98 protein-coding genes and 1 riboswitch (1 of these 99 running past the window's edge) are annotated in these 115,343 nt (G+C 45.4%); of the genes, 65 read left to right on the top strand and 33 right to left on the bottom strand.

Translation table 11 applies throughout. The features are described from left to right. Positions 1 to 64 precede the first annotated feature (64 nt). Entirely contained in the window at positions 65 to 1,945 is a 1,881-nt protein-coding gene (locus tag A4U59_RS07645; RefSeq protein WP_066172551.1) for a DUF5050 domain-containing protein, read from the top strand. A 444-nt stretch (positions 1,946 to 2,389) separates the two neighbouring features. Here the strand turns inward: A4U59_RS07645 and A4U59_RS22575 are convergent, their stop codons facing one another. Continuing rightward, a complete protein-coding gene (locus A4U59_RS22575; RefSeq protein WP_083270739.1) occupies positions 2,390 to 2,692 on the bottom strand; it encodes a cell wall-binding repeat-containing protein in 303 nt (100 codons plus the stop codon). Between the two features lie 323 nt (positions 2,693 to 3,015). On the opposite strand from A4U59_RS22575, the gene A4U59_RS07650 reads away from it, so the two are divergent. The 5 genes from A4U59_RS07650 to A4U59_RS07670 are packed head-to-tail and all read left to right on the top strand — an operon-like array spanning position 3,016 to position 8,466. Continuing rightward, the gene (locus tag A4U59_RS07650) at positions 3,016 to 4,509 is read left to right on the top strand and encodes a sulfatase family protein (protein WP_066172554.1); all 1,494 of its coding nucleotides are present in this window, start codon (positions 3,016 to 3,018) and stop codon (positions 4,507 to 4,509) included. Between the two features lie 23 nt (positions 4,510 to 4,532). Next, on the top strand, positions 4,533 to 5,354 hold the full coding sequence (locus A4U59_RS07655) for an ABC transporter permease (RefSeq protein ID WP_083270740.1): 822 nt from the start codon (positions 4,533 to 4,535) through the stop codon (positions 5,352 to 5,354). Further along, entirely contained in the window at positions 5,354 to 6,145 is a 792-nt protein-coding gene (locus A4U59_RS07660; RefSeq protein ID WP_066172557.1) for an ABC transporter ATP-binding protein, read from the top strand. The genes A4U59_RS07655 and A4U59_RS07660 overlap by 1 nt, the downstream gene beginning before the upstream one ends. A 12-nt stretch (positions 6,146 to 6,157) precedes the next feature. Further along, entirely contained in the window at positions 6,158 to 7,216 is a 1,059-nt protein-coding gene (locus tag A4U59_RS07665) for an ABC transporter substrate-binding protein (RefSeq protein WP_066172560.1), read from the top strand. A gap of 44 nt (positions 7,217 to 7,260) precedes the next feature. Next, on the top strand, positions 7,261 to 8,466 hold the full coding sequence (locus A4U59_RS07670; RefSeq protein WP_066172563.1) for an ROK family transcriptional regulator: 1,206 nt from the start codon (positions 7,261 to 7,263) through the stop codon (positions 8,464 to 8,466). Between the two features lie 241 nt (positions 8,467 to 8,707). On the opposite strand, the gene A4U59_RS07675 is transcribed toward A4U59_RS07670, so the two are convergent. The 9 genes from A4U59_RS07675 to A4U59_RS07715 all read right to left on the bottom strand — a co-directional run bounded on the left by A4U59_RS07675 (position 8,708) and on the right by A4U59_RS07715 (position 15,469). Further along, positions 8,708 to 9,121, bottom strand: coding sequence for a WapI family immunity protein (locus tag A4U59_RS07675; RefSeq protein ID WP_066172566.1), 414 nt, complete (start codon positions 9,119 to 9,121; stop codon positions 8,708 to 8,710). 82 nt (positions 9,122 to 9,203) lie between these two features. Beyond that, positions 9,204 to 9,683, bottom strand: coding sequence for a hypothetical protein (locus A4U59_RS07680; protein ID WP_066172569.1), 480 nt, complete (start codon positions 9,681 to 9,683; stop codon positions 9,204 to 9,206). Positions 9,684 to 9,759: 76 nt separating this feature from the next. Beyond that, positions 9,760 to 10,095: a ribonuclease E inhibitor RraB gene (locus A4U59_RS07685; RefSeq protein WP_066172573.1), complete on the bottom strand. Its 336-nt coding sequence runs from the start codon at positions 10,093 to 10,095 to the stop codon at positions 9,760 to 9,762. A 13-nt stretch (positions 10,096 to 10,108) separates the two neighbouring features. Further along, the gene (locus A4U59_RS07690) at positions 10,109 to 10,513 is read right to left on the bottom strand and encodes a hypothetical protein (protein WP_066172576.1); all 405 of its coding nucleotides are present in this window, start codon (positions 10,511 to 10,513) and stop codon (positions 10,109 to 10,111) included. After that, complete coding sequence (locus A4U59_RS07695; protein ID WP_245680517.1) at positions 10,510 to 10,929, bottom strand: hypothetical protein; 420 nt, start codon at positions 10,927 to 10,929, stop codon at positions 10,510 to 10,512. Before A4U59_RS07695 ends, A4U59_RS07690 begins: the two co-directional genes overlap by 4 nt. Before the next feature lie 29 nt (positions 10,930 to 10,958). Continuing rightward, positions 10,959 to 11,507 carry an SMI1/KNR4 family protein gene (locus tag A4U59_RS07700; protein WP_066172578.1) on the bottom strand — a complete coding sequence of 183 codons (549 nt, stop codon included), beginning with the start codon at positions 11,505 to 11,507 and terminating at the stop codon, positions 10,959 to 10,961. Positions 11,508 to 11,511: 4 nt separating this feature from the next. Next, complete coding sequence (locus tag A4U59_RS07705) at positions 11,512 to 11,928, bottom strand: SMI1/KNR4 family protein (RefSeq protein WP_066172580.1); 417 nt, start codon at positions 11,926 to 11,928, stop codon at positions 11,512 to 11,514. Positions 11,929 to 11,940: 12 nt separating this feature from the next. Beyond that, on the bottom strand, positions 11,941 to 12,759 hold the full coding sequence (locus A4U59_RS07710; protein ID WP_066172585.1) for a leucine-rich repeat domain-containing protein: 819 nt from the start codon (positions 12,757 to 12,759) through the stop codon (positions 11,941 to 11,943). A 373-nt stretch (positions 12,760 to 13,132) separates the two neighbouring features. Next, positions 13,133 to 15,469 (bottom strand): penicillin acylase family protein, encoded by a 2,337-nt coding sequence (locus A4U59_RS07715; RefSeq protein WP_066172588.1) that lies wholly within the window; start codon positions 15,467 to 15,469, stop codon positions 13,133 to 13,135. A gap of 341 nt (positions 15,470 to 15,810) precedes the next feature. Here A4U59_RS07715 and A4U59_RS07720 point away from each other — a divergent pair, with 341 nt between their 5' ends. Then, the gene (locus tag A4U59_RS07720; RefSeq protein WP_066172591.1) at positions 15,811 to 18,639 is read left to right on the top strand and encodes a M14 family metallopeptidase; all 2,829 of its coding nucleotides are present in this window, start codon (positions 15,811 to 15,813) and stop codon (positions 18,637 to 18,639) included. Positions 18,640 to 19,086: 447 nt separating this feature from the next. Here the strand turns inward: A4U59_RS07720 and A4U59_RS07730 are convergent, their stop codons facing one another. Continuing rightward, positions 19,087 to 19,353 carry a hypothetical protein gene (locus tag A4U59_RS07730; RefSeq protein WP_066172596.1) on the bottom strand — a complete coding sequence of 89 codons (267 nt, stop codon included), beginning with the start codon at positions 19,351 to 19,353 and terminating at the stop codon, positions 19,087 to 19,089. Between the two features lie 289 nt (positions 19,354 to 19,642). Here A4U59_RS07730 and A4U59_RS07735 point away from each other — a divergent pair, with 289 nt between their 5' ends. Next, positions 19,643 to 20,719, top strand: coding sequence for a plasmid pRiA4b ORF-3 family protein (locus A4U59_RS07735; protein WP_066172599.1), 1,077 nt, complete (start codon positions 19,643 to 19,645; stop codon positions 20,717 to 20,719). A gap of 22 nt (positions 20,720 to 20,741) precedes the next feature. Here the strand turns inward: A4U59_RS07735 and A4U59_RS07740 are convergent, their stop codons facing one another. From A4U59_RS07740 to A4U59_RS07775, 10 genes are all read right to left on the bottom strand, one after another. Next, positions 20,742 to 22,049: an HRDC domain-containing protein gene (locus tag A4U59_RS07740; RefSeq protein ID WP_066172602.1), complete on the bottom strand. Its 1,308-nt coding sequence runs from the start codon at positions 22,047 to 22,049 to the stop codon at positions 20,742 to 20,744. Between the two features lie 239 nt (positions 22,050 to 22,288). Continuing rightward, entirely contained in the window at positions 22,289 to 22,768 is a 480-nt protein-coding gene (locus A4U59_RS07745; protein WP_169823934.1) for a hypothetical protein, read from the bottom strand. 208 nt (positions 22,769 to 22,976) lie between these two features. Continuing rightward, entirely contained in the window at positions 22,977 to 24,479 is a 1,503-nt protein-coding gene (locus A4U59_RS07750) for a sodium/proline symporter (protein WP_066172606.1), read from the bottom strand. Next, positions 24,476 to 24,598 carry a hypothetical protein gene (locus A4U59_RS22385; RefSeq protein WP_281183460.1) on the bottom strand — a complete coding sequence of 41 codons (123 nt, stop codon included), beginning with the start codon at positions 24,596 to 24,598 and terminating at the stop codon, positions 24,476 to 24,478. Before A4U59_RS22385 ends, A4U59_RS07750 begins: the two co-directional genes overlap by 4 nt. Positions 24,599 to 24,629: 31 nt before the next feature. Continuing rightward, complete coding sequence (locus tag A4U59_RS07755; protein WP_066172609.1) at positions 24,630 to 25,421, bottom strand: enoyl-CoA hydratase/isomerase family protein; 792 nt, start codon at positions 25,419 to 25,421, stop codon at positions 24,630 to 24,632. After that, positions 25,418 to 26,986, bottom strand: coding sequence for an acyl-CoA synthetase (locus A4U59_RS07760; protein WP_066172612.1), 1,569 nt, complete (start codon positions 26,984 to 26,986; stop codon positions 25,418 to 25,420). Before A4U59_RS07760 ends, A4U59_RS07755 begins: the two co-directional genes overlap by 4 nt. Positions 26,987 to 27,250: 264 nt before the next feature. After that, positions 27,251 to 27,709 (bottom strand): AAA-type ATPase lid domain-containing protein, encoded by a 459-nt coding sequence (locus tag A4U59_RS22480; RefSeq protein ID WP_342670191.1) that lies wholly within the window; start codon positions 27,707 to 27,709, stop codon positions 27,251 to 27,253. A gap of 18 nt (positions 27,710 to 27,727) precedes the next feature. Further along, entirely contained in the window at positions 27,728 to 28,627 is a 900-nt protein-coding gene (locus tag A4U59_RS07765; protein ID WP_342670192.1) for a sigma 54-interacting transcriptional regulator, read from the bottom strand. Between the two features lie 283 nt (positions 28,628 to 28,910). Continuing rightward, positions 28,911 to 29,171 (bottom strand): hypothetical protein, encoded by a 261-nt coding sequence (locus tag A4U59_RS07770; protein ID WP_066172615.1) that lies wholly within the window; start codon positions 29,169 to 29,171, stop codon positions 28,911 to 28,913. A gap of 19 nt (positions 29,172 to 29,190) precedes the next feature. Next, positions 29,191 to 29,958 carry a hypothetical protein gene (locus A4U59_RS07775; protein WP_066172618.1) on the bottom strand — a complete coding sequence of 256 codons (768 nt, stop codon included), beginning with the start codon at positions 29,956 to 29,958 and terminating at the stop codon, positions 29,191 to 29,193. Between the two features lie 394 nt (positions 29,959 to 30,352). On the opposite strand from A4U59_RS07775, the gene A4U59_RS07780 reads away from it, so the two are divergent. Then, on the top strand, positions 30,353 to 31,579 hold the full coding sequence (locus A4U59_RS07780; protein ID WP_066172620.1) for a threonine synthase: 1,227 nt from the start codon (positions 30,353 to 30,355) through the stop codon (positions 31,577 to 31,579). Between the two features lie 120 nt (positions 31,580 to 31,699). Here the strand turns inward: A4U59_RS07780 and A4U59_RS21710 are convergent, their stop codons facing one another. After that, positions 31,700 to 31,987 (bottom strand): hypothetical protein, encoded by a 288-nt coding sequence (locus A4U59_RS21710; protein ID WP_066172622.1) that lies wholly within the window; start codon positions 31,985 to 31,987, stop codon positions 31,700 to 31,702. A 507-nt stretch (positions 31,988 to 32,494) separates the two neighbouring features. Here A4U59_RS21710 and A4U59_RS07790 point away from each other — a divergent pair. The 3 genes from A4U59_RS07790 to A4U59_RS07800 all read left to right on the top strand — a co-directional run bounded on the left by A4U59_RS07790 (position 32,495) and on the right by A4U59_RS07800 (position 35,890). After that, positions 32,495 to 32,701, top strand: a complete 207-nt coding sequence (locus A4U59_RS07790; protein WP_066172625.1) for a hypothetical protein — start codon at positions 32,495 to 32,497, stop codon at positions 32,699 to 32,701. 71 nt (positions 32,702 to 32,772) lie between these two features. After that, positions 32,773 to 33,696: an LCP family glycopolymer transferase gene (locus A4U59_RS07795; RefSeq protein ID WP_066172628.1), complete on the top strand. Its 924-nt coding sequence runs from the start codon at positions 32,773 to 32,775 to the stop codon at positions 33,694 to 33,696. Positions 33,697 to 34,417: 721 nt separating this feature from the next. After that, positions 34,418 to 35,890, top strand: coding sequence for an outer membrane protein assembly factor BamB family protein (locus A4U59_RS07800; protein ID WP_066172630.1), 1,473 nt, complete (start codon positions 34,418 to 34,420; stop codon positions 35,888 to 35,890). An 11-nt stretch (positions 35,891 to 35,901) separates the two neighbouring features. On the opposite strand, the gene A4U59_RS07805 is transcribed toward A4U59_RS07800, so the two are convergent. After that, positions 35,902 to 36,333 carry a hypothetical protein gene (locus A4U59_RS07805; protein WP_066172637.1) on the bottom strand — a complete coding sequence of 144 codons (432 nt, stop codon included), beginning with the start codon at positions 36,331 to 36,333 and terminating at the stop codon, positions 35,902 to 35,904. 579 nt (positions 36,334 to 36,912) lie between these two features. Between A4U59_RS07805 and A4U59_RS07810 the strand changes: the two genes are divergently transcribed. Further along, positions 36,913 to 38,079 (top strand): nucleotide sugar dehydrogenase, encoded by a 1,167-nt coding sequence (locus A4U59_RS07810; RefSeq protein WP_066172640.1) that lies wholly within the window; start codon positions 36,913 to 36,915, stop codon positions 38,077 to 38,079. Positions 38,080 to 38,522: 443 nt separating this feature from the next. Continuing rightward, the gene (locus tag A4U59_RS07815; protein ID WP_066172643.1) at positions 38,523 to 40,313 is read left to right on the top strand and encodes a tetratricopeptide repeat protein; all 1,791 of its coding nucleotides are present in this window, start codon (positions 38,523 to 38,525) and stop codon (positions 40,311 to 40,313) included. 63 nt (positions 40,314 to 40,376) lie between these two features. On the opposite strand, the gene A4U59_RS07820 is transcribed toward A4U59_RS07815, so the two are convergent. Next, on the bottom strand, positions 40,377 to 40,739 hold the full coding sequence (locus A4U59_RS07820; RefSeq protein ID WP_083270742.1) for an NUDIX domain-containing protein: 363 nt from the start codon (positions 40,737 to 40,739) through the stop codon (positions 40,377 to 40,379). A gap of 250 nt (positions 40,740 to 40,989) precedes the next feature. Here A4U59_RS07820 and A4U59_RS21315 point away from each other — a divergent pair, with 250 nt between their 5' ends. From A4U59_RS21315 to A4U59_RS07900, 16 genes are all read left to right on the top strand, one after another. Beyond that, positions 40,990 to 41,784 (top strand): hypothetical protein, encoded by a 795-nt coding sequence (locus A4U59_RS21315; protein WP_066172646.1) that lies wholly within the window; start codon positions 40,990 to 40,992, stop codon positions 41,782 to 41,784. Continuing rightward, complete coding sequence (locus A4U59_RS07830) at positions 41,756 to 42,424, top strand: NYN domain-containing protein (protein ID WP_066172649.1); 669 nt, start codon at positions 41,756 to 41,758, stop codon at positions 42,422 to 42,424. Before A4U59_RS21315 ends, A4U59_RS07830 begins: the two co-directional genes overlap by 29 nt. A 13-nt stretch (positions 42,425 to 42,437) precedes the next feature. Beyond that, positions 42,438 to 44,321, top strand: coding sequence for a MotA/TolQ/ExbB proton channel family protein (locus A4U59_RS07835; RefSeq protein WP_066172652.1), 1,884 nt, complete (start codon positions 42,438 to 42,440; stop codon positions 44,319 to 44,321). A gap of 18 nt (positions 44,322 to 44,339) precedes the next feature. After that, positions 44,340 to 45,098, top strand: coding sequence for an OmpA family protein (locus A4U59_RS07840; RefSeq protein WP_066172655.1), 759 nt, complete (start codon positions 44,340 to 44,342; stop codon positions 45,096 to 45,098). A gap of 34 nt (positions 45,099 to 45,132) precedes the next feature. After that, on the top strand, positions 45,133 to 45,693 hold the full coding sequence (locus A4U59_RS07845; RefSeq protein WP_066172661.1) for a YcjF family protein: 561 nt from the start codon (positions 45,133 to 45,135) through the stop codon (positions 45,691 to 45,693). After that, on the top strand, positions 45,680 to 46,495 hold the full coding sequence (locus A4U59_RS07850; protein ID WP_066172664.1) for a hypothetical protein: 816 nt from the start codon (positions 45,680 to 45,682) through the stop codon (positions 46,493 to 46,495). Before A4U59_RS07845 ends, A4U59_RS07850 begins: the two co-directional genes overlap by 14 nt. 124 nt (positions 46,496 to 46,619) lie before the next feature. Beyond that, the gene (locus A4U59_RS07855) at positions 46,620 to 47,045 is read left to right on the top strand and encodes a hypothetical protein (RefSeq protein WP_066172667.1); all 426 of its coding nucleotides are present in this window, start codon (positions 46,620 to 46,622) and stop codon (positions 47,043 to 47,045) included. A gap of 500 nt (positions 47,046 to 47,545) precedes the next feature. Next, positions 47,546 to 47,630: riboswitch (cyclic di-GMP riboswitch) on the bottom strand. A 185-nt stretch (positions 47,631 to 47,815) separates the two neighbouring features. Further along, positions 47,816 to 49,225 (top strand): hypothetical protein, encoded by a 1,410-nt coding sequence (locus A4U59_RS07860; RefSeq protein WP_083270744.1) that lies wholly within the window; start codon positions 47,816 to 47,818, stop codon positions 49,223 to 49,225. 246 nt (positions 49,226 to 49,471) lie between these two features. Next, entirely contained in the window at positions 49,472 to 52,540 is a 3,069-nt protein-coding gene (locus A4U59_RS07865; protein WP_083270754.1) for a chitobiase/beta-hexosaminidase C-terminal domain-containing protein, read from the top strand. Between the two features lie 346 nt (positions 52,541 to 52,886). Further along, entirely contained in the window at positions 52,887 to 55,292 is a 2,406-nt protein-coding gene (locus tag A4U59_RS07870; protein ID WP_425388886.1) for an immune inhibitor A domain-containing protein, read from the top strand. A gap of 268 nt (positions 55,293 to 55,560) precedes the next feature. Then, positions 55,561 to 57,360 (top strand): CocE/NonD family hydrolase, encoded by a 1,800-nt coding sequence (locus A4U59_RS07875; protein ID WP_157888152.1) that lies wholly within the window; start codon positions 55,561 to 55,563, stop codon positions 57,358 to 57,360. Positions 57,361 to 57,501: 141 nt separating this feature from the next. Continuing rightward, positions 57,502 to 58,827: a short-chain fatty acid transporter gene (locus tag A4U59_RS07880; protein ID WP_066172671.1), complete on the top strand. Its 1,326-nt coding sequence runs from the start codon at positions 57,502 to 57,504 to the stop codon at positions 58,825 to 58,827. Between the two features lie 564 nt (positions 58,828 to 59,391). Next, positions 59,392 to 61,299 carry a sigma-54-dependent Fis family transcriptional regulator gene (locus tag A4U59_RS07885; protein ID WP_066172868.1) on the top strand — a complete coding sequence of 636 codons (1,908 nt, stop codon included), beginning with the start codon at positions 59,392 to 59,394 and terminating at the stop codon, positions 61,297 to 61,299. Between the two features lie 321 nt (positions 61,300 to 61,620). After that, positions 61,621 to 62,604 carry a thiamine pyrophosphate-dependent dehydrogenase E1 component subunit alpha gene (locus tag A4U59_RS07890; RefSeq protein WP_425388887.1) on the top strand — a complete coding sequence of 328 codons (984 nt, stop codon included), beginning with the start codon at positions 61,621 to 61,623 and terminating at the stop codon, positions 62,602 to 62,604. Then, a complete protein-coding gene (locus tag A4U59_RS07895) occupies positions 62,605 to 63,624 on the top strand; it encodes an alpha-ketoacid dehydrogenase subunit beta (protein ID WP_066172674.1) in 1,020 nt (339 codons plus the stop codon). Positions 63,625 to 63,648: 24 nt separating this feature from the next. After that, entirely contained in the window at positions 63,649 to 65,073 is a 1,425-nt protein-coding gene (locus A4U59_RS07900; protein ID WP_066172676.1) for a 2-oxo acid dehydrogenase subunit E2, read from the top strand. Positions 65,074 to 65,200: 127 nt separating this feature from the next. On the opposite strand, the gene A4U59_RS07905 is transcribed toward A4U59_RS07900, so the two are convergent. Further along, positions 65,201 to 66,385: an ROK family transcriptional regulator gene (locus tag A4U59_RS07905; protein ID WP_066172678.1), complete on the bottom strand. Its 1,185-nt coding sequence runs from the start codon at positions 66,383 to 66,385 to the stop codon at positions 65,201 to 65,203. A gap of 135 nt (positions 66,386 to 66,520) precedes the next feature. Here A4U59_RS07905 and xylF point away from each other — a divergent pair, with 135 nt between their 5' ends. From xylF to rbsK, 20 genes are all read left to right on the top strand, one after another. Beyond that, positions 66,521 to 67,624 carry a D-xylose ABC transporter substrate-binding protein gene (gene xylF / locus A4U59_RS07910; RefSeq protein ID WP_066172681.1) on the top strand — a complete coding sequence of 368 codons (1,104 nt, stop codon included), beginning with the start codon at positions 66,521 to 66,523 and terminating at the stop codon, positions 67,622 to 67,624. Between the two features lie 59 nt (positions 67,625 to 67,683). Next, the gene (locus A4U59_RS07915) at positions 67,684 to 69,219 is read left to right on the top strand and encodes a xylose ABC transporter ATP-binding protein (protein ID WP_066172685.1); all 1,536 of its coding nucleotides are present in this window, start codon (positions 67,684 to 67,686) and stop codon (positions 69,217 to 69,219) included. Further along, entirely contained in the window at positions 69,194 to 70,375 is a 1,182-nt protein-coding gene (locus A4U59_RS07920) for a sugar ABC transporter permease (protein WP_066172689.1), read from the top strand. Before A4U59_RS07915 ends, A4U59_RS07920 begins: the two co-directional genes overlap by 26 nt. A gap of 72 nt (positions 70,376 to 70,447) precedes the next feature. Continuing rightward, complete coding sequence (gene xylA / locus A4U59_RS07925; RefSeq protein WP_066172690.1) at positions 70,448 to 71,761, top strand: xylose isomerase; 1,314 nt, start codon at positions 70,448 to 70,450, stop codon at positions 71,759 to 71,761. Between the two features lie 72 nt (positions 71,762 to 71,833). Next, positions 71,834 to 73,333 (top strand): xylulokinase, encoded by a 1,500-nt coding sequence (gene xylB, locus A4U59_RS07930; RefSeq protein ID WP_066172692.1) that lies wholly within the window; start codon positions 71,834 to 71,836, stop codon positions 73,331 to 73,333. Between the two features lie 76 nt (positions 73,334 to 73,409). Beyond that, positions 73,410 to 74,390, top strand: a complete 981-nt coding sequence (locus A4U59_RS07935; protein WP_066172694.1) for a Gfo/Idh/MocA family protein — start codon at positions 73,410 to 73,412, stop codon at positions 74,388 to 74,390. Positions 74,391 to 74,409: 19 nt separating this feature from the next. Next, on the top strand, positions 74,410 to 75,396 hold the full coding sequence (locus A4U59_RS07940) for an aldo/keto reductase (protein ID WP_066172698.1): 987 nt from the start codon (positions 74,410 to 74,412) through the stop codon (positions 75,394 to 75,396). A gap of 321 nt (positions 75,397 to 75,717) precedes the next feature. Beyond that, positions 75,718 to 76,827 (top strand): GntR family transcriptional regulator, encoded by a 1,110-nt coding sequence (locus A4U59_RS07945; protein ID WP_066172700.1) that lies wholly within the window; start codon positions 75,718 to 75,720, stop codon positions 76,825 to 76,827. A 137-nt stretch (positions 76,828 to 76,964) separates the two neighbouring features. Beyond that, entirely contained in the window at positions 76,965 to 78,302 is a 1,338-nt protein-coding gene (locus tag A4U59_RS07950) for an ABC transporter substrate-binding protein (protein ID WP_066172701.1), read from the top strand. Between the two features lie 81 nt (positions 78,303 to 78,383). Beyond that, complete coding sequence (locus tag A4U59_RS07955; protein WP_066172703.1) at positions 78,384 to 79,244, top strand: carbohydrate ABC transporter permease; 861 nt, start codon at positions 78,384 to 78,386, stop codon at positions 79,242 to 79,244. A 16-nt stretch (positions 79,245 to 79,260) separates the two neighbouring features. Further along, on the top strand, positions 79,261 to 80,085 hold the full coding sequence (locus A4U59_RS07960) for a carbohydrate ABC transporter permease (RefSeq protein WP_066172707.1): 825 nt from the start codon (positions 79,261 to 79,263) through the stop codon (positions 80,083 to 80,085). 21 nt (positions 80,086 to 80,106) lie between these two features. After that, the gene (locus A4U59_RS07965) at positions 80,107 to 82,155 is read left to right on the top strand and encodes a beta-galactosidase (RefSeq protein WP_066172712.1); all 2,049 of its coding nucleotides are present in this window, start codon (positions 80,107 to 80,109) and stop codon (positions 82,153 to 82,155) included. A gap of 206 nt (positions 82,156 to 82,361) precedes the next feature. Beyond that, on the top strand, positions 82,362 to 82,991 hold the full coding sequence (locus A4U59_RS07970) for a YesL family protein (RefSeq protein ID WP_066172714.1): 630 nt from the start codon (positions 82,362 to 82,364) through the stop codon (positions 82,989 to 82,991). Positions 82,992 to 83,049: 58 nt separating this feature from the next. Beyond that, the gene (locus A4U59_RS07975) at positions 83,050 to 84,000 is read left to right on the top strand and encodes an aldo/keto reductase family protein (RefSeq protein WP_066172716.1); all 951 of its coding nucleotides are present in this window, start codon (positions 83,050 to 83,052) and stop codon (positions 83,998 to 84,000) included. Between the two features lie 86 nt (positions 84,001 to 84,086). Next, the gene (locus tag A4U59_RS07980; protein ID WP_066172718.1) at positions 84,087 to 85,247 is read left to right on the top strand and encodes an MFS transporter; all 1,161 of its coding nucleotides are present in this window, start codon (positions 84,087 to 84,089) and stop codon (positions 85,245 to 85,247) included. 39 nt (positions 85,248 to 85,286) lie between these two features. Next, complete coding sequence (araD, locus tag A4U59_RS07985; RefSeq protein WP_066172720.1) at positions 85,287 to 85,985, top strand: L-ribulose-5-phosphate 4-epimerase; 699 nt, start codon at positions 85,287 to 85,289, stop codon at positions 85,983 to 85,985. A gap of 14 nt (positions 85,986 to 85,999) precedes the next feature. Next, the gene (locus tag A4U59_RS07990) at positions 86,000 to 87,688 is read left to right on the top strand and encodes a ribulokinase (RefSeq protein ID WP_066172721.1); all 1,689 of its coding nucleotides are present in this window, start codon (positions 86,000 to 86,002) and stop codon (positions 87,686 to 87,688) included. Positions 87,689 to 87,714: 26 nt separating this feature from the next. Continuing rightward, positions 87,715 to 89,205 (top strand): L-arabinose isomerase, encoded by a 1,491-nt coding sequence (araA, locus tag A4U59_RS07995; protein ID WP_066172723.1) that lies wholly within the window; start codon positions 87,715 to 87,717, stop codon positions 89,203 to 89,205. Positions 89,206 to 89,322: 117 nt separating this feature from the next. Beyond that, positions 89,323 to 89,520, top strand: coding sequence for a hypothetical protein (locus A4U59_RS21715; protein ID WP_066172725.1), 198 nt, complete (start codon positions 89,323 to 89,325; stop codon positions 89,518 to 89,520). A gap of 426 nt (positions 89,521 to 89,946) precedes the next feature. Then, positions 89,947 to 90,834, top strand: a complete 888-nt coding sequence (gene rbsK / locus A4U59_RS08005; protein WP_066172726.1) for a ribokinase — start codon at positions 89,947 to 89,949, stop codon at positions 90,832 to 90,834. A gap of 34 nt (positions 90,835 to 90,868) precedes the next feature. On the opposite strand, the gene A4U59_RS08010 is transcribed toward rbsK, so the two are convergent. From A4U59_RS08010 to A4U59_RS08025, 4 genes are all read right to left on the bottom strand, one after another. Next, entirely contained in the window at positions 90,869 to 91,633 is a 765-nt protein-coding gene (locus tag A4U59_RS08010) for a Cof-type HAD-IIB family hydrolase (protein ID WP_083270747.1), read from the bottom strand. Positions 91,634 to 92,037: 404 nt separating this feature from the next. Then, positions 92,038 to 93,561, bottom strand: a complete 1,524-nt coding sequence (locus A4U59_RS08015; protein ID WP_066172728.1) for a sodium/proline symporter — start codon at positions 93,559 to 93,561, stop codon at positions 92,038 to 92,040. 117 nt (positions 93,562 to 93,678) lie between these two features. Next, positions 93,679 to 94,623 carry an ornithine cyclodeaminase family protein gene (locus tag A4U59_RS08020; protein WP_066172730.1) on the bottom strand — a complete coding sequence of 315 codons (945 nt, stop codon included), beginning with the start codon at positions 94,621 to 94,623 and terminating at the stop codon, positions 93,679 to 93,681. A gap of 87 nt (positions 94,624 to 94,710) precedes the next feature. After that, positions 94,711 to 96,576, bottom strand: coding sequence for a helix-turn-helix domain-containing protein (locus A4U59_RS08025; protein WP_066172733.1), 1,866 nt, complete (start codon positions 96,574 to 96,576; stop codon positions 94,711 to 94,713). 160 nt (positions 96,577 to 96,736) lie between these two features. Between A4U59_RS08025 and A4U59_RS08030 the strand changes: the two genes are divergently transcribed. The 7 genes from A4U59_RS08030 to A4U59_RS08060 all read left to right on the top strand — a co-directional run bounded on the left by A4U59_RS08030 (position 96,737) and on the right by A4U59_RS08060 (position 104,238). After that, positions 96,737 to 97,954: a M20 family metallopeptidase gene (locus A4U59_RS08030; protein WP_066172734.1), complete on the top strand. Its 1,218-nt coding sequence runs from the start codon at positions 96,737 to 96,739 to the stop codon at positions 97,952 to 97,954. A 39-nt stretch (positions 97,955 to 97,993) separates the two neighbouring features. After that, a complete protein-coding gene (locus A4U59_RS08035) occupies positions 97,994 to 99,169 on the top strand; it encodes a M20 family metallopeptidase (protein ID WP_066172737.1) in 1,176 nt (391 codons plus the stop codon). A gap of 34 nt (positions 99,170 to 99,203) precedes the next feature. Next, positions 99,204 to 99,413: a DUF3311 domain-containing protein gene (locus A4U59_RS08040; RefSeq protein ID WP_066172739.1), complete on the top strand. Its 210-nt coding sequence runs from the start codon at positions 99,204 to 99,206 to the stop codon at positions 99,411 to 99,413. Positions 99,414 to 99,417: 4 nt separating this feature from the next. After that, entirely contained in the window at positions 99,418 to 100,941 is a 1,524-nt protein-coding gene (locus A4U59_RS08045; RefSeq protein ID WP_066172742.1) for a sodium:solute symporter family protein, read from the top strand. A 111-nt stretch (positions 100,942 to 101,052) separates the two neighbouring features. Beyond that, positions 101,053 to 101,256: a hypothetical protein gene (locus A4U59_RS21720; RefSeq protein WP_070120509.1), complete on the top strand. Its 204-nt coding sequence runs from the start codon at positions 101,053 to 101,055 to the stop codon at positions 101,254 to 101,256. 551 nt (positions 101,257 to 101,807) lie between these two features. Beyond that, on the top strand, positions 101,808 to 103,118 hold the full coding sequence (locus A4U59_RS08055; protein WP_066172744.1) for a Zn-dependent hydrolase: 1,311 nt from the start codon (positions 101,808 to 101,810) through the stop codon (positions 103,116 to 103,118). Between the two features lie 250 nt (positions 103,119 to 103,368). Continuing rightward, a complete protein-coding gene (locus A4U59_RS08060; protein WP_066172748.1) occupies positions 103,369 to 104,238 on the top strand; it encodes a DMT family transporter in 870 nt (289 codons plus the stop codon). Between the two features lie 49 nt (positions 104,239 to 104,287). On the opposite strand, the gene A4U59_RS08065 is transcribed toward A4U59_RS08060, so the two are convergent. The 3 genes from A4U59_RS08065 to A4U59_RS08075 form a co-directional block, all read right to left on the bottom strand. Then, complete coding sequence (locus A4U59_RS08065; RefSeq protein ID WP_245680518.1) at positions 104,288 to 104,773, bottom strand: peptide ABC transporter substrate-binding protein; 486 nt, start codon at positions 104,771 to 104,773, stop codon at positions 104,288 to 104,290. 100 nt (positions 104,774 to 104,873) lie between these two features. Beyond that, positions 104,874 to 105,338, bottom strand: coding sequence for a GNAT family N-acetyltransferase (locus tag A4U59_RS08070; RefSeq protein WP_066172752.1), 465 nt, complete (start codon positions 105,336 to 105,338; stop codon positions 104,874 to 104,876). 128 nt (positions 105,339 to 105,466) lie between these two features. After that, the gene (locus A4U59_RS08075) at positions 105,467 to 106,048 is read right to left on the bottom strand and encodes a DUF2179 domain-containing protein (protein WP_066172754.1); all 582 of its coding nucleotides are present in this window, start codon (positions 106,046 to 106,048) and stop codon (positions 105,467 to 105,469) included. 701 nt (positions 106,049 to 106,749) lie between these two features. Between A4U59_RS08075 and A4U59_RS08080 the strand changes: the two genes are divergently transcribed. The 4 genes from A4U59_RS08080 to A4U59_RS08095 all read left to right on the top strand — a co-directional run bounded on the left by A4U59_RS08080 (position 106,750) and on the right by A4U59_RS08095 (position 110,475). After that, a complete protein-coding gene (locus tag A4U59_RS08080; protein WP_066172755.1) occupies positions 106,750 to 107,109 on the top strand; it encodes an ASCH domain-containing protein in 360 nt (119 codons plus the stop codon). A 435-nt stretch (positions 107,110 to 107,544) separates the two neighbouring features. Continuing rightward, positions 107,545 to 108,060 carry a TRAP transporter small permease gene (locus A4U59_RS08085; RefSeq protein ID WP_066172757.1) on the top strand — a complete coding sequence of 172 codons (516 nt, stop codon included), beginning with the start codon at positions 107,545 to 107,547 and terminating at the stop codon, positions 108,058 to 108,060. 48 nt (positions 108,061 to 108,108) lie between these two features. Then, positions 108,109 to 109,374, top strand: coding sequence for a TRAP transporter large permease (locus A4U59_RS08090; protein ID WP_066172759.1), 1,266 nt, complete (start codon positions 108,109 to 108,111; stop codon positions 109,372 to 109,374). A 36-nt stretch (positions 109,375 to 109,410) separates the two neighbouring features. Next, positions 109,411 to 110,475, top strand: coding sequence for a TRAP transporter substrate-binding protein (locus A4U59_RS08095; protein WP_066172761.1), 1,065 nt, complete (start codon positions 109,411 to 109,413; stop codon positions 110,473 to 110,475). 97 nt (positions 110,476 to 110,572) lie between these two features. On the opposite strand, the gene A4U59_RS22200 is transcribed toward A4U59_RS08095, so the two are convergent. Further along, positions 110,573 to 110,800: a hypothetical protein gene (locus A4U59_RS22200; protein ID WP_245680523.1), complete on the bottom strand. Its 228-nt coding sequence runs from the start codon at positions 110,798 to 110,800 to the stop codon at positions 110,573 to 110,575. Between A4U59_RS22200 and A4U59_RS08100 the strand changes: the two genes are divergently transcribed. The 4 genes from A4U59_RS08100 to A4U59_RS08115 all read left to right on the top strand — a co-directional run. After that, entirely contained in the window at positions 110,714 to 111,223 is a 510-nt protein-coding gene (locus tag A4U59_RS08100) for a transposase (protein ID WP_425388888.1), read from the top strand. The genes A4U59_RS22200 and A4U59_RS08100 overlap by 87 nt on opposite strands. 152 nt (positions 111,224 to 111,375) lie before the next feature. Beyond that, positions 111,376 to 111,963 (top strand): class D sortase, encoded by a 588-nt coding sequence (locus A4U59_RS08105; protein WP_066172765.1) that lies wholly within the window; start codon positions 111,376 to 111,378, stop codon positions 111,961 to 111,963. Positions 111,964 to 112,312: 349 nt separating this feature from the next. Continuing rightward, positions 112,313 to 115,069 carry an alpha-amylase family glycosyl hydrolase gene (locus A4U59_RS08110; RefSeq protein ID WP_066172767.1) on the top strand — a complete coding sequence of 919 codons (2,757 nt, stop codon included), beginning with the start codon at positions 112,313 to 112,315 and terminating at the stop codon, positions 115,067 to 115,069. 118 nt (positions 115,070 to 115,187) lie between these two features. Continuing rightward, positions 115,188 to 115,343, top strand: partial view of a DUF4825 domain-containing protein gene (locus tag A4U59_RS08115; protein WP_066172769.1) — the 5' end (the start) only. The gene runs 351 nt beyond the window's last position; 156 of the gene's 507 nt are visible here — the first part of the coding sequence; its start codon is at positions 115,188 to 115,190; its stop codon lies off the right edge, out of view.

Consider the following 115,343-nt stretch of genomic DNA (forward strand, 5'->3'; position numbering starts at 1 on the left):
GTTAGCTAGTTCTATTCCTTAAACAGGATTAGATAAAAAAGACCATCAAGAAAGGAATGATTTTTTGAACAAAATCAAAAAAGGATTTAACCGGTTTTCATTAGTGGCTTTATTACTGATCTCAACTCTTTTCATGCCCACATTTCCTTCAATAGGAGAAAATGGGAAAGCATATGCTGCTGAAATCAATAGAATTTCAGGAAGCTCTCGCTTTCAAACTGCCGTCTCAATTAGTCAAACAGGCTGGCAAAACACTGAGAATGTTGTATTGGCTAATGGTTTTAACTTCCCGGATGCATTGTCAGGGACACCGTTATCCTATGCACTTGATGCACCAATCCTTCTGGTTAATGAGGATAGAATCCCACAATCAACCCTGGATGAGATTAAGAGGTTGGGTCCGAAAAATATTTATCTATTAGGGGGAACAAGTGTAATCAATGATAATGTGTTCAACGAATTAAAAGGAAAGGGATATCAGGTTATCCGAGTGGCAGGAAGCAGCCGGTATAACACTGCTATGGAGATTGGAAAAGAGCTTAGAAAGATAAACAGCCAGGATACTGCTGTATTAGTTTACGGAGATAATTATCCTGATGCTTTAGGTGTAGGAGGCATTTCATCAGAAAAAGGGTGGCCGATCCTTTTTACAGAATCAGATACTTTACATAATGCTACAAAAAAGGCCCTTGATAATTGGGGAATAAAGAAGGTATTCATTGTTGGAGGAACAGCTGTAATAAAAGGTGCTGTCGCTCAAGAGATTAAAGATATGGGTATTTCCGTTGAAAGGATAGCAGGGTCTGGCAGAATAGAGACAAGCATTAAAGTGGCGGAGAAGTTTTACCCCGCAACTGATGGGGCAGTCATATCCACTGGCTTTAACTTCCCTGATGCGTTGTCAGGCGGGCCTCTTGCAGGAAAACTGAGCCGTCCCATTATCCTTGTAAATCCGGACCGTGCTTCTCAAAAAGTGTTAGATTATATTGATTCTGCAAAAGCGAATACTCTAACTATTCTTGGAGGTACCAGTGCCGTTAAGGATAACGTAAAAAATGATATTTCATCATTATATGTTGGTAACTCAGTAGGCAATATTATTAATGGTGGAGTGGTAGCACAAGACGGTGACTGGATTTACTCTATTAATTACGACTCAATATATAAAGTTAAAACAGATGGTACTAACAAAACTAAAATAACCAGTGACCTTGCCGAGTATATAAATGTAACTGATGGATGGATTTATTATAGTAATATTAGCGATGGCAGGACGACTTATAAAATTAAAACTGATGGTACAAATAAAACAAAGCTAAGTGGAACTAGTGGATCCTATATGAATGTAATAGGTGACTGGATTTATTACATAAATTATCGGGAGGGTAATAAGGGGATTTTTAAAGTCAAAACTGATGGAACAAATCTATCGAAGATTAAAGAGGGGTATTTTACAGAACTAAATGTTGTAAATGATTGGATGTATTTTGTCGATACCACTGGTGTTGATAATAGACTTTATAAAATGAAAACTGACGGTTCGAGTCTAACTGAGATTTATAATGGACATTTTACTGATATAAATGTTGTAGGAGACATGATTTATTATATCGATCAATTTGAAAATAGTTCAATCTTTAAAATGAAAACCAATGGCTCGAACAGAACAAAAATCACCAATGTCACTTCGAATAGATTAAATGTTTCTGGTGAGTGGATATACTTTAGAAATGGAGACGACCATAATAAAATATATAAAATAAGAACAAATGGAACAGGTAAGGCAAAAGTGAATAATGATATTTGGTCTCGTGAGATAAATATAGTAGGAGACTGGATTTATTATAAAGTTTCAGTAAGTGAAGGAGACCATTTATATCGAATCAAAACAGATGGAACCCAAAGAGAGCTTATTGCCAAAAACTTAATAATAGAAAGTAATTAATAAAAATTTTCTATCTAAATTAATAATAGAATCCAAATCCTTATCGGCAAAGAATTCAGTGTGAATTCAAGCCGATTAGGATTTTTTATATCCTGAAGAACCGGGGGAAACTCCTTTTACAGGGGCGGCAACTGAAGGGCGACAACATTTACTCTCCCTTTTTCTTAGTAGTTGATTTGAGGAGGTACCCCATGCCGGTTTTTAGGATTTTATTGAGTAGGACGGTTTATTTTACAAACTAGGGGATTATTGAAAGGGCTGTTGTTTTGCAAGTTGATCTTGTGGAATGGCAGTCTTTTTATATGTAAGGGACAACTCATCCCAATGAAGGATTGATTAACCATTTATTTGCAGATGTACAGTTTTAGGAGATAGATAAGTTTGGTTGGTTAATGAAAAGGACCGGTGATTACAGTAAATAATGATCACCGGCCCATTTGGATGTCAGTTAGTGAGTTGAACAACTTCATATACTATGGATGGGTTTATTCCACCTCCTAATTGATGAATGTACTTTGCTTGTTTACTTATTAATACTTTTTTCTGTGACGAATGCAGGCTTTTTTGAGAAACGAGGAGAACAGGGAGCTCCATTTTTGCAGCCAATGGTCCCGCTGTTAAAGCATCCACCAATTTTTCAGTTTCTGAATTCGCAACAAAAATGGTTTGTAAATGTGTTTCGGGATAAAACGTTTCAAATACTTTTGCATTGGGTTCATGGCGGTCTCCACCGCTTCCGAGCAGCAGTCTTAAATTTTAGTTGCTGACATGTCCCGATGTTTTTCAGCCACAATAACATCCTCAATAGAAGTCATACAAATCAATTCCTAACAGCAAAACACCTGATTTATTATTCAAGTTGAAATTATCAATAAAGTATTTTTCCCTTCTTGGCTACAGTAATAAGGATTAAGAGGGGTGTGAAACAACATTTAGCTAATAAAGCTTTTATAATATAAGGATTCTAAATATTTTAAATTATTATTAATTTCATATTGAAATTAATAATCGACAACTGTATAATTCACTATAAGCAACTTGCAAACCCTGGAAAAAGGAGACTGGTAATTGTGAGAATTATTTATTTGGATATTGATTCGTTAAGACCTGACCATATGAGCTGCTATGGCTATGAACGTAAAACAACACCTAATATCGATTCGATTGCCGAAAAAGGTATGCGCTTTCAAAATTGCTTTGCGGCTTCATCCCCTTGTGTACCTTCCAGAGGGAGTTTTATGTCTGGGAGATTTGCGGTTAATCATGGTGCGTTGACACATTGGGGACCAGGTTATGATTTTTATTACCCTGAAGGCGACGGACACAGTAAGAAGTTTCCGTTTTTCACACGTTACCTGAGAGAAGCAGGGTACAAGACAGTAACTTTTTCGTCATTCGGAGATCGCCATCATGCCTGGTGGTACTTTGCAGGATGGAATGAAGTTCATACACATACCCTTAAAGAGGGTAATGAAAATGCTGATGAAGTGAATGAAGCAGTGATTCCGTGGCTCAAAAAGCACGGAAAAAATGAAGACTATTTTCTTCATATACAATATTGGGATCCACACACTTTATATACTTGCCCAGAAAGTTACGCGAAAAAGTGGGAAGATACCCCTGCAAAAGAATTTCCGAGTGAAGAAATTATACAAGAACACCAGAAAGATCATTTTCCTCGTTCGGCCAAGTTTTTACATACGGTGGACGAGTACCCTGATACTATGCCTGGATCTATTAAGAATAGAAGGGATTTCAAACACCTGGTTGATGGCTACGATGGAGCAATACATTATATGGATGAACAAATTGGAAATCTCTTAAAGACTCTTAAGGAACTAGGCATCGAAGACGATGTCTGTTTCATCATTAGTGCAGACCATGGCGAGTCAATGGGAGAGCAAGGTATTTATGGAGAACATGCAAGTGCAACTGAGTCAGTGCATCATTTACCTTTGATTATAAAAGCCCCTGGAACAACAGGTGCAGATTCGGTCTATGATGGCCTGCTATATAATGTGGATGTAATTGCTACCATAACTGATCTGGTTGGCCTTGATATTCCGACAGGGTGGGATGGTGTCTCATTTTTAGATGCCTTAAAAGGGAAAGAAACGGCTGGGAGAGATTACTTAGTCATGGATCATGCACTCTATACATGCCAACGTGCTGTACGTGATTCAAAATGGTATTTCATAAGGACATATCATCCTGGTTTGTATAGGTTTGACGAAGTAACACTTTATGATTTGGAAAATGATCCGCATCAAATAAAGAATGTCGCTAGTGAGTTTCCTGATGTAGTAGAACACATGGATAGCCGCTTGCTTAAATGGGAGCAAAGTCATTTGAGTTTTCCAAGGGCGTTCGTCGATCCGATGCAAAAAGTAATAAAGACAGGTCCATGGAAGTATACCACCCTTGAAGGATGGGCCAGGCATCTAAGGGATAGAGGTTATGAGGAAGCTGCTAAAGCTTACCTAAACAAGTACCTAGCCGGAGAAAGCGATATAGCCTCTGCATATGGGAACAGGAAAGGGGAAGATACCGTTGAGACGTTCTAAAGGCTGTTACGAGGAGGGATCAAATGAAGACGTCGATAGATTCAGGAACTGTGTTAGATCAACCTAAACCGAATAAGGTTCCTTTTTGGAAAAAAATAGATAACAAGTTTATGATAATAATTTCCCTGGCTCTAGGGATAGTGGTGTGGTTTCTGCTTTCAACCATTCCAGCTGTCGGTTCTATATTGTCAAACCCTGTAGTTATTTTTCAGACATTTTTAACGGAAATTAGGGGAGGGGATTTGTTAACTCATATATATACAAGTATTTATCGAGTTCTTGGGGGATTCACCCTGGGTCTCATTGTTGCTATTCCTTTCGCATTCTTAATGGGATGGTATGATCTATTTCGGTCATTGTTTGAACCATGGGTACAGTTCTTCCGTACAATTCCGCCGATTGCGCTTATTCCGCTAGTGATTGTTGCACTTGGAGTGGGAGAAAGTGCAAAGATAGCAGTCATTTTTGTAGCCACATTCCTGGTCATGGTGGTGTCTATTTTTCAGGGTGTACGAAACGTTGACCCTACGCTCATAAAAGCTGCAAGAGTACTTGGGGCCAATGATAAAGATATATTTTTTGAGGTTGTTGTGCCTGCCTCATTTCCTTATATTTTGGTAGGTGTTCGGCTCGGTTTGGCTGCAGCCTGGACTACCCTGGTAGCTGCAGAACTGACAGGGGCTTCAAGAGGACTTGGAAACATGATTATGGAAGCTGGTTTATTTTTTAGAATGGATTTGGTCATCCTTGGGATTATCATGATTGGATTAATTGGTTTTGCGATGGATAAAGGGGTCTTATATTTGGAAAAGAAACTTGCAAGCTGGCAAGAGGTGAGTAAATAGTGAACAACTCAAAAGAAAAACCGAAAATTAAAATCAAAAATCTATCGAAAGTTTTCCATGGAAGAACAGGCGAAGTGATTGCCCTGCAGGATGTCAATTTGGATATTCAGGAAAATGAATTTGTATGTGTGGTGGGCCCTAGTGGCTGTGGAAAAAGTACACTCCTGAACATTATTGCAGGTCTTGAGAAAAAGTCATCTGGAATGGTACAGGCAGATGGTAAAGAAATTGAACGGCCAGGAAATGAAAGAGGGGTGGTTTTCCAGCAATATGCTCTTTTTCCATGGAAGACAGTTATAAAAAATGTGGAATTTGGCCTCAAGCTTAACGGAGTGCCGAAAGATCAAAGACGGAGTAAGGCATTGGAGCATCTTCATATGGTTGGTCTGAATGATTTTGCAAATTCCTATCCAAAGGAATTATCGGGTGGAATGAAACAAAGGGTCGCCATTGCCAGAGCATTTACAGCAGATCCAGATGTTATGTTAATGGATGAACCATTCGGTGCTTTAGATGCCCAGACGCGGGCTCAGTTACAGGAAGAGCTTCTGCATGTTTGGCAAACTGAGAAAAAAACATGCTTTTTTATAACACACGATGTAGAAGAAGCCGTATTGCTGTCTCAAAGAGTAATTATTATGAGTGCACGGCCAGGACGGGTCAAAGAAATAATAGATGTAGATATTCCATATCCAAGGAATCAGGAGACGAAATTATCTGATCGCTACGTTCAAATTAAAAATGAGATTTGGTCAAAAGTATACAAGGAGTATTTAGCGGTAAAAAAATAGGGGGCGATAATAATGAAAAAAAGTTTACTGATTTTGTTGACGCTGGTTTTGTCAGTATTTATTAGTGCGTGTTCAGGAAATACTTCAACTTCCGGAACGGGGAATGAAAATACCAGCGGTGGAAGTTCTTCTGAAGAAAAGGATTCTTCTAACGGTGAAATGCCAACTGTAAATGTAGCATATATGCCAGATATTCATGGAGCAGCCCCTTTAGTCATAGCTCAAGAAAAAGGATATTTTAAAGAAGCTGGAATCAATGTGAATCTGGTTAAGTTTAACAGCGGGCCTCCTGAATTTCAGGCTATGGCAGCAGGCGATATTGATATTGCTTATATCGGACCAGGTGCAACATTTTTGTCCGCTCAAGGCCAGGGAGATATTATTGCGGTGGACAGTTTGAATACTGGCGATATGGTTTTGGCAACAAAAAAGTCAGGAGTAAAAGAAGTTAAAGATCTGGAAGGAAAGACAGTTGGTGTTCCAAAGGGCACTTCAGGGGATATGGTATTGAGTCTTGCTCTTGAAAATGCTGGAGTGGATCCTGGTAAAGTAAATATGGTCAACATGGAAGTGGCTGGAGTAGTATCAGCATTTATTGCTGAGAAAGTTGATGCTGTTGCTATTTGGTCTCCATATACAAATGAAATCGTAAAGCAAGTAGGTGAAGAAAACATCGTTAAGCTTGCTGATAACACTGATTTCTTCCCGGATTATGTTTTTCCGCAAAGTTGGGTTGTCAGCCCTAAATATTTAAAAGAAAATGAAGATAGTGTTACTAAGTTTTTAGAAGCCTGGACAAAAGCAAATGATTTCAGACATGAAAATATTGAAGAAACAGTCAAAATGACCGCAGAGTTTACCGGTATTGATGAAGAATCATTAACTGTACAGGTAGGAACTACCGAATTTCTTTCTTCCAAGGAAATTCAAGAGAAATTTAACGACGGCAGTGCAAAAAAGTGGTATGAAAATTTACAAAAACTTTTTGTGAAGAACGGTAAAATGGAAGAAGTCATTGACGCCAACGAATTTATTAGTCCAGAACCGTTCAATAATGCGGTAAAAGATTAACGTTAAAATATTGATTGCTTCACTAATGAGTTAAGGAGTTTCCGATGCAAACAATTGAATCGATTAAAGATTTTCAAATGAACAAGACATTAAAGGTTATTATGGAACTAGGGCCGATTTCCCGGATTGATATTTCTAAAAAATTGGGAATTCCACAGCCTACAGTTACTCGGATTACCGAAAAATTAATAGAAGAAGGATTAATAAGAGAAAACGGCTTTGGGTTTTCTTCAGCAGGCAGACGACCTGTTTTATTGGAATTTAACCCCACATGCTATTACTCGATAGGCGTGGAACTGGGCCGCTCTGCTATTAAAATCGCTGTTACAGATTTAAGGGGACAAATTCTTTCATTTCATCAGCAAATGACAAATAATAAAGGGAAAATTTCAGATCTTGTAGCTTATATAAACAGAACAATAAATGACCTTCTAATGAAAGCAAGCATAAGTGATGAGGATGTACTTGGTGTTGGATTTGGGATACCTGGCCCTTTGACAGAAACACCTGACGGACTGTTATCCCTTCCGAACTTTTACGATGAAAAAGAAATACCATTGAAAAAAATATTACAGCAAAGAATTAAATATCCGGTTATATTTGATATCAACGCCAATGCCGCAGCTTTAGCTGAAAAATGGTTTGGTAAGGGGAGGGGGTTCCAAAATATTCTATATATCATGGCAGATGCAGGTATAGGTTCTGGTATTATTATGAATGGAGACATCTACCGGGGTAGCCATAAAGAAGCGGGTATTGTAGGACATTCAACTATTGATATCAACGGAGAAAAATGCAGCTGCGGGAACTACGGTTGTCTTGAGACACTTGTCTCTGTTACAAAAGTAATCACGCATGTACAACGAAAACTCAAATTAAATTCAAATGATGAATATTTCAAGGATAAAACTTCGAATTTAGATGTAAGTAATATCACCCTTGAAGATGTATTTTCTGCATATGCAGGCGGTTCTACCATAGCCTCCGAAGCACTGGAAGAAGCAGGATTGTATCTCGGCATAGGGGTAGCGAACTTAATTAGTTTCTTTGATCCTGAACTGGTTATTATCGGTGGGAGGCTTGGAAACAAAGAAGTAGATATTGCAAAAACAGTTGAGTCTGTAATTAATAAACGAGTCCTGGGTAATGGTGGCCGTAAGACACCGGTCATCTCATCGGACTTTACCGAAGGAGTAGTATTAGGGGCTGCTGCTCTTGTGATTAATGAATCGTTCAGTTTTTTTAATTAAGTTGAATTTAAAAGGTGAATATTATTGATTGTATCGCTTAGTGTGATTTTGCGATAAAGAGTTGTTTATTCGCCATTCATTATAGGCGGAAAAACGGCTCTTTTTTGTAAATAGTATTGGTTAGTACACTGCACTACAAGAAGATCTCTTATAGTTCTGTGTCTGCATTGGTGCCTGACCCCCGGCGCTTTAAACCGCCGGGGGTCAGGCACCTTTTAGGAAGCGCGAGAATGTCCTGGTGTTATCTCTTTCGCACCGCAGGAAAACCTGCCAAAATCAATTCCAGCCCCTCAATAAACTCATCCACAAACGTCAAATCCGTCTCAAAATCAAACTCGAGCTTGGGTCCCGTGCCGACAGGGGACTGGACATACCCTTCTATGCCAACATCCTTCTTCTTTGATAGAAAACGGATTGTCAATTCAAAATACGGCTCTGTAGGTTCAAAAATGACTTCGTCTTTTTCTAACGAAGAGAAAGAACGCAGCTCTCCAAGGTAGTATTGAATGATTGTTCCTTCCAGAATGACTTCATCCACTTCAGCCTTGAATCCGGGCGCAGTGAAGGTCAAATAGTTTCTATGCCAGTCCGCATCATCGGAATTATCGGCATCAGGATACGCAAAATCATATGTGCAAATTTTAAAAGATGTCATTCCATCCTGTGAACGTATCTCAGCATAAGGAAATCGAGAAAAATAGTCAGTTTTCAAGAGGGTCTCCTTTCATTGATTCACACTATAATTCCTTTACTGGAAGGGGAGGCTGCACTTCATGTAAAGCCTTATGAATCTCTCTCCGTAAAGTTGTTTTTGGAATAATGAACTTCAAGTCTTTATCACTTTTCAACTTAATGATTATTGTCCCGTTATCATGAAAACCAGTATGCAAGGTTCCCTTTTTATTAACTAGGATTTCCTGAATATCCCGGTGGTTGATTGAAAAGTTTTCCTTTATCCTGAGCAATTCAAAAACCTGGTTTTGTTGGATGCTCTCATCGTAACTCTTTTCCATTTGAGACTGCCTTTTCTCCACTTTATTGAATCCGAAAAGAAAGAGTAGTTGGGCAATGCCGGGTACTTGGTTTTCAAACGCATCCCGATTATGAAATTGGCCGCCCAGTTTTATGAAGAGTAGGGATGTATCCGTTACGTATACTTTATAAAAAAGATCTCCTCTGGTCATTCTTGGTTTAATTACATAAAAGCTGCTGATCATGGCGTACTCCTTAATAAGTCATATGAATAGTGTAGTCTGAAGGCGGGCCTTAGCTAAACGCAGCTATGGTTTGTTTCTACTCAACCATCATTCCCCAGCCGTCAATATAGCCATTGTAAGGCTGGCATATTTCATTAAGCTGCTGTTGAATCGCGATGATATCTTCATAGTTTAATAGCATGTTGATATAGCAATAACAGGTCCAATCTCCCGTTTCCTCATCCAACTGCAATTCACCGTTAAATCCGTGTGTGCGTATTGCTGATAATACTTTTTCACCACTTACTTGATCTGGGACCGCAATGACAAAATCGACGTTCTGCGGAATATTGAAATCCACACCCTTTTTATACAGCATCTTCAAAACTTGTCCATCTTCATCATTCGGAAACTTTTTTGGAAATAGTCTCATCGTTTTGGTCTCCTTACTCGTCCGTTGAATTCAGGATTTCTTTGATGTATTCGTGAATTTCTTTCTTTACTTCTTCGGGTGTTTCTTCTATTAACTCACCGGCAACTTTGCTGCCGGGAAGATTCCTTGATGTGGGCATGCCAAGGAAGTATCGGTCGCACTCCCAGATTTTTATCACATGCAAGTCGATCAATTCCTCTGTTTCATCTGATATGCCGATTGAAATGGCGGAGCGATACCCAGGTGTAAACGGGTCGATTCCTTCCTTATCAAAATCTGCGTCCAAAACGAGATTTATCTTAACAAAATCAGATGTGTACGCATTCTTTACGTTTTCAAGCCGACTTTCCAGCTTCTTTTCTGTGCTTTGAATGTTGTCACGCAGTCTTGTATTGAACTGTTTTTGCTGATATTTCATCTATCACCACTCGATTCTGATCGAAATATTGAACCGGATCCGCCAGGTAATGAAACGATATGAAACCCGTTATCCGCCTGCAATTGCCAGCCTTCAAAATAACTGCTGTCGTGGAACAGATCTAGATAAAGTTTCTCTTTAAATTCGATGATCAAGTCGGAGGTATTTTCAAAATGATAGATCGCCGCAATTTCCGTTCCTGTTAAAACCTTTTCAACATTTTTAGAGGAGTATCTGTCTGGCGCATGAATACAGTCCGAATATCCAATGATGATTTCCTTCGATGTTCGCAGTCTCCAGGGGCACTCAATTGTCAGCACTGCAGATTCAAATAAAAGACCGTTTAGCATGCCATCAACCGAGTTGATTTTAATGACCTTCTGCCCGATAAAATAGGTAAAATCAATTTCACTCACTGTCATCTTTTCCAGCCTCTGCTGTGCGTCTATTCAAATTCATAGTAAGTTCCCTCTTCTATATCTTTTTTCCCCTCTCGGATGAATTCTTTGAGGAATGTTCTGAAATCCTGGAATGTCTGAATGACTTTTTTTGTTCTGAAATCAATTTCCAGCACTTGTTCATCTGCTTTAATGACATAGTATGTGTTTTTTACGAAAGAGTCTGCAAAGATGAAATGGTCGGACGGTGTTCGCTTTTTTCGATAAAGACCCTGCATAGATTCCAGGTTAAATGCTAAATGAACCTGTTCCTCGCTGTTTAGGCCTTTATACGTTTCCGCATCTTTTCCAGCGATTCTCAACAAATCAAACAGCCAGCAGCCATTATAGGCTTTCAAAAATTCCCGGTAGGATGAATGAAAGGATTGATCCAGTACTTTTTCAAAACGCTGGACTTCTTCCTCTGTTAACGGGGGCTGTAACGTACTATGCCATCTTCCTTCCCCTAAATGGCCGTAGAGGACGGTGTTGGTCCGTAACTTCTTCTGATCATCCCTGTATATCTCATTCATTTCTTCGCGCAAAAAATCGAACACGGAGTCACCTGCCTTCATCTGCTTCTGATAGAATAAATTGTTTTAAATCAGGTGCATATTCTTCGATCTCTTCCGTTTCATGGTCCCAAATATAAAGGATGTTACCCATTTGACCGTTCGTGGCCTTGAAACATAACCGATCGCCGGAACCATCATCAGCAATGACGATGAGGTGCTCGGATATTCCTTCTTCCCTGGCTAACGTGTTTTGCCTCACGACATCATCCCATGTCTTTTTCAGATTTCGTTTGTCTTTGATAGGGTAAAGAATCCATTCGCCGATTTCAGCATTATTCACCAGCTTACATAGTTCCCTGTACTGTTCTGGGAACGCTGCACCAAGTTTTTCCTCGGCAGCCTTTATGTCCTCTTCTTTGGCACCGGGTTTTCTTGTGGGGATGATTGATAGCATATCTTTCATGCTTAACACCACCTATAATTGATACTTGGCCTGAAACGCTGTGAACTGAGCTTCGTATTTTTGTAGTCTTTTGCCATCCGTTTGAGAATTTAAAAACGGCTTTCGTTTCCCAACCACCATGACGTCCTTCTCGTTAATTGGATCGTCCATTTTTACGTATGGTTGAAATTTGTCGCAATGCGTAATTGGTAGAGCGATGGATAATCTCGCATATTCCTCGGTAGGAAATTGATTGGAGATGCTCAATTCTTGCAGCTCTTTCAGGTGTGATATCGGTTCCAGTGACTCGGTTTGGACTTTTATGTTTGATAAGCCAAGAAATTTTAGCTGACTTAACTTCTGCAATGGCTCAAGTGTGTCCAGTTTTAATGTATTCCAAATGCCGCCGGCCAGGTCTAAGAGTTCGAGAGATTTGCTGTTTTGTATAGGGCTGATATCGTTCAGCTTTGAAAAGTCTGTTATCGACAGCGCCTTTAGGGATACGTTTTGAGATAGATCCCATAAATGAGCGGCTTTTGTATTCCACTCCAGTGCCATTACTTCTACGTTTGTTTGATTCTCCAAAAGCGACAGGTCGTCCACTCTCATTTCATAGATATAGAGCATTTTTGGATTGACTAAGCTCATGATGGTGTCGAACTCACGCTGATTGACTGTGTAGATCCAGAGTTTTTCCAGGATTGAGAACGAACGCAGCCTTTCCAGATTCTTTGTTTTACCGCGGATGAGCAGCTCGGTTGCGGCTTCATCTGCATTTGCCAGGTCATTGATAAACTCTGGCCGTACGTCGATACGGAAGAGGTATTGTGGGTGTTTTTCTAAAAACAGCATGGCTTTTCCTCCATTTTAAAAAAAGACCGATTTCATTACGGTCCTCTCACAGTTCAGTCGTTCTTTGTGTTGCCTTTAGATTTTGGAAGTCTTTTAAGTTAAATATAGCCTATGGGAATAAAAGGATACAATCTATATTTTTGCAATTTAGAAAAAATAGTGGAATCAGTGCCTGGGGCCTATTGAAACGCCCTCAACACAAAGCGATCTCGCACATAATACAATTATTCAAAATAAGTGACCCGATATTCCGAAGGGGAGTTAGTTGAGTCGAGATGCTGTTATTCTCCGTGCATAGGCGAAGGTTTTTTGAAGAACGTTTGTTAGAGACATAAGAAAAATTCCCGGGAAACTCTTCCCGGGAACTTATGAATCACCTCTTGTTTGGTTTCAAAATGTCTAAATTCATCGGTTTATACTCCCAATCCGCATACATCTCCCGCTGATCATCAAAATGCGGTGACCGCCTGTCTCCACTCTGGCCTGGAGGAAGGATATTGACGCTTTTGGCATCTTTTCTCGTGAATTCGATAATCTGGTTGTATGTGCCTCGGTTCATGTAAGGAATTGGTTCAACTCCGCCTGCACCCAGTTTGCTGAAATTAATTTTACGGATCGGAGCGAAATAATCTCCATTTAAGTCTGCCACTTCTTCAAGAGACGATGTCACAATTTGATTCAAGTCGATCGGTCCGAGAAATGAGTAGTTGGCTTGCAGTGTTTCCTGGTCCGCCAATAAAATGTTATACAACAAATCGTTCGTGTCGACCCCAGTGCCTTTTAAACCGCTTAGCACAGTTCCCTTTACCTCTTCAAACCACTTATCGAAAATCGCTGTACCTTGTGCATCATAAAAATCATTCTTGTCTTGGTCGGTGAAATAACCGTCCCATTCCCCCACCAGTGATACAGCTTCCTGTGCTTCTTCTGAGAGGGAGTCACGATTTACCTTTTCCAACAGTACACCCTTAAAGAAATAGGCTTCCAGGTCAACAGTTCCTGCTTTCTTATTGATTTCTTTCATATCAGCGAAGGAAATGGAGTGATCAACTGCCAGCTGGTCCAGAATGAACTGCGCACGGTGCGTTTTTCCGAAAATCCATTCCGTGTTATCCCAATCAGGGCTCGGTTTGTTGTTCCAGTTAGCGACAACTCCCTGTTTTGGATTGACTGCATGGGGAAGGGTATCAGGCGATTCGATTCCCTGCCATTCTTCAGAGCCGTCTCCATTCATCGGCAGGCGGCCGTCTTTACCTTCAGCACGGGTGGCCTTTCGTCCGGCCATCCAGTACCCGATGTTACCCTGCTTATCGTTGTATAAGAAGTTATGGGAAGTCGGGATTTGGTGGACGCCCTCTTCAAACTGTTTAATGTTATGGGCACGGTTAAAGGTCCAAAATCCGGTCATGGCGTTCAGTTCCTGTTCCCAGTGAGCCCGTTTTTGTGTGTAGGCAACCTGGTTGTCCTTATAAATAACAGGACCGTAAACACTTCGATAAACTTTGTAATTCAGCGGTTCTTTACCTACTGCTTTAATTGTTTCATTCCGGACTTCAAAATCGACCCACTTTCCATTGTATAAGTACTGCTCAGAGTTAGTCGGATTGATTTTTAAAACGAACGTATCGATCTGATCTCCACCGCCGGTTGTTGTCGTCCAGGAATAATCGTTTCCTCTCCCGATTAGAGGTATCCCTGCAGCGCCGGCAAACGCCATTCCAACCGTGTTATATCCAGCACCATGAAGGCCGATTTCATGGGCGATTTGCGGTACCGAATAACCCATCTGCGGCCCGCCGAGGAGAAGGGTTCCGCCTGACTCGCTGCGGGAAGGCCCGATAATCCAGGCATTGCTTCCCCCCTTATGTGGAAAACCATAAGCTTTTTCAATGTCGAGTTTCATCTGTTGTTCTTTTTCTAACTGCCGGGCAACTTTCTCAGCTTCAGGGAACTTCTGGCTCTTGAAGTCCTTTTTAGGAGAATGTTTGGTGCTCTGGTTGCTTTCTTCTGTCAGTGAAACAGGTGCTTCAGGATCATTTTTCCAGTAGACTGTTTCGAAAGCTTTTAATCCTTCTTCTGGTCCCAGTTTCTCTACCAGGCCATTCAATAGATTCACTGTGTTTAATTCTCCGCCACCGCTTTCACCAAAACGGCGCACCATCAGCTGCTGAACTTTTAACGAATCAATGATTGTCCATTTTGCCGGTTTCTTTCCCTGGAATTCTAACGGCAGGGCTGAAAATGGTACCGTTTCGATATAGTGGTTGATCCCTTCAATATAAGCGTGCATGCCATTCTGTACATACTCGGGGAGAGAGAGGAACTGGTTCATAATCTCCTCGTCTGTGTAGCCATCCCGGCGAATCACCATATCTTGTGCTATGTTTTGGTCAGTTCCACCGAAGAATTCAGTCATTCGCCCGCTTGCGACAATGCGGGACAATTCTGCCTGCCAGAGCCTGTCCTCAGCCATTGCGAATCCTGTGCCAAAGAACAAGCTGCTTTCATCATCTCCGTAAACATGAGGCACACCATAGCTGTCACGAGCGATTTTCACTTCATGTCCCTGATGCTTTAGGAGTTTGGTAGATTCAACCGTGACAGAATGTGATGCGGGCGTTTTTGCGGCTGCTGCGTCATAGAGTGGGCCGGTAATGAGGCTGGTCATGAATAAAGCAGTGGATACAATCGTAACAAGTCCTTTTTTCAACTATTTTTCCCCCTTATTATGTAATTCATTTCTATTATAAAATTAGTAGACTGAATATTTTGTAAACTGTTGGAGTATTAAAGCAAGAAAAGGAGGTTTCTTTCGACATATGAATAGAATGGTGAAAAAGGTGCCTGACCCCCGGCGCTTTAACGCGCCGGGGGTCAGGCACCTTTTTACCAATACTTTATAATCACAAAATGAAAGATTACAAACCCCTGCCAGCATCCTTTCCTAATGATATCTCCCTATCTTTTGGAAAATAGTCGAAATCTTCTAACATAATTTGCTATATTTATTTCGAAATGCGAAAAATATACATAGAAGGGAAGGATACGTTAATGAAGAAGCATTTTGCGGGCTTGTTAGCATTTGCGATGGTGCTGTCTGTATTTTTCCAGACGACGTTCCCTGTTTTTGCAAATGAAACAGCGGACAACGTCACAGTAACAGAACTGGATGTAAGCAGAGACTTATTTTCTATTACGGAAGCCAGAACAGTTGAGGTTTCGGCCGATTTTGGAGAGCAGGTTGATTTAAGCCAGCTGGAGTTCCAATTCGGCGGAAAGAATCTGGCAGAATGGAAGAGCTGGAACTCGGATGATAAGACGTTTACCGGAGATCCTTTTATTACGGTCGTGGAGGAGCCTCATTATGTAGATGGGACAACGAAAATTGAGGCGACACTGGATTTCGGTCTTCTATTCAATACGGACAATCTATCAAACAGGACAATAAGGGTTCTCTATCAGCAGTTTATCGGCGATTATGAGCTGGCGCTGGTCAATGCTGCAGATCATGAACAGGCTGCTGCAACGGTCAAGCTGAATGTCTATGATGAATTTTTATTTTACGAGCAGCTGAAACCGGCGATCGACCAGGTTTTTGAAAAGGCAGAGGCGGATGAATCGAATAATCGTTACCTCGAGTATCAAAGCATTGGCAAGACCGTTGAGGGACGGGATCTTCACTTTGTCATTCTTGCTAAAGACAAGGCGGCTGTTGATCGATATTTAAATGAAACATTACCGACAGCTCTTGAAAACCCGGAGGCATTGCTTGAAAAAATGGAGAATGGAACGATGGGAGATTATCAGGTTCCGGTGTGGATCAATAACATCCATCCTGATGAAGCGCAGGGAGTGGATGCCCAGGTTGAATTGCTTGAGAAATTTGCGCTCGGAGATGAAATCACGTTTGATTTTGGGGCAGGGGATGAAAAAAGAAGCGAGACGCTGAACGTCGATCAGGTTCTTGACGATGTCATCTTCCTATACATGTTCACCAACAACCCGGATGGCCGTGTGGCAAATACACGTGCAAATGCGAACGGTTTTGACTTGAATCGTGACAACCACTACCAGACCCAGGTGGAAACGCAGCAGGTGACCGAAACCATTGCAAAATGGACGCCGCTGTCATTCCTTGATATGCATGGTTTTGTAAATGGGTTTTTGATCGAGCCGACAACTCCGCCGCACAATCCGAACTTTGAATATGACTTGCTGTATGACAATATGATTGAAGAAGCCCATGCGATGGGGAAAGCGGGGATTGGCAACTCCGAGCTCGATTCTTATTTTATACCTGCACTTGCCTGGGATTCAGGCTGGGATGATATGACTCCGGCGTATACCGCGATGTACGCAATGCTTCATGGCTCAATGGGCCATACGATCGAAGTTCCTGCTTTGAGTCAGGATTCCTATCATGCCATGGTCGGGACAGGCCTGGGGGCAGCCTTGTTTGTGACAGAAAACAAAGACGAATTGTATAAAAACCAGCTTGAAATCTTTAAGCGCGGTGTCAACGGGGAAGATAACCGTGCTGTCGATCCCTATTTTGTCAACGCTGATGGTGAAGAAATCGGCCGTGTCCGAGGCGAGAATGAAAACTTCTTCCCGGAATACTATGTCATTCCGACAGACAGCAAGGACCAAAAAAATAACCTTGAAGCGCATAAAATGGTGGACTATCTACTCCGCAATGGCGTTAAAGTGGAACAAACCACACAAGATTTGGAAGTGAACGGAACGGTGTATCCAGAAGGCACTTATGTTGTGCCGATGGATCAAGCAAAACGCGGCCTGGCAAATGCGATGCTCTATACCGGAGATAACGTATCCGACTGGGATGCTATGTACGATCCAATCGTTGTGAACTTCCCGGATTTGCGCGGCTTTACTATTGATGAAGTTCGTGTTGATGGTACCTTTGAAGACAACATGACTAAAGTTGAAAGTGTGACGCTGCCGACAGGTGAAGCAGTCGGGAAGGCGCCGAAGCAAGTGCTGGCCAACTCGAATAACAGTACGGTTGAGCTGGTGAATGAACTTTTAAAAGACGGCAAAACCGTTGAAAGGGCAATGGAGACAAAAGGGAAGGTAACCAAAGGGGATTTCATTGTCAAAACGGCAGATCTTGTTGCATATCAAGAATATTATTTTGAGGCTCATCCGCTAGGAACATCCAAGAAGGTGAAAACAGAAAAGCTGGAGCTGCCCAGGGTTGCTGCTGCCGGTTCTGACCAGCTGGCATTCTCGCTGAAGCAGCTTGGTTTCGAACTTGTGGATGAGGCAGATGCGGATGTGATTGTCAGTGATGGCAGAGCCTTTAATCCGGACGCCATTTCCGGAAAATCATTTGTGGGAATCGGTTTGTATGCGCTCAACGCTGTGAAAGAAAGTGGTGCACTGCCTGGCTATGACTTCGAATCCACCGCGCAATGGGCTGGACATGAAGGGCTGGTCAAAGCCACTGTCAGCGACCACATTCTAACATCCGGATATGAAGAGAACGAGCTGCTCTACACAACATCAGGGGCATGGATCACTTCCGTTCCTGAAGATGCGGAAGTGCTGGCATCCTTCAGCAGCAGTGATGATTTCTATGTCGCCGGCTGGTGGCCTGGGCATGAAGCTGCAAAAGGACAGGTAATGGCCTTTACAAAAGATTTCGAGGACGCATCAATCACCCTTTTTGCGAATGATCTCGCTTTCAGGGGCCATACCCAATACAGCTACCGCCTGATCGCCAACAGCATCTTTGATTCTGTCGGCACCGAAGTTGTTAAGAAAGGTAAAGGAATAATGAAAGGTAAAGAAGTGAAGGACAAGGATAATAAATTGGAGAAATCTATCTTTGAGAGAGGGAGAGACAGGGAGGATTGATCTTCAAGAAGGGACAAGGTGCCTGTCCCCTACCACATTAAAGTGGAGGGGGCAGGCGCCTTTTTGTAGGTGAGAAGTTGATTTTGATAGAGGAGAGAGGAGAAGACCAGTGGTATATGTTAACTTTTGATAGAAAGAAAAATTAAAACAAACGCATTGGGGAAAACTAACTTTCACCTGGAAAAAGCACAGCTAATATAACGACATTTCTATCTATCGACGTGAAATAAACTCTGAACTTTTTAACAACGATCCTTGATATTCCTTTATAATTGCCAAATTCTTCAGTGTACCATTTGCCGATTACATCATTCTTTAGAAGTTCTTCTGTTTCCAGGATAAACTGAGAAATAAAGTCAAAGGTTTCTTCTGGTGTAAACCTTTCACTTCGATACTTAGTAAGTTTTTGCTTAACCGCAGGTGACCAAACCACCCTTCGGTTGTACATTAAGTAAAGTCCTTTTTGGAAAGTGAATTTAACAGCTCTGACGTGGTCATACTTTGGCCATTTTTATACTGTTCCATGCTTTCTTTTAACATCCGTTTAAGTTCTGGATTTTCTTCAGTTTCAATGTGAATGGACTGTTCGTCTTCTTCTTGCAGAACAAGTGTGAATTTCCCTTTGCCAGGAATGGAAAACTGAAAGACGGAGTTTTCGCTATTCATATTGGAGATATGCTTCATTAACTCTTCGGAAGAATGGATTTTCCCCATTTTGTCACCACCGTTTAGATACTTTTCATTATAATATCATATTATTCATGATGTCTGTCAGTGATGGTGTACTCTCCGAATATTACTGTTTAAGGGAACAAGAGTACGGATAAGTTACCCCTATTTCATGTTCAAAATATAAATTTTATAATGAGGCAGTGACTAACAATATTGGTGCCTGCCCCCCAAGGCGTTAAAGCGCCGGGGGTCAGGCACCTTTTTGCAACTGTTTATATAACCAGCCACCATAGTTATAATGTAACTATCAATAAAGAATCGAGGTCGATCTATGCTTATCCAATGCACTAAAAAGCTTCTTGACAAACTGAAACGGAAACCTGAAACCGAGTCGGAGGAAACGAATCCGGTCTTCTCATGGCATGCCAATTTGCTGACCCAAAACCGCCGCAATACCGTCGTGCTGGTCAATGATTCCAATCGTTATGTCATCGTTCTTCATGGATTGAAAGCAAAGGACTTCCAGAAAATCGACCAACTGATTGTACAAGCCATTCGTGAAACCTTTCAGGCAGAGGGGATAAGAGAAGAGTTGATCGAACAGTATATCCAGGACGCCGGTGAAATCAGGTTCACTAAAACAAAAGACCGTACTTCTGTTGCCAGAATGAATTCCTCATGTGAGCCGGTATATTATCATGATGAATTATTTGACGAGACATCAATTGTTCAGACGGCAATGAGCAAAAGGGCTAGCCGGAATCTGGTTGGTGCAGGGAAGAAGAACAGCTACATAGAGGGATATGAAGAGTTATATAAAGATCTGGAGACACTTTACGGTGCGCCGATTTTCAACATGAAAGCTGCAGAATTGAAAGTCTCCTTGCTTCTTGACAACCATGAGGTGTGGCGGAAATTGATCGTGCCGGTAAATGTGACTTTCAGCGAGCTTCACGATGTAATCCAGGCGGCTTTTGACTGGAAGGATAGCCATTTACATGAGTTTTTGATCTATCACTCAGATGATCAGCCGCCTCTTTCTTTGGTCGTCAATGAGAGGTTTATTGCCAATAGTGTTGGAGAGGCGGAGCTTGAAGAAGAGGAGAGATTGGCTGACCATTTAAATGCAAAGATTGAATATATTTATGACTTTGGGGATTCCTGGGAACACGAAATTGAAGTGGGAAATATAAAAGAAGATTATGATAAAAATTATCCTGTTTGTTTGGAAGGAAAGGGAAATACGCCCCCTGAGGATGTTGGCGGTGAGCCGGGTTATGATTCGTTCCTGGAGATCATAGCTGATGAAACGCATCCGGATTATCAACATACTTATCATTGGGGTAAGCTACAGGGATATAAGGAGTTTGAGTTAGAAAAAGTGAACCGGAGGTTAAAGCACCTATAAGGTGTTTGCCTCCGGTATTTTCTCATCTTTCGTTTTGGATAATCTCCAGAATTTCTTTGCCAAATTCTTCGGCCTTTTTCTTGCCGATTCCTTCTATTTCTAAAAGTTCTTTAATGGTGCCTGGTTTCTTTTCAAGAATAGCTTCAAGCGTTTTATTGGTGAAAACGTAGAAAGGCTTAACATTCGATTTCTTTGAATAGTTTGTTCGAAATTCTGTCAGCATCAGTCTTAAATTTTCTGGATTTCCAGTAGTGGTTTGCATGCTTGCCCTGTTTTTCTGTAAAGGTTTTGCTGCAGAACCAGTTTGGATAATCGTTATAATATCGCTGCCGAACTCCTCTGCTTTTTTATTTCCAAAGCCTTCAATTTTTAAAAATTCTTCTAAGGTATGAGGTTTTTTCTCAAGCAGGCTGTCTAGCATTTTGTTCGTAAAAATATAGTAAGGCTTAACACCTAATTCTTTGGAGCGTTCAGAGCGGAATTCCATCAACAAAGGCTTTAGTTTATCTTTGGGGTTTTCTGTTTCTGTTCTTGCAGTAGGAGCAGGGCTTACTATCTCGCTTTTTGTTGTTTGTTTTGTGCTTAGTACATAATCATCACTATTAAATTCCTTTTCTTTACTGTTTTGCAGGATTGTATCAGCTATTTCGTAAAGGTGTTGATCCTTCATAAAGACAGGAGATTGTTTATCTAATTCGGATTTTATAAAAGATTTGATTTGATCATGTCGAATAACGTTCGATTTTATAATTGCAGGTGCTTTATTAGAAATGTTTAAAATGGTTTTGGGATTCGCAAATGTCACTGCATATTTAATTGGGCACTTATTAATGGCTCCATTGGTTATAAGCAGTTTTTCAAGAATGGCTACGTGCCTTTCCACTTGATTGATTGGGCTATACATGCCCTCTTTATTTACAACCCTGTTATTTTTGGTAATAACCCGCTGGAATTCACCGTTCTCTGTAACGTTCACATTGCCAAAAAGCTTCTTCACTTCCAACACGAGAACAAATTTATGTGTAATGATCACAAAATCTAACTGGGCTTTGTAATCTTCAAATTCAAGATAGACATCGTGAAGAATGAGTAAAGGAAGCATTGAATGCTGCAGTTCAAATAAGACATTTTTTTCCCCGGTGTGGCCGATAGAAAATAACTTAAGATGATCTCCTATTTTTTTCTGGTCAATGTTTTCATCGCTGCTTTCTGATAAACGTGTTAAATTACTTATAATAGTAGAAGTCTCCTTAAATTCTTTATATATTTCTGGTTCGGTTATTTCCCTTTTTTGGGTTAAGATATCAAAAACATTTTTAAGAATAGACATCCTGTAAACACCTCACAATCTATTGTTTATCTGGGTTCCTTAATTCAATTGACACGGAAAATTATGTAACTTTTTGTCATTAACACCCTGATTATAACAAATACCATTGCTTCAATGGATGAAATATGGAAAGTTTGTCAGTTTGCATGACTAAAAAGGTGTCTGACCCCCGGCACGTTAATGCGCTGGGGGACAGGCACCTCTTTAGGGACAAGGTACTTGTCCCTGTGTATTTTTGGCTAGTGTTTTTTCATGAGTTTGGAAAACAAATAATATAAAGATATCGTAAAACCCGCTAGCCCAATTATAAGAACAAACCATTTATAGTCACCGGCTATAATTGTCCATAAACTTAAGGCGATAACACCGATGATAAAATAGTTAATCATTTCCGTTGCTTCTTCAGAGGTTTTAATCATTTTCTGGAAAAGCTGAGAAAGCAAAAGAGAAATTATTAAAATTAAAATAAAGATTACAATGTTAATGACTATCTTCATGGGCATCACACCTTTAGGTATATTAAGCTTTTCTATTTCTTTATTTACCTTTTTAGCAATATGCGAAGTACAGGGGGATATCAGTGACAGTTTCAGTGATGGCATTTTGGCTATCAAGTTAGCAGCGGCTGCATTACAGTTCGTATTATCACCAGTTATGAACTGAAGAATAAAACATAATCGAAACGTATCTCCCATAAAGGCATGCAGTTTAAAACTCACAAAGAGGTATAGTTTGGAGTTGTTTTTGGGTTGGGGGTTTTCCTAATAATTGCCGTGTTAGAAGGTATGATGTGGGGGGAAACCAAAAGCCAGCTTAAGAGTTGTTAATTTACCTATACAAGTTGAGGTTTTTTACTTATTGTCAAGAAGAGGGTGCCTGACCCCCGGCGCTTTAACGCGCCGGGGGTCAGGCACCCAATTTGCCATACTAAAGCGACGTCTCCACCGCCGGCTTTTCAACTTCCGAACCTCTATCAAACTCCTCACCTTCAAATATCGCATTGCTCTCAGGCTTTGTAATAAGCGATATCCCAACCAGCGAAACAGCCGAGATAATCATCGCAAGCGCCCCCGTATCCAGTGCCGGAACGTATACCTCTTTCACTTTCAAAATATACAACCCGAGACTGAAGATGAAGCCCAGTGCCGATGACCAGATCGCTGCTGTTTTCGTAGCCCGCTTCCAAAGTAGCCCGATGCTCAGGACCGGGAAGAGGGAGGCGGCGAATATGCCCCAAGACGCATTTCCGAGCCAGCCGACCAAATCAGGCGGATTGAGGGACAGCAGGAAGGTCAGGACGATGATGGCGAGTGTGACCCATCTGGAAAGTGCCAGTTCTTTCTTTGCGGATAACATTTCGCCTTTCTTGATGATTTGCTGGTAAATATCTCTTACGATGGATGAACTGGCAACGAGCAGGAATGCTTCACTTGTTGACATGATGGCTGCCATGACCGCCGCGAAAATCAAGCCGGCGATGACCGGAGGGAAGAACTGTTCAATGAACATCGGAGCGACCATGTCCGGAGAAGCAGGCTGCGCCATCTCGCCTCTGCCGACCATCACCTTTGTATAAAGGCCGACGAACCAGAGGAGGGCGGTAACCCCATAGGTTGATGCGGCAATGATGGCCGCCCACTTAAGCATTGAGATTTTGCGGATCATATAAAACTTGGACACGACATGCGGCTGGCCCTGATGGCCGATGACATAGATGAAAAAGTAGGAGATGAATGCAAAAATACCGATCGGCCCGGTTGTGTGGTAGGCCTGCACAAAGTCAGGATTCATGGCACCGAGTTCCGCGTTCATTTGCGACATGCCGCCGACAAGCTTCATGCCGCCGATAAATACGATCAGGGCGCCTGCGACCATGACAATCATCTGGATGAAATCTGTCCAGATGGCGCTGATCATTCCGCCTGCGACAACATAGACCGTCAAAATGGCGACGCCGATGAATAGGGCTAATTTATAATCGACGCCGAGGACCGTCTGCAGCATGTTTCCGAGCGCTTTGTACTGGGCCATCTGGTAGCCGATTGCTCCGCCAAGAATCGCCAGGGCGGTGATGGCGCGGACCGCTTTGCTGTTGTAGCGGATTTCAAGCAAGTCCGGAATCGTTAAGGCCCCGAACCGTTGGGTGATCCTCCTCATTGGCTTGGCGAGCACAAGGAAGCTCACAAAAATACCCGCTGTCGCGAAAATGCCGATCGTGAAAATGGCATAGCCGTGCTGATAAACGAGACCGGTCAGCCCGATGAATCCATATCCCGACATTGTCGTCGAGGAGACGGCAAGCGCAATAAGCCAGGGGCCGAATCGCCGTCCGCCTGTATAGTATGTGTCCATGTCCTTCTGGTGCTTCATGGAAAAAAGCCCGATGACCAGGATGACAAGCAAATAAAGGATGCCGATCACCAGAATCATGTCAGATCCTCCCCTTCCTCATTTTTGAATGCGAAAACTCCCCATAAGCCTGCTGCAACTACCGATGCCGGCCAAAATACAAACAGCATGAACGTCATTAATGGCGATAATCCGAACATCTTCATCCCTCCTAAAATAGTTAGAGTACCCTTACCGGTCTAAAAAACTGGCTGTCCTTTTTTCTATAAATGCTGAGACGCCTTCCTTGATATCTTCTGTTTGAAATACTTCCCCGAAATTTTCCGCCTCGACGATCAGTCCGTCCGTAAGCGGCTGCTGGAGTCCGTCATCGACTGATCGCTTCGCCAGCGAAAGTGCCGGCATGGAATAGCTGCTTATTTTTTCTGCCAGTTCCATCGCGGCGTCATACGCTTTTCCTGTAGGAACAACCCTGTTAACCAGCCCGATATGCGCGGCATGGTGAGCGGAAAGCGGCTCGCCGGTAAAAATCATTTCTTTTGCCAGCGCCGTGCCGACCAGCCGCGGCAGACGCTGCGTCCCGCCGGCTCCTGGGAACAGTCCGAGTTTTATTTCCGGCAAGCCAATTTTGATATGTTCTTCGGCGATACGGATATCGCAGCTTAGCGCCAGTTCACAGCCGCCGCCGAGTGCAACGCCGTTAATCGCCGCAATTGTCGGTTTCGATAACCGTTCGATTTTATTCATCGGCTTCTGCAGCCAGAGCGATTTTTGTTTGGCCAGTTCCGGCCCTTTACCCATCCAGTCGGGGAAAGACTTTATATCGCCCCCCGATACGAACGCTTTCTCACCGGCACCAGTCAGAATCATGACTTTCACATCACGGTCCTGTTCAATTTCATCAACAGCGTCGTTGAGCTGCCCGATGACATCGGCATCCAACACATTGACAGGCGGATTATCGATGGTGACAGCTGCGATGCTGCCGTGTTTGGACCATGTGACCGTTTGGACTGTTTTCATCGGATTCCCTCCTCGTGTACCTGGCTGTGCTGTTTCCGCAGCATGAATTTTTTCACCTTTCCGGAAGGCGTGCGCGGTAGTTCGTCTACAAAAATGACTTTTTTCGGTTTCTTATAGCCGGCGAGGCGGCTCTGGCAGTAGGAAATGATGTCCTCTTCAGTCAAATCGTAATCGTCCTTTTTCACAATGATTGCGCAGACGGCCTCGATGTACTTCGGGTCGGGGATGCCGATGATCGACACTTCCTTGATGCCGTCCATCCGGTACAGCACATCCTCAATTTCTGCAGCATAAATATTTTCGCCGCCGCTTCGGATCATGTCTTTTTTCCGGCCGGCAATGGACAAATAACCGTCCTTATCAAGAACGCCCAGGTCACCCGTCCGGCACCAACCGTCTACGAACGTTTCCTTTGTGGCATCCGGCTTTCTCCAATATCCCGCCGAAACGGCCGGGCTTTTTATCGCAATCTCGCCGACTTCTCCTGCAGGCACGGCGTTGCCCTCGTTATCGATGAGCCGGATTTCCGTAAGGGGAAGTGGTTTTCCGACAGTCTTGCCTTTATTCAGGGCATCCTCGGGATCAAGTGCGGCGGCAATCGGCGTTCCTTCCGTGAGCCCGTACACTTGCACAACGCCAAGGTCCGGGAAAAGTTCCTTCAATTTCTCCAGCGCCCAGGGCATCAAAGGGTCACCGCCGGTATAGATCGTCTTTAAATGTTTTAGTTGAATATGTGTGAGATCAGGTGAATTCAGCATGTCGTAAATCATGAACGGGAATAAGAAGCAGTCGGTCACCTGTTCCTGTTCCATCACATCGAGAATCCGTTCAATCTCAAAGCCCTGGCTTCTCGTAATGACCACTTTTCCGCCAGCCAGTAAAACCGGGAGGGCGATATCCTCCATAGCTCCGACATGGTAAAGGGGGCCTGTCGTCATTCCGACCTCGCTGCCGTCAAATTTCCATTTCATGATTTGCATGACCGAAAACCAGAACGTGGTCCCGTGCGTCCAGATGGCTCCCTTCGGCCTGCCTGTTGTTCCGGACGTGTACATGAGCATGACTGGATCATGGATTTTGATGTTTTTTTCTTCAATATCTTCAGGGGAACCATTCGAAAGCACTTCCCATGATTCTGCCCATTCGGGATTTTCTTCTCTTTCATATGGAAGGGAGATATAACGTTTAACAGGGACATTTCCGCGGATCTGTCCAATTTTCTCCGCCAATTCGGAATGAAAACAAAGCACTTTTGTTTCCGAATCGTTTAAAAGATAGTCAAATTCCTCACTGGACAGCCGGAAGTTGAGCCGGACCGCAATCGCGCCGATTTTGGCGGCCGCGAAATAAAGGGCAAAGTACTCAAGGCAGTTGTACATCAGCATGCCGACACGATCGCCTTTCTTCACGCCCATATCCTTGAGGCTGTTGGCATAGGAGTTTGAAATGGCATGGAGCTGGCCGTAGGTCCAGCTTCTTCCGGATTCTTCCTGGACCGCTTCTTTAGCCCGATTTCCGATTGTGAGATTGTCAGCCATCCTTCTTGTGAAATGGCCTATATCCATAAAAGAACCCACCTCCTTAAATTTGTAAGCGCATACATTTTGTGCGCTGATTCCTTCTTTATTTTCTTCATCCAACTAATAAGCAAGTTCCGTGCCAACTCCAGTTGCTTTATTTTCGCCTTTTCAAGCGAGCAGTTTGGTTTATATTTCTTATAATTCGGAATGTTAAATTTTTAAATAATGTAAATACCTTCGCTATGTTAGATAATGTCTAAAAGACGAAGAAAAATCCGGAATTTCGGATTGGATTCCGAGATTCCGGATTTATTGTTGCTTTTCGAGCAGATTGTATTTTTTGATTTTGTCATAAAGGGTGGAATTTCCGATTCCTAACGTTTCTGCAGCTTTATTTTTATCAAACTTGTGTTGCTTGAGTGCCAGTTCAATTGCTTTCTTTTCCGTCTCCATCACCAGTTCCCTTAAACTGCGGCCATCCCATTTTCTGTTTTCACTTGTCAGGTAGTCCGGAAGGGAGTCGATACCGATTGTTTCCCCATCCGATAGGTGGACGGCGGCTTCGATGACATTTTCAAGCTCCCTGATGTTGCCCGGCCAGTCATACCGCTCCATAAGCGTGAGCGCTTTTTCATCAAATTCGGTCACCCGTTTGTTGATGCGGGCAGCTGTTTTATTGAGAAAATGGTTTGCGAGCAGCGGGATGTCTTCTCTTCTGGATCGCAGCGGCGGTATGTGCAGCTGGACAGCATTGATCCGGTAAAACAAATCTTCCCGGAACAGCTTTTACTCGATCATTTTCTCAAGCGGCCTGTTGGTGGCAGCGATGATGCGGACATCAATCTTGCGCGGCTGAAGGGAGCCGACCGGTTCGATTTCTTTTTCCTGCAGGACCCGGAGCAGCTTCACCTGCATGTGCGGAGGCATGTCGCCGATTTCATCGAGAAAAATGGTGCCGCCGTCCGCAAACTGGAATTTTCCAATTTTGCCGCCTTTTTTAGCTCCAGTAAACGCACCTTCCTCGTAGCCGAACAGTTCCGATTCCAAAAGATGCTCGGGAATCGAGCCGCTGTTCACTTTTACAAAGGGCTTGTCATGCCGTTCACTTAATTGATGGATGCTCTGGGCCAGAATCTCTTTCCCTGTCCCGCTTTCTCCGCGCAACAGAACCGAAATATCCCCGCATGCAACCCGCTTCACCCGTTTTTTCAGCCCTCCAATCTCCGGTGTCACACCGATGAAATCATGAAGGGAATACTTCAGGCCGCCGGAGGCATTCCATTCATTGCGGTAATCGTTCAATTCCGAAAGGATATCTTTAATGTTGCTGTTCACCTGTTTCCATTCATCCAGGTCGCGGAAAATGATCGTTCCGACCGCGCCGATGATCTCGCCATTTTCAAAGATGGGGATCCGGTTGGCGATCACAAACTCGCCCCTGACGAGCTGCAAATCCGCCATCTCTTTCTGCCCTGTCCGGGTGACAAGGTGCATGCGCGTATTTTCAATGACATCCGTGACATGCTTGCCGATCACCTCATCGCGATTCACTTGCAAAAAGCCGCAGTAGTTGTTGCTTATGTAGCTGATGATTCCATCGGTGTCCACAATGACGATGCCGTGGTAGATGCTTTCGAAAATCAAGTCCAATAGGTTGTTGTTTATGATAAGCTCCGTACTTTTCATCGCTTGTCCCCTTTTTGAGAGTTCCTTCTTTTATTTTAGCATGAGGGGAGGTGAGGGGAAGGTGAGAAGGCGGAAAATTTAGAAAATAGTTAATGGTGAGAGGTGTGGGTGATGAGAGTGGTGAAGTGGGTGCCTGACCCCCGGCGCGTTAATGCGCCGGGGGTCAGGCACCTTTTAAGGCTCCTTTTCGTTAATAGAGACACACATATGGAATTAACTCTTAAAGTCCCTATCTGGATATAAAAAGAGGCTATCTTTTTAAAGATAACCTCTCTTACATAATCTATTGCTTTTTTCTAACTTTGGATAGAATGAGATAATATAAAGATATTGTATATCCTGCAAGTCCAATTATGAAAACAAACCATTCATATTCATCGCCAATGATTGCCCACAAACCTGTCGCAATAATGCCGATAAATAAGTAATTAATTATTTCAGTGTTTTTATTTGAACTTTTAAATATTTTTTGCAAAAGCTGAGAAAGCAAAAGCGCAGCTGCTAAAATTAGAATCATTATTATTATATTAATTAGAATCTTCATAATATCTCACCCGGTTTTTTTATATTCTTCTATAATCGTATCTTGCTTTATACCACTCGTATCCATAGGAGAATAATGAATAAGCTGCACTTACAATTCCCACTCTTAGCACACTTCCAGCTAGTTTTTTTACTAGGGTCCAAGTTAAAGCCTGCCCGCCTCTTATAGCTGCTATTAAATTATCAGCTACGGTAACAACTCCAAAAGAAATTAGGCCCCACTCTTTACTTCTTAGTGAATCAGCATGTCCTTTGAAACGAATGAAATTCGGATTGTTCTTATAGGTATATTTATAGTAAGGTGACATACCGTTCATAATTGCGGTTGCACGGCCATCGCTATAGATTCTGTATCTTGTATCAGCTATGTAAGATCCGCCTGTTGAATAATATGCTAGGGTAGAAAATGATGGTGTTTCTGCCTCTTCCTCTTTTTTTAAGTCAATCGTGGTAGATTGTCCTTCATCATTTTCTACAGTAAGCACTGCATCTCCTTCTTCAATAATAGTAGATTTATAATTATCAATTAGTTTTTTCTTCTTTCCCTCTACTTTATAAACTTTGACCTTAACCTTAGTCCGATTCTTGTTGACAGTTATAGTTTCCTGGTATTCTAGTAATTCGCCATCAACGTTTTGTTGATAAATTGCTTTATCTGCAGTATCTTTGATAAGCATAATTTCCCCATTTTCCAAGTCAGCCTTTTCAGCCGCTACCTCCTTTGAGAAATGAGGCGCAATCAAAGAAAATAGAACTACTGAACAAATCATTAATGCTACTTTTTTCATAATTTTTCCTCCTTTTTAAATACAGATTTTTATTTATTTGTAATATTATTCCTTGATTAATGGTCTTATTGTTCTACTTTGTTAAAATTAATTTGAGCTAGATTGTTTCGTGTCAGCTTATTCTATTTTAGCTGGAAACCGTTTCTGTTTAAGGACTTTCTTTCACAACTCATTAACTTTCGCTTATTTTGGGACTTTTCAAGGAAAACCATAATATGTAAAGCAGTTTCAATCCTCTCCTTCTCGGGAATATCCCAATTGTTATTGGTGTATTTATACTTAAATTTCCAACCCGCTCAGTTTCTTGACAGGGTGCGAATGTTATGGCATTAATTATTTGAAGTTTTCAGTATACATTTAAGGTGTTTTTCCATGTTGTGAAGGAGGGCGTAGGATGAATTTCTGGTTTTCTTGTAAAGACTGTGGCAAAACAAGTCCGTTAACAATTAACAAAAACAAGTGCGCTTGTGGCGGAACGTTGTTGGTGGAATATGATCTGGAACGAGTTGGCCATACACTGACAAAGGAAAGTCTGAAAGACAGGGTAACATCTATGTGGAGATACCACGAGCTTTTGCCAGTTGAGAATATAGAAAAAATTGTTTCATTAGGCGAAGGATGGACACCGCTTATCCGATTGAAAAATGCGGAAAAAGAATATCCTGTCAAGAAGCTGTGGGTGAAAAGAGAAGAACAAAATCCAACAGGCAGTTTTAAGGCGCGCGGATTTTCATCTGCACTTTCAATTGCAAATGAGTATGGCATCCGTAAGGTAGCGGTTAATTCAAACGGGAATGCGGCTTCTGCACTGGCAGCTTATGCAGGCTATGCAGGAATGGATGCTTATGTGTTTGTTCCTAAAGATTGTCCAGGGCTTATTGTTGAAGAGTGCATCCAGTATGGTGCACATACCTTTTTAGTTGACGGGCTTATCCATAATGCCGGAAAGATCATCGCTGACGGAAAAGAAGAGCAGGAATGGTATGATGTCGGAACGCTCAAGGAACCGGGAAGAGCTGAAGGCAAGAAGACGATGGGGCTTGAATTGGCTGAACAAATGAACTGGAATCTGCCTGATGTTATTATCTATCCAACAGGTGGAGGATCTGGAGTTATTGGCATGTGGAATGCCTTTAAGCAACTAAAAGAACTCGGATTCATTGAAGGTGATTTGCCGCGGATGGTCAGTGTCCAGGAAGCAGGCTGTCAGCCGATTGTCAGTTCAATGGAAACAGGGGAGCATTTTACTTCACAAACCAGCAATGTGACATCAAATCCTACCGGCATGCGTGTTCCAAGTCCTCCTGATGGCGAGCTGATTGTTTCTATTCTCCGTGAATCCGGTGGTACCGCTGTTGCTGTAACAAAAGAAGAAATCAAGCAAGGCCAGCAGTCATATGGAAAACAGGGAATCTCATCGTCTCCAGAGGGGTCAGCCACATGGGCCGGGTTTAACCGTCTGGTTGAGCAAGGATGGATTCGTCCAAATGATGAAGTTGTTCTTTTCAATACTTCTCATGCGATGAAGTACTTGCCGTGGGAACAGCATAATGTGCCAGTGGTGAAGACATATGAAGACTGGCTGCGTATACAGCAAGATGAGTATTCGAAACAAAGATAAATCGATAAAATAGATAAATCATATTTACCTGTTTTTAAGTGTGGAATAGAGGCCCGCTTGCCTATCAATGGTTAGCGGGCCGTTGTAATAGACAAGAGAAGGGAGCCGGGCAATATTTAGTTAAAATGCTTCGATTAATACACGAATGATAGCCTGTATAGAACTGAAAACAACAAGAACAAAATAAGTGAATGCACCGTGTAAAAGGCTCTTGTATATAAATTCTTTCCAATTTGTAAATCTATTGAAGAAAAAAGCAAAATAGATTGTACTCATTATTCCAGTAAATATCCATAAAAAATACATTAAATTAGACAAGCTGCTCCATAAAGCAGTCAAGGAAATAACTGTAATAACAAGAATATTTGTGATAAATACAGTTACATTGATTGTTGTTTTCGTATTCAATATTCCCTCCCCTTACATCTACAATCCCTTTTAACTGCTCAATCCGGATTTGCTTGCAGATACAACCTTCTTTCTTTTTTGGTAAAAACTTTAATTACCGTACAACTCTACTCTTCAAGGCACTCATTACTCGGAAAATCATTAAAAGAAGCAGGAGTCTGCTTTTTTATATTATTCTATATTGTTTACATTTTATATCTCCTTGACAATATCACGATATGTAAAGGAGGACAAATATACACATATCTCTCTAATACAGTCCTATATAAAAAAGGTTTGGTGAAAAAAAGGCCGGCAATATAAAGTAAACGCTTGTTTCATGCCTGGGTTGGCCTTTGAAAAATTATCTTTCCTTCCTACTGGAAATAATTTATAATTAACTTGAAAAACAGACAATTAACTATGAATAATTCCTTTTTTCTGCTTTTTTCAACAGCAGGGAAATACATAACTTTGTTTTAGAGAAGAGTTCTAGGCGGAAAGGGATTTCAAGGGGGAAGACGGGAATTGGAGGCTTATAACCAAAGTGCTGTCCGGGCAAAGCTCGACCAGAGAAGAATGCTTGATATTATGCAGCATGCCCGCGGCATTGGTGAAGCAGGCCGAGTGGAAACCGGGCAACTGGTTGAAGTATTGATATCATACTTAAAGGGCGCCGATGGGTACCTTGAAGGGGATTCCACTGGTTTACAAAAAGAAGTGGACGCCGAATAGGGCAGTTAACGGTCACGTTAGCTGCTCTGCTTTTATTTGTTTGTAATATTAAATGGAGATAGGGTGGAAGTATGAGGAGAGAGATAAGAAAAGAAAAAAAGAAAAGAGGATTTAAGCTGCTTCTTGGTGTACTCGGTATTCTTTTGCTGATCGGGGCAGGCAGCGTTTTTTATGTATATAATAATGTCCAGGGTACGGTTGCCGGCATGCATCAGGAGATTAATAGAAATCAACCGGAGAAGCGGGAAAAGCCGGTCGATATGAATAAAAAGGATCCAATTTCAATTCTCCTATTAGGTGTGGATGAACGTGAATCAGATAGCGGCCGCTCTGATACGATGGTCGTTTTGACATTGAATCCGCAAAAGGAATCTATGTATATGTTTAACATTCAGCGTGATACCAGGACTGAAATCATAGGGAAAGGGTTTGAAGATAAAATTAATCATGCCTATGCTTTCGGCGGTCCCCGTATGTCTGTCGAAACTGTCGAAAATTTCCTTGATATTCCGATTGATTACTTTGTAAAGGTGAATATGGAAGCTTTCAGCGACTTGGTAGACGCAGTAGGCGGCATCACAGTGAACAACAAAGTTGATTGGCCGGGATATCCTGCTGGCGCAATCACATTGCAGTCTGGACAAGAAGCCCTTGGTTATGTTCGCATGCGTAAGCAGGATCCTCGAGGCGACTTTGGCCGGAATGAACGTCAGCGTCAGGTCATTCAGGCTATTATAAAAGAAGGGGCGAGCGCTTCTTCTGTCATGAAATTTGATGAGATTCTTGATGTTCTGGGAACGAATGTAAAGACTAACATGACACTTGATGACATGAACAGTATTCGCAAAAACTATGCTGGAGCCCGTAATAACATTCAGCAGTTTGAAATTAAAGGAAAAGGTACTATGATTGATGGGATCTACTACCAACTGGTTTCTGAAGAAGAACGGCTGGCAGTTTCGGAACGGTTGAAAGAGCATCTTGAAATTAAGTAAGAGATGTGACGATTTATTAATGATTAATAGGCCGGTCATCATTCTACAAGAGAATGATGACCGGCCTTTTTTTGATGATAAAAGAGTATTTACAGGATGCTTGCATATTTCTGGTAATGAACTGCTTTGGTATGGTGATAATGCATTTTTTCTTTAAGTGTTTTTTTTGTTTCGGAGTCAAGGCATCCCTCATAAAGTAGTCGATGATAGTTCATCCTAATCATGTGCCAGTGGAAAGCTGTTTTTGTGAAAATGTTCAAAGGAATCCTCTCCTTTTCCCGGTTTAAAAAGGCATTGTTTTTTGTTTATATACCTTTACTTTATGCATATGAAACATAAGTTAGTTTGTATGTTAGTGACTGACAAGAGTGATTCATTTTTATACCGCTTAAAAAGAAGGAGCTGTTTGATTAATAGCACGAGAATTTTATTCCCCCATCTTCATATTCAGACCTGCATCATCTTAGTGTTAACTGATGGAATTATTTTTCTGTTTCTTTTACCCCCTAAAAAAATCAACCGCTTCTTAATACTGTTGTGTAAGACTGTTTGTGAAAAAAGACGGAGAAATTGTTTATGCCATTCAACTTGCAACTATAGAAGCAAATTCCTCTTGTTTATGGTGAGATGATGATAAAATATGATGTTGAATAAATTCGTGTATTGTAAGAGTGACAGTAGATAGTACATACTTTTATATTTAAGGTAAGGAGTAGGACAAATGATGAGGTGTTTTTATTCTATAATGATTGCAGGCACGCTTTTTTTAACTGGATCACTGGAAGCAAAAGCGGCTTTCGGTCCGGATGAATGGCTGGAATATCGATTAAAAGATGACAATAATGCTGTCTACCAAAATGAGGGGACCAAGCCCCTCGAACCGAGAATTTTTGAAACAGAGGATGAAGTCCGCTCGACGCCTGTTGTGGCAGACAATAAAATATTTATTGGGAACCATAACACGGGCGGGTTATTTGCTTATGATGTTTTGTCTGGGGACTTGTTATGGGAAACTAAATTGCCGAACTGGATTCATTCTGAGGCAATTTACCATGACAACACAGTGTATGTCGGTTTTGGGAACCGTTTTTACCAGAAGAACAACGGTATACGCGGGACGGGAGAAAGCGGTGTTATGGCTTTAGATGCAGAGACCGGTGAAATAAAATGGAAGGCCAACACTAAAGGTGAGGTAATGCCTACCCCGGTGTATCATGATGGATTTGTTTATGCCGCAAGCGGCGACCGCAATCTGCATAAAATTGATGCGGAATCGGGAAAGACAGTAAAGGAAATTGAGTTGGAATCTGTTGTCAGTATGTCCTCTCCTAACTTGTATGAAGGAAATATTTTTTTAGGAGGAAGCGTCCCGTACAGCTTTTATTCAGTGGATTTATCCAAAGAGCAAAGAGCCTGGGAAAGAGGAATACCTGAAGCTGTAGCTGGTCTTGACGATGTACCGCCAGCCATTCATAATGATATCGCTGTGACTACAGCACTGGATCAAAAGGAACCTGTTCCGCTAAGAGAGGTTTATGAAAACTTTGGAGCAATCCAGGTATATGAGGAAATCGTAAAGTCTGCGGTTGGACAGCTGCTGGATAAAGAACGAATGAGTTATTATGAGCATATGATTTATGCACTGGACACTGAATCAGGTGAGATAGTATGGAAAGACAGCCTGGGGACCGGAACAATTGTAAAAAACAACAAATCTGGCGCGCCGATGATTTATGATGGCAAAGTGTTTCTCGGAAGCCCGATTACAAAACAGTTTTATGCCTATGATTTGGAGAATGGCGATGAACTCTGGAAGTTTGAAAATGAAGTCATAAAAGCGCCGCCTGTTGCAGCAGATGGAATAGTCTACTTCTCAAATGCCAAGGGCTATGTACATGCAATGGATGCCGGGACCGGGGAAGAGATCGGGCGTAAAAAACTTGGAGGGACGTTAGCACCATCTGGTCCTATCATTATAAATGACACTTTATTTATAGGGAGCCAGGACAGCAATGTATACGCACTTCCGACAGAAAATATCCGTTCTGCAGCGGACGAATATCATAAGGAGCCGCCTGTTGAAAGAAGTGCTGCAGGTTACATTTTTACTGTTTATGTTCTGCCCATAGTGATTGTTCTGTCGGCCCTCGGCGTTTTAGCCTTTTACTTTATGCGGAGAAAACGGTCTATATAACGGCGTTGTGATCAAGATGTCCGCTTTGTTCCTGTCCTGCTAATTATTTTTACTGCCAAATAGGTATGGTAATAAATTAGTGAAGCGGGAATGCTTACAAGGATAGCAAGAAAAGTTGAATCCATTGCAGAATTGGGAAGTGTAAGCAAAACTCCAGACAGCAAGCCGGCTAAAGAATACAACAATAACTGAAATAAGTACAAAAATCTTGTTCTATTTAATACGGCTGTCATTTTATCTATAATCACAGCACTAATGAAACCGAATAAGAGATAAATGGAAAATACAGGAAGTAAAGTTAAAATCACTCCTTCTGCAAAACTCATGTAACAGCATTCATATAATCGTTCCTCTTCGGGTGTGTGCAAAAGCCATCCAATGAATATACTTAGAAGGGCTGTGGAAATCAGTACTGCATAAAACTTGTTAGCTAAGTCTTTCATCGGTTTCACCGCCGGGATCATAGTTTACTAAGTCGGTTCTAGAGATAACCATATTATAAACTGCACAGTTTTTGTTGGAAATAGAATAGTTGATCTTTACGTATTGTTAACTCGAAATATTCGGTCTTGCTCTTTATAGTTTTATGGTAATATAAGATTGTTATAATTAGTTAAAGTTGTATACAAGCCATTATAAGTTCTTTTTCATAGGCTGTGTTAAAGCTCAATGGTGATTTTTACACTAGTTGATTGGAGTGGAAGGTGCGAGACTCCTCGAAAATATAAACCAATTTTTTTCGTGGGGTGTCTATTCGAAGAAGCTTATTCAATGTCCTGCGGGACTAGCGGACAGGTGAGACCCCACAGAAGCGGAGCGACGAGGAGGCCCACCGCCCGCCCCGTGTGCCTTTAGTGAAAGCGAGTACCTGCAACGGAAATCAACACTAATGTTTAACAGAGCCTTTTCATAAAAGGCGGCTTGTAATTCGTCTATGGAAATGGGTTTTGGAATAATATCGGATTGGGAAAATGAACTAGGGTCTCATTAACATATGGAATACAAAAGGTGGAGAGTAGGATATGAAAATCTCAATAGCTGGAACAGGTTACGTAGGTTTATCTAATGCAGTCCTTTTGGCACAGCATAATGAAGTGATCGCAATGGATATCGTCCAGGAGAAGGTGGATTTGATAAATAACAAAAAGTCCCCAATTATGGATACGGAGATTGAAGAGTTTTTAAGTACCAAAAAACTGGATTTGACAGCAACAACAGACCAGGAAAAGGCATATAAGGATGCAGATTATGTCATTATTGCTACTCCAACAAATTATGATCCGGAGAAAAACTATTTCGATACAAGTTCAGTTGAGTCTGTTATAGATAATGTACTATCCATTAACCCTGATGCTGTTATGGTAATCAAGTCAACGGTTCCGGTAGGTTTTACGGAAGATTCCAGAAAAAAATACAAAACTGAAAATGTTATTTTTTCACCAGAGTTCTTACGAGAAGGGAAAGCCCTGTATGATAACCTGTATCCTTCAAGAATCATTGTAGGCGAGCAATCAGATCGGGCTAAAAAGTTTGCAGACTTACTCGTTGAAGGAGCAATCAAGGAAGATATTCCTGTATTGTTTACCAATTCAACTGAAGCTGAAGCAATTAAGCTGTTTGCCAATACTTACCTTGCGATGAGGGTGGCGTTCTTTAATGAACTTGATACTTATGCTGAAATCAGAGGACTTGATACACAGCAAATAATCGAAGGAGTAGGATTGGACCCTCGTATTGGCAGCCATTACAATAATCCTTCTTTTGGTTATGGCGGATATTGCCTGCCAAAAGACACAAAACAGTTATTGGCGAATTATGAAGATGTGCCAAATAATATTATGGCAGCTATCGTAGATGCAAACAGAACGAGAAAAGATCATATTGCTGATATGATTTTAGCAAGAGAACCTAAGATAGTAGGCATCTACCGGCTGACAATGAAAACGGACTCCGATAATTTCCGCCAATCGTCTATCCAGGGTGTAATGAAACGAATGAAAGCAAAAGGGGTGGAAGTTGTCGTATATGAACCTGCCCTTACTGATGATGAATTCTTTAACTCACGAGTCATTGAAGACTTTGATGAGTTTAAGAAGATTTCAGATGTCATTGTTGCAAACAGGCTGTCTGACGAGATAAAAGATGTAGCTGATAAAGTTTATACAAGAGATTTGTTTAGCAGGGATTAACGTAATTGGTCACCTGCCTCTTATATAGAGGCAGGTGTTTTTACGTTGCGCTGCTATGCTTGTTTTCATTCCGTCTCCCAATGTCCGCTGATTTTGTTAATGTAAATCAATCTTACTCAGGAAGATCATCGTCGTTTTTGTAAGCATGGCGCGCACCATTTATTTTCTTAGCAATAAATAAAGCTATTATGCAATACACCTGATCACCAATCAAATATTGGTGAGAATATTCTACGGAAAACACGCCATAGAGGGAAAGGTCTATAGCTGAAATGCTTATTTAATCTTTCGGCTCTCGGGTTGCCGTTTCTTCCAGTGTTTCGTTGGGCTCCATGTAAACGCCGAGGGACTGATCTATTCCCTTGTCCTCTTGAATACTCAATTATACATATTAAGCCCTTTTCCAATGTGATAAACTGGAAATTGAAAGCAGGTGACCAAACATGAAGCAAAACTGGACCATTGAAGAACTGAAGGATTACTTACATACGATGGAAGAGCGTGCAATCCGTTACTATGAGGTCAAAAAAGGCATACGGGAACGGCCGATGCCAAAACGGTGGCTCGATTGGGATAGAGTAAAAGAAAATAAGGAACAGGCAAAAGAAGAGGAAAGAAGGAAAAGGGATGAGATGAAGCCGGATTTGATCCGGCAAAATGAGCTGTATCACTTCGGACCGGCCCAAGTTGCCGTCGAATTGGCCAGGGAGGCCCTGAACGCATACAAGGATGGCCGTGTTGATGAAGCGGTTATCAAGCTGGAACAGGCCGTTGAAAACTTCCCGGACAATCTGGATTTATCTTTCAATCTGGGAAAGATGTATTTGGAAACCGGGGTGGATGTTGCCGGCGGAATTGTCCATTTGCTCGATTATTATCTGGCGGATGGAGATGATTATTACAATAAAGAAATTTCAAAGGTTCTCCATTTAGCACTCAATAAAAATCAGTTTACAGGTTACATAGATAACGGAGCCCATCAAATCCACTTTGAAATAGACGGTGAATATGTTCAATTTGATGAGATACCGGAAGATTATACCTTTATGTTTCATCTTCCGTACAAAATTCCTGTTTCTCTTGGATTGGAACGTCATGATAAAGAACAAATCGAGATGAAAGATTATCAGTTTTTAAAGGAAGTTTTCACAACGGAAGCAGGGCTGACTGCTGCTGTTTATGAGATTGCGATAAATAAAGGAAGCTTTAGGCCGTTTGTGAAAGAGTTTTATGGCACAGCCCTTGAACTATCTGTGAATGACGGCGTGCAGGATTTGACCTCCTTTAAAGACCTTCACATCGAACAGCTGGAACAGGAGCATTACCATGAAGGGCCTTTCAATGAACCGAAGGAAATTGCATTCGGCGGCCAAAACAGTCAGCTTGTATCGATTGTCCGGGTTGAAATTCCTGACGAAAACAGAGACGAGTTTCTGGAGTTGTTCACGGGGTTTGCGAAGAAGCACCTGATCAATGAGAAATCGGATGAGGAACTCGATCAGGAAGAAGATGAGTGGCAACTCATGGAACAGGCACAATATGAGAACGACGGCCGTTATGAAATGGAGGTCATGCTGCACGAGGACTACCAATCGTTTGCAGGCAATGCCAAATTATACGGTGATGTTTCCGTGATTCTGTACAATCTCGAACATAACATTCCGGACCCATATGAAACGAAAAACGAACAGGTGTTTAAGGAACAGCAAGAGAAGTATATGGCACTTCTGGGAGATGTGTTCGATGAAATAAAAGCGCCCCGGACAGCGAAAGCGCACTTTGACTCTGGCGGTGAACAGAAAAAAGAGGACCCTGTCCAATCAAAATTAAACGATATTTTGGCCCAAATAAAGTCCGACAAAGTGAAAAAGATACTCTCCGCCCATTTTCAGGATATCCTAGATTTGTTGGCAGATAAGACTCACCTGGCGATGGGGCCTATCCGGTTGACGCTTGAGGTCTTATTGAAGGAAAGCAGTTTGAAGATTGGCATCAGTCTTGTGGATGAAAACGGAAAAAAGACCTTATACAAACTGATTAACGAGACAAGGAGAAAAAAGCGGTATCCAAAAACAATCGATGATCAAATGCACAACATTAGAACGATGTCGAACAGTTCCCTTCATTATAATGCGCTGGAAGAATATATAACGATTGATGAGGCGGAAGTGAAAGAACTGTTTGCTCAGCTATTGAACATTATTGAGTATTTCGTGAAGCGGTTCGGGTTATAGCGGGATATGGAAATAAGCAAAGTGGACGGAAATCCGCTTTGCTTATTTTTTCGATATCTACTGCTAATCGAGGACAACCTTTTTCAGGATGACTTGTGTCGTTTTCGTAAGTTTTTCAGGTATGGCTTCTTTCTCAAAAAATGTAACCTTCCCAATCTCCTTCTGATCTGGATTTATATCTCCATTAATGCTCTCAGCAAAATATAAAGCCATCACACTATACACCTGATCGCCATTTGGATACACATGGTAAAAATCTTCCTCGGAAAACACATCATAGAGGGATAGGTCGTCAGCTGAAGTGCTCAATTCCTCTTTCAGCTCCCGGATTGCCGTTTCCTTCAATGTTTCACCGGGTTCCATGTAGCCGCCCGGGATTCCCCAATCGCCGGTATCTTTCCGGTATTCCAGCAGGATTTTTTCCATTCATTCTTACCAATACACCGGCACTGGCAAGGATAAGCGGACGGTTTCCTGCGAGCTGGCGAATGTCTTCGATATAACCCATTCCTGATCACCCTTAAATTGTGAAATTCACCGTTAAGACGATCCTTTACCTCTTTTTCCAATTCTCAACATTTTTACACACAGTCTATTTACTTTTTCACAAAACTACCGATATATGTAATATCCATCTTTTTTTTGAATTTGAAGTAGGTCTTTAGGAGTGGGATCAATGTCTGGAAAATCCGTGAAAGATAGAATTCTCGTTCTGCCCGATTTTCAGGACGAGAACCATAACAGTGCTGATTTATACCGCTTTATCAGCACGCACATGAAGGTTTACAAAAGCGGCTGCGGCAAGGACAGTCCATTGATTGTTCCCCCTGACTATGTGGATATGACGCCTCCGGATATCATCCAGTCGTTTGAGGCGAACGGCAATGTCATACCTGAAAGTTCGTTATATCATTTGCTTGGCGGGGAGAAGGCTGACCTTCAGGCGGGGGATCTATCTGAGCGGATTCAGGAGATGCTTGAGCAAGTGAAACAGGTGAAAAGGCTTGAGCAGTCGGCCGGCATGCACTCCCCTTATCACGCGGACTACATACCGGATCATTTCCGGCTTTTACAGGATAGGCTGCCGGCTTTTTCGGAAAACGGAGGCAAACTCCCGGTTCTTTCGATTCATAAGGAGGCGGGGCTTTCGCTGGATGGTTCGCATATTGCCGAAATGGGCCGGCAGGATGACTGGATTCTCCAGCTGATAAGGTTTTTCTGGGCGATTTCAGCAGAGCATTTTGTCATTGATGCGGAGCGGCTCAGCTATGATGCATTCCTTTTTACAAAGAAAGGGAAGCTCGCTGCGTTTACTGATTATGGGCTGCTGTCACATTATCCTGCCGGCGGGAACAGGGCGGATGCCGTCAATGAACATAACCTGCGGGCGTTTGCGGGGCTGCTTTCGCTGTTCTGGGACTACTATTCAAGGGTCCCCTCAGATGGAATGGTTGACCATTTCGCAGTATGATTCCCGTTTTCAAAAGCTGCAGGATCGTCTGAAGGACCCGAACGAAATCAGATTCAGCAATTTTAAAGAGGTATTTTCATACTTTGTGAACCAGGAGGCCCCTGCTGACCCGGGAGAAAAACGGATTGGCATTTTTCTCGATGTCGCCAATTTGTATACCGATCTCCATGATCTTGAGGTCGATTACCGCCGCTTATTTACGGTCCTGTACGGGATGGAAGGGAAAAAGCAAATCAAAGACCGGTTCGCTGTCTTTTTCCAGCCGGTTTATGAAAGTGCAATGAAGACGGAGGCGTTTAAAAAGAGGCAAAATGTCCTCGCCGCAAAGCTGGAGGAACAGGGGTTTGAGATCATCCTGGCCGGCAATGAGAAGGCGAAAGCGAAGCAAATGGTTGGAGGGGAAGCCCATGATGCCGATGACAACAAGCTGATTCAGCGGATGGAAGAGCGGCTGGGGCGTTTGACTGAAATATTGCTGTTTACCGGGGACAAAGATTTTTATGAGATCTTGCAAACGTACAAGACTGCCGGCCGGCGGGTGAAGGTGATTTCGACCCACCCGGATTCTACGTCGAACAGGATCAGAGAAGGTTTCGATCATTCATACATAACCGATTACTGGGATTGCATCCATTTCTAAGGAGGTTTCATCTATGTCATTAATCCCTGATGATATGCTGTCAATTATTATTATTGCAATTGTACTTACCGTTTTAAGCTATGTGACGGTGCTTGCAATCCGTACGAACAAACGGATTTTCACGTTTCTTAATAAGGAAAGCTCAGCCATCAAAGATCATCCCCAGGATAGTGCCCTCTTGAAAGAACTGCATTATAAGTTCGGTGAAATGAAGGAAAAAATGGAGAATGACGTGAACCTGGAGACCTTTTTGGAAGAGTTCATGGCTTCTTACAAAGTGGTGAATACGAAAAAGCCGATTGTGCAGGAACTGAAATTGATCCAATTGAGCAGTTCGATCACGATTTTAATCGGGGTGCTCGGAACATTCATCGGGCTTGTCGTCTCGCTGCAGGGCATTGAAGAAACGCTGTCCGACCAGTCGATTACAAGTGTGCTCGACGGCATCCATACCGCGTTTTATACAAGTATCCTCGGCATCCTGGCTTCAATTGCGATCAATGTGGCTGCAACAAGGTTCTACTATTCGCAGGACCTGCTTCAGAAAGTGATGCTCCAGCTGGAGAATTACCTGTCACGCGAAGATAAGAAAACGGTCAGCCTGCGCCTGATCGACTCGATGGATGAGGTGAAAAATGCGGTTGAAAACATGACCCAGTCGTTCATTCAGCTGCAAAACTTTTCGTCCCACTTTGAGAAGGCGACGAGCAATCTGAACGAGTTCAATGAAATGTTCAGCACGAACACGCAAACGCTGAGCCGGCTGTTTGGGAATATGGAGGAGCAGACGTCCCGTTACAATGAACAAATGGCAGGCATCAACGACAGGTTTGATGGGCTGCTTGCATTTTTGGAGGACCAGAACAGCATTCAGACAGCATCCGTCGACACGATGAAAACGACAGCTGATCAGCTGATGGATTTTTTTGCGTATCAGAACGATATACAGGAGCAAAACCGTGTCTCCATGCAGGAGCTGGCTGCTTCCATGTCCGGGGCTGAAAACCTTCTTGCCTCCTATTTTGATGAGCAGCTCGAAAAACAGAACGATTCCTTTGAAGCGATGACGGAATTCTATAATGAAACGATGGTGTCGCAGCGGGAAATGCTGTCTGTCCAGAAGGCGGTTGAAGAGAAGAACGAGAATTATATCCGTAACGTCGAGCAAGCCACGACAACGATGAAGGACATTCTGGAAACAAGCTCGTTTGATAATATCGCGGAGATCACAAAGACGTTTTCCGCCAATATGAACGACATGTTCGGCCAGTTCCAGCTGCTGATCGATTACTTCGGCACGATCGATCAGACCCAGGCGGAGTACCGGTCTTTCTATGAACAGGTGGTCGATTACACGAATCAGCAGGAAGAATCGCAGCAGCAATACCATGAGCAGTTCACGATTTACATGGAAAACTTCAATGAAAACAGCAAGGAAATGAATGATGTGCTCAGCCAGACGAAAGCGTACCAGAAGGCGTTTATTGCGAACAACGAGGCGCTGACGGAAGAGATGGCGAACCTGATCAATCATTCGCAGGGCATGCTGTCCGACAGCAAAGCGCAAATGAATGAGCAGCAGGAGAAGCTCGGCTCGACGCTGAATGAATTTGTGACGCTCACAACGACAAGCATGGAAACCCTTGTCACGAAGCTGGATGACAACCTGGGCGGCAAGATGGAACGGAGCCTTGAGGCGTTCCGGATCCATGTCGAGATGACGAATAAAATTCTCGACAAGAAGATGGCGTCCCTTGTCGAAGCGAACAGCATCCACCATGAGTTCGAGTCGTTCAACTTGCAGCGGCTGCAGCAGTCTTTGTCCGACCTGGAAGCAAGAATCGGCCAGCTGACCGATGGGCTGGATAAATTACAAACAGAAAAAATGATGGCATGATTACGGGGGCTGACATAAATGAATAAAAAATACAGGCGGCTTCTTGCAAATGACTCAAAGGAAAATGATTTCTGGCCTTCATTCACGGATTTGCTCACAACAATCCTGCTCGTGATTTTACTGGTCTTGCTCGGCATCATTACGAAGGAACAGCTGGAAGCGAAAGCGAAAGGCGAGGAATTGGAGGCGCAGGCGGCGAAAATTGAGCAGCAGGAAGAAGTCATCAATTATTTGATGGGTGTCAAAAAAGAAATCATTGAGGACTTGATTGCGGAATTCGAGAAAACGGATTTGAAAATGGAAATTGACGAGAAAACAGGGGCGATCAAGTTCCAGAATGACCTTCTTTTTGAAACGGGGAAATCGGACATACGGCCGGAGTTCAAACAGCAGCTCCAGTCGTTCATCCCGACCTACATCGATATCATTTACGGCAAGTATTCCGAACACCTGGCGGAAATCGTCGTGGAGGGGCATACGGATGATGTCGGCCAGTTCATGAATAATCTTGAGCTGTCGCAAAACCGGGCCTTTAGCGTTGTCCGCTATGTACTGAGCGATGAATTCGGCGACTTCCCATATAAGGGGGAAGTGAAGGATGTCATCACCGCCAACGGCCGTTCCGAAAGCCAGCTGAAATACCTTGATGATGACAAAAAGGAAGTCGACCGGAAAAACTCGCGGCGCGTTGAATTCAAGTTCAGGCTGAAGACGAATACGGAGTGGGACAAGCTCTTTAATGATGTGGAAGGGGCGGAGTTTGTTGAAGGCGCCTGACCGGCGGTAAGAAAGAAGAATGGGGGAATAAAACATGACGGCTAGAGAAGAAAGCATTGTGGACAGCTTAAAAAAGCGGCTGACAGATGAATTTTTCAAAATCGAGAAAAACGATAATCTCACGCCTGACCAAAAGGCCGACAAGATTATTTTCACTACTTCTGCCCTCTGTGCAGGCATCGCCCTGCAGCCGATCCCGTTTGCGGATATGGCCATCCTGACACCAATCCAGATTTTCATGGCGAAAAAGCTCGGGGATGTGAGAGGGCTCCCGATGACAAAGGAAAAAGCGGCTGAAATCGTAAAAGTGGTCGGCGGCGTCATCGGCCTCGGCTTTGCCGCCCAGCAGACGGCGATCGGCCTGTATAAAATCGGCTTGCCGGGACTTGGCGGCTTCATGTCGGTTCCGCTCGTTGCGGGGCTGACCTATGGAATCGGGAAAGCGGTCGATACGTATATGATCATCACAAAACAGGGCCGGACGCCGACTGCTGATGAGATTAAAAAGGTTTTCCGCCAGTCCAAAAAAGAAGGCAAGAAAATCAAGCCGAAGCTGCTGAGCGGATCAGAAGGGCAAGCGGATGAAAATAAATAACATCAAAAAGGTCGTCAAGAAAAACTGGGACGAGCTCGGAATCGCCGCTGCACTCGCTGATTTCCTGTCTTCTGGACCGGCGGATGTTGATGCAGACCAGGCGTATGTTTTGGATGCGCTGAAGCGAAGCAACAGTGACCTGGCGGATGCGAACAATGAAGAACTCCATGCTTACGTATCCTCCCTTGATGAGGAGCAGCTCGTCGGCCTTGTGAACAACGTAAAAGGAATTGCGCATGAAGTGTATTACGTCGAGATGGAAAACGAAGACGGGGATACGGTTGAAGCATACATGTTTGAGTCCACCAATCATCCGGATTACGATGTTTCCCTTTATGACAGCGAAACGGGTGAGACGACAGATATCCAGTTAAAAGCAACGGACTCTGAGTTCTATGTCCAGACTGCGGTCGATGAAGTGGGTGCCGACCAGGTCTATGTGACGGAAGAGCTCGCCGGAAAGATGGGATTGCAGAGCACCGGCATTTCAAACGAAGAGCTGACGCGCGATGTGGAAGAGGTTGTCGATAATCTGATGGAGGATCACTCGCTCTGGAACTACGTGCCGGCACTATCGGCGTGGTCGATTGCCCTCATTATCGCTTCGCTGACGAAACGGTATCAGCAGGGCGAAATCACCCGGAAACAGTATTTGCGGATGCTCGGTGTGTTCGGCGGGGCGAAGGTGATTAAAATTGGGGTGATTATTGGGCTGCTGTCGATTCCGATTGTGAATGTGGCGACGGGTGCGGTGCTTGTGATGAAGATGATGAAGTCGGTTCGGGATGTGTATGCGGTGTGAAAGTTTTCGTGACTTCTCATATCCTGCTACTATCCTATATTGTTAGGCGGCTTATTTTCTAGTATTGTTAGAAAGAAGTATCTCAATCGTCTCAAAACGATTGAAGGAAAGGATTCGTAAGCATATGAAAGAAGTCATAATATTTCTTGCCGAGATTGTTAACATTTCCCACGATTTGTTGCTTGTGATCACAAAGCAGATTGGCCTGGACTTAACAGATAAAGATTTGCATTTCTGGGTGATCGGGATTTTTGGGATTGTGTTTTTCTTTTTTGTGCATGAGCTTTTCAAGGTGATTTCAAGGTGGAGTATAACGGTGATATCATTCATTTATACATTTACACTGCTTGTTGTACTCGTCTTTGCGATTGAAATCCAGCAAAAGATTACCAGCCGCGGGAATATGGAATTCCAGGATGCGGTGATTGGTTTATGGGGCTTTATTGTATTGTTTGCCAGTTATCAGGGTGTAAAGCTTGCGATATATTTTGGAAAGAAATTGTATCATTTTATGAAAGAGCGGTATTTTATCAGTAATAAAGTTGAGTAAGTTTGCGGTAATAGAGTTATAGTGAAAAGGCAAATAAAAGCTGGCAGTCGTATCAGTTGAACGAATGCTGGCTTTTTTAATGATTAATTGTTTTTATTTGCCGCTCATACGCATCTTCTTGATTAGTAATTGAACTTGTGATTCTTTTAAGTAGTGAAAAACATTCCTTTAAGATGTCCATATGACCAACTTCCTGCTTATATAAGATATATTGTGATGAGAGTTATTCTTATCACCATTTGCTGAGTAACCATTTCGTTATGGGGTTCCAGCAGCAGTTTTCTTGGTTAGGCGGTGACTGTAAGTAGTTTTGAAGTGTTTTGATCTGGTGATGAAGAGAGAAGAGGGCTTGGGCAAAAAAAAGAGCCGCACTTATGCAGAGCTCCGCTTTACACCGCATCTTATACAGCGGTTGGTGTAATAGTCCATTTTGTGGTTCTTTTTAAAGTGACATACCAATCCTTTGAAAATATTCAACTAGACCAACTCCCTTAATTATTACAGGCAGCCCAGCCATCTTAGGATAAGCCCCTTAGATCTGCAGCTTTGCGTCCCACCCTTTCGGAGGGTTTGCCTTTGTCTGTTTGAATATTCTGCCTTAGGTAAATTATACCAACTCATTCGAGAGGATGAAACGAAAACCGTAGGACAAATACTTCCATACTCTTCCTTTTTAGCCCGGCATTCGACATGCTTCCATACCCTCATAAAGGAAAGGTACCCGAAAAAATGATAAGATAGACTGAAAGCAAGTCAATGGAGATGTCTACATGTTAATGAGAAAAATTCCGTGGTGGGGGTTTACCGCCGCTATCAGTATATATGTCATAGCCCACTTTGTTTCATTGATATGGGAAAATGGATTTTTTCTAGGGATTTTGTCGATTTCAGGCATTGCAGGTCTGGCTTTTGCGCTGCTGCTTCTAAGTGTGAGAGCGGTCATTTTGCCTGCCTTTTTAATCATCCTCGCTGTGGGAATCAGCTTTACGGATTCCCAGCTGGGCCTTAGTCAATTGATCTGGGAAGGCGCCAGAGGAATGCGGTCGCTCATCCCGATGGTCATGATCATTCCGATTGTCGGCTGGGTGCTGAAGCAGGAAAATTATGTTGAGGATACGATCTTGCTGCTCAAGAAGCGCTTAACGAATGGAAAAGCGTTTTATTTTGTGCAAATGTTCCTGACACAGATCATTTCCTTCTTCCTTTTGTTCGGTTCGATTCCGGTTGTGTATCAAATCGTACAGTCTTTTTTTGCCAAACAGGATACATATGCGTGGAAGATGTTCAAGTCGACAGCGGCACTCCGGGGCTTTGCGCTTACACCGATCTGGGTGATCAGCATTCCGAGTTTCGCTTATGCCGTCGAGACGCTGAATGCTTCGTTGACACTGACGTTGCTTCAAGGCTTTGCTTTTTCATTGGCCGGCATTTTGCTATCTGTCCTTTTGTTGCATCTTTATGAAAAGAGGCAGGGTGTATCCTTTTCTAAAGAGATAGGGCGAGCGATCGAGGAGGCTGAGGTGAAAGCGGACGGCGAAGGGAGCCGATACCGGAATCCAGTGGAGTTTGTTGTGCTGTTCGTGTCGCTGTTGGCATTGACTTTGCTTGTCAACGCGCTTGTTCCGGTCGGTTTGCTGACGGTCATTCCGCTTGTCGTCGCGGTGTGGGCGATTTCATACTTTATTGTCAAACGGAAAATGCCGGTGTTTTTTGAGGAAGCAGCGCTTTATTTTCGCAAAGGTATTGCGACAAAGTCACAGGAAACCGGGCTGCTGTTTTCAGCCGGGCTGCTGATTGTAGCGATGAACGAGACAGGGTTGTCGGTTGATTTGATGCAAGGTTTGTATGACTTCACCGAGCATGTGCTTGGGCTTAATTTCTTATGGGTGCTGCCGGTCATCGTTCTCGCGCTCGGATTTGTCGGAATCGGGCCGCTGACTGTGGCGGTGCTGATTGCAGGTGTGGTGAAAAGCATCCATCTGCCGTATCCTCCAGAGGTGATTGTGCTTGCGATGACGCTTGGCAGCGCTTTGAGCATCATGCTGTCACCGCTGATCATACCGGTGATTTTGTTCAGCAGCATTAACCGGCTGAGTACGTTTGAGAATAGCATTAAGTTTAATTGGAAGTTTGCGGTGTTGTTTTATTTTTTGGTGGAGGCTTATTTGCAGATGTGGTAAGTCCGGCTGACGGCGCCCGGGACTCAGTGCTTTGCACTGGGGGCCCGGGCTGTTTTTTATGATGAGAGTAGGTCTAAGGGTGCGAAGGAACCGGAATACAGTCACTCCTTATTGCTCATTTTGCTGTCTTAATCAAGAGATTAATATAATCGGCCTCCAAAATATTTTATACTTAATTTGGAAGAAACGATTCCAAATTTTGCTGAATGGGAGGCTGGTTGCGTGAAGACTGCCAAAAGGATTCGAATGAGCAGTTTTGCATTAGCTGTCTTGCTGTTGGTTAGTACATTTGCAGGTCCGCTAATGCCGCTGTATGCAGAAGAAGCGCCAGGAGATCTTATTTTTTCAGAGTATGTTGAAGGCAGCGGTTATAACAAGGCCATTGAGATTTATAATGGTACCGGCAGTTCTGTCGATCTATCGGACTATTTGGTTGAATTATATGCAAATGGAAGTTCAGTGCCTACTGGTACATATAATCTTTCGGGTACACTGGAATCCGGTGATGTATTTGTTATCGCCAATAGCCAGGCTGGAGAAGCGGTGAAAGCCCGGGCCGATGCTGAAAGCGGTATCACCAATTTTAATGGTGACGATGCCCTTGTATTGAAGAAGCAGGACAACGTGATCGATTCAATCGGACAGGTTGGCGTAAGGGATTTGTTTGGTGCTGATGTGACACTAGTCCGCATGGCAAGTGTCACTGCAGGTGACACCGATCCTTCAGATGCCTTTGACCGCTCTGCACAGTGGGAGGTATTCTCTAAGGACACGTTTGACTACCTCGGTTCCTATGAGATGCCTGAGACGGAGCCTGTCGAACTGCAAACCATTGACAATGCCCGCCAGGCTGATAAAGGAACAGAGGTGAAAGTGCAGGGGATAGTTACGGCTTCATTTGAAGCAGGCGGACAGACGAATTTATTTATTCAGGACCACACAGCCGGAATCATTGTGCGGGGCCCTGTACTGGCGCCAAAGATTGGTGATGAGATCACTGCGCAGGGTGAAATGTCCAGCTATTACGGCATGGAGCAGATCCTGGCTTCGTCGATGAATGTGGAAGTCGTACAGGCAGAACAAGGCGTGCCGGAAGCACAGCCTGTGTCTTCTGCTGATTTTTCCAATGAAAACGGCGAAGCAATTGAGGCAGAGCTGGTTGAAGCCGGCGATGTCGAAATAGTATCCGTCAACCAATACGGGGATTATACTGCCAGAGATGAAAACGGCGCGTTCCTTATCACGCCGGAAGAAGACAATCTAGTTCAAGTGGGGGAAACATATGAGCTTGTCCGCGGTGTAGTCAATTACAGCTTTGGTGCATATAAATTGGTTCCGCGCGATCGGTTTGATGTGATCGATGTCGTTTTTTCTGTAAAAGCGGATCCGGCAGACGGAACCATTTTTGCAGGGACACCGGTTGAATTGATGACAGCGGAGGAAGGGGCTTCCATCCATTATACACTTGATGGAACCGACCCGACGGCTGCCAGCCAAACGTATGAGGGACCGATTGAGCTCACAGAAAATACGGCCGTCAAAGCGGTGGCTGTCCGTGCAAATGGGGAAACAAGTGAAATCGTCGAATTCACGTATAAGATCCTGGCACCGATCGAGGAAGCGAAGATCCATGATATTCAGGGTGCAGGACATTTTTCGCCATATGAAGGGTACAAAGTGGAAGATGTTGAAGGGATTGTCACAGCATTGGACGGCAGGAACGGATTTTACATGCAAGAGCCTGAGCCCGACAATGATATCGCCACTTCTGAAGGGATTTACGTGTACAAGCGCGGCTCAGGTGTTGAAATCGGCGACCTCGTTTCTGTTACAGGTGAAGTGAAAGAATGGCGCGAGGATGGCTACAGTGATGCGAAAGACTTGCTGACAACGCAGATTACGGCACATGAAGCGGAAGTGGTTGAGTCTGGAGTTGCGGTGCCGGCTCCAATCGTCATTGGGGAAGACAGGGTGCCTCCAACTGAAGTCATTGAAGATGACGAAATGAACACATTTGACCCGGAAACAGATGGACTGGATTTTTATGAAAGCCTTGAAGGCATGCTGATCCAGTTGGATGACCCGAAGATCACCGGGCCGGAAAAATACGATGAAGTGCCGGTTTTTGTTGAAACAAGCAAGCACCAGCTGCGCACGGATGCAGGGGGGCTGCTCATTTCACCGGAGGATTACAATCCGGAACGCATGCTTATTGATGTGGATGGGTATGACTTGAATGTTAAAACGGGTGATTACTTCGACGGCGCCGTTACCGGTGTTGTAAGCTATGATTACAGCAACTTTAAAATCCGGCCGGTTGGTGCATTGCCGGAAGTGGTGAATGGCGGAACGGACCGTGAAGTGACAAAGCTGAAGGGCTTGAAGCCGAAGCTGACAGTTGCAAGCTACAATGTGGAGAACTTCTCAGCTGCAACTGACCCGGAAAAAGCTGCGAAAATTGCCGAGTCAATTGTTTACAACCTGAATACGCCGGATATCATCGGTCTCGTGGAAATGCAGGATAATAACGGGCCTGAAGATGACGGCACCGTATCAGCTGATAAAAGCTACCAGGTTTTGATTGAGGCGATCAAGGATGCCGGCGGGGCGGAATATGCCTTCACTGACATCGCCCCTGTTGACAAAATGGACGGCGGGCAGCCGGGTGGGAATATCAGAGTCGGATTCCTGTATAACCCGGACCGTGTTTCGCTGCCTGAAAAGCCGAAAGGGGATGCTACAACGGCAGTAGGAGTTGATGAAAACGGCTTAACGCTCAACCCGGGCCGTATTGATCCGATGAATGAGGCTTTCGACGATTCGCGCAAATCGCTTGCCGCCGAATTTGAATTCAATGGGGAAAAGGTTATCGTCATTGCCAATCACTTCAATTCAAAAGGCGGAGACGGTGCGCTGTTCGGCGCAGAACACCCTGTTGTGCTCGGCAGTGAAGTCCAGCGCCTGAAGCAGGCAGAAGTCATCAACGGCTTTGTGCAGGAAATACTTGCTGAAGATCCAAACGCGAATGTAGTCGTTCTCGGGGATTTGAACGATTTTGAATTCTCGGCGCCGGTCGATCTGCTTGAGGGAGATATCCTTACAAATATGATGGAGAAGCTGCCGGCTGAAGAGCGGTATACGTACATTTACCAGGGCAATTCCCAGGTGCTTGACCACATTTTGGTCAGCAATAACCTGGCCCATCGGACGAAAATTGATTCTGTGAATATCAATTCGGATTTCTCCTATGCAGATGGACGTGCGAGTGACCATGATCCGGTACTGGCACAGGTTCATTTTAAAAAAGCGAAATAAGAGCAGTGTATAGTGGTGCCTGCCCTTGCGGATATTTTCGCAAGGGCGGGCATTTTATTATATTTATATAGTAAGTAAAATGATGAGCATCTTTAGATATTCAGATGACTTTGTTAATAAGAAGACGCAAAACCGCTTTAAATCAGTAAAGGAACATAAAGGTCCTGGTAGTAATTAGAGAAACGAAATAGTTTAATATTCCTACTAGAATAACAAACTATTAGTACAAAAGTATTATTACAATGGTTATAATTTTCTGATAAATTAGAATTATCGGTAATTACCAGTAAGTTCTATTTTTAGGGAGTAATTACGATAATTTTGAATTTACGGAGGGGGAAGAGTGTTGAAGTTACCTAAATTTTTGTCAACTGCAGCAGTGCTGGCATTAAGTGTAGGCATGTTGGGGACAAGCATGCCTGCAGTTAATACGAGCGCAGCAAATCAGGATGTACAGTCTCCTGAATTACAAGCCCATGAATCCCATACATACGGGGGTGCGCCTGTCGACCTGGCGCTCGCAAATGATGAGCGGCTTATCGAAATGCTGAAAAACGGAGGCAAAATCGCAAGCGATGCGACTCCTGCTGAAGCTGAGAAAGCGCTGAATGAGTTTTTAAAGAAAAAGGCTGAAGGGCTGGCACAGGGTAAAGGCGAACTGGATGGTAAAAGGGAAAAAGTTTTAAATGAAATGAAGGAACAGGCATCTGAAAATGGATTGGTGAACGGTAAAGGCAATAAGCTTGGCCACTCCAAAGAAGTTAAGGGTGTTGAAGAGGAAGAATGGAATGGGGGACAGCGGGTCGATAAGGTTCTCGCCCTTTTGATCGAATATCCTGATTTCCCTGCGTCTTCCATTAAAGCTGAAAACACCGATATGTACTATGATGAATATGTGAAAGAGCATTACACGGATATGTTGTTCAGCGATAACGGCTATGAAGGGCCTAATGGTGAAAACCTTGTGTCCGTGAAACAATTCTATGAAGAGCAATCCGGCGGCAGCTATTCCATCGAAGGGGAAGTGGCCGGATGGTATAAAGCATCAAAACCGGCAGCTGCATATGGCGGAAATAACAGTAACGATAACGATAAAGACGCCCGCGGCCTTGTAACAGAAGCGCTGATGGCGGCAGCAGCAGATCCCAATCTGGATTTGAACCAGTATGACCAGGAGGACCGGTATGACCTTGATGGCGATGGAGACTACCGTGAGCCGGATGGCTTGATTGACCATTTGATGATCGTCCATTCCTCAGTCGGTGAAGAGGCCGGCGGCGGACAGCTTGGCGGAGATGCCATTTGGTCCCATCGCTGGAGTCTTGGCGGAGTTACACCTCTTCCTGGGACAGAAGCTGAAGTTCCTTACTGGGGCGGAGCAATGGCGGCTTATGACTATACAATCGAACCGGCTGACGGGGCTGCGGGTGTATTCGCACATGAGTATGGCCACGATTTAGGCCTGCCGGATGAGTACGACACCATTTATTCCGGTGCCGGCGAGGCGGTAGCCTACTGGTCGATTATGGCGAGCGGAAGCTGGGCCGGGGACATTCCTGGCACCGAACCGACCGGCTTCAGCGCCTGGTCGAAAGAGTTTTTGCAGGGAACGATGGGTGAAAGCAACTGGCTGACGGGCCAAACCATTGATGCAAAAGATGTTAACAGCAAAGGTATTGAAGTCCTCCTTGATGAGGCGGTTACGAAAGGCAAAAATAACGATGCTGTCCGTGTTGACTTGCCAGGCAAGGTGAAAGTCATCAACACGCCGGCTGCGGGTGAATTTGAATACTACGGTGGCACCGGCGATGAAGCGGACCACAAAATGACGGCAACGGTCGATCTGACCAATGCCGGTAGTGCGACATTGGATTATGATGTGTGGTATAACATTGAAGAGCACTGGGATTTCGGCATGGTACAGGTGTCTGAAGACGGCGGCGAAACATGGACATCGCTGTCCACTCCAAACACAAGGTCTGATATTGTGGAAGATGGATATCCTGCCATTAAAGAAAACCTGCCAGGATACTCGGGCACAAGCGACGGCTGGATTCATGAGTCAATCAACCTGGAACAATATGCCGGCAAAGAGATCATGCTGCAGTTCCGCTATATGACAGACTGGGGCACGACTCTGGAAGGTATGTTCGTCGATAATATCAGCGTAAAGGCTGACGGCAGTGAAGTGCTCTTTGACGGAGCGGAAAATGAAGAGAGTGCGTTTGCCTTTGCCGGATTTGACAAGCATACCGGTTCATCCACTTCTCCACACTACTACTTGCTGGAATGGCGTTCCCATAATGGCGTTGATGAAGGGCTTTCCCACATCCGCCGCGGTGACAGCCTGATGACATACGATTCAGGCCTTGTTGTATGGTATGTCGATGAAGGGTATGACAACAACTGGACAGGCATGCACCCTGGCGATGGTTTCCTCGGTGTAGTAGATGCCGATCAGCATACGAACTACTGGAGCGATGGAGCCGCAGGTTCTACCCGTTACCAGGTGCACGATGCAGCATTCAGCCTGGACCAGACTGAAAAAATGTTCCTTGATTATACTGATTTGTACGGAATTACAATGACAGATAATCACACCAAACGCATACCATTGTTCGATGATAGTGCCGACTACAGCAACGCTGGCCTTGTCGATGCCGGCCGCAACGTGCCGGAATACGGCTTGAAGTTCCGTGTGACCGGCAAGAGTGCGGATGGAACGGTTGGTAAAGTATTAATATTTAAGTAAAAAGTATATCTTTTTAAAGAGTGCCTGATCCCTTTTCCAGTGGATCAGGCATTTTTTTGTGTAATGGACGGGAATGGCAGGTCCCTGTAACGACAGTGAGTGCCGACGACAGGTGCCTGTCACTCCCCGAATAATATTGTTTCACAAAGAAAAATACCCCGAATGTATTACGCGATTTAGACAATTTGGCACCTGTGAAAGTTGGTATCATTAAAGAAAGATGGTGAGACCAAGCGATGAAACAAATGATAAGGGAGGAGTTATCCTGGTGAAGCCAGCTATTTTCAGATTGCTCATTGCAGGTGCATTGATGATTGTGTTGTTTGCTATTCCGTCAGTGGGAGTCTTTGCTCAGAATGGGAACGAAACGGGGAGTCAGCAGTGGACATCGTATGACCGTGCCCCTGAATATGAAGTGGTGCATGAAACGGATATTTCGATCACAATGCGGGACGGTGTCATTTTGAATGCTGATGTATATCGGCCGGCGGCAAGTTCTGGCGATAAGTTTCCAGTGATCGTGACGCAGACGCCTTATAACAAAAATGCCCCGCTGGCAGCAGGAAATGAGTATTTTGTTCAGCGCGGTTATGTTCACGTTGTTGTCGATGTCCGCGGGACAGGCGGATCGCAGGGTGCATGGGATTCGTTCGGTGAAGCAGAGCAACGGGACGGTTACGAGATCGTCGAGTGGGCTGCCAATCAGCCTTGGAGTGACGGCAATGTCGGGCTGTGGGGCAACTCCTATATGGCGATCAATCAAATTTTGACCGCTTCTCAGCAGCCGCCCGGCCTGAAAGCGATTTTCCCGATTGTACCGATGGGTGATACATACCGGGATATCGTCATGTCAGGCGGCCTGGTCAATACAGGATTCATTCCGATGTGGCTGGGGCTCGTCAGTTCAACGAGCATCCTGCCGCCGACGTATACTGCAGAGGATCCGGTAAGAGCGACTACGACGGTAATCGGCCACTCTGCTTCGGCATTAAATTTTCAGACAAACACGTTAACCTCCGTGATGACAGGCGGCGAGGTGGCATATGACGGCCCGTTCCACCGGCAGCGCTCGCCGCTTGAAGTGGTGGATCAAGTTAACGTTCCGACCTTCATTGTCGGCGGTTTGCATGATATTTTTCAGCGCGGGGAGCCGCTTCTTTATGAAAAATTGAAGAAGAACGTGCCGGCAAAGCTTTTAATGGGGAATTGGACGCACGGCAATGTAGGTGAGGGTTTGCCCGCTGACGGGATTCCAGTCCTAGACCAGGTTGCTTTGCGGTGGTTCGATCATTATTTGAAAGGGATGAACACGAAGCCGCAGCAAATTCCGGATGTTACTCAGTTTGTGCTAGGTGAGGAACGTTTTGAAACACAGGTGGATTGGCCGCACCCGGATGCTGGGGCGGATAAATTTTATTTGCGTTCGGGAAACAAGTTATCAACGAACCCTCCGAATCATTCGGAATCTGCGGATATCATGCTCCAGGAGCCGGTCAACGGCATTTGTTCGAGCAGCACGAATCAGTGGCTGGCCGGTTTGGTTGATGCGGTGCCGTGTACGAAGGATAACCGGTTGACGGAACTGACCGAAGTCACATATACGACAGAGCCTCTGGCGGAAGATTTGAAGATATCCGGTCCAATCGGGGCAGAGATTAACATATCAACAACATCCAGAGATGCTGTTTTATCTGTAAGGGTGACCGATGTAGCTCCGGATGGAACCTCAAGAGAATTGACAGCAGGCTGGCTGGCAGCTTCATTCCGGGCAGTTGACGAGTCGAAGAGCCGCTACCTGGATGGAGAAAATGTTCAGCCGTGGCACCCGTTCACGAAGGATTCGGTGATGCCGGTTGAACCAGGTGAGCCGATGAAGTTGAATGTTGAAATTTTCCCGACCAATGCTATGGTCATAGCCGGCCACCGGCTGCGTGTGGCCATTGGGCCGAGTGATTTCCCGCATTCGGTTGCTCCGGCACCGATGCAGCTGGAGCAGCTCGGCGGCACGGTGAGTTTGCTGCATGATGACGGGCATGCTTCGTTTGTGACGCTGCCGGTTGTTAAATAGAATATTTCATTGCGTCTGGTCCCCACTGTTTAAAGCGGCGGGTGCCAGGCGCCTTTTTATGCATATCCCCTTTTTCATACCATATAATTTTTCAGAAAAGCCTTTTTAGGCGGGAAAAATTGGTGAAAAGGGGGAAAGTGTATGCTGACGAAGATAGCCGATGCATTTTCAGAAGCGGTCCGCAAATATTTGCCTGATGCATTCATCATCGCTGTGTTGATGACTCTATTTGTGCTGGCGGTTGCCGTCATCATGAATCCATCGGATGCAGGGACAATGGTCAAGTCCTGGGGAGAAGGTTTCTGGGTTTATCTGGCGTTTACGATGCAGATGGTGCTTCTTCTTATGACCGGAATGGCGCTGGCTGCCGTGCCGTTTATCCGGCGGGGGCTTGAAAAGCTGGCAGGCTTTGCGAAGAGTCCGAATCAGGCTTACGTTTTAACCTTCCTAATTTCGACAGCCGCTTATTATATTAACTGGGGGCTTGCTGTCATTGTCGGTGCCATCATTGCCAGGGAAGTCGGCAAAAGAAACAGGAATGCCCACTTTCCATTATTGGTTGCATCCGCCTATGCCCCGACGGTTTTGTATACTGCCGGCTTATCCAGTTCAATCGGATTGACGATTGCGACAGAAGGTCACTTTCTTGCTGATACAATGGGCGTGATCCCGACCTCAGAGACGATTTTCCATCCTTCTACTATTATGATTTTCATTGCTCTGGTCGTTACCATTCCAGTTTTCATTACGATGATGGCTCCCACAAAAAGGATTAAAGGTTATGATGGGAAGGATCCGGTTAAGGAAAGCCGCCGGGGATCAAATGCAACTCCGGCTGAGCCGCTGACACCTGCCCGCAAGCTTGAAACCACTCCTGTTCTGGGCATGGTTACAGGTGTGATCGGTTTTATCTATGTGATTTTTCAGTTCATAAACGGTCACGGCCTGGACTTGAATATTATCAATCTATTCTTTCTTTCTGCCGGGTTGTTTTTTCATCGTTCATTGGGGCAGTTTGCGGAAGCCTTCAAAGACGCGGCAGGCTCTATTTCGCCCATTATTTTGCAGTTCCCGTTTTATGCCGGAATCATCGCCGTATTGGGAAGCTCTGGCCTGGGCGCAGCCATTATAGACGGAATGAGAGCCGTCTCAACAACGGAAACTTTCAATCTGTTCACTTATTGGACGGCGGGTGTCATAAACATTCTTGCTCCGTCAGGCGGCGGACAGTGGGCACTGCAGGGGCCTTTGCAGGTACCGGCAGGAATGGAACTGGGCGTTGATCCGGCGATGATCGCGATGTCAGTCGGCTGGGGAGATGCCTGGACGAATTTGATCCAGCCGTTTTGGGCTTTGCCGATTTTGAGTGTGGTCGGTTTAGGTATCCGGGATATTATGGGGTACTGTATTTTATTGAGTATTTGGGTGGGGGTTCTTACGAGTGTTTTGATTTTCTTCCTTTACTGAGAAGGTGGATAAAGTGTAAAAAACCAGCGCTTTCACTTGAGTGTGGGAGTGCTGGTTTTTTGTGCTGGCGTTAGAGTATTGAACAACCATACTGTGCCGGAATCATAATAGCTAGTATGATGGGGATATTTTGTATTTCCATATGATTAGAAATGGAGATGTTGTCCTGGCGGCAATTCCGACATAGATGTCGGAAGCAACGCATGCCAGCGATTAGGCTGTTTCCGACACTTATGGCGAGTATTACCTTTTGACGGCATCGGCGACAGGTGCCTGTCACTCCCCGAATAATCTTGTTTCACAGCATTGTTCCACACACATACGATGACAAGTGACAGTCACCTCCCGAATAATCTTGTTTCACAAAAATGTTTCACACACAAAAAAACGCCGGTCCTCCGCTTGATGGACCAGTTTTTCAGTTCCACCATTCGACAGGTGCCTGTCACCTTGTTTAGCAGGAATTCGCTTCCGCATCTCGAAGCCTTACAGAAAGTAAGTCCGTTTTCATAACGACGATGAACGGGGTGAAAAGGGTTGAAAGATCGGGAGCGGTTGAAGGAAATGTGGGATCGGTTTGTGGCGGATGGGCAGTTGGATGGTGAGCTGGATCGGGTGGTGCAGGATTCCTGGATGCGGTCGAAGGCGTATCAAGTCGACCCGTTTCAAAAGAAAGGGAATCTGGCTGATAAGAAAGTATTATCGGAGAAGCAAAAGCAATTGATTGAGATTGCCTCTCCTCTTATGGAAGGACTGTATTCGATTGTGAAGGGCTCGGGTTTTCTCGTCATATTGTGTGACGGGGATGGAATCCTGACGAAGGTCATAGGTGATGACACAGTGAAACTCGAAGGAGAGTCCATCCTGTTTATGGAGGGTGCGGACTGGAGCGAGCAGGCAATCGGCACGAACGCGATCGGGACCTGCATTGTAGAGAAGAAGCCGCTGCAGATTTTTGCCAATGAACATTACGCGCAAATCTGCCATCCGTGGACGTGCTCGGCATCTCCGGTTTTTGATCCGGATGGGTCGGTTGCCGGGGTGCTGAATATGTCGGGTTCGTTTGAGAATGTCCATCCGCATACGCTTGGCATGGTGATGTCCGCTGTAAAGGCGATCGAGTACCAGCTGAAACTGATCGAGGAATCAGAAGTCCATTATTTCATGCAAAAGTACCTGGAGGCGACCACCAATACATTGACAGAAGGCTTGATCATCACCGATCAGAAAGGGAAAATCATTAAAACGAATAACCGGCTCCAGAAAATGCTTCGACTTCGGGATTCCGATTTACAGGGGAAAAAGCTGAGTGAGACCTTTTTGAATAAAACGTTCCGCCAGAAGAACCGGAAGATCCAGGACAAGGAAGTCCGCTTGAAGATGCCGGGGCGGAATTTTTCAGCGCATATGCTCGTCAATGTTACCCCGGTGTATGATTCCGAACAGCTGATCGGTTCGCTGGTTTCGATGAAGGAGATTCATAAAGTCAGGCAGTTCGTAAACCACCTTTCGGGCAACCAGGCGAAGGTGTCGTTTCAGGAGATGACCGGGAACCATCCGCGGTTCATCCAGAGGATTACGGATGCAAAGATGGCGGCTCACACTGACTCGAATGTTCTTTTGCTTGGGGAGAGCGGGACGGGAAAGGATATGGTTGCCCAGGCCATCCACAACGAAAGCTCCCGGAAGGATAAGCCTTTCATCGCCATCAACTGCGGCGGAATTCCGCGGGATTTGCTTGGCAGTGAACTGTTCGGGTATGCAGAAGGGGCGTTCACCGGTGCCCGGAAAGGGGGAAGCCCGGGAAAATTCGAACTGGCGGACGGCGGCACGCTGTTTTTGGATGAAATCGGTGAGATGTCGCTGGAGATGCAGGTGTTGCTGCTTCGGGTGCTCCAGGATAAGGAGATTGTCAGGATCGGCGGGCAGAAAGTCACGCCGGTGGATGTCCGGATAATTGCCGCAACCAATAAGGACTTGAAGCGGGAAGTTGAAAAAGGCAGTTTCCGGGAGGACTTGTATTTCCGCCTGAATGTCATGCCGGTCAATCTCCCGCCGCTCCGTGAACGGATTGAAGATATTCCGCTGCTGGTCAGGCATTTCGCCAATAAGCTCAGCACCAGGCTAGGGCGCGACATCCCATCGATTGACCCGGGTTATTTCGAACCGCTGTTCCGATACAGCTGGCCCGGGAATATCAGGGAACTGCAAAATGTCGTGGAGCGGTCGATGAACAGGCTGCGGACAGATGTTCTGACGTATGCCGATTTGCCGGAAGAGTTGAAAGATACGGCTCCGCTCGCTGAGAAAAGGGTGGAACTCCCTAAAAAAGATGAAATGAAAAAGATGGCGCTGCTCGAGTCGATTAAAGTAAGCAACGGAAACATGAGCAAGGCCGCCCGCCGGCTTGGCGTGTCGCGGAGCACGCTTTACCGGCAGATGCGGAGGTTCGGAATAGAAGAGAGAGTATGAAAGACTGGCAAAGGCGTACCTATCTTGAGTACGTCTTTTTTATATGGCTGAATCGGCTTCAAATGTGTTGCAAACTGTTGCAAAGTGTCCCGTTCTGACGGGACAACCTGTCCCAAAACGGGACACTTTTCAAAAATGCATCAGGAAAAAGCATCATTCTCCAAACTATTTGAAGTGCGGAAACCCGGGATTTTTTTCAATATTTTCAGAAAAATACAGATCATTCTTCAGGTTGGCATCATCCTTGCAATATATGTGAGCGGAACGATTTTTATAAAGGAGGAGAATGCGTTGACAGTACCTGTTGAAAAGTTGAAATGGATGTACGAGAACATGTATAAAATCCGTTATTACGAGGACACGATGGTCGAAGCATACGGGGAAGGGAAGGCACCTGTATTCAACATCGGGGCAGGGCCGGTCCCGGGTGAAATGCATCTTGCGACAGGGCAGGAGCCGGCGGCGGTGGGCATGTGCGCCCATTTGATTAAAGAAGATACCGTTACCGCCCCGCACCGGCCGCATCACCACGCAATCGCCAAAGGGGTCGATTTGAAAAAGATGACCGCCGAGATGTTCGGAAAAGAGACAGGCCTCGGCAAAGGAAAAGGCGGCCACATGCATTTGTTCGATCCGGAAGTGAAGTTTTCATGCGGAGGCATCATTGCGGCCGGGATCCCCCATGCAGTCGGTGCGGCCCTGGCGGCTAAGAAGAAAAAGCACGATTGGGTGGCGGTCGCTTTTATCGGGGAAGGTGCCGCCAACCAGGGTGCATTCCATGAGTCTGTCAATCTGGCGGCGCTCTGGAAATTGCCGTTCATCATTGTCGTTGAAAATAACAAGTACGGCATCTCTGTTCCGCAAACGGCTTCAACGTCGGTGCCATCAAACCAATTGCGGGCAAGTGCTTACGGAATCGAAGGCTTCCATGTGAAGGATAATGATCCGGTTGCGATGTACGAAGCATCTGAAGCTGCCGTCAAACGGGCCAGGAATGGCGAAGGGCCTGCAATCATCGAGATTGAAACGGACCGTTATCTCGGCCATTTCCAGGGCGACCCGGAATTATACCGTGATGAAAATGAAGTGACGATGCTGCGGAAGAATGACCCGATTCAGCGCCTGGCAAAAATCCTCACTGAGGAACATGGCATTTCGGAGGAAGAGATTTCCGCGATGGAAGCGAGGGCAAAACAGGAAGTCGACGAGGCTTACGCGTTTGCGAGGGAAAGTGCATATCCGGCACCGGAAGCGGCACTGGAGGATGTGTTCGTGCGAAATACATTCAGGAAGGAGCTTGTCTAAATGGAAGCGACGAAAAAGCGTGTACTGACAGGAAATAAAGCGATGGCAGAAGCCCTTAAGCTTGAAATGGAGCGAGACCCGAATGTATTCGTGCTCGGTGAGGATGTTGCAAAATACGGCGGGATTTTCGGCGCGACCCAGGGCCTTCTTGATGAGTTCGGATCTGAACGGGTAATGGATACGCCGATTTCTGAAACCGCATTCATCGGTGCGGCGATTGGTGCGGCGGCAGAAGGAATGCGCCCGGTCGTCGAGTTGATGTTCGTCGACTTTTTCGGTGTCTGCATGGACCAGATTTACAATCATATGGCGAAAATCCCGTACATGTCAGGCGGGAACGTGAAGCTGCCGATGGTGCTCATGACCGCTGTTGGCGGGGGCTACAATGATGCGGCCCAGCACTCACAAACGCTCTATTCGACGTTTGCCCATTTGCCTGGCATGAAGGTTGTCGCCCCGTCCACCCCATATGATCTGAAAGGAATGATGGCATCGGCCATTATCGATGACAATCCGGTTGTGTTCATGTTCCACAAAACACTGCAGGGCCTCGGCTGGATGGACCAGCTCGACGCCTCTGTCGGACATGTGCCTGAAGAGCGCTACACTGTGCCGCTCGGCAAAGCAAAGGTCGTCAGGGAAGGAACTGACGTCACGATTGTCGGCATCCAGATGATGATGCACCATGCCGTGGCTGCTGCGGACAAGCTGGCCGAACAGGGCATCCAAGCGGAAGTGATCGATTTGCGTTCGCTCGTGCCGCTCGATAAAGATACCATCCTGGAATCCGTGAAAAAGACACACCGCCTCATCGTCGTTGATGAGGACTACCGTTCATACGGCATGACAGCTGAAATTGCAGCGCTTGTGGCGGAAGAAGCGCTGTACGAACTCGAAGCGCCGGTGAAGCGGCTTGCCATTCCGGATGTGCCGATTCCATACAGCCGCCCGCTCGAGCAATATGTTCTTCCGAATGCAGATAAAATTGTTGCCGAAGCAGTGAAACTCGTAAACGAATAACGAGCAACAGGTTAGGAGGCCGTCATGTCAGTCGAAGTGAAATTGCCGAAAACATCCGAATCAGCAGATGAAAGCTTGATTGTGTTCTGGCACGTTGAAGAAGGGGATTCCGTTGCGGAAGGCGACACGCTTGTCGAAGTCCAGACGGAAAAAGCGGTGACCGAAATTGAAGCGCCTGCCGGCGGGCTGGTAAGCCGTATCCTGAAAAAGCGTGCTGATGTGGCAAAGGAAGGTGACGTCCTTGCGGTTATTTTAACGGAGGATGACCAGCAGGTTGAGGTTACCGGGAAAGGACGGGAGGAAAGTGGAAGGCCGGCGTCTCCGGCTGCGAGTACCAGTGAAGGACAGGAGGCGAGTGCGGGTCCAGGAAAACTTAAAGCATCGCCGCGGGTGAAAAAGCTGGCGCGGGACCTCGGAGTTGACCTGGCCGCCGTTATTCCGACAGGTCCTAATGGGAAGATCACCGCGGAAGATGTGGAGAAAGCTGCTTCTCCAGGGAACGGGGCAGCGGAAACGGAGCAAGGAATGACTGGGAATTCAACCTACGAGGACAAAACAGACAGGCCGGTGCGGGCGGCTCCGTCAGTCCGTCGTCTGTCCCGGGAACTTGGCGTTGATTTGAACAAGATACAGCCATCTGGGCCTGATAACCGGGCAACGCGCCAGGATGTTGAACGGTATGTGGAGCAGCAGGGAACGAGGCAGGGAAGGAAGCCAGATACAATGCCGGAGCAGCCTGCAGATAAACAAGGAAGTCCATGGGGAAACGAACGGCATAAACCGATGACGGGGATCCGTGAAGCGATCGCCAAGGCCATGGTCCATTCGAAACAGACGATTCCGCACGTCACCCATTTCGGTGAAGCGGACGTGACCCGCCTCGTGAATCACCGTGAGGAAATGAGGGGGAATGCGGAGGAACAGGGCATAAAGCTGACATACCTGGCCTATGCCGTAAAAGCACTCGTCTCGACCCTCAAAAAGTTCCCGGTGCTGAACGCGTCCGTGAATGAGGAGCAAAATAAAATCATTTACAAAGAGTACTATAATATCGGAATCGCCGTTAACACGGAGAGAGGACTGTTTGTTCCTGTTATCCATCATGCCGATCAAAAGGATTTGTTTGACCTTGCTGCAGAGATCAGCAAGCTTGCTGATAAAGCGAGAAGCGGCAAGCTGACTGCAGCAGAAATGGAAGGCGGCACCTGCTCCATTTCTAATATAGGTTCGGCCAAAGGGGGATGGTTCACCCCGGTGATCAACCACCCGGAAGCGGCAATCCTCGGAATCGGGACGATAGAGAAAAAGCCGGTTGTCAGAGAGGACCGGATTGAAATTGCACCTGTTATGTCACTGTCGCTGAGTTATGACCACCGGATCATTGACGGAGTTGCGGCGCAGGAGGCATTGAATGAGTTGAAAGCGAGTTTGGGAAGATTCGACGGGTGACAGGCACTTGTCGAAAAATGTTTGTTATACAAAACCGGCCCACCCTTAAAATCTGGATGGACCGGTTTTGCTTTTCCTTTCGACAGGTGCCAGGCACCTGTCGAATTTCTATAGAATTCCTAGTACACTACACCACTGCAGAGTTTTCTTTGATTCGATTCAGGAATTGTTCTGTGGCGAATGCGCTCATGCCCAGGGCAGCGGAATAGATGGAGAGCTCGGAAAAGTTTATTTCCAGGTTGTCCTGGTGATATTTCAATGTGTGGGTTTCCACTGATTTATGAATTGGCTCTTTTATCCACTTTGCTGCCATCGCCAACCGATTTCCGACGATGATTTGGTCAGGATTGAACGTGTTGATCAAGTTATTGATTCCGTAGCCGAGATTCCTGCCAATGTCAGTGAAAAGGGAGGTCACCTTTTCATCACCTTGATCGGCAAGGCTTATCAATGACTCAAGCGTAAGTCCGCTATCGGATTTCAGGTTCAGCGATTGGGCTTCCTTTAGTAAAGTGTTTTCTGAAGCATACGTTTCCCAGCAGCCTTTGCTGCCGCAGCTGCATGGTTTTCCATCCCTTTCAATGATCATATGGCCGCTTTCACCTGAGAAGCCGTTTCTTCCCCGATATAGCTCTCCGTTCAGAACTAAACCGACACCAATTCCTATACCTGCAGAAATATATACTAAATTATTGAATTTGCGGCCGGCACCAAACTTTTTTTCTCCGTATGCGCCTGCATTCGCTTCATTATCCATTGTAACCGGGAGTCCGTATGCCTCTTCAATGTCATGCTTCAATTCAAAGTTTCCCCACTTGATATGGGGGACCATCAAGATTTTTCCGTTTTTGTCGACGATACCAGGCACGCCAATTCCGATTCCGACCACTCCATAGGGGCTGACAGGTGTTTCTGCAATCAGCTCCTGGATGATCCCTTTTAAGTGGTTGAGCAAATCTCCATAATTTTTAAATTGAAAAGAAGTTTGTTTTTCGGTGACCAGGCTCCCGCTCAAGTCGGTCAGTGTACCGAGGATGTAATTGACGCCGAGGTCGATGCCGATTGAGTAGCCGGCTGTCTTATTGAATAACAGCATCACAGGTCTCCTGCCGCCTTTTGATTTCCCGATCCCTGATTCATAAATAAGCTGCTCTTCAATCAAATCGCTGACAAGGGAAGAAACTGTGCCTTTATTCAATCCGCTCTTTTGGGAAATTTCCGCTCTTGAAAGGGGACCGTATTTTTTTACCATCTCCAGCACGATGCCTTTATTCAATCGTTTAACGAATTGTTGGTTTCCGGTTTCTATCATTTTTTCGCCGCCCTTACTAAAATGTTTAACTAATAAGATAATTCTATTATAAACTTAGTTTATCCAATAGACAAACTAAGTTTCTGGTGATATACTCGTTTGTGAAAACGCTTAAAAATTCAAGGGGGGACCTAAATGAAACGTATGCCTAAGTCTTTACTGATGCTATTAGTGAGTGTTGGATTGTTGTTTGCCATGACGGCCTGCGGGCAGGATACTGCAACGAATAATGGAAATTCCGGCGGTGATGGAGAAGGAGGCGGAGATGAGCAGGTTAAGATTGGTCTTGCCGTTTCTGACTTGACTTTGGAAAGGTGGCAGCATGACCGGGATATCTTTGTTGAAAAAGCAGAGGAGCTCGGTGCCGAAGTATTGGTTCAGTCTGCCAACGGTGACGATTCCAAGCAGATGGCACAGGTTCAAAACATGCTGTCTCAGGGAGTGGATGCGCTTGTCATCATTGCGAACAACTCTGATGCTCTATCCACAGTCGTTGACCAGGCCAATAAAGAAGGTGTGCCTGTTCTTGCTTATGACCGGCTGATTAACAACTCAGACGTATCGGCATATATATCATTTGATAATGTCCGCGTGGGTGAAATGCAGGCCGAGTACATAGTGGAGAAAGTGCCTGAAGGAAATTACTTCATGATGGGCGGATCCCCTACTGATAACAACGCGAAAATGTTCCGGGAAGGCCAGATGAATATTGTCCAGCCATTAGTTGACAGCGGAAAGATCAACATTGTGGGTGACCAGTGGGCAAAAGGCTGGCAAGCTTCCGAAGCCCTTAAAATCATGGAAAATGCTCTTACTGCCAATAACAATGAAATCGATGCGGTAGTCGCTTCAAATGACAGCACTGCCGGCGGTGCCATCCAGGCATTATCGGCCCAGGGAATGGCCGGGGAAGTCGCCATTTCCGGACAGGATGCTGACCTTGCAGCTGTCCAGCGAATTGTCGAAGGCACTCAATCCATGACAGTGTACAAGCCGATCAAGAATCTCGCTACCAAAGCAGCTGAAGTTGCAGTGCAGCTTGCTAAAGGGGAAGAGGCAAGTGCAGATGATACGGTTAATAACGGCAAAATCGATGTTCCGTTCATCAAATTGGATCCGGTTATGGTAGATAAAGAGAATGTAGTCGATACCGTTATTGCTGACGGGTTCCATTCCTATGATGAGGTATATAAGAACGTACCTGAAGATGAGCGCCCTCCACGTCCGGAAGGCGAATAATAATTTTGAAAAAGAGGGGGATTCCATTCCCCTTTTCTTTGTATCGGAGGTGAGGCTTCATGACGGAAATTTTACAAATGAAAGGGATTACAAAAAGGTTCCCTGGTGTAAAGGCCCTTGATAATGTCACCTTCACTGTTGAAAAGGGGGAAATCCATGCCCTTTGCGGTGAAAACGGAGCGGGCAAGTCGACATTGATGAAAGTTCTGAGTGGTGTTTATCCGAACGGCACATATGAAGGTGAAATTTTCGTAAAAGGCGAAAAAGTGGCGTTCGATTCCATCAAGGACTCACAAACAGCGGGCATTTCCATCATCTATCAGGAGTTGGCCCTGATTGAGGAAATGAGTGTTGCTGAAAATATGTATCTCGGACATGATCTGATGAGGAAAAAAATTGTGGATTGGAACGCAGTATATATGGGTGCGCAAAGAACCCTGGATTATATAGGGCTCGATATCGATCCGCAAGTGAAAGTGGGGAAGCTCACAGTCGGCCAGCAGCAGCTGGTTGAAATCGCCAAGGCGTTGACGAAAGAAACAGAAATCTTAATCCTGGACGAACCGACAGCCGCTTTGACAGAGAGCGATGTCGAGAAACTGAAAAGCATATTAGCAGATTTGAAATCCAAAGGGGTTACATGCATCTACATATCCCATAAGCTTAGTGAAGTCATGTCATTGGCTGACAAGGTCACTGTGCTGCGGGACGGCCAAACTGTAGGTACCGATCCAATCAGCGAACTGACAGAAGACAAAATCATCACCAAGATGGTCGGCAGGGAGTTGACGGAGTTATTTCCTTATGAAGAACGCCAGATTGGTGATGTTGTAATGGAAGTCATAAAGTATTCAGTGGCTGACGCCCGGCATAACCCGGTGATCAAGGATGTCAATTTCAGCTTGCATAAAGGGGAAATCCTCGGGATTTCAGGTTTGATGGGTTCGGGACGGACCGAGTTATTTACCAGCCTTTTTGGCGGCTATCCGGGTAAAAGCTGCGGAACAGTAAAGATAGAAGGAAAGCCGGCAAATATCCATCATCCGGCTGATGCCATCAAAGCAGGACTGGCTTATGTCTCCGAAGACCGCAAACGGTACGGGCTTGTTCTTGGCATGGATATTCAGAAGAACACCACACTGGCAGCCTTAAACAGCATCATGAACATGAAGTTGATTGACGCTGACCTTGAAGTTCAAAAAGCGGCGGAGATTACAAATAAAATGAAGTTAAAAGCACCGAGCCTTGAAGCGAAAGTCGGCCAGCTTAGCGGTGGAAACCAGCAAAAGGTCGTACTGAGCAAGTGGCTGCTTGCCAATCCGAAGATTTTGATCCTAGATGAACCGACAAGAGGAATTGATGTAGGTGCAAAATACGAGATTTATAAGATCATTAATGAACTTGCCCGTGAAGGGGTGGGGGTAGTCTTGATTTCTTCTGAATTGCCGGAAGTAATGGGAATGTCTGACCGTATCCTGGTGATGAGTGAAGGAGAAATGACGGGTGAATTTGTAAGGAGTGAGGCTACACAAGAAAAAATTATGGAACGTGCTACAGGAGGGACGAAACATGAACAGTCAGGTACCACCATCTGAAAATACAGCCGGAAGGCCGCCAGGATTCAAAAACTTGAAAATGAAATTCGATCTTCAGGCATACACGCTTGTCATTGCTCTGGTATTGATCGCGCTTATTTTCGGATTTTTCACTGGCGGTGAATTTTTATCATCAAGGAATCTATCAAACTTATTTACGCAAATGTCGGTTATTTCTGTGCTTGCTATCGGCATGACACTTGTCATTGTTTCAGGGCATATTGATTTATCAGTCGGATCTCTTGTCGGGCTGACGGGCGGTATCGCTGCGATTCTGCAAGTATGGTATGACTGGAACACAATCGGTGTTCTGCTTGCTGCCATTGTGGTCGGCGGCATTGCCGGGCTCTGGCAGGGTTGGTGGGTCGCATACCGTGCGGTGCCCGCTTTCATCGTCACGTTGGGCGGAATGCTCATATTCAGGGGGATTCTCGTCGGAATCAGCCAGGGAAAGACGATCGCACCCCTGGGCGACAGTTTCAAGCTGATCGGAAACAGTTATTTGCCGTACGTTATCGGTTACATTTTAGCAGCAGTAAGCGTTGTTTTTCTGTTTGTGTGGACGGCCAAAAACCGGCGGAAAAGAAAAAGCATGGGGCTGACTGTGCAGCCGGCCTTTATGGCTTTCGGAAAAGCGGCGGTATACTCCATTTTCATTCTTGGCCTTGTATACATGCTGAATCGGTATTTCGGTGTTCCGATCCCGCTGTTAATCGTATTTGTTTTGGCGGCAATCTTCATTTTCATTTCCGTTAAAACGGCATTCGGGAGATATATATACGCAATTGGCGGAAATGTGGAAGCGGCTGCATTATCCGGCATCAATATTAAAAAGAATACGCTGTATGTATTTGTCATGATGGGAGCACTGGCGGGTGTTGCTGGAATCATTTTAACAAGCAGGCTGAATGCGGCGACAGTCGGCGCCGGTGAAATGTATGAGTTGGATGCAATCGCTGCCTGTGTAATCGGGGGTACCAGCTTGATGGGCGGTAAAGGGAATATCGTCGGAGCAATTATCGGCGCGTTGATCATGGCGAGCATCGATAACGGCATGAGCATGATGAACATCGAAACATTTTGGCAGTTCATCGTAAAAGGGCTCATTCTGATCATTGCGGTCTGGATTGACATTTCAAGCAAGAAGACAGCGTAATGGCGGATAAAAAAATAGAGAGTGCAAGATTAATAGATTCTACTTTTCCGAACATAAGAAGGAGGAAGCACAATGGCATATTTCGAAAACATCAATCACATCGCTTACGAGGGAGCCCAATCCTCTAATCCGTTCTCTTTCAAACATTATAATCCGGATGAAATCATCGGCGGAAAGAAGATGAAAGACCACCTGCGTTTTGGTGTTGCGTACTGGCATACATTCACGATGGATGGGTCCGATCCGTTCGGAGCGGGGAATATGCTGCGGCCGTGGGATCACTATAGCGGAATGGATCTTGCCAAAGCCCGTGTCGAAGCAGCATTCGAATTCTTTGAAAAACTCGGTGCGCCGTTCTTCTGCTTCCATGATGTAGACATTGCTCCGGAAGGCGATACATTGAAAGAAAGCAATGATAATCTTGATCAAATCACTGCGATGATTAAGGATTATATGAAAACGAGTAACACGAAATTGTTATGGAATACGGCAAATATGTTTTCTCATCCAAGATTTGTCCATGGAGCTTCAACGTCAAACAATGCCGATGTGTTTGCCTATTCAGCTGCGAAGGTGAAAAAGGGCCTTGAGATCGCCAAAGAACTTGGCGCTGAGAACTATGTATTCTGGGGCGGGCGTGAAGGATATGAAACCCTGCTCAACACGGATATGGGGCTTGAAGTTGATAATATGGCGCGTTTCTTCCATATGGCGGTTGACTATGCAAAGCAAATCGGATTCGACGGCCAATTTCTGATTGAGCCAAAACCGAAAGAGCCGACGAAGCACCAGTATGATTTTGATGTGGCCACTGCAATGGCGTTTTTACAAAGGTATGATCTGCAAAATCATTTCAAATTCAACATTGAAGCGAACCATGCAACGCTTGCCGGCCATACGTTTGAACATGAACTCAGGGTGGCGCGGATCAACGGCATGCTCGGTTCTGTCGATGCGAACCAGGGTGACACCTTGCTTGGCTGGGATACGGACGAATTTCCTACCGATCTTTATTCCACAACACTTGCCATGTACGAAATCCTGCAAAATGGCGGGCTTGGAAAAGGCGGGCTGAACTTTGATGCGAAGGTGCGCCGCGGGTCCTTCGAAGCGGACGATTTGTTCCATGCCCATATTGCTGGAATGGACAGTTTTGCGATCGGCCTGAAAGCTGCACAGAAGATGCTTGATGAGCGTGTCCTTGAGGACTTCATCGCTGAACGCTACAGCAGCTATAATGAAGGAATCGGCCGTGATATCGTAGAAGGAAACGCGGATTTTGCGAAGCTTGAAGAACATGCGCTTAAGCTTAAGGAAATCAAAAATTCTTCCGGCCGCCTGGAATATCTGAAATCGCGGATCAACCAGGTACTTCTGAGTATATAAAATCGTTTCTGGGTGCCGGGTCATGATGCCCGGCACTTTCCGTATCTGCAGACTGCAAAGGAAGGTGATTTGATGAAATACGTAATCGGAGTCGATCTCGGCACGAGTGCAGTTAAGGCGATGCTTGTAAATCAACAGGGTGAGGTGGTCCAGGAAGAGGCGAGGTCCTACCCGTTGATTCAAGAAAAATCAGGATATAGTGAGCAGGATCCGGAAGAATGGGTGAAAAAAACGAAAGAAGCGCTTTCCAAGCTTATCGATAACTTCAATGGAAACCCGGAAAGCATAGAAGGACTCAGTTTTTCCGGCCAGATGCACGGACTTGTGCTTCTTGATAATGAAGGGAACGTGCTCCGGAACGCAATCTTGTGGAATGATACGAGGACGACCGAGCAATGTGATGAGATCTATAAGAAAGTAGGCGAGCGCCGCCTGCTGGACATTACGAAAAACCCCGCCCTCGAAGGGTTCACCCTCCCGAAATTGTTATGGGTTAATCAGCATGAACCGGAAATAATGGCGGAGGCCGAAGTGTTTTTGCTGCCGAAGGATTATCTCCGTTATCGTATGACAGGGAAAATCAACAGTGAGTATTCTGATGCTGCAGGCACATTACTGCTTAATGTCGGTAAAAAAGAGTGGAGCGGGGAGATTTGTGAGGCAGTCGGCATCAACCCTGATATGTGTCCGCCGCTTGTCGATTCACATGCTAATATAGGCAGCCTTTCCCCTGAGTTTGCTGAGGAAACAGGGCTGCCCTCTTCATTAACTATATTTGCCGGCGGTGCCGATAATGCTTGCGGTGCGATCGGTTCTGGCGTTCTTTCCGAAGGGGAAACGATGTGCAGCACCGGAACGTCCGGGGTCGTACTTTCCTATGAATCAAGGAGTGATCAGGATTTTGGAGGCAAAGTCCATTACTTCAACCATGGGGATGCAGACGCCTTTTACACAATGGGTGTTACGCTTGCTGCAGGTTACAGCCTTTCCTGGTTCAAAGACAAGTTTGCTCCGGAGGAAAGCTATGATGAATTGCTGGAAGCAGCCGGGAAAGTTCCGCCGGGTGCCAACGGCCTGCTTTTCACACCATACATCGCGGGTGAACGGACACCGCATGCCGATGCAGCAATCCGCGGCAGTTTCATCGGGATGGATGCTTCGCATGAAAAAAAGCATTTCACAAGGGCGGTATTGGAAGGAATCACTTTTTCACTGGCGGAGTCACTCGAAATTTTCCGCAATAATGGGAAAATCATTGAGACGATCGTATCAATCGGCGGCGGTGCAAAAAGTGAAACATGGCTGCAGCTTCAGGCAGATATGTTCGATGCCGACATTGTTAAGCTGAAGAGTGAGCAGGGTCCTGGCATGGGGGCGGCCATGCTCGCGGCATATGGGGCAGGGTGGTTCGATTCTTTGAAGGAATGCGCGGATGAATTTATTCACGTGCAGAAGATCTATTCACCTGATAAAAAGAAGGTAGTTGTTTATAAGAAACTGTTTAAGATTTACCAGGAAGTTTATACGCAGACAAAACCATTAAATGATGCATTAAAGCCGTTCAGGAACTAATTATGCATAAACAGCACCTTAGAAGAATCGATTATACGTTTCGCCAGGGTGCTGTTTTTAAAATGGGAGGGGTACGATGCAAACCATCCGCTGGGGTGTTTTAAGTACAGCAAATATTGCACTGACAAAGCTGATACCGGCCATGCAGCAGGCCGAGCATACGGAAGTGCTCGCCATTTCCAGTTTGAGCGGAAAAGCGAAAGATACTGCGCAGGAACTGGGCATTCACCGGGCATACGATCGTTATGAAGAGCTGCTGAATGACCCGGATATTGATGCGGTTTATATTCCGCTTCCGAATCACCTGCACAAAAACTGGGTGGAAGAAGCCGCCCGGCATGGAAAACATGTGCTCTGCGAAAAGCCGGCGGGCCTTACATCCTCAGAAGTCCAGGAAATGGCGGCTGTGTGCCATGAGCATGACGTCATTTTCATGGAAGCCTTTATGTATCAATTCCATCCACAGCATGAACGGGTGCGGGAAATTATCGATTCAGGTGAAATCGGAGAAGTTAAATTGATTAAGGCAAGCTTCTCATTCTATCTTGACAATCCTGATCAAAATATCCGCATGTATCCTGCCAAAGGCGGAGGAAGTCTCTATGATGTCGGATCCTATTGTCTTCATGTAATCCGGAAATTTGGAAATGGGCGAGTTTTGGATGTCACTGCCCGGGCTTCTTTTGATCTAAAGTATGAAGTTGATACGTCAGCAGCCGGAGTCATCACGTTCGAAACTGGCGTGTTGGGTGTGTTTGACTGCAGTTTTGAATTGAATTTCCGCCATGAATATGAAATTGCCGGTTCCAAAGGAAGTATAAAAGTTCCAAGAGCCTTCCGCCCGGATGTACATGATGGAGAGGGGATCATCCTTGTTGAAGCAGGCGGTAAAGTCAGGGAAGAAAAAGTAAAGGGCGACCAATACCGCTTAGAGGTAGAGCATTTCTCACAAACAATCAGAGAAAAAGGCATACCTTTTTATTCAGCGGAAGAGACGTTAGAAAATATGAAACTGATTGATGCATGTTATCATTCTATTAAGAACCACGCTACATAAAACAAGGAGGTGAGCCGGATTGCGATATCGCGATCTTGGCAATACAGGACTGAAAGTAAGTGAGTTGAGCTTTGGGACATGGGCAATTGGCGGAGCCTGGGGGAAAACAAATGACCAGGAAGCGCTTAAAGCGCTGGAAACCGCAATGGATAATGGCGTGAACTTCTTTGATACTGCAGATGTATACGGTGATGGACACAGTGAGGAGCTGCTTGCCAAAGCGACAAAAGGCAAGGAAGATGAGATTCATATCGCCACAAAGTTCTGCCGGGCCGGTGATATCCATGATCCGGAGACGTATTCCGAAAAGTCGGTAAGGACTTATCTGGAAAACAGTTTAACGCGCTTGGAACGGGAACGGATCGACCTTTACCAGATTCATTGCCCGCCTTTTGATATTCTAAAAGACGGCCGCGTATTTGAAGTGCTGGATAAACTGCAGCAGGAAGGGAAAGTCCGCAATTACGGTGTCAGCGTGGAAACTGTCGAGGAAGGGCTGTACCTTGTCAATAACGTGCCAGGCGTAAAAACACTGCAAGTGATCTTTAATATTTTCCGCCAAAAGCCGCTTGAAGAATTGTTCCCGCTGGCCAAAGAAAAAGGTGTGGGCATCATTGCAAGAGTTCCGCTTGCGAGCGGCCTTCTCACCGGCAAGTTTACGGAGTCGACAAGCTTCGAAGAGGATGACCACCGCCGCTTTAATGCGAACGGGGAGCAATTCAATGTGGGTGAAACGTTTGCCGGGCTCCCATTCGAAAAAGGCGTGGAGCTGAGCCGTGAACTGAGCTGGATCGGAGAGAACCGCGGCAACATGACAAGGGCTGCTCTCCGCTGGATTTTCGAGCATGATTCCGTTTCAACGGTCATCCCGGGTTTCAAATCAGTCAAGCAGGTGGAGGATAACCTTGGGGCGCTGGAGGTTCCGGCGTTCAGTGATGTTGATATGGAACGTTTAAGTGATTTTTATCAAAGTGAGATCCGTGATCATATACGGGGAGTATATTAAATTTCGTTTTATAGGGTAACGCATTAGAAATTGGATATGATCAAAAAACTGGCCGCAATCTTAAATCAGCAGGATGCGGCCTTTTTTTGAGTCAGTTTATAAAGACCTGGCAGATCTATATCCGTTAGTAGATACTTTTCTATCAATTGGAAGATAATTATCATTTTAGGAAAAAGAAAACAAAATACGGAAAAAGTTTAAAAAAACGCTTTCAATAATATGTTGTTAAGGTTTATAATGGAAATAACTTGTACGGATGTGTCAGATTATAATTACTTAAATAATATAGATTGACCGTACAGGTCGTAAAGGATGGTTGACATGGAAGCTAATCAAACAAAGTATAACTTTGTAAAAGAAGAAATAAAGAAAAGCCTTTTACGGGGTGACGTCCTTCCCGGCCAAAAAATCGGCTCTGAAAATGAAATGATGACCAAATATCAAGTAAGCAGGCATACGGTAAGAAAAGCAATAGATGAATTGGTGAATGAAGGTTACCTTTACCGCGAACATGGGGTAGGAACATTCTGTAAAAATTGGAGCGATAGGACAGGCAGACAAGATAAAAAAACGATCGGCATTATTACTACATATATTTCAGATTATATATTTCCCTCCATCATTCGCGGAGCTGAACTTTATTTATCCAGCAAAGGGTATTCACTGGTAATTGCAAGCACAAATAATGATGTGAAAAAAGAACAGCAATGCTTACAAAGCATGATGGAGCACAACCTGGCAGGCTTGATCATAGAGCCGACCAAAAGCGCTTTCTATAATGAAAATTTGCCTTACTATATCAATATGTCTCAAAACAAGTTCCCATTTATCATGATCAATGCTTCTTACGAAGGAATAGACCCGCCAACAGTAACATTGGATGATGAATACGGCACTTACATATTAACAAAGCATTTGATTGAATTGGGTCACAAAAGAATTATCGGAATATTTAAAACGGATGATAAGCAAGGTCTGGAACGGATGAAAGGATTCTTCAATGCACATAAAGAATTCAACTTACCGGTACAGTCGGATTTAATTGTTACGTATGAAACCGAAAATAAAGACTTTAAACCAGGGGAAAATTTGATAGAGATTCTTGAAAACGCTCAGGATAAACCTACTGGAATCGTACCTTATAATGATGAACTTGCCATCCATATCATCAACGTGCTCAGGGATAGGCAGATCAAAATTCCTAAAGATATTTCAATCGTCGGTTTTGACGATTCTTCGCTTTCTGAAACAACTGAGGTTAAGTTGACGACGGTAAAGCATCCAAAAAGTGAGATGGGAAGGGCTGCCGCTCAGTTGATTGTTAGTATGATTGAAGGCAAAGGGGAAGAAGTCAAATCAGTCAAATACAGGCCTGAATTGGTTCAAAGGAAATCGGTGGATAAACCGAATCCTCTACCTTCACCTAATTAATGTAACGGCAGGATTTTTTTACCCTGCCACAACTCATACGTACAAGTTGATTATTTCTAAATATAAATGCTTGGTTGTACGTAAAAAGGGTTTATCGTCCATAGGACTTTAAATAAAAATATTATGGGGGGTTCAATATGAAGAAAATTAAGCGCTTTCACTTAATGGTATCTCTGCTCCTGATTGTTTCACTTCTTGTGGCAGGATGTTCGTCAGGCACAGAAGATACAACTTCATCAGGCAATGGCAGCGAGGGAGACAGTGGTGAGATTTCTGGAGAAATTACGGTAGGCGGCTGGGAATTCATTGAAACGTCTCTAAAAGCGCCTTTGGAGGAATTTAATAAAGAATACCCGAATGTGAAAGTGAACTTCAAGGTCGCACCGCCGGATGAAACTTACAAAAACCTGCTATTAGGGTTATCTTCTGGACAGGGCGCGCCAGACGTGGTTGCTATAGAAAATAAAAACCTTGCTCAGTTTGTGGTAACGGGTGAATTGGAAGACCTTACTGAAAGAATAGAACCTTATAAAGATCGATTTAATGACTTTAAGCTGCTGGATGCTACGCATGAAGATAAAATTTATGCTGTACCTTGGGATAGCGGCCCGACCGGTATTTATTATCGCCGGGATGTTTTCGAGGAGGCGGGATTACCATCCGATGAGGCTTCAGTTGCAAAGCAGCTTGCAACCTGGGATAAATATTTGGAAACAGCTGAAATCATTAAAGAAAAAACCGGGAAAAACATGCTTTCTCTTTCCAAGTCGAATAACTACGCTCGGATTTTTGAAATGATGATGCAGCAGCAGAATACCTGGTACTACGATGAAAATGGAAAAGTCATCGTTAATAACGAAAAGACAAAACGAATTCTTGAATATTTCCAGAAGCTTTGGGATGGAGGCTATACAGAAGAAACCACACCTTGGACAGATGGATGGTATGCAGGAATGGCTGAAGGAAATGTTGCTACAGCTCCAAATGCTGTATGGCTAGGCGGTTTCTTAAAGAGTTGGATTGCTCCTGATGCAGAAGGAAAATGGGGTGTTGTCCCTCTTCCAGTATGGGAAGAAGGCGGAAACCGCACTTCTAATGATGGGGGTTCAACGCTGGTAATCACAAAGCAATCAGAAAACAAAGAGGCTGCCTGGGCATTTGTAGAGTTCATGCTTACAAGAGATGACAGCCAGTTGGCGATCTTTAAAGAAACTGATGCATTCCCTTCACTTGAAAGTACGTATGATGAACCGTATTTTGCTGAAGAAGACCCTTATTTCGGTGGACAAACATATCGTGAGCTCTTTACCGAGCTGGTTGGTGAAGTGCCGTATGTGAATTATACAGACGATTATGACCAGGCTTATGACCTTGCCATGGTTGAAATATCCCAGCTTGGCATGGGAAAACAAACAGTGGATGAGGCTCTGAAAAACCTGGAGAAGAAAATCAAAACGAAAACTGGCCGCGACTAAACACGGATTCAAACAGGCAGCTGCACTAACTGCAAGAGGGTGCAGCTGCTGAATGATATGTTGTGCCTGGGGGGCAATAAAATGAGACTAAATAAAAACTTGGCGCCATATGTATTTGTCTCACCCTTCTACCTTTTGTTTGCCGTTTTCATGCTTTATCCTCTCGTTTTTTCACTCTATATGAGCTTTACAGAGTGGAATGGAATCGGCGAGATGAGGTGGGTAGGGTTTCAAAACTACAAAGCGTTATTTTCAGATGATGTTTTCGTTCAGTCTCTCTGGAATGCGCTGATTCTTTTTGTTATGTATGTTCCTGTTATGTTATTTTTTGCACTTGTATTGGCGGTGGTGTTGAACACAGGCCTTGTAAAATTTCAACGGCTTTTCCGAACGATTTATATTACACCGTACATAACTTCGTTAGTAGCAATTGGATTCACATTTGTGATGATTTATGACAAGGATTACGGGTTGTTGAATATGGTTTTGCAGGCAATCGGCATCCCCGAAATCAACTGGCTCGGTACGGTTTGGGGAGCGCGATTTGCACTCGCTTCACTCATAATTTGGCGGTGGGTTGGATACAACATGATCATTATGCTGGCTGGTCTGCAAAACATTCCAAATGAACTTTATGAAGCTGCTACAGTAGATGGCGCGGGGAAAATAAGAAGTTTCTTTTCAATTACTGTTCCAATGATGAAACCAGTAATTTTATTTACAGCCATATTGTCTACAGTAGGTACATTTATGCTCTTCGTTGAACCGCTTGTTTTGACGCAAGGCGGCCCTGTTAACTCTACAATCACCCCTGTTATGTATTTATACCAGCAAAGCTTCGATTATTTGAAGTTCGGTTACGCGTCAAGCATGGCGTATATATTCTTTATCCTGATTTTTATCGCTTCATTAATTCAAATTAAAGTCTTTGGAAAAGAGTAAAGGGGGGAGAAAAAATATGTATAGAAGGATACTGCCTAAAACAATAATGTATGTTTTGCTCGTTTTATTTGCTGTCACAATGCTTCTCCCTTTTGTATGGATGGTCAGTTCTTCGTTGAAACCATTGAGCGAAATCTTTTCTCATCCGCCTACTCTTATCCCTGAAACATTCCGATGGGAGAACTTCAGTGAATTATTTGAGAAGTTCCCCTTTATTCAAAATATATTTAATAGTCTATACATCGCTGTTGTCTACACAGTTCTTGCTGCTTTCTTTTGCGCGCTGGGCGGCTTTGCGTTTGCCAAATATGAGTTCAAATATAAAAACATTTTATTTATTATTCTTTTCGGCTCTATGATGATTCCTCAGGAAGTCCTCATGATTCCGTTGTATGTAGTGTTTAAGAATCTGAATTGGATTGATACGCACTGGGGGTTGATCATACCGGGAATTGCCAATGCGTTTGGGATATTCTTTATGAGACAGTTCATTCAATCTGTGCCTAACGATTTGCTTGATGCTGCAAGAATCGATGGATTAGGGGAGTTTGGCATTTTCACCAAAATCATTTTACCAGTTATTAAACCGGGTCTTGCAAGCCTGGGGATTATCTTTTTCATGAATTCCTGGAACAACTTCCTATGGCCGCTCATTTTATTGAAATCTCCTGAAATGTACACAGTCACAGTTGCTATCTACTCAATCACCGGTGGATTGAGACAGCCTTATCACTGGATTTTGGCAGGTTCAGTCATATCCGTAATTCCATTGTTCGTGATCTTTTTGATCTTTGAAAGACAGTTTATTGCCGGTATAACCCAGGGAGCTGTAAAAGGCTAAAAAAGTAAAGAGGTGTTAGGTGTGGCAAAGTTTGTGAAAAATAAGGAATTTCAGTTAGGTGTATGTTATTATCCTGAACATTGGCCGGAAGATTTATGGGCTGACGATTTCAAGCGTATGATCGAGTTGGGCTTTTCAACCATACGGATAGGGGAGTTCGCCTGGTCTGTTTTTGAACCTGTTGAAGGTGAATTTCATTTTGAACTGTTTGACCGGGCGATCGATCTTGCTCATCAATATGGACTCAAAGTTGTATTGGGAACACCAACAGCCACCCCCCCTGCTTGGTTGACACATAAGCATCCGGAAGTATTGAATGTGTCGCAGCAGGGTGTGCAATATCAACATGGGCAGCGGAGACACTACAATTATAACTCTGAAGTTTATAAGAAATTCACAGAAAGAATTGTTAGAGAAATGGCAAGTCATTATAAAAATCACCCGGCTGTCATTGGCTGGCAGATTGATAACGAACTGAACTGCGAGACAAATGTTTTTTATTCTGAAGCCGATCACCATGCATTTCGCATTTGGGCTAAGGAGAAGTATGAAACACTTGATAAATTGAATGAGGCATGGGGCACGGTATTCTGGAATCAGACATATACCGACTGGGAACAGATTAAGCTTACTGGCCCAACCATTTCAGATTCGCCGAATCCGCATCATTCTCTTGATGAAAAACGCTTCTTTTCAGACAGTGCCATTTCCTATGCGAAGCTGCAAAATAACATTATAAGGGAGTTAGCGCCTCATCAATGGGTCACAACCAATGGAATGTTCGGCCATTTGAACAACCATAAAATGACAGAAGACCTATTGGATTTTTTTGCATATGATTCCTATCCGAACTTCAGTACGATTTATCCTGATACGGGTGAAAAACCGTTATTGGACCGAAAATGGAGCTGGAATTTAAGCAATGTAAGAAGTATTTCCCCAAGTTTCGCTGTGTTTGAACAACAATCAGGTCCTGGCGGCTGGGTTAATAGAATGGAACAGCCGTCACCGAAACCGGGACAGATGAGATTGTGGACATACCAGTCGATTGCACATGGCGCAGACATGCTTTTGTATTTCAGGTGGAGAACGGCAACAAAAGGCACTGAAATCTACTGGCATGGCATTAACGATTATCATAATCAGCCTAACAGGCGCGTATCAGAAGCACGGCAAATCGGTGAAGAACTAAGCCGTATCGGAAACAAAATCAAAGGATCAGAATATCAGGCAGAAGCTGCAATTCTGCGGGATTACGACAATGAATGGGATGGAGAGATGGACCTGTGGCATGGCCCATTATCAGCCAAAAGCAATCTGGAGTGGTTCAAAGCTTTCCAATATAAACATATACCGGTTGATGTACAATACCTTTTTGAAGATTCAACTGTAGACCAGATAAAAAAATACAAAATTTTAATTTACCCGCATCCTGCCATTTTATCTAAAGAAACTGCAGATCTATTAACGGAATATGTTAAGCAAGGCGGGACTCTCGTGTTTGGTTCCAGAACAGGATACAAGGATACTTCAGGACAATGTTACATGAAACCGTTTCCGGGAGAAGCCAGTGAACTTGCCGGTGCTACTGTAGAAGAGTTTTCGTTAGTTGCCCATACCCAGGAAGGGCCGGCATTCCGCTGGAATCAAAGAGAATTTAAGAATGAGAGTTTCTTTGAAATCTTAAAAGTCCAGGCAAAGGGTATAGAAGTACTCGCCAGGTATGAAGGAAGTTATTATGACGGTAAACCTGCCCTCGTAAAAAATAAAGTTGGAAATGGATCTGTATACTACTTCGGAGGAACTTTCACAGAAGAACTTGCAGGTATGATTCTGAGTCATGCTGATATTCATTCGGTTGTTGACGGAAGCATGGCTTTACCGCAGGAGATGGAACTGTCTGTTCGTGAAAATACAGATGGCAGCAAGTATTATTTCCTCCTGAATTATAGTGACAGAGTCCAGGAAATCGAATTGAAAGAGCCGTTTATTAACTTACTTAGCGGTGAAGCGGTTAATGGTGTCTTTGATTTGGAACCTTTTGGTGTCAGTGTCTTTCATAAAAGATAATATGTCTGTCTGGGATATGTTCGATTGAAAAGGTTTTCGGAAGTGTTCTAGGATATTGCTTACGGAAGATTACAATTCTGAGCAATCTCCTGAAACAATCTGGGTAGAAAATGCAGATTTAAGTTCCAGGTAAATGTTTTGCCGGCAAATAATAGAATTATTCAGTTTACCTGATTCTATGTAAACAGGGATTTGGGGTTGAACACATGATTAAAAACGGTTTTTCAGGTTTTCTGTATGTTTCTTCAGAATGGATTATGAGGTTTGGCATAGCAACGGTGCTATGGGCTGTTTTTACCATCCTGGGTTTTTTCATTTTCGGAATAATGCCTGCCACTGCCGCATTGTTCGGTCTTGCAAGAAAATGGGTGATAGGAGAGCGGGATGCCCCTTTAATTCGTACGTTTTGGATGTTATATAAGAAAGAATTCAAAAGCTCGAACATTCTTGGATTGGCTCTATCCATAATGGGGCTTGTGCTTTATATGGACTATAAGTTTTTCCAGTCATCTGAACAGCTGATCTTTCAGTTACTTTCATATATGTTAATCTTCTTTATTTTTATTTACTTTATTGTTTTGATATATATTTTCCCTCTGTTTGTCCATTATGACCTGAACATCAGAGATTATTTTAAGAATTCTTTTTTAATCGCTGTATCAAGTCCTGTTGAAACACTGGGTATGATTGGGAGCATATTGGTGATTACATATGCGACTTATCTTTTTCCGGGTATCTTTTCGTTTTTCATCCCAAGTATAGTGGCTTTTACTCTGGTGTGGTTTGCCAATAAGGTATTCAAAAAAGTGGAACGAAAAATAGATGCCCTGGTTTAAATCGATAGAGCATAATGCATAAGTGCAGCGGCTCGCAATAAAAAGAAGAGGTGGTCATATGCAGTATCGGAAACTGGGCAATACAGGTCTGAAGGTAAGTGAAATCGCGCTGGGCAGCTGGTTAACTTTTGGGAATTCGGTTGATAAAAGTCAAACCAGGAGAATCATAGATAGGGCTTATGGTTTAGGAGTCAACTATTTCGATACGGCAAACGTTTATGAGAGTGGAGAAGCTGAAAAAGCAGTCGGGGAGGCGCTCGGAAAGTTTCCCCGCAGTTCTTATGTGCTGGCTACCAAGGTTTTCTTCCCTATGGGTAATGAACCGAACAATAAAGGGCTTTCCAGAAAACATATATTTGAACAGCTCCATGCCAGCCTGGACAGGCTGCAGCAGGATTACGTTGATATCTACTATTGCCATCGTTTTGATCCTGAAACCCCTATAGAAGAAACGTTGCGGACAATAGATGATATGGTCAGGCAAGGCAAAGTCCTGTATGTTGGCGTAAGTGAATGGACAGCAGCCCAAATGACGGAAGCTCTAGGTGTCGCTGACCAATACCTGCTGGATAAAATTGTAGTCAATCAGCCTCAATATAATATGTTCCATCGTCATATCGAAAATGAAATTATCCCCCTGGGGGAAAGAAAGGGCATTTCACAAGTTGTTTTTTCTCCGCTTGCCCAGGGTGTATTGACCGGCAAATATAAGTTAGGAGAGGACTTTCCATCAGGAAGCAGGGCAAGAGATGAGTCAGCAAACATGTTTATGGACGAGCTTCTTACACAACAGACGTTGAAAAAGGTGGAAAACTTAAAAGGAATAGCGGACCAAATGGATATCAGTCTTTCACAACTGGCAATCGCATGGATTCTTAGGAATCCAAATGTAGCGAGCGCTATTGTTGGGGCGACGAAAATACATCAAATAGAAGAAAATGCAGGGGCTTCCGGTATAACCTTGAGTGAAAATGTTATTCAAGAAATTGAAGGTATTCTTGAGCATTAATGAAATGAGTTTTGGGTAAAGACGGCTTGATCAAAGATTCCCCAGAATAAAAGATTGGCTGGTTTCACCCAAAAGGAGTCCTCTATTTGGCAAATAACAAATCTGTTTTTTCGTTAAAGGCGTTTTTATACTTTTTTAATTCAACGGGTACTCTCATTATCAGCTTTCTACCGCTTTATTTCAGGGACAAAGGACTTAGTGTTTCAGAAATCGGAACAGTCCTTTCTGTAGGCCCTTTCGCAGCACTGCTTGTTCAGCCGATGTCCGGGTACTTGAGTGATAAGTATAAAACGGTCAAAGTTATCTTGCTAATTTGCCTGATTGGTGTCCTTATCAGCAGTACCATTTTATTTAAAATGGAATCTTTTTTTCCGGTATTGATTATGATAGCAGTTTTTTACATGTTTATGGGTCCAATCGGACCGCTGGCAGACAGTTTAAGCCACCGGGCAGCGAGTCTTTCAGGTGTTCCATTCGGAAGTATCCGAATGTGGGGTTCAATTGGATTTGCAGTAACATCACTTGCCGGAGGACTTGTTTTGGAGAAAATCGGGATAGAGAATCTCATGTACCCGTATTTTATTCTTGCATCAGGTGCACTGTTAACAGTTTTGCTGGTCAGGGATGTCACGGTTTCATCTGTACCAGTGACTTTTTATGAAGCTTCCAGACTGCTGAAAAAACCCGAGCTTTCCATTTTTCTTTTGCTCATTGTCTTTATAACAGTTGCTCATCGAACCAATGATTCATTTATGGGACTTTATATTGAAAGTCTTGGCGGTACAGAAATGCTGATTGGATGGGCATGGTTCATTGCAGTAGCGGCAGAAGCCCTGGTATTTGCAACAAGCGGATTATGGTTCCGTAAATATCACGAGCTTACCTTTCTTACAGTTGCAGGGTTGTTTTATTCGGTTCGGTTTGCCCTTATGTCCTTTGTAGTCAATCCGGTCATGATCCTCTTTTTGCAGCCTTTGCACGGCGTAACGTTTGGCCTGTTTTATATGGCTTCGTTCCAGTATGTAACAAAGATCTTGCCCCGGCACCTGCTTGGAACAGGCCACCTGCTTTTAATAGCGGTCTTTTTCAATGTGTCAGGTATTATCTCAGCTATGTTCGGAGGAATGATTTTTGAGAGGGCAGGAGCAGATACCCTATATCAGATAATAGGAGTTAGCGCCATGATTGGAAGCTTGTGCTTGTTAGCCTACAAACAGAGCTTATTACGGTGGAAGAAGGCAGTATAAACATATTTTCATTACTGATCTGGAAAGGGGTGGATCCACATGTTGTCACGTTTAAAAGAAGATGTACTGAAAGCCAACTTGGACCTTCCAAAGCATGGACTGGTGACGTTCACATGGGGGAATGTCAGCGGAATAGACCGCGATACAGGTCTCGTAGTCATCAAGCCGAGTGGTGTTGCCTATGAAGAGATGGAGATGAAAGATCTTGTTGTTGTTGACCTTGACGGCAATATTGTTGAAGGGGAGATGAAACCGTCATCTGATACCCCTACCCACCTTGCTCTGTATAAGTCTTTCCCGCAACTGGGCGGGATTGTCCATACCCATTCATCCTGGGCAACAAGCTGGGCGCAAGCGGGGCGTGATATTCCTGCTTTAGGGACCACGCATGCCGATTATTTTTACGGAAAAATCCCATGTACGAGGAAGTTGTCTGAGGCTGAAATAAACGGTGATTATGAACTTGAGACAGGAAATGTAATAGTAGAAACGATTTCAAAGAGAGGGATAGATCCCATGCAAATTCCGGGAGTCCTTGTCTATTCACATGCTCCGTTTGTATGGGGGAAAAATGCAAATGAGGCCGTATATAATGCAGTTGTACTGGAAGAAACCGCTAAAATGGCATATCGGACCTATGGATTGAATCCGGATATCCAGGCAATGGACCAGGTCTTGTTAGATCGCCATTTTCTAAGAAAACACGGAAAGAATGCTTACTATGGACAAACAAGATAAGGAGGTCTGGAAAAATGAATGAAAAATATGCAATCGGAATCGATTACGGAACCCAATCCGGACGAGCTGTCCTTGTAAGGCTGTCAGATGGACAAGAAATTGCGGATCATGTAACACCTTATCCGCACTATGTCATTGATGAAAAACTGCCCGGATCCGGTGTTGAGCTTGGCCATGATTGGGCGCTTCAGCATCCGGAAGATTATATAGAAGTTTTGAAACAGTCTGTTCCGGCAATAATGCGGCAATCCGGCATTGATTCGGAGGATGTCATCGGCCTTGGAATTGACTTTACAGCTTGTACGATGCTGCCGGTAGATGAAGCGGGGGAACCGTTATGTTTCAATGATGCCTTATCGGACAATCCTCATACCTGGGTGAAACTGTGGAAACATCATGCTGCTCAGGATGAAGCTAATCTCATTAATGAAACAGCAGAGAAAAGGGAAGAAAAGTTTTTACCGAGATATGGCGGAAAGATATCATCGGAGTGGATGATTGCTAAGGTTTGGCAAATATTAAATGAAGCTCCAGAAATCTATAATCGTACCGACCGCTTTCTTGAAGCGACAGACTGGGTCGTATCAAAGATGACGGGCTCAATACTCCGAAATAGCTGTACCGCAGGCTATAAGTCAATTTGGCACAAAAAAGACGGTTATCCAAGCAAAGACTTTTTTAAAAGTCTCGATCCAAGGTTGGAGGACTTAACGGAGACCAAATTGCGCGGAGAAATCGTTCCTCTTGGAACAAAAGCCGGTGAATTAACCGGAGAGATGGCAGAACTGATGGGATTAAAGCCAGGTATGGCCATTGCTGTAGGGAATGTGGATGCACATGCCTCAGTACCAGCTACAGGGGTTGTGGAGCCGGGCAAAATGGTGATGACAATGGGAACTTCCATATGCCATATGGTGCTGGGTACCAAAGAAAGCCAGGTTGAAGGTATGGCTGGTGTGGTGGAAGACGGCATTATTCCTGGTTATTTCGGATATGAAGCAGGACAGTCTGCTGTCGGTGATATATTTCAGTGGTTTGTAGAAAAAGGTGTTCCTGGTTATGTGAAAGAGGAAGCTGATAAGGAAGGCATAAATGTCCATCAATGGCTTGAGGGGAAAGCTGCTTCCTACAATCCTGGAGAAACAGGACTTATCGCACTTGATTGGTGGAACGGTAACCGTTCTGTATTAGTGGATACGGATTTGATGGGACTTATTGTCGGTTACACTCTCCAAACGAAACCTGAGGAAATCTATCGAACGTTGATAGAAGCGACAGCTTTCGGGACCAGGAAAATTATTGAAGCGTTTCACGGAAATGGCGTACCGGTGGAAGAATTATATGCTTGCGGGGGCTTGCCGCAAAAAAACAGGCTTCTTATGCAGATATACGCTGATGTGACAAATCGTGAAATCAAAGTTGCAGACTCAAAGCAAACACCGGCAGTAGGTGCTGCGATGTTTGGGGCTGTCGCAGCCGGCAAAGAACGCGGAGGTTACGCCTCTATTGTTGAAGCGGCTGAAAAAATGGCTAGAATCCGTGAAATAACCTACAAACCTAACCCTGAACATGTTCAAATTTATGATGAGTTATACAAAGAGTATACCCTCCTGCACGATTACTTCGGAAGAGGGGAAAATGATATGATGAAGCGTTTAAAAGAACTCAAAGAACGAGCATCATTACCGATTCTCACAAAATAAGAGAAAAATGCAGAGGAGAGAGCGAGATGCTAGATACAAAGCGGTACGTTTTTTGGTTTGTCACTGGAAGCCAGCACTTATATGGAGAAGAAACGCTGAAAGAAGTAGAGGAACATTCAAAACAAATTACCAGAGGCCTTAGTGATCAGTCCCAAACTTCTTATAAGATTGAGTTTAAACCTGTTCTAACAACACCTGACGCAATAACACGGCTTTGCCTTGAAGCAAATGCAGATGAATCCTGTGCCGGTGTCATTACATGGATGCACACTTTTTCTCCGGCAAAGATGTGGATCAGAGGGTTATCAGAACTGAAAAAACCATTACTGCATTTACATACACAGTTTAATCGGGATATTCCGTGGGATAGCATCGATATGGATTTTATGAACTTGAATCAATCTGCCCACGGCGACAGGGAATATGGTTTCATTGGGGCGCGTATGAAAATTGCCCGTAAGGTTGTGGTCGGGCACTGGCAGAATCGGGAAGTTATTTCAGATATAAGCGAGTGGCAGCGCACTGCAGTTTCTTTCATGGAAAGCCGTAATCTGAAAGTTGCCCGATTCGGTGATAATATGAGGGAAGTCGCTGTAACCGAAGGCGATAAGGTTGAAGCGCAAATCAAGTTTGGGTGGTCGATAAACGGATACGGTGTTGGTGACCTGGTTAAATATATTAATAGTTTCTCAGACCATGATGTAAATCAATTAGTTAAGGAATATGAAGAGTTGTATGATATTGTCTCGGAAGGTTTAGTTGAAGGACCTGTCAGAGACTCCATCAGAGAGCAAGCGCGCATCGAACTGGGAATGAAGGCATTCCTGCAAGAAGGCGGATTCAGTGCCTTCACTACAACTTTTGAAGATTTACATGGCATGAAACAGCTGCCCGGACTTGCAGTTCAGCGGTTAATGGCCCAGGGTTATGGCTTTGGAGGCGAAGGCGACTGGAAAACTGCAGCGCTTGTCAGGATGATGAAAATAATGGGGGCCGGAAAAGGCACCTCTTTTATGGAAGATTATACTTATCACTTTGAACCGGGTAATCAGATGGTCCTTGGGGCGCATATGCTGGAATTGTGTCCATCAATTGCTGCCAACAAGCCCAAAATTAAAGTTCATCCATTAGGGATTGGTGGTAAAGACGATCCTGCAAGAATGGTATTCACGGCTGGCGAAGGAGCTGCAGTCAATGCATCGATCATTGATATGGGAAATCGCTTCAGGTTATTGATTAATGAAGTGGATGCTGTTAAATCTGAAAATGAAATGCCAAACCTTCCTGTAGCGAGTGTGCTGTGGAAACCGAGACCGTCTTTGCGGGAATCAGCTGAAGCATGGATTCGTGCAGGCGGGGCCCACCATACAAGCTTCTCTTACGCTGTAAACACTGCTCAATTAACGGATTGGGCAGAAATGGCAGGCGTTGAAGCTGTCGTCATCAATAACGATACGACTCCACAATCAATCCGCAATGAACTTCGCTGGAATGAGGTTTATTGGTCGAGGCAGTAACAGTTACTTAGGCGACAGATTGCTTCAATCATCTTATTATATTAACTACAAACTGGCTGGTCCATCCCCTAAAACGGATGGACCGGTTTTTTTAATAGGTAAGAAAGCATAAGATCAATGTCCAGCTATGAGGTAGGGTCTGTCGCCATACATGAAAAAAGGGGTTCCGGCGTGAAAGCCGGGCTGAACGGCGCGAAACAGCCGCTTCGGCGTGAAAGTTGGACTCTACGGCATGAAATATGGGAGATTACGCGTGAAACAGTGAAAGTTTGGCGTGAAAGAAACGGGATTCCGCGCGAAAGTGCATCCCCCTGATTGCGGTTGTTCGCATACGGCGTGAAAAGCCGGGGATATGGCGGGAATGAACAGTCATCTGGCGTGAAATACAAAGAAAAGTAATCGTTTTTTATAAAATGAGACAAATCCGGCAGGTTACCGGGCCAAAATGGATCTGAGTGATCCTGTATATGAGTAACAGCTCGGTTTTGGCCGTCGGCCTGCTTGAAATGGTGGAAGAACGTGCAAATTTCAATGCCCGGGGTATTTAGGCTGTACTGGTCTGGCATCGTATTGGGATGCGGACCAGCTGCTCCCCTCCGCGAGGAAAAACCGACTCACAGAGGGTACCCCCGCTTATGCGTACGCCGCTAAGCGGGCGCCTTTCGCATTTGATCTTGAAACGCCGAATGTAATAGAATATGGTTGCACTGTATGATATACGAAACGATTGGAGGCTTCTCAATGAACCCAAAGATAACCGTCATCGGCAGCATCAACATGGATGTCGTCACAAGCACCGACCGTTTTCCGGATCAGGGTGAAACGGTCCCTGGCACTGATTTTGCAACTGTGCCCGGCGGAAAAGGGGCTAACCAGGCGGTGGCAGCGGCACGGCTAGGGGCTGACGTCCATATGATCGGGCGGGTAGGTGATGATGTGTTTGGGCAAAACCTGCGGGAGCACTTGCTTAATGAAGGAATCCATGTGGATGGCGTGCAAACGGCGGAGGGCTGTTCGACGGGCATCGCGACGATCCTTTTGACAGAAGGGGATAACCGGATTGTAGTGGTGCCGGGAGCCAACCATGAACTGACTGCCGACGATGCCGCACAATATGAGGATATGATGGCGGATAGTGATCTTGTCATGCTTCAGCTTGAGATTCCGCTTGACACGGTGATCAGCATAGCGGCAGCAGCTAAGAAGCTGGGAACACCTGTGCTTTTGAATCCCGCTCCGATTCAGCCGCTGCCGGAACGCTTGCTGCGTGATGTGACGTATATTACGCCGAATGAACATGAGCTTGGCGTCCTTTTGGGATCAGCAGGTGAAGAGTACAGAGACGGCCTTCTGAAAAAGCTGATTGTGACGAAGGGGGCGGAAGGTGTTGTTTATTTTGTGGGCAGCAGGGAAGCCGCTGTTCCCGGCTATCAAGTTGAGGCAATGGATACAACCGGTGCAGGTGATACGTTTAACGGCGCTTTCGCAGTTGCTGTAAGTAAAGGGATGAGTGTCGCGGCTGCCTGCCGGTTCGGCAATGCGGCTGCGGCTTTATCGGTAAAAAAGCTTGGAGCACAGGGCGGGATGCCGGTGACGGAAGAAGTACGGGCATTCTTAAATGAAAAATAAGGCACGCATGGAAATGCGTGCCCACAAAATATAATTATCCTCTCATGGGTTTAGTCTGTTCATCCATCACCCGCTCAATCGCCCTTGCAACCCCATGCTCCTCATTCGTTGATGTCACCCACTGCGCGTGTTTCTTCACAATTTCCTGAGCATTGCCCATCGCGACACCTACACCTGCCTCGCGGATCATGGCAAGATCGTTCAAACTGTCGCCGATTGCCATCACATGGTCCATTGTCAAATCGAGCCAGCTGGATACCTTTTTCAGCGCCTCGGCCTTGTTCACGCCGGCAGGATTGATTTCGATGTTTGTCGGGCTTGAATTGGTCACTTCCAGGTCTTTGTTGCGTATCAATTCATCCTGGATGATCTGGCGGATCCGGTTATCGGGGATGTCGTAGCCGAATTTCAGCCATTCATACGATTCCAGTTCTCCGGGAAAAGGATTGCGATGGTTGAACAACCCCTGTACAGTTGTGCTCCAGAACCTTACATCGTGTTTTTGTTTCAATTCCCACATCTGCCGGACGTGTTCATGTTTTAAAGGGATCCGGTCGACAAGGTTGAAGTCTTCATCATATATTTCACCGCCGTTTACTGTCACAATATATGAAGAAGGGCCAAGCAGCTCGGCGATTTCCCGGCAGTATAAAAGCGGACGTCCTGTGCTTAAAAGGACGTGGATGCCTTTGGCTTTGGCCCGCTGGATCGCTTGATGGTTTTCTTCAGAAACTTCATGGTTGCTATTCAATAACGTGCCGTCCATGTCGATGGCAATGAGGCGTATATCGTTTTTCAATTGTTCCACACCCTTTTGTCCCGTGATTGTGTTGGTGACTATAGCTTACCAGATTTTAAGGGGAAGTTGTATGCGGGAGGGCTGTTAAAAGGCGAAAGGCCGGCTTGCCGCCGGCCTTTTATTGATGAATTTTAAGTTTTTACGCGAGATCAGTGTCCAGCTGCGAGCCCTAGCGGCTATCGCCATAAGCATTGCCGCCCCATGAAGGGGAAAAGCGCCTTCCTGGTGCAGCCCTGCTTATGCGTACGCCGCTGGGCAAGGGCTCTCCGCATTTCGAGATGTCCAGCTGCGAGCCCTGGCGGCTAGCCGCTATCAGCATTTCCACCCGTGAAGGGAAAGACGCCTTCCTGCGGGTCCCCCAGCTTATTCGTACGCCGCTAAGCGGGCGCCTTGCTTTTTTCTTGTTAAGCACCTTTTTCTTCTTCAAACGTAGCGGATCCGCTCTGTGTCAGTGATTTCTGTGTCAGCAGGCTGACGCCGATTGTGAGCAGCAGCGAAACGAGAAAGCCTGGAACAGCTTCGTACGTGACGCCGAACAGGATGTTCGAAAAGAATTCTTTTACATCCGGCAGGAAGCTGTAGGTCCATTCCGGCTGCCGTTTGACCAGGACAACGGTGATGAGGCCGAAAATCATGCCGGCGAGGACGCCGTGTTTGGTCGCTTTTTTCCAGTAGATGGACAAAAGCAGCGCCGGGCCGAATGATGCACCAAGGCCGCCCCAGGCAAACAGCACCATCCAGAAGACGAATTCCTGGAAAGCGAAGGCGAGCCAGATGGAAAGCCCCATCAATACGAGTATGGAAATTCGGCTGAACGCGACAAGCTGGCGTTCGGTAATATGTTTGCCGGTGTTGAAAATCTGGTCATAGATGTCGCGCACGAGGGCGGAGGATCCGACGAGCAGCTGGCTGTCAGCGGATGACATGATGGCTGCCAGGACAGCGACAAGCAGGACGCCCATGAAAAATGGTCCTGTCAATTCACTTCCGAGTGTCATGAATACCGTCTCTGCGTTGCCGTCAGGCAGGGATTCGCTATTCGGAATATAAGCCCGGCCGGTAAGTCCGACCATCACCGCACCCCAGCCCATCACGACATTCCAGATTGTCGAGATGAGAGCCGCCTGGCGCATTTCTTTCTTGTTTTTCAACGACATGTAACGCACAAGAATATGAGGGTTGCCCGGCGACCCGAATCCGATGCCGAGAAGCCCGACGATGGCACCGAATCCGAAGGTGAACGGATCGACAAATCCGGCCCCTTCCGCCTGCATCACTTCAACGATTGGGCCGAAGCCGCCGAGGCCGATGATCGCAACGATCGGCAATACGACGAGTGACAGGAACATCAAACCGGCTTGCAGGACATCGGTTTTACTGACGGCATGGAACCCGCCAAGCAATGTATAAATAAGAATAATAGCTGCTGTCAGCCACATGCCGCCCGTGTTGGACAATCCGAGTGTGCCTGAAAAAGCGGTTCCTCCGGCCACAACCTGGCTCCCGACATACGCAACCATGAAAAACATAATGATAAGGGAGCTGACGAGGCGGAGCACCTTTGATTTATCCTGATAACGTTTTTCAAGAATGTCAGGGATCGTGATGGCATCATTCTTTTCACTGAACGCGCGGAAACGCGGAGCGACGAAAAAGAACATGAGCACTTCGACGGTGATATAGCCGGCGATTGCCCAGACGGCATTCAAGCCGGTGGCATAAGCCATCCCGGTTACACCGAGGACGAGCCAGCCGCTGCGCCCCGAGCTCACCGCCGAGAGGGCGACCGTGAATTTGCCGAGCCCCCGTCCGGCAAGGAAAAAGTCGGTAAGGCCGCCGGAGCTTTTTTTCGAGCTGATTAAGCCGATTGCGACAAGCAGAAGCAGATAAGCGATCATGACAGACAGTGTCAGCGGATGTACACTCATGTCTGCTCACCTTCCCCTTTATCAACAGAAACATATAGAATAATGGCTAATAAAATGATGGATACAGGTATGATGCCGAGTGTCAACCACATACCGAATGTCATTTCAATTCCCCCTTTATCCTTTTTGCTGTTCGTAAAAGTCCTTTGCGACGTAGGCATCGAATAGAGCGCTTCCGACCGATTTGAAAACCGTGAACGGCATTTTTCCGGCGGCTGGTGCCTGTCCGGATAAAACGTGTTTGAAAAGATGGATCTGGCCTGCCGGTTCCCCCTTTATTAATTCCCGGGCGCGGATGATATCCCCTGATTCCTTTTCCGCTGTCGGTGTGTCGATAAAAATCGAACCGTTTCCGTGAAGCACACTGTCTGGGAGCTCCTGCATATCAGGCCGGAAGCTTCCCACTGCCGCAACATGCTTCCCTGAAAGCAGCGCTGCCGCATTTTCAGGAATGACAGGTGTTTTGGACGTGGTGGCTGTCAGGATCACATCGCTTTTTTGGACCAATTCCTCAATGCTTGCGGGTGTTTCCAATGGAATTTCAGGGTTGGCCTCCTGCCACTTGGTTTTAAAGGCTGCCAGCCGGTCCTGTGAGCGGTTCACAGCATATACCCGCGTAACGTTCCGGACTGCCGCTGCGGCAAGAAGCTGAGTCCAGCCCTGGGTGCCGGTTCCGATCAAGCCGACGGTAATCGGCCTGTTTTCGGTCAGTTCGGCGATGCTCAGCCCGCTGAGCGCACCGGTCCTGATCGCGGTGAGCGCCTTTCCATCCATTCTGGCGAGCGGCTGCAATGTTTGCCTGTCATATAACTGGACGGTCCCTTCCAGTGTCGGCAGTCCTTTCGTGCGGTTGCCCGGTGCGACGGTGACAAGTTTTGTAAGAAAATACCCCTTGATGAACACCGGCATGATCAGCACGGTGTTATCCCCGTCATGGAGATGGGTCCGTTCCGGAAGCTGATGAAATGCGGAACCATCATGTAAAAAGGCTTCACGCACACTGCTGATGGCGGTATCCATCGATAACCGGCGGTAGATCTCGTCTTCACTGAATTCCTGCATAGCATACCCCCTAACCCTTATTTAAATTTATCGTATTTTAATTATTGAAAATAGTCAATCTATTATTGGCTAAGAATCAAATACAGATCATGGCTTGTTTAAACGTCTTCGTTCCTGTATGACGGTATCCACTTTCTCCTTCATCAAGCCGTATAGTGTTACCGCAATATAAACGTCAGTTCTGTCAGAAAAATGATTGAGGTCAATGCCAAGCAGTTCCTCAATTTTTTTCAGCCGGTAGGTGAGTGTGTTGAAGTGAATATGCATTTGCTGTGCTGTTTCTTTCACCCTGTGGCCGTTGAAAAGATACCGTTCGAATGTCGGAAAGTATTCCTGTTTCCCTGCACCCAGCTCATACATGAGCAGGGGCCCCAGTTTTTCTGTTATAAAGGAAATCAGCTGTTCCTCGCTGTTTTCCAGAAACAGCCGGCTCGCACCAAGCTGCTGATAGGACAGTGAGGTCTGGCCGGTGCTGAACGTTTTTAAAAATTCGACCGTCTTCAATGCCTCCTGGAACGACTCCCGGGCATGCTCGATTCCTCTGTATCCCCCGCCAGTCCCGATGATCGGCGACAGGCCTTTCTTCTTAATGAAGCGAGCCAATTTTTCGTTTCGCTCCTCGATGAATTGCATTCCTGGATGGTGTTCTTCCTTTTCGGACAACAGAATAATAATATGGTTATTCCTGTTTACTGCCATCATCGTTTCCCGGCCGTATGCCTGCCGGATGGCCTGCAGAATTTCCCGGTTCATCTTCCGTAAGACGCGTTTCTCGGTTTCTTCTTCCGAATGAAACGAAACAAGCTGCAAAATGATGATCCGGTAAATGTTGTTTGGATCAAAGTCCAGGTTTCTCGCCTGCTGTAAAAGACGTGAGGTCACGTTTCCGGTGACCAATTCTTCGAGGAATTCCCCTTTTAGCTTTTGTTCCATCTCATGGAGGTCCTGCTCTTTGACAAGCTCAAGCGATAAGATGGTGCATGCGTGTTCAAGTGCGGCCGTATCAATCTCTGAGAGGCGTGCAGGCGATAGGGCCGCCAGATAGCCGGAACGATTGTGTTTGCTGCCAATTGGGAAAATTTCAAGCTTACGCCCGCCGGAAGCAGGCAAGTCAATATGGCTTTCTTCAAAAGAGCCTCGACTGGAAAACGGCTGAATCGCTTCAAGAATATCAGGCAGCACCGGTTCAAGCGACCGGGGCTGATAATCAAGGATGTCGCCGAATGAATCGGTCAGTATCAATGGAGTTCCGATTGTTTCGTAAAGATGAACAAGGATGGCATTCAGGTTTTCTCCTTTTACAACAAGGTTGGAAAGTTTTTTGTGTGTATCGACAGAACGGGCGAGCAGCGTATTTTGCTGTGTGATCGTTTTGTTCAGTTTGCTTAGAAGCGCAACGGTTTTTTCTTTCTCTTTATATAAATGAGACCGTTCAAGGGCAACAGCCGCCTGGTGGGAAATGGCTTCAAGCAGGTTGAGGTCTTCCTGTGTGAACGTCTTGTCGGGCTGGAGTGAATCCAGGGTGATGACGCCCAGGCAGTCGTCGTTGACAATGATGGGCGCACAAATTGCGGAATAAGGGAGTTCGGGTAAGGATGCCTGGAGAATTTCATAATTGAAGCCGGTCAGTTTACCGGTAGCTTCAAGAACGTCGGCCCTGTCTTTGAACATGAGCGGTTTCTTTTGCTGAAACGCCATTCCTGTCATCGACTCGCCCGGTTTCAGCCTTGTTCCGTATATGACGTTCTGGTTGAAACCGTAAGAGCTTTTGGAGATGAGGACACCTTCCTCCTTATCATAGAGAAAAAGAATCCCGACATCCGCCACCTCGATAATGGAGATGATCTCCTGGATGATCGATTCGATGACCGCTTTGGAATCAAGCGCTGAATTCAGGATATTTGAAACTTGCATCAGGTAATGCAGCTGTTTATGGGTTAATTGCTCGTTCATCAAACCATCCTTTTGAATTATTTTTTTTTCATTATATCTGACGGTTGTGATAATTAACAATATTTACGTAACTATTTTGTAGGGTAGCACATAGCCAGGCGCAAGGATCTTCATGTAAAATAAGTTAAAATATTCTGTTAATTTTAAAGGTGGTCGTTGTATGCTTGAACGAATCAACAGTTTGCTGGAGAAGAACTTTGGAGAGATGTCCGACATCCGCAGGCATCTCCATATGAACCCGGAGCTATCCTTTGAAGAAGTGAAGACGCCGGAGTTCATCGCCGATTTTCATAACAAGCTCGGCCTGGAGGTGAAAACCGGAGTGGGCGGCCGCGGCGTTACGGCCAAATTAGAAGGGGGCAAGCCCGGAAAAACGGTGGCATTGCGGGCTGACTTCGATGCGCTTGCCATTCAGGATGAGAAGGATGTCCCGTACAAGTCCCAGGTTCCAGGCGTCATGCACGCCTGCGGCCACGATGCCCATACAGCAACATTGCTCGGGCTGGCTAAGGCGCTTCATGCGGTAAAAGATGAGCTGGAGGGCGATATTGTCTTCATTCACCAATTTGCGGAAGAAATCACGCCGGGCGGTGCCCAGGCGATGATCAAGGATGGCTGTCTTGAAGGTGTTGACGCCATATTCGGAACCCACGTGTGGTCACCGATGCCGTTCGGGCAGGTGGGTTATCGAAAGGGCTACCTGATGGCTGCAGCAGACCGGTTCGATCTCGAAGTGACAGGGAAAGGCGGCCATGGTGCGATGCCGCAGGAAACGATTGATCCGATAATGACCGCAGCGAACATATTGCAAAACTTCCAGACGATCGTGAGCAGGAAGGTAGATCCATTGAAGTCGGCTGTTCTGACCGTAAGCTCTTTCCATTCCGGCGATGCCTTTAATGTCATTCCCGGCAAAGCCGAGTTGAAAGGGACGGTCCGGACATTCGATGAGTCTGTCCGGACACTTGTTGAGCAATCGATGGAACTGATGGCTGAATCAATCTGCAACGCGAATGGCGCCGAGTGTTCATTTTCATATGAGAGGGGTTATCCCGCCCTCTGGAATCATTCCGCCGAGACGGAGCAGCTGGCAGAAGCGGCTAAAACGGTTGTTCCTCCCGATCAAGTGGTTGAGATGGAGCCGATTATGGGAGGTGAGGATTTTGCCTACTATCTGAAAGAAGTGCCGGGAGCCTTTTTCTTTACAGGCGCCAGGAACGAAGCGGAGGGGGCACATTATCCTCACCATCATGCCAAATTCGATATCGATGAGAAAGCGATGCTGATTGCCGCAAAGGTCATGGCAGCGGCCGCCATTCGCTTTCAGGCTGGTGAACCGGCAGGGGACATGATCGGAGCGGCAGAGTCCGGGGAGTGACAGGCCTTGATTGATTTCCAAAAGAGAGGGGGAAAATTCGTGGAAGCTGTATTTAAACACATTGATGAAGAAGAAGCAGTATCCTTTTTGCAATCACTTGTCCAGATCAATAGCGTAAATCCGCCCGGCAATGAAAAGAAGGTTGCCGAAACAATTCAGGCGTTTGTACAATCAACAGGTTTGCTTGCTGAACTGGATGACCTGGGCGATAACCGCGCCAATTTAATGATCAGCTATCCTCATGGGAAAAACGATGGGAAACACCTCGTTTACAGCGGCCATTTTGACACGGTTCCAACCGGAAAAGTCGAGTGGGAACACGACCCGTTTTCGGGCAAGTTGGTTGACGGGAAAGTATTCGGCCGCGGTACGACCGATATGAAAGGCGGCGTGGCGGCAATGGTGCTTGCCATGAAGTACCTTGAGCAGGCCGGCATCAAGCTTGGCGGGAAGTTGCAGTTTGCCGGAACTGCCGGTGAAGAAGTGGATGGCTACGGGGCAAAACAAATGGTTAAAAAGGGTCAGCTCGACACGGCCACTGCCATGGCGATTTCCGAGCCGAGCACGAATGAGCTGTTCACCGCGCATAAAGGCTGCCTCTGGCTGGAGATTTCGGTCTATGGAAAAACTGCGCATGGCTCGATGCCTGAACTTGGCGTCAATGCCATTACTGTCATGGGAAAAATAATGGAAAAACTTGAGCAATACGAGTTTTCATATGATCCCCACCCGCTGCTTGGCCATCCGACAATGAATGTCGGGACAATAGCGGGCGGTGTCAAAACGAACGTGGTGGCAGATGAATGTACATTGACCCTTGATATCCGGACGGTGCCGGGCCAGGACCACGAGGATGTTCTCCGCGAAATGACGGAGCTGGTCGAGTCGGCAGCTGGTGAACGCGGCGGAAAATCGGACATTCGGATTGTGAATGATATGCCGCCTGTTTCAACGGATGCCGGGGATGATTTTGTCAGGACGGCAATACGGACAGGGGAGAAGCATGTGAACAGGAAGCTGTCTGCAAAAGGAGTCAACTATTATACGGATGCTTCGGTGTTTTGGCCGCATTTGCAAATCCCGGTGGTCATTAACGGGCCCGGCAGGCAGGAACTTGCCCATCAGCCGAATGAAACGGTGGAAGTCAAGCTGTTCATTGAGTCCATCCGGTATTATATGGCACTTGCCGTGGAGTACCTGTCTGTAGAGGATTAAATATAATATCGATTTTAAATTAGGAGGGAGTTTCATGGAAAAGCGTACAATTGCCGTAACAATGGGTGCTTACTTTGCGGTTTGCCTCATCGCCCTAATCTGGCCGGTTGCTTCATGGGCCAACAAAATCGAGCCGTTCGTGCTCGGGATGCCGTTTTTCATGTTCTGGTATGTGCTGTGGACATTTTTTATTTTTCTTGGCTGTGTGATCACCTACAAACTTGAATATCCAAAGGGGGAATGAGTGAATGCAGGATTGGATGATCGTTTCGTTAATTACATTTGGGTACCTTGCATTCGTCCTTTATATCGGCGTAAGGGCAAGGAGCAAAGAGTCCTCTTCCAGCCTTGAAGGATATATGGCGGATGGGCGCAATATCGGTCTTTTTATATTATTTTTCATTATGGGTGCGGAAATCTTCAGTGCATTCGCCTTCCTTGGTGGACCTGGATGGACCTATTCCAAAGGGGCGCCGGGCCTGTACATTCTCGGTTATCTAGGCCTCGGCCTGATTCCATGGTGGGTGCTCGGGCCTAAAACCGCCCGGCTCGGAAAAAAATACGGGTACATCACGCAGGCTGAACTGGTGTCGGACCGGTTTAAAAGCAAGTCGCTGTCCGGATTGATGGCCATCGTCAGTGTCGGTGCGTTCATCCCTTATTTGACGACCCAGATCAAAGGTGCCGGGTTCCTGTTTGAGGCGTCAACCGGCGGAAACATTCCGTTCTGGCTCGGCGCTTTGCTGGCCTTCGGTGTCATGGCGGTGTACGTGTTTGTCAGCGGGCTCCGCGGCATCGGCTGGACAAACGTTGTCCAGGGGCTCTTGATGGTGGCGGTGGCATGGATCATCGGTCTTGCTGTTCCGTATAAGTTTTACGGCGGTGTATCTGAGATGTTCCAGAATATCGCAGCACAGGCTCCCGAGTATTTGACCATTCCGGGTAACGGCGCGACGATGGGATGGGGTGCGTTTTCCAGTGCGATTGTTGTCAGTGTCATCGGTCTCACAATGTGGCCGCATCTGTTCAGTAAATCGTACGGTGCCGACAGTGAAAAAACGATGAAAAGGACCATCATTCTTTATCCGCTATACGGATACTTGCTCGTGCCGATTTTCTTTGTAGGCTTTGCCGGCATCCTCGTTTTCCAGGACAGCCCGCTGGAACAGGCGGACACCGTTTTGATCGAGCTTGTGAATCGCGCGGAATTCCCGCCGTTTCTCATCGGGATCTTGCTGTCAGGGGCGCTCGCTGCAGCCATGTCGACAGGGGCTAACCTCGCTCACACGGCTGCATCTGTAATCGTTAAGGACTTTTATGTAAAATTGTTCAATCCAACGGTTTCTGAAAAACAGCTTGTTATGTATACAAAGTTATCAGTGCTTGGGATTGCGGCAATTTCGTATGCTTTTGCACTGCTGAATCCGGCATCGCTCGTTCAGCTTCTGCTCGTTTCTTATGGAGCGGTTGTGCAGTTTTTCCCTCTGATTGTGGCGCTGTTCTGGTGGAAACGGGCCACCACCGCAGGTGCCTATGCGGGATTGATCAGCGGAACGCTGGTGACGGTCTTTTACTCGTTTTTTGCCGCGCCGCCCCTCGGAATCCATGCCGGCATTTACGGCTTGATCGCCAACTCGATCTTGCTTGCCGGCGTCAGCTTGATGACGAAACAAATGGATGAAGAGCATGTAAACCGGTTTGTGGAAGACTCGAAAATTCCGCTTGATGATATTAAGCCGGTTTCTGTGCCGAAGGATGATATTGCTTTGTAAGCAGACGGCAGCGGAAAGGTTTTGGAAAGGAAGGGATGCCGGGGAGGATGCACTTCCCCGGCATTCCTTTTTGTTTAATAGGTAAGAAAGCATAAGTTTCAAGCAAGATCAATGTCCAGCTGCGAGGCAGGGTCTGTTGCAGCCATGAATGAAAAAAGGAGCCGGTTTGGCGTGAAAGCCGGGCTGAACGGCGCGAAACAGCTGCTCCGGCGTGAAAGTTGGCCTCTACGGCATGAAATATGGGAGATTACGCGTGAAACAGGGATCGTTTGGCGTGAAAGAAACGGGATTCCGCGCGAAAGCGCATCCCCCTGATTGCGGTTGTTCGTAAACGGCGTGAAAAGCCGGGGATATGGCGCGAAGGAACAGTCATCTGGCGTGAAATACGGAAACAAGTAATCGTTTTTTTATAAAATGAGACAAACCCGGGAGGTTACCGGGCCTAAATGGATGGAATGATTCTGTATATGAGTAAACAGCCCGGTTTTGGCCGTCAGCTTGCTTGAAACGGGGGAAGAATGTGCAAATTACCATGCCCGGGGTACTCAGGCTGTGATGGGTTTGCATCGTATTGGGATGCGGACAAGCTGCTCCCATCCGGAAGGGAAAACCGCCTCACTGGGTGATACCACCGCTTATGCGTACGCCGCTAAGCGGGCGCCTTGCGCTTTTGTTCGGCTATTTTGCCCTATTGGATCCGCTTGAGTCCCGATCAGCAGGTGGAACGTGCCGGGGCCCCCGAGGGAAGGGAATTGAGCAGCTTGTAAACTGGCTAAATCAAGCCCAATTATCTACAAAACGGTCTAACAGGAGCAAATGCATTTTTAAACGCCAACACAATTATAGGAAAGCGGGAGGCTTTAGTTATGGACATGGAATGGTCTACGCAAGACTTTTACAGAAGCCTGGTGAACGAATATGATAAGAAGTTCGACCGGTCAGGTGTGAAAGGCGAGCGCCTGGCTGCACGATTGGCTCAACTCGCTGAAATCGGCCTGACAGCAGATGGCGGTGTGAACCGGATCGCTTTTTCGCCGGAAGAGCGCCGGGCAAAAGAGCTCGTAAAGAAGTGGATGCAGGAAGCGGGGCTGTCTGTTTCTGAAGACGGGGCCGGCAATGTGATCGGCAGGATCGAGGGAAAAGAAGACAAAGAGACAGTGATCATGTCGGGCTCTCATGTCGACAGTGTGCCGAACGGCGGCCACTTTGACGGCCCGCTTGGCGTGCTGGCGGCACTTGAAGTGGCAGAAGCATGGAAGAGTGAAGGCTATGAACCATTGAAGTCATACGAAGCTGTTATCTTCACCGATGAGGAAGGAGCCCGTTTCAATGGCGGCTTGACGGGCAGCCGGGCGATGACAGGGGAATTCGATCTGGCGAAGCAGATGAAGATGAAAGATGTTGAGGGAACCCCGTTTGAGGCAGTAGCTGCGTCTGCGGGATTGGATCCGCAAGGCTTTGAGAAAGCGAGAAGGAATCTGGGAAACGTCGCGGCTTTTATAGAAGTACATATTGAACAGGGGAAGCGGCTTGAAAAAGAGGATCTCCCGGTCGGCGTCGTAACGGGGATTGCAGGTCCATGCTGGCTAGAAGTCGAATTTTCCGGTGAAGCGGGTCATGCGGGGAATACACCGATGGACCAGAGGCATGATGCACTGACGGCGGTAAGCGAGTTCATTTTGCAAGTGGAGTCGTTGCCGCCGGAGTCCAGCAGTACTGCTGTAGCAACAGTAGGGAAATTGCAGGTGGAACCGAACGGTGTGAACGTCATCCCGGGTAAGGTCCGGCTGAGCGTGGATGTACGGGATATTGAAGAGAAGACGAGGGATGAACTTGTTGGACTTATCACCGGGAAAGCAGAGGAAATCGCCGGGAAGCGGAAAGTTAAGGCTGCCATTAACGAAACGCTGACTGTGCAGCCGGTCCCGGTAACGGAGGAATTGCAGACTGCGGCTTCCAAATCTGTAGAAGAGGCGCTGTCAATCCGGCCTTTTCATCTGCCGAGCGGTGCGGGACATGATGCGATGATTATGGGGAGGTACGTGCCGATGGCAATGTTATTTACCCGCAGCAAAGCTGGAATCAGCCATAACCCGGCCGAGTGGTCTTCGTTGAGTGACTGTATTGCGGCAGTTCATGTTTTAAAGCGGCTGGTAGAGAGACTGATGGAGGAATAACATGCAGTGGGAGGCGCTGCGGAAAGCGAGCCTCTGTTCTAAGTGCGTTATATGGAGAACACATTCCACAATCAGGCCCGTTACCTGTTTCAGTCAAAACCAATTTCCCATTTCCATATCAGCATGCAGCAGGGGCCCGACCATTGACAGGAACCGTTCCTTCCGATAAAATACCCCTTTGTTTGGTAAACTAAGAGTCAGAGGAATAGATGCATTTGTATTATTGCTTGATTCATATGGAGGAACGTTCATGAGTGATAAGATGAAAGGAATTCTGCTTCTGCTGCTGTCGGCCTTCGGATTTGCGGTGATGTCGGCGTTTGTCAAACTGTCGGGGGACCTGCCGACGATACAGAAAACGCTGTTTCGCAACCTCGTGTCAGCGGTCATTGCCTTCGGGTTTGTCATCCATTACAAGGAGAGGCTGTTCGGGAAATTGGAAAATCAGAAAATCCTGCTGCTCCGCTCAGCGCTCGGAACGCTCGGTGTCGTATTTTATTTCTATGCCATTGATGAACTGGTGTTATCCGATGCTGACATGCTGAATAAACTGAGTCCGTTTTTGCTGATCATTTTTTCGGCGATCTTCTTGAAAGAAAAAGCGGAGCGGTACCAGATTATTGCGGTGATAATAGCGTTTTTGGGGACGCTCCTGATTATTAAGCCGGAGTTTTCCTGGGATACGATTCCGTATCTTGCCGGAGTGATGTCGGCGGTTTTTGCAGCCGGTGCCTACACGGTGCTGCGGGTGCTGGGAGCAAAGGAAATGTACTATACGGTCGTGTTTTACTTTTCGTTTTTCTCGACCGTCGTGCTGCTTCCGTTTGTGATTGCATTTTATGAACCGATGACATCCCAGCAGACGATCTTCCTGCTCATGGCCGGCGTGTTTGCAACGGTCGGGCAGTTCGGGATTACGCTTGCTTATAAGTTTGCTCCTGCACGTGAGATTTCAATATTCTTTTACACGAATATCCTGTTTTCAGCGCTCCTGAGCACGGTCCTGTTCGGACAGGTGCCGGATGTGTTGAGTGTCATCGGATATACGATCATATTCGGGGCTTCCTTTTATATGTTTTTGAAAAATCGGCAGGGGGAAGTGAGGGCGAAAGGTGCCTGAAAAGGCGCCTGCCCCCGCCGCTTTACTGAGCCGGCTGTCAGGCTCCGGCTTAACTGATTGCAGTGATTTTTGATTCTTTGACCTGCCACTTGCCGCCTTTAAAATGAATCTTGCTTTCAACGTCAATGGCTCCCGTACCTGATCTGAACTTGGAGCCGTTTATGACGGCATCATTTGTGAGGGTGAAATTCACTTCTTCCACTTTAAGGAGTACGCCTTTTAAGGCCATCGTTTCCGGGTCAAACAGCCCTTGCTCCTTCAGTTCTTCAAATGTGGCATCCTTCACCTCAACTTGATACGTTTCCTCGAAAAATTCCGCCACTTCTTGCTTGCCTTCTTTGCTTAAATGATCGAGGCTGCCCATATCAATCGCGATGAATTCCATCCCATCGTTCAAGGCTTCATCCAGGTTCATGAAAGAATCAAGCGCAAGTGTATAGATTTCCGGCAGGTTTTCCTTGGGCTCCTGCCCGGTAGTGCAGGCTGCCAGCATTGGGATGATTAAAAATAAGGTCAACAGTTGGATGATTTTCACAGTTACTCCCCCTTTTTAGGTTAGACGGGTTTGTGACTGTGGAGGTTACATAGAACGCTGAATATAGTCTGGCCCCAATTTTCTGGCATTGCCTCTGTTATCAAAGACTCTTTGCCATAATGATATTTGTTACGCCAAAACCGAGCCTTTCATACAATCGGAAGGCCCCCTTATTATGGCCGAAAACATGCAGCTCCAATTTTTTGATCCCTCTTTCTTTCAGCACCTTTTCAAGCTGGCCCAGTGCTTCTGTGCCGAAGCCTTTTCCCTGAAAGTTGTCAAAGACGACAATATTATAGATGAAAGCCGTCTGGCTGCTGCTATCGGCAAAGATCCAGAGGTAGCCGGCCTTTTCATGGGTTTCTGTGGCAGTAATCGTCCATAGCAGGTGGTTTTCTGTCTCTAGCCCGTCCGGCAGCAGATTGGCAAAGTCCTGTTTGGATCGTTCCTGGGCTTCTTCTTCCGTGTAATTGCCGGCTTTTGTTTTTTCTTTGGCGTAATCGTCAATGGCAAAATCGTAAAACGCCCGGAAATCAGTTTCGCTCATTTTTTCTAATGTAATCATTTCATGCCTCCAGTTTTACGGGTATTGTTGTTATTATTTTCCAATACGAGCCTTCCTTTCATAAAATGAAGGAATAAAAAAGCCTGGACGAAAGAAGGTGTCCAGGCTCTTGAAGGCTTAATAAGAATTTATGACTCGTATGCATTTTCGCCGGCGAGTTCTTTTTGTTTCTTTTTCTTTTTCATGAATAGCTCTCGTCGCTTTTTCATCGCCTTGGTGATATAACCGCCTTTGAAGTTGCGCGGTTCGTAGGAGGCGACGAAAGCGGTCGGTTCGAACTCGGTGATGGTGCGGTAAAACTCTTTTTCCCGGTCGCGGCGCGCAGTGCAGTCGAGCCGGTAGCGGAGGGAATTCATCCCTTCCACTTCGCTTGTCGAAACGCTGAAGCCCACTTCCCGCAGACGGTTGATCAGCGCAGTGTTTTTCTGTGGTATATTTGCTTCTATCGTCACATAACCGATGGCCAGTTTCTCTTCCAGCATGCCGCCTATATAGACGCCGGTGCCGAAGCCAAGCGCATAGCCGATCATGTTGTAGTAGTTTGATAAATCGCTGAATACAAGTCCTAACGCAACGACATAAATGAAACCTTCCAGCATTCCCATCATACTAGCTTCTTTCTTCATCCCTTTAACGCCAAGAATCATCCTTAACGTCAAAACAGGCACGAACAAAAGCTGGACGGCAAAAATAATGACTGCCTGCAGCATCTGGCAATCCTCCTCTATGGTGTAAACTCCTTTGCAAGTTTATCAGAAAAAAGGAGTGGATGTAACCATTAATTTCAAAAAAGTGACAGGCACCTGTCGAAAAATCTTTATTCTTTACCTTCTTTTGTAAATTGCCGATATAAGAAATGGGGAAAGCCGCCATCAGGCTTGATTCAGTCGTTGTTTTCTATGTTAATACGAATTACATTGGTAAAAATGCAAAGGCAATAAAAATATATGTGTTTGAGAATGATGTTTTTCAAGTGAATGGAAGGTTGTGGAGAAAGGACTTTGTTTTCCATACATTGCACTTTGAACGGGAGTTGATTTCCGCTGCAGGGGCTCGCTGCTGCCAATTTCATAGAGTTTTCATTCCATTAAAGCGTACTTTTATGGAATGAGCCCCATATTAGTATGGAAAACCTTCGAAAAAAGAAAAAAGTCAAATACCCATTCTTTGCAACAACCAGTTCCCCCTTTACAGGCAGTAAAAGGCTTTAATAGTTCTGGCAAATATACATTAGGAGAGGGAAGGCTATGGGATGATTAATAGATTTGACTCTATTAAATAGATAATCTCCGGTCGTATTCCTTTGCTATTTTCGTTTCATATATTATCGTATTTAACAGGGGCAGTTTGTTTTATAACCGCAAAAGGATCATTAACTGAAGGCCCTGAATGGATAAGGAGGTAAGCTAAAATGAACGACAACGAAAAGTTGCCGCCGAAAACGTGTACAATCGACCTGTTAGTGACAGTTGAGCAGGATGTGGAGAAAGTGCTGGAGGGAAGAAAGAAGTCAGCACGCCGCAACGGCCGCTATGCCGATATCGGCGAAATCATGGAACTCCGTGATAAAAAATTCAAAGTGACAAAAGTTTACCAGCAGGATATCCGCAGTATATCCGATGAGGATGCAAGAAGTGAAGGGTTTAATTCTCTTGATGAATATCGCGAATATATCATGAGTATGCATAAACATTCCGGCAAGACACCTGCCAACAATGTCTGGAGTCCGGAGAAAAAAGTGTGGGTGCATGAATTTGAAGAGCTGGAGTAATATATAACGAAAAATAGTAATTTTGCAGCCCCTTCTGTAATAGAAGGGGTTTTTTATTCATTTTTTTATCCTGATTTGTTGCCCGATTGGAAATAGATACCTGTAAAAAGATGATTATAACAGAGAACAAGGGAGTATATGAAACATAAATAGGTGTAAACCCTTTAGAGGGCAGAAAATCAATCATAAGAATAAATAATGAGCAGTATCAGTAAGCGTTTTATAAGACTTACGCTCATAAGGGAGGACAGTGGAGCATTTAGATAAATAGTATCTCTGACACTGGCTAGAGCGCGGAAAGTGATAAAATATCATGATTTATGCGGACATTACATATTTGTGACAAAATTATTACTTCGCTATACTAGTAATGTAGGTGTAATATACAGAAAACATAAAAAATTCAGAATTCCCGGTTGAGGGGGGATAAATCAATTGAAAGTCATCGAAAAAATCGATAATGCTCTGATGTTTATCGAGGAAAAGATCTTGAGCTATTCCATTATTATTATTGCTGTGATGGTTGTGGGTAACGTTTTGAACCGTGCGATAACCGGGTCAAGCTGGTCTTTTTCTTCTGAAGTCAGTGAATTTGCTGTCTACCTGGCCACTTTTATGGGCATCGGCTATGCAGCGAGGAAAGGGAGGCACATCAGCATGTCCGCCTTTTTCGATCTCGCACCTCCCAAAATCCGCAAATTTTTAGCTATCCTCATTCCGTTTGTAACGGCTGTCATTTTATTTGTCATTACTTACTACGCATACCAGTATACAATGAGTGTTTATAACTCGGGCCGAGTAACACCAGCCCTTCAGCTTCCTGTGTATATCATGATTATCTGGGTGCCGATCGGATTGTTTTTGGGGGCGCTGCAGTTTCTGCGGAATGCGTGGATCAACATTAAAGAGGACGATGTTTACTTAGCGACCGAGAAAAAAGACTATATTTAGGTGATGCATAACGTAAATGAACCAATAAACCAAAGAGAGGAATAGAATATGGTTGCGACGTTACTGACAATTATGGTTGTTTTACTGGTGCTCGGCTTTCCGATGATGATTCCATTGATTGCAGCACCGCTCGTGATTGTCCTTGTGTTTTTTGAAGGACTTGATCCGATGCTGCTTGTCCAGCAGATGATGGAGGGGATATCCGCTTACGTGCTGCTGGCAGTGCCGCTGTTCATTTTTGCCGCTGACATCATGTCGACGGGAAAGACCTCACAGCGCCTGCTTGATTTCGTCGGTTCCTTTGTCGGACATTTGCGCGGCGGCTATGCCATCACAACGGCTGCAGCCTGTACGCTTTTCGGATCGATTTCCGGATCCACCCAGGCAACCGTTGTCGCGATCGGAAAACCGATGCGCGAGCGCCTGCTGAAAGCAGGCTATAAAGATTCAAGCGCGATCGCTTTGATTATCAACTCGAGTGATGTGGCGCTATTGATCCCGCCGAGTATCGGCATGATCATCTATGCCCTGGTGACTGGCACATCAGTCGGCGATCTCTTCGTGGCAGGAATTGGGCCGGGGCTGCTTGTTTTCGCAGCTTTTGCGGCGTACAGCTGGATCCATGCCAAGATTTATAAGATACCGCTTGCCGATAAAGTCCCATGGAAAGAACGCTGGTCGGTCATGAGAAAAGCGCTTTTGCCGATTGGGTTTCCAATCATCATTATCGGCGGTATTTATTCCGGGATATTCAGCCCGACAGAAGCGGCAGGAGTTTCCGTTTTATATGCTTTCATTCTGGAAGTTTTAATTTTCCGTTCAATTAAATTGAGTGATATGCCACGCATTGCCTTATCGACAGGGCTGGTCACATCCGCTGTCTTTGTCCTTGTAGCGGGAGGACAGGCGTTCACATGGGCGATATCATTTGCGCGTATTCCGCAAATGGTGACGGAAACGGTGCTCGGTACGGACCCATCGGCGATGTACATACTCATCATCGTTACGATCTTTTTCTTCATTGGCTGTATGTTCGTCGATCCGATTGTCGTCATTTTGATCCTGACACCGATTTTTTACCGCGAGGCAATTGCGGCCGGTATCGACCCGATCCATCTCGGCGTCATCATTACATTCCAGGCTGCACTCGGTTCGGCGACTCCGCCATTCGGAGTCGATATTTTCACGGCAAGCGCGGTTTTCAATAAACCATATTTAGAAGTCATCAAAGGCACACCGCCTTATATTTTCATTCTGGTGACAATTGCCGTTCTGTTAGTTGTGTTTGAGGAAATTTCTCTTTTCCTTTTATAGAGTATTTGAACATCACTACATTTTAGGGGGAATTACATGTTTAAAAAGAAATCGATTTTAGTGATTGCCATTATGATGGTCGTCAGCATGGTGCTGGCTGCCTGCGGCGGAGGCAATGCTGAAGAAGGTAACGCAGAAGGCGGATCTGACGGTGAAATGGAGAGCTATAACTGGCGTTTTGTGACTGAGGAATTGGACGGCCAGCTGCAATATGAATATGCAGAAGAATTCGCGAAGCGCATGAAAGAGAAGTCAGATGGAAAAATCACGATCGATGTGTATGAGTTTGGCGGACTTGGCAGTGAAGTCGACCAGGTTGAGCAGCTGCAAAATGGCGCTGTGCAGTTTGCCATCATGTCACCGGGTTTCACAGGCGGCATGGTAAAAGAAGGCCAGCTATTCGCACTGCATTTCCTGTTCCCGGATGACCTGGAAAAGACACAGGAAATCCTGAATACAAGTGAAGCATTAAATACAGACCTTACGAAAAAATATGAAGAGCACAACATTACCCCGCTTGCATACTGGACTGAAGGTGCGATGCAGTGGACAAGCGACAAGCCGATCACAAAGCCGGAGGATTTCAAGAACTTCAAAATGAGGACCCAGACGTCACCGCTTATTCTTGAATCCTATAAAGCATACGGCGCCAACCCGACGCCAATGAGCTGGGGCGAGCTTTATACCGCCCTAGACCGCGGAACCGTCCAGGGCCAGGAAAACCCGATCTTCTTCATTGAAGATGCTTCGTTCCATGAAGTGCAGGATCACATGACGATTTCAAACCACAACAACTATGTTGCGATGACAACAGTCAATACAGACTGGTTCAAAGGGCTTCCTGATGATGTGAAGGCATTGGTTACGGAGACAGTGGACGAAATGCGGGACTGGACATTCGACCTGCAGACTGAAATGAACAAAGAAATGCTGACAAAAATTAAAGAAAATGAAGAACATCCGACTGAAATCCATGAGCTGACTGAAGAACAGCGCGAGGCCTTCAGGGAAGAGGCAAAGTCTGTACGTGACTTCTACATCAATGAAGTCTCTACGGTTGATGGTGCAATCCTGGAAAAGCTAATGGGTGAAATGGAGTAAGAGACTAAGAGTGCTAAAAACCTATCCCTGTTGTAGGGGATAGGTTTTTTTGTGCGGAATGTCGAAAAGAAGGACGGAGTGCCGGACGGAGTGCCTGTCACCTGTCGAAAGTTTGTGAAGTTGCCCAATTGCCAGGCGGTGGATAGCCCGGTAGAATGAAGGCTGAAAGGATAATAGGAAAAGAGGTGACGCGGTGCCGCGAAAACGGCGAAATTGGAGTCCGCAGCTGTTTTATCATATTGTCTGCCGGAGAAACCATCGGGAAGCGCTTTTTCTTGATGATCGGGATTTTTCCACGTTTCTTTATATTTTGTATGATATCCACGAAAAGACCCCTTTCGAACTCCCCTGCTATTGTTTGATGACAAATCATTTCCACCTGATTCTCCGTGCGCACGATCAGTCCATTTCCAGTGTTATGGCTCTCTTGAACAAACGATATGCAAGTTATTATAACAACCGTTACCATCTGAAAGGCCATCTCTTTGAAGAACGCTTCTACAGCAAAGTTATCTATGGTGATAAAGGAATGCTGGAAGTCAGCCGTTATATTCACATGAACCCGGTCAGGGCAGGTATGGTTTCTGACCCGGCAGAATATCCGTGGAGCAGTTATCCGTTTTATTCAACCGAAATAAAGGACACTCCCCGGTATATGAACAGATCAGAAATTCTGGGAGCGTTGTCCGGGAATATGGCAGATTCACTATCACAGTATGATTCGTTTTGCAGGAAGCTAGAGGATTAGCGGAGTCTCTGGCATTGCCAAATTCGTTACTTTGTCTTGCAGCATAAACATTTTCTCTATGTTGTTCCTTTTAAAGAACAACTTTCTATCGTACAATGTACATAAGAAGATATGTTTACGGATCGTTCATTTTCAGGAAAGAAGGTCGAACGATGAAAAAGATTGGGCTGCTTTTCGTGATTGCAGGATTCTTGACTGCCGGTTATGCCGGCGTTCAGCTTTTTGATGCCAAGAAACAGACAGACGAGAACCTGGCGCTTGCTGAAAAAATAGTGGCTGCAAAACAACCGCCCCGCAGTGAAGAACGGGAAGTTGCTTCGTCTCCAGAGCGGACGTTTAGCGAGGGCGAAGTGATTGGGGTTCTCCAGCTTCCGGCGCTTGGCGAGAAACTGCCGATTATAGAAGGGACTGACGAGGATGAGCTGGCACAGGGGGTCGGCCATTATAGCGGAACGGCCTTTCCAGGTCAAAAAGACCAAATCCTGTTATCCGGACACAGGGACACTGTTTTTCGAAGGCTGGGAGAGCTTCGGCCCGGAGATGAATTGGTGGTTGAAATGGAAACGGGAAGCTTTCGGTATAGAATCGACGAAACGGAAATCGTCGGTGCTGACGACACCTCGGTTATAAGGTCTACGGCACCTGATGAAGTCCTGACCGTCTCGACCTGTTATCCGTTCGGCTATATCGGCAATGCGCCTGATCGGTATATTATCTATGCGAAAAGGGTTGAAGAATAGTCCCGCCTGAAAAACCAGTGTGATTTTAAAAATATTGTCGAAACACTGCCTGGATATATAAGTCAGGCTTTTTCTTTTGTCAAAAATACCAAATTCATGAACTTATCTTATATGATATGGTTCATTTTTCCCTATTATGGTAGTATATAAGTAGAAAGTGTAAGCGCTTTCTTTCTGTTTTTATCCAAATCTCCACCTTATTCTACAAATTTTTTACGATATAAGAGCAAACGGTTGCGTCGGTTTTTGTCTAACAAAATAAGGGTATATCATTTAAAACTGACGTGATCGGGCAGCACTGATCATCTCATCCCAAAAAATGAGAGAGAACAGCAAAGGGGGTAACATCATGGAGGCAGCCAGGCAATCCCACGTTTCGCTGGATGACTTTTTAAGCGACAAGCAGCATCGGCATCAATCCAACGTAAGAGATTTGTATGCATTCACCATTCATTTTGCCCGTACGGAATCAGATTACGGCAATTGGGACCTGTGGATCTGGGAGGACGGTAAGGCGGGACATGCTTATCCGTTCCAGAACGTGAATGATGGGTTTGCGACTGTCACTGTGGTGTCCCCTTCAAAATCCATTCATGTCATTCCACGCAAAGGCGAATGGGAGCAGCAGGACCTTACGCATACGATCGAAGTGCCGAACGGTGAACATCAAGCGGATGTACTGCTCGTTCAGGGTGACGGCCGAATTTATTATGCAAATGAGCAGGTCCAGAAGGAAACCCCCGAACAGCGGCGCATGATCGAATTCACCTATAAACGGCATGACAATGACTATGAAGGATGGAATCTCTGGACGTGGGGTAATGGCATAGCCGGAGGCCGGGTTGATTTTGAACGGATTAGCGACCACGGGGCTGTCGCATATATTGAAGCGGACAGCAAGACCGAGCAAATCGGATTTGTCATCCGGCGGTGGGACAGCTGGGAAGTAAAAGACCCGTATAGTGCTGACCGTCATATTAAGGTCGGCCCGGAACCTTATACAAAAGTGATGGTTGAAAATGGCGTTGCTGAAGTGAAGCAAATCCCGGGGAACACCGGGCCGGTATTTAAAAAGAACTCCATATTCTTTACTTATCGGGATTACGATCTTTTTCAAGAAGGACGCATGGCGCAGATTGAAAGCGTCATTTTGAAAATTGGCGGCAAGGCATACAGCATGGAATATATAGAGGAGGAAGAACGGTTTGTCTATGATGCTGCCGGGCTGGAAGAAGGGGTCTATCCTTATTCGTTCCTCGTGACGAAAGCCGGGCTGACAGAAGAGCGGACAGACCCAGCCAATCACTGGAACGGCAGGTCAACGGTTGTATACAAGTGTCCTGAAGTGAAAATCAATGCCGGGGTCTATCCTCAAAAGGTGACGTACCGTGAAAATGTGGTGTTGGAAGTTGATACCTATGTATCCGATCCGGCCGTATCTATAAAAGGTATTTATGCGGATCTGTCTGAAATCGGCGGGAGCAGAAGGCAGCAATTCGACCCTGAGCTGAACCGGCAGGCAATCGCAGTGAAACAGTCTATTCCGGCAGGCATCAAAACGCTTCCTGTGACGGTTGTTGATGAATTCGGGAATGAACATACCGGTGAGGCATCAATTGAAGTGGCAGCGGATGCCGTAACCGATTCTGCCGACTTTGACTGGGATGAAGCCCGCATCTATTTCATGCTGACCGACCGTTTTTATAACGGTGATCCGGACAATGATGATCCGTATGGTGAACAGTATGATAAACTTCATCCGGAAACGTATCATGGCGGGGACTTCCGGGGGATTATCGATAAATTGGACTATCTTAGCGATCTCGGCATCAATACGATCTGGATTACGCCGATTGTTGAAAATATCCACTGGAACGTGCGTCATGGCCACGGCGGTTATCAGTATGGCTATCATGGTTACTGGGCACAGGATTTCACTAAAATTGATAAGCATTTGGGAGATCTTGACACTTTTAAGGAACTGCTTGAAAAAGCGCATGACCTCGGTATCAAAATCATGGTTGATGTTGTACTCAATCATGCCGGCTATGGGCTGAAAGAGGACGACAGGGACGATGGCATCCCGAATTTCCCGGCGGATGCTGACCGTGAACGTTTCGATGGCATGTTCCGCGCCGGAGGCACCGATACTGTGAAAGGCGAATTGGCAGGAATGCCTGATTTCATGACCGAAAACGCCGAGATCCGGGACAAGCTGATTGAATGGCAGGCTGACTGGCTCGAACGGTCAAAGACAGACCGCGGTGACACGATTGACTACTTCCGGGTCGATACCGTGCGCCATGTTGAAGATACGACGTGGAAGGCGTTCAAAGCACGTCTGACTGAGGTGAAGCCTGATTTTAAGCTGATCGGTGAATATTTCGGCGGCAGTGTCGATGAAGACGGCGGTTTCCTGAACAGCGGGGAAATGGATTCGATCCTCGATTTTGAATTCAAGCACCAGGCCGATCAATTCATTTACGGGAATATCGATGAGACGGAACAGTATCTTGAATCCCGAAACGGCAAGCTGAACAACACATCACAGCTCGGGCAGTTTTTGAGCAGCCATGATGAAGACGGGTTCCTCGTTTGCCGGGCGGATTGGGATGAAGGGAAAATGAAGTTGGCTGCCGCCCTCCAGATTACCGCAAAAGGCCAGCCGGTCATCTATTACGGTGAGGAAATCGGCCAATCCGGCAAAAATGCCGGCAATATGGATGCTGGAGAATACAGCGAAAACCGTTATGATTTCGACTGGAGCAGGGTCGGGAATGAGATGCACAGCCATTACCGGAAAATGCTGAACATCCGCAAGGCCCACTCCCTCATTTTTTCCAAAGGTACGAGGGCAAAAGTGGCGGGCGGCAGTGAAGAAGGCTTCCTCGTTTTCAAACGCTGTTACCGCGGAGAAGAGGTGCTGGTCGGTTTGAATCTATCTGAGGAAAGCCGGGTTGCGGAAGTGCCGGTTCCTGGTGAACAGGGTGAGGCTTTTGCAGATCTATACGGCGGTAAGGAGTATACCACTGATGAAGGTTCTGTTGTGAAAGTTGAGCTGCCTGGCCGGGGAAACGGCGGGACGGTTGTGCTGGTGAAAACATGATAGAGGGAAACCCCGGACAGAGTTAAGCCGGGGTTTTGTTTTATCTATAGATGAAACAAATCTACACTTGATACGTACCAGTAAAGAGGTGCTTTTATAACTGGAAGGGATAAAAAACATGACTAAAAAACTCTTACTGTTGTTAATGTCTTTTTCACTATTGCTTAACGGCTGCAGCTCTGTTGAAAATGCGAAAGAGGATATTTTCGGGTTTAAGGGCACATATATAGGAGATGCAAATACGTTAGGGAACATGATCAGGCAGTTGCCAAGT

Source organism: Bacillus marinisedimentorum (assembly GCF_001644195.2).
GTDB classification, from domain to species: domain Bacteria; phylum Bacillota; class Bacilli; order Bacillales; family Bacillaceae_O; genus Bacillus_BL; species Bacillus_BL marinisedimentorum.

What these genes read in the sequence shown, in the direction of transcription:
- A4U59_RS07860 (WP_083270744.1), top strand. Translation starts at nt 47,816, where the DNA reads ATGTTAATGAGAAAAATTCCGTGGTGGGGGTTTACCGCCGCTATCAGT.
- A4U59_RS07845 (WP_066172661.1), top strand. Translation starts at nt 45,133, where the DNA reads ATGACGGCTAGAGAAGAAAGCATTGTGGACAGCTTAAAAAAGCGGCTG.
- A4U59_RS07705 (WP_066172580.1), bottom strand. Translation starts at nt 11,928, where the DNA reads ATGAAAGATATGCTATCAATCATCCCCACAAGAAAACCCGGTGCCAAA.
- A4U59_RS21720 (WP_070120509.1), top strand. Translation starts at nt 101,053, where the DNA reads ATGTCCAGCTGCGAGGCAGGGTCTGTTGCAGCCATGAATGAAAAAAGG.
- A4U59_RS07835 (WP_066172652.1), top strand. Translation starts at nt 42,438, where the DNA reads ATGTCATTAATCCCTGATGATATGCTGTCAATTATTATTATTGCAATT.
- A4U59_RS07775 (WP_066172618.1), bottom strand. Translation starts at nt 29,958, where the DNA reads ATGAAAAAAGTAGCATTAATGATTTGTTCAGTAGTTCTATTTTCTTTG.
- A4U59_RS07900 (WP_066172676.1), top strand. Translation starts at nt 63,649, where the DNA reads ATGTCAGTCGAAGTGAAATTGCCGAAAACATCCGAATCAGCAGATGAA.
- xylA (WP_066172690.1), top strand. Translation starts at nt 70,448, where the DNA reads ATGGCATATTTCGAAAACATCAATCACATCGCTTACGAGGGAGCCCAA.
- A4U59_RS07950 (WP_066172701.1), top strand. Translation starts at nt 76,965, where the DNA reads ATGAAGAAAATTAAGCGCTTTCACTTAATGGTATCTCTGCTCCTGATT.
- A4U59_RS07720 (WP_066172591.1), top strand. Translation starts at nt 15,811, where the DNA reads ATGAAGAAGCATTTTGCGGGCTTGTTAGCATTTGCGATGGTGCTGTCT.
- A4U59_RS07670 (WP_066172563.1), top strand. Translation starts at nt 7,261, where the DNA reads ATGCAAACAATTGAATCGATTAAAGATTTTCAAATGAACAAGACATTA.
- A4U59_RS07685 (WP_066172573.1), bottom strand. Translation starts at nt 10,095, where the DNA reads ATGAGACTATTTCCAAAAAAGTTTCCGAATGATGAAGATGGACAAGTT.
- A4U59_RS08075 (WP_066172754.1), bottom strand. Translation starts at nt 106,048, where the DNA reads ATGCTGCAGGCAGTCATTATTTTTGCCGTCCAGCTTTTGTTCGTGCCT.
- A4U59_RS07750 (WP_066172606.1), bottom strand. Translation starts at nt 24,479, where the DNA reads ATGATTCTGGTGATCGGCATCCTTTATTTGCTTGTCATCCTGGTCATC.
- A4U59_RS07945 (WP_066172700.1), top strand. Translation starts at nt 75,718, where the DNA reads ATGGAAGCTAATCAAACAAAGTATAACTTTGTAAAAGAAGAAATAAAG.
- A4U59_RS07655 (WP_083270740.1), top strand. Translation starts at nt 4,533, where the DNA reads ATGAAGACGTCGATAGATTCAGGAACTGTGTTAGATCAACCTAAACCG.
- A4U59_RS08090 (WP_066172759.1), top strand. Translation starts at nt 108,109, where the DNA reads ATGGTTGCGACGTTACTGACAATTATGGTTGTTTTACTGGTGCTCGGC.
- A4U59_RS08105 (WP_066172765.1), top strand. Translation starts at nt 111,376, where the DNA reads ATGAAAAAGATTGGGCTGCTTTTCGTGATTGCAGGATTCTTGACTGCC.
- A4U59_RS08045 (WP_066172742.1), top strand. Translation starts at nt 99,418, where the DNA reads ATGCAGGATTGGATGATCGTTTCGTTAATTACATTTGGGTACCTTGCA.
- A4U59_RS08070 (WP_066172752.1), bottom strand. Translation starts at nt 105,338, where the DNA reads ATGATTACATTAGAAAAAATGAGCGAAACTGATTTCCGGGCGTTTTAC.
- A4U59_RS07780 (WP_066172620.1), top strand. Translation starts at nt 30,353, where the DNA reads ATGAATTTCTGGTTTTCTTGTAAAGACTGTGGCAAAACAAGTCCGTTA.
- araD (WP_066172720.1), top strand. Translation starts at nt 85,287, where the DNA reads ATGTTGTCACGTTTAAAAGAAGATGTACTGAAAGCCAACTTGGACCTT.
- A4U59_RS07920 (WP_066172689.1), top strand. Translation starts at nt 69,194, where the DNA reads ATGAACAGTCAGGTACCACCATCTGAAAATACAGCCGGAAGGCCGCCA.
- A4U59_RS21315 (WP_066172646.1), top strand. Translation starts at nt 40,990, where the DNA reads ATGTCTGGAAAATCCGTGAAAGATAGAATTCTCGTTCTGCCCGATTTT.
- A4U59_RS07915 (WP_066172685.1), top strand. Translation starts at nt 67,684, where the DNA reads ATGACGGAAATTTTACAAATGAAAGGGATTACAAAAAGGTTCCCTGGT.
- A4U59_RS07820 (WP_083270742.1), bottom strand. Translation starts at nt 40,739, where the DNA reads ATGGAAAAAATCCTGCTGGAATACCGGAAAGATACCGGCGATTGGGGA.
- A4U59_RS07755 (WP_066172609.1), bottom strand. Translation starts at nt 25,421, where the DNA reads ATGAAAACAGTCCAAACGGTCACATGGTCCAAACACGGCAGCATCGCA.
- A4U59_RS07690 (WP_066172576.1), bottom strand. Translation starts at nt 10,513, where the DNA reads ATGAAATATCAGCAAAAACAGTTCAATACAAGACTGCGTGACAACATT.
- A4U59_RS08020 (WP_066172730.1), bottom strand. Translation starts at nt 94,623, where the DNA reads ATGCAGGAATTCAGTGAAGACGAGATCTACCGCCGGTTATCGATGGAT.
- A4U59_RS08055 (WP_066172744.1), top strand. Translation starts at nt 101,808, where the DNA reads ATGGACATGGAATGGTCTACGCAAGACTTTTACAGAAGCCTGGTGAAC.
- A4U59_RS08025 (WP_066172733.1), bottom strand. Translation starts at nt 96,576, where the DNA reads ATGAACGAGCAATTAACCCATAAACAGCTGCATTACCTGATGCAAGTT.
- A4U59_RS07880 (WP_066172671.1), top strand. Translation starts at nt 57,502, where the DNA reads ATGCTGACGAAGATAGCCGATGCATTTTCAGAAGCGGTCCGCAAATAT.
- A4U59_RS07850 (WP_066172664.1), top strand. Translation starts at nt 45,680, where the DNA reads ATGAAAATAAATAACATCAAAAAGGTCGTCAAGAAAAACTGGGACGAG.
- rbsK (WP_066172726.1), top strand. Translation starts at nt 89,947, where the DNA reads ATGAACCCAAAGATAACCGTCATCGGCAGCATCAACATGGATGTCGTC.
- A4U59_RS07855 (WP_066172667.1), top strand. Translation starts at nt 46,620, where the DNA reads ATGAAAGAAGTCATAATATTTCTTGCCGAGATTGTTAACATTTCCCAC.
- A4U59_RS08040 (WP_066172739.1), top strand. Translation starts at nt 99,204, where the DNA reads ATGGAAAAGCGTACAATTGCCGTAACAATGGGTGCTTACTTTGCGGTT.
- A4U59_RS07680 (WP_066172569.1), bottom strand. Translation starts at nt 9,683, where the DNA reads ATGATCAGCAGCTTTTATGTAATTAAACCAAGAATGACCAGAGGAGAT.
- A4U59_RS07890 (WP_425388887.1), top strand. Translation starts at nt 61,621, where the DNA reads ATGTACGAGAACATGTATAAAATCCGTTATTACGAGGACACGATGGTC.
- A4U59_RS22385 (WP_281183460.1), bottom strand. Translation starts at nt 24,598, where the DNA reads ATGTTCGGATTATCGCCATTAATGACGTTCATGCTGTTTGTATTTTGG.
- A4U59_RS07885 (WP_066172868.1), top strand. Translation starts at nt 59,392, where the DNA reads ATGTGGGATCGGTTTGTGGCGGATGGGCAGTTGGATGGTGAGCTGGAT.
- A4U59_RS07840 (WP_066172655.1), top strand. Translation starts at nt 44,340, where the DNA reads ATGAATAAAAAATACAGGCGGCTTCTTGCAAATGACTCAAAGGAAAAT.
- A4U59_RS07815 (WP_066172643.1), top strand. Translation starts at nt 38,523, where the DNA reads ATGAAGCAAAACTGGACCATTGAAGAACTGAAGGATTACTTACATACG.
- A4U59_RS08110 (WP_066172767.1), top strand. Translation starts at nt 112,313, where the DNA reads ATGGAGGCAGCCAGGCAATCCCACGTTTCGCTGGATGACTTTTTAAGC.
- A4U59_RS07770 (WP_066172615.1), bottom strand. Translation starts at nt 29,171, where the DNA reads ATGAAGATTCTAATTAATATAATAATAATGATTCTAATTTTAGCAGCT.
- A4U59_RS08080 (WP_066172755.1), top strand. Translation starts at nt 106,750, where the DNA reads ATGAACGACAACGAAAAGTTGCCGCCGAAAACGTGTACAATCGACCTG.
- A4U59_RS07935 (WP_066172694.1), top strand. Translation starts at nt 73,410, where the DNA reads ATGCAAACCATCCGCTGGGGTGTTTTAAGTACAGCAAATATTGCACTG.
- A4U59_RS07730 (WP_066172596.1), bottom strand. Translation starts at nt 19,353, where the DNA reads ATGGGGAAAATCCATTCTTCCGAAGAGTTAATGAAGCATATCTCCAAT.
- A4U59_RS07765 (WP_342670192.1), bottom strand. Translation starts at nt 28,627, where the DNA reads ATGAAAAGTACGGAGCTTATCATAAACAACAACCTATTGGACTTGATT.
- A4U59_RS08060 (WP_066172748.1), top strand. Translation starts at nt 103,369, where the DNA reads ATGAGTGATAAGATGAAAGGAATTCTGCTTCTGCTGCTGTCGGCCTTC.
- A4U59_RS07795 (WP_066172628.1), top strand. Translation starts at nt 32,773, where the DNA reads ATGAGGAGAGAGATAAGAAAAGAAAAAAAGAAAAGAGGATTTAAGCTG.
- A4U59_RS07895 (WP_066172674.1), top strand. Translation starts at nt 62,605, where the DNA reads ATGGAAGCGACGAAAAAGCGTGTACTGACAGGAAATAAAGCGATGGCA.
- A4U59_RS07865 (WP_083270754.1), top strand. Translation starts at nt 49,472, where the DNA reads ATGAGCAGTTTTGCATTAGCTGTCTTGCTGTTGGTTAGTACATTTGCA.
- A4U59_RS07740 (WP_066172602.1), bottom strand. Translation starts at nt 22,049, where the DNA reads ATGTCTATTCTTAAAAATGTTTTTGATATCTTAACCCAAAAAAGGGAA.
- A4U59_RS07955 (WP_066172703.1), top strand. Translation starts at nt 78,384, where the DNA reads ATGAGACTAAATAAAAACTTGGCGCCATATGTATTTGTCTCACCCTTC.
- A4U59_RS21715 (WP_066172725.1), top strand. Translation starts at nt 89,323, where the DNA reads ATGTCCAGCTATGAGGTAGGGTCTGTCGCCATACATGAAAAAAGGGGT.
- xylB (WP_066172692.1), top strand. Translation starts at nt 71,834, where the DNA reads ATGAAATACGTAATCGGAGTCGATCTCGGCACGAGTGCAGTTAAGGCG.
- A4U59_RS07665 (WP_066172560.1), top strand. Translation starts at nt 6,158, where the DNA reads ATGAAAAAAAGTTTACTGATTTTGTTGACGCTGGTTTTGTCAGTATTT.
- A4U59_RS07760 (WP_066172612.1), bottom strand. Translation starts at nt 26,986, where the DNA reads ATGGATATAGGCCATTTCACAAGAAGGATGGCTGACAATCTCACAATC.
- A4U59_RS08030 (WP_066172734.1), top strand. Translation starts at nt 96,737, where the DNA reads ATGCTTGAACGAATCAACAGTTTGCTGGAGAAGAACTTTGGAGAGATG.
- A4U59_RS07830 (WP_066172649.1), top strand. Translation starts at nt 41,756, where the DNA reads ATGGAATGGTTGACCATTTCGCAGTATGATTCCCGTTTTCAAAAGCTG.
- A4U59_RS07735 (WP_066172599.1), top strand. Translation starts at nt 19,643, where the DNA reads ATGCTTATCCAATGCACTAAAAAGCTTCTTGACAAACTGAAACGGAAA.
- A4U59_RS07970 (WP_066172714.1), top strand. Translation starts at nt 82,362, where the DNA reads ATGATTAAAAACGGTTTTTCAGGTTTTCTGTATGTTTCTTCAGAATGG.
- A4U59_RS07975 (WP_066172716.1), top strand. Translation starts at nt 83,050, where the DNA reads ATGCAGTATCGGAAACTGGGCAATACAGGTCTGAAGGTAAGTGAAATC.
- A4U59_RS08015 (WP_066172728.1), bottom strand. Translation starts at nt 93,561, where the DNA reads ATGAGTGTACATCCGCTGACACTGTCTGTCATGATCGCTTATCTGCTT.
- araA (WP_066172723.1), top strand. Translation starts at nt 87,715, where the DNA reads ATGCTAGATACAAAGCGGTACGTTTTTTGGTTTGTCACTGGAAGCCAG.
- A4U59_RS07990 (WP_066172721.1), top strand. Translation starts at nt 86,000, where the DNA reads ATGAATGAAAAATATGCAATCGGAATCGATTACGGAACCCAATCCGGA.
- A4U59_RS08095 (WP_066172761.1), top strand. Translation starts at nt 109,411, where the DNA reads ATGTTTAAAAAGAAATCGATTTTAGTGATTGCCATTATGATGGTCGTC.
- A4U59_RS07960 (WP_066172707.1), top strand. Translation starts at nt 79,261, where the DNA reads ATGTATAGAAGGATACTGCCTAAAACAATAATGTATGTTTTGCTCGTT.
- A4U59_RS07675 (WP_066172566.1), bottom strand. Translation starts at nt 9,121, where the DNA reads ATGACATCTTTTAAAATTTGCACATATGATTTTGCGTATCCTGATGCC.
- xylF (WP_066172681.1), top strand. Translation starts at nt 66,521, where the DNA reads ATGAAACGTATGCCTAAGTCTTTACTGATGCTATTAGTGAGTGTTGGA.
- A4U59_RS07810 (WP_066172640.1), top strand. Translation starts at nt 36,913, where the DNA reads ATGAAAATCTCAATAGCTGGAACAGGTTACGTAGGTTTATCTAATGCA.
- A4U59_RS07800 (WP_066172630.1), top strand. Translation starts at nt 34,418, where the DNA reads ATGATGAGGTGTTTTTATTCTATAATGATTGCAGGCACGCTTTTTTTA.
- A4U59_RS07905 (WP_066172678.1), bottom strand. Translation starts at nt 66,385, where the DNA reads ATGATAGAAACCGGAAACCAACAATTCGTTAAACGATTGAATAAAGGC.
- A4U59_RS07805 (WP_066172637.1), bottom strand. Translation starts at nt 36,333, where the DNA reads ATGAAAGACTTAGCTAACAAGTTTTATGCAGTACTGATTTCCACAGCC.
- A4U59_RS07710 (WP_066172585.1), bottom strand. Translation starts at nt 12,759, where the DNA reads ATGCTGTTTTTAGAAAAACACCCACAATACCTCTTCCGTATCGACGTA.